Origin of the sequence: Peribacillus sp. NPDC097895, from assembly GCF_050277555.1 — a bacterium.
Taxonomy (GTDB): Bacteria; Bacillota; Bacilli; order Bacillales; family DSM-1321; genus Peribacillus.
On the sequence record NZ_JBNNSH010000003.1, the window covers coordinates 345,356 to 460,698 of the forward strand.

The following is a 115,343-nucleotide window of genomic DNA, read 5'->3' on the forward strand; positions in this document are numbered from 1 at the left end:
GCAAGCGAAAAACTCCTGTTTCTTGGTGTTGAAATTCTCCTTCCATCTTGGTGGCTTGCCTTGAAGGAGTCCTCTTTGAAGGTGAAAGCAAAAGTTAAGAGCCAATCCAACCGCGGCCCTTCTTACGTAGGGCTGAAAGCTTTAATGGACTTCGATTGGAGGTTCTCATTAAATGGCAAAGAGCTCACTGAGGCAGAGTTCGAGGAGCTCGTCAATGAAAAGAGGCGGCTTGTTTTCATTCGCGGCCAATGGGTCAAGCTTGACCCTGCTTTCATTAAACAAATTCAAGAACTGATGGAAACCGCTAATGAAAAAGGAATTCAACTGACTGACTTGCTGCAGCAAGAATTATTGAATGACGTAAATGAAGATGGCGATGAAGGTTCAGGAAACGAAGAAATGCTCCGAATTCAATTTGAATTGAATCAGGAGCTTCGCAAGATGGTGGGAAGACTGAGGGAAACCAAAAACATTTCCATCTTACCCGTCCCTCCTGCACTACAAGGCGATTTGCGCCCCTATCAAAAACTGGGCATGAGCTGGCTCCTTTTTTTAAGGGAGCATGGTTTTGGTGCTTGTCTGGCAGACGATATGGGGCTGGGGAAAACGGTTCAGATGATTGCTTACCTCCTTCATGTGAAAGAAAGAGAAGGAGCAAGTAAAGAGCTACCCATTACCCCGAAGGATGAACAAAAGAGTGAACCGATCATCGTCGAAGAGGAAAGTAATGCAGAGAGCAGTGATGAGGCAGAAATTGTTACTTCCACACCCGAACCCGTTCCTGTTAAATCGGCGCTCATCGTCTGTCCAACCTCCGTCCTAGGCAACTGGCAAAAGGAGTTGGAAAAATTCGCACCAACACTTAAAGTCCACCTTCATTACGGATCAAACCGAGCAAAAGGTGAAGCATTTGCTAAAAAGGCAGCTCAACATGATATTGTGTTAACATCATATGGCCTGACCCACCAAGATGTCGTTGAACTATCCTCCATCGAGTGGAGCAGCGTAATCCTTGATGAAGCACAGAACATCAAGAATGCCCAGACAAAGCAGTCCAAGGCAGTCCGCAAGCTCAGCGGCCAGCATCATATTGCCTTGTCGGGTACGCCAATGGAAAACCGTTTAAGTGAGCTATGGGCGATTTTTGATTTCATTAACAAAGGATACCTTGGAACATTAGGTCAGTTTCAGGAAAAATATGTAGCCACCATTGAACGTGATGAACAGAAAGATAAGATCAAGGAATTACAGCGTTTAATACAGCCATTTTTGCTGCGTCGTACAAAACGTGATAAAGATGTGGCTCTTAATCTTCCGGATAAGCAAGAACAAAAGGAGTTCGTACCGCTTACCACCGAGCAAGCATCGTTATATGAACAACTTATCAAGGATACCTTCACTGATATCGAACAACTGTCTGCCTTTGAACGAAAAGGCATCATCCTGCAGATGCTGAATAAGCTAAAGCAACTTTGCAATCACCCAGCTCTTTACCTAAAAGAGATGGAAAAGGAAAACATCATGAAGGCGCCTAACCGTTCTGGCAAACTCGAGAAGCTGACTGAGCTTGTCGATGCTGTCCGCGAACAGGATGAAAGCTGCCTCATTTTCACTCAATATATTGGGATGGGCAACATGATGAAGGAATTGTTGGAAAAACGGTATGGCCTTGAAGTGCCATTCCTGAACGGGAGTGCGAACAAGAAGCAGCGTGATGAAATGATCACACGATTCCAAGATGGGGAATTCCCAATCTTCATTCTCTCGTTAAAAGCAGGGGGCACCGGTCTTAATCTAACAGAAGCAAACCATGTGATTCACTACGATCGCTGGTGGAATCCAGCTGTTGAAAATCAAGCCACCGACCGTGCTTACCGAATTGGACAACAGCGCTTCGTCCATGTTCATAAGCTTATATGCACAGGGACACTCGAAGAAAAAATCGACCAGATGCTTGATAAAAAGCAAGCACTGAACGACGAGATCATCAGCAGTGACAACTGGATCACTGAACTTTCCACAGAGGAAATCAAGGACTTGGTTGCTCTGCAATGATGGTCTTATCTTAAGAAACCGCTGGCCCGGTAAGATGATGGATGAGGATGGGGTTAGACATTAAAATAAAGGAGAATACATATCGAATATGTATTCTCCTTTTTATTAAGATTACGTCCATTCCAGCAGCAACGCTACAAAATTGGCACCTCAGATACTTTACTAAAACACCCATCTCGTTTAATAGGGTAATTGGGTAAATCCTAATCCGGACATAACTTCCAAACTACCGATGGAAGATTCACTTTTAGCCTATGACTGATTAGTCCAGTTTGAATGATGTCATTTATTAGCTAAGCAAAAATGGATTTCACCATATAGAGAGCCGTTATCCAGATTATGACTGCAGAGATTTTATTTAATATTCTTAGGAAACGGCCTGATGTATCTACTTTTTTCAGCATTCGTCCCGCCAGACATAATCCATGGAACCAGCACCATGATACAAGGATGCATGTTACCGTGAATATCGTTTTTTCCGTTCCTGAATATACAAGTGAGCTTGAACCAATCACACCTATCGTATCTAAGATTGCATGTGGATTCAGTAATGAAACAGATAAAGCAAATACAATTTGTTTTTTGGTGGACATCTGCATAGTTTGAGCACCGGATTGTGGGTTCCCTTTGGCAAACCAAATCTGAAAACCCATATATATTAAAAATATAACTCCGATTATGATTAATGAAAGACGCAGCCAATCATATTGCATGACAATCAACGAAACACCTAGAATGGCTAATAGAATGAGTAATGTATCACAAATGGCAGCTGTGATCGTTGCAGGCAAAGCTTTTTTTAAGGTAGGTTGAATTGCGCCTTGATTAAAAATAAATACATTTTGTACCCCTAATGGCAGTATCAGCCCTAATGCCAATATTAGTCCATGGAAAAATGGTTCCATACAAACACCTCCCTCCTTTCATATTCAGTATAATGAAAAACACAAGGGAATTGACCATCCATTTGGTTGGTTTTAAACCCAACCAATTTATCAGGAATTTAGAACATGAAAGGAGTAGCTGTTTTCGTATGTTTATAGAATGGAAACCAAATCGGCCTTCTAACCGATCACTTCACCAACAAATAGTAGAATGGATGCAACAACAAATTACACGAGGGGAATGGCCAGTTGCGACCAAGCTTCCATCACAGCGCTCATTGGCCGATTCTCTTGGGGTGAACCGAAGTACCATTATTTCAGCTATAGAGGAGTTAATTGCAGACGGATTACTGGAAACCAAGGTTGGGTCCGGTACATTTGTTTCTAATAACACATGGAATGTGCTTGTCTCCAGCAAACAGCCCGACTGGAAAAACTATGTACGGAACGGCCTTCATGAGCCTAATTTAAAAACGATTCAGGACATTAATCAATATGAAACGGACACTGCCATCATCAGATTGGGCACTGGAGAACTTTCTCCATCTCTATTGCCTACAAAAAAAATCGAAAAGACTTTGCAAACCACATCTTTTGATGCTCACTCATTAGGCTATTCTGAACCCAAGGGTGATAAAGGCCTTCGCCAAAGTATAAGTGATTATTTAGAGTCAAAAGGAGTAATCGCCAACCCCAGTTCCCTCATGATCGTGTCAGGGGGGCTTCAGGCACTCCAGTTGATTTCGGTGGGTTTACTTCAGAAAGGATCAATGATTTTACATGAGTCCCCTTCTTATTTAAATTCTGTGCATCCCTTTCAATCTGCGGGCATGCATTTAGTAGGCTTATCAAAACAAGGCCGGGAAAGTATTCCCACTCAAATAAAGCGTATCAATGGTAGGCAGAAAGCGTCACTCTTTTATACCGTGCCAACGTTTAACAACCCAACCAATACTACATGGACAAAAGAAGAAAGAATAAACCTCTTATCCATTTGCAATAAAGAACAGATTCCGATTATTGAAGATGACGTATATAGTGACCTATGGTTTGAAAATGAACCGCCCCTACCTATTAAATCCCAAGATACTGATGGCCTTGTCTTGTACATTGGCAGCATGTCCAAAACATTAAGCCCCGGGCTGCGCATCGGATGGATCGCTGGTCCAATAACGGTGATTGAAAGGTTAGCAGATATTAAAATGCAAATGGATTACGGTTCAAGTGCACTATCTCAACATCTTGTGGCTGAATGGTTAACGAGTGGTCAATATTCAAAGCATTTAGAGTGGCTGCGGTATGAGTTGAAGGTACGCAGAGATTTTACATTAACTCTTCTCAATCAATATTTTAAGGGAATAGCTGAATGGCAAATACCCCAAGGCGGATTTTATATATGGTTAAAATTATGTAAACCAATTGTGAATCCAAACCTTTTCAAGCTGGCGATAAAGGAGAGCATACTCATTAATCCGGGGTACATATATGAACCAAGCAACAATACACACCTTCGGCTATCATATTCATATGCGTCTGAGGAAGAGTTAGCTTATGGTATTCAAACCCTCTCAAAGATCATTCGCCGGTTGATTTGACATCTTGAAGGATAGGAGACGCTCATCTTGTCGAGGAGCTGCCGTGGCAGCTCCATCCTTATTGAGTAAAGTAACTTTGCGTACGTTTCATTTAACGGAAGTCTCATACCTTACAATGTCCTGCAGCTTTAGAGGATGATATCACGGATTAGCAACTTTCATTTTTACGTTCCGCTCTTTTTGCTGGATGATGAAAAAAGAATGGTGATAGCCATGATTGATCATGATATGATCGAGGATTGCAGTAAGCGCCTCACCCTTATTCGGCTGATATGTCTCTGAACTTTCCTCAATGATGATTTTTTCTTGGTGGGGGTCATAATTAATAGATGTTTTAGCACCTCTTTCACAAAAAGAAAGGGTTACCTCCTGACATAGAGGAAAATCCTGATAGGGTGAATCTGAGCGGGGATCCTTTTCAAAGGGAGAATGGAGGTGCTGAAGTGCATCAAAGAAACTCGTTTTTGTAAGATATGACCTGTCGCTTCCTCTCCTTTCGAATTTCACTGTAATTCCTAGACTACTTCCTTTATTGCTGGATTTCTTCTTATAATTCATAGATACCCTCCTTTTAATAGATTCTTTATACCTAATTCTTTTATCCTACTCCATATACCTGCCGGATAATGAAAATAATTCCTCACTAATGGATTTCCATATTTGCACGGTGAAAACGTAGCAAACTACCCCATAAACATCACTAAAGAACTCATTCATCAAATCCATACTCGGGAAAAAACAGCCCTCTTGGATAAGAGGGCTGCCTTTCGTTATTTTTTTGCTTTATTGATGTTAAAGGATTTCTTCGATTCATTTCCTGCAAGATCAGTCACCTTAAATTCAAACTTGTTGTTGCCTGATTTAAGCGGCAGTTCCAAATCCTCTATCTTCTTCTTATAGGCACGCATTTTATATGGTTCCTTGAATTCATGATAGAACACTTCGCTTCCGTTCAGGTAAAGGCGGATTTCATCGAAATTATCCTCTACCGTCACGTCCACTTTTGGATTTTTGCCTTTGACTCCAACAGTTTCCGGTACACCTTTAACTTTTAAACCTGGCTTCGTTACATCGATCATAATCGTCCGTTTAAAGGAAACCGTGTTATCCCATTTATCGGTTGCTTTAACCGTGAAGCTTTGGACACCCTCTTCAAATTTCTTTTCATATGAGAATTCATATTTATTATTCGTCTTGTTATACGTTACAGGGACCGTTTTATTGTCGATTTTAAATTCTTTTATTTCTGACGCTTCTTCAATATCCCCTGTTATTTTGATTTTATTTTTATTGTTAACGCTCAAGGCTTCAGGACTTTTGATCTTAACAGCAGGTGCGTGATTATCGATTGGTGCTGAATCTTTGGCCAATTCAGTTTCAGCCGCTTTTTCATTACCTGCAAAGTCAATTGCCACAACCTGAACCTTTTCCCCTTTTACATCAGGCAGGGTGAATTGTTTCGTATTCGCCGGGAGCGGCTCTTCCATGATGGATGCTCCATCGACTTGTACATCGTAATAAGCAAGCCCTGAACCATTCAAATTATCCTTACCTTGGATGGTTAATACATTGCCTTTTTTCGAAATCTTGACTGTCGGCTTTACCGTATCGATTTTGATAGGCATTTTAAATGTCTGCCATTTTGCACCCTCGTAATCTATCATCGCTTTGATTTCAAAATAATAGACCCCATCCTTAGCCATTGCATTATTGATTTTACCATCCCATTTACGGGCCGGATCAAGTGTGTATGCGGTCCCTTGTCCGCCATCATAATAATCCTTACGTACATTATTCTCTGTGCGAAGTTTCCGGACTGATTTGTTCTCACCATTCAATATATTATATTCTACCTTTTTTGCATTCCTTAAGAATGATAGGACCGGCACGAAGTCATCCTGTGCACCATCACCATTTGGAGAAATCGCAATATTTTTGCCATTGAATGTTTTCCCCGCAGGGTCGTAACCTAGATAAGTGAAATCTTCACCAGCAGTCGATACTCCTCCTGCCATTCCATAGAAAGACTCTTTATCATATTTAGTGCCATCCAGGATTGGGGCTTTGTCCCACTCCCCTTTAAACCCTACATACGGAACATGCAATTCCGGGTTAGTGTCAGCTGGATCCTTCAATGTTATGAACCCTTCAACGAAATATCCATTTGGAAAGACCTTGTCAATGTTTACAAGAGTCTGAAGATCATCGCCAAGTACTTTTGCATTGGATATGTCCACTTTCACTTCAAATGTAACGGATTTTTTTGCAGGTACGGTAATCTTGTTTGTATTTTTATTATTGATTTTAATCGAAGCGTCCTGAATTTCCTGTGCCTCTAATTGATTAGCGGAATAACCCATTTGACCCTGAATGGCATAGTCTGTTTGGACATTTCCTTTTACATCATATTTGACTGCTTTATTACTGAAGTTTTCAACCTTCAAAGTAAAGGCGAACTTATTGCCGATTTCCTTCATGGCAACCTTCGCTTCTTTCGTAAATGCCTCCGTCACGACAGCTGGCGTGGACAAAGCAGATTGAAGCTGCATGATTCCGGCTCCCTGCCTGCGAGGCGAATAAGGATTTTCCCAATCCAGTGCTTTATTGACGACACCTTGATCCGTTAATGGTTTCGAAGTATTCATCATCAGGTTCTTAGCCAAATTGGCCCGGGCAAATCCATTTAATTTAAAGTCTTTATCCACCCTTTCAAGAACCAGTGCAGAACCACCGGAAACATGAGGTGCTGCCATCGAAGTGCCGCTCATCATACCATATTCATCGTTGTTCAACGTCGAGTAAATTTGTCCGCCTGGTGCCGTGATTTCTGGTTTGAAATCCAGATTTGGTGCTACACCCCATGAACTGAATGAACTCATTTTTCCTGCTTCTGGATTCACCGCTTTTGTTTTATCACCATTAAAGGTAACCTTCACCTTTTCTCCATCCGTTAAGGCCGCTTTCAGCTTGGCACCATCCGACTTCAACATGAACAGCTGTGGAATGGTGATGCTTGGATCTGTGGCCATGGAAATATATCCGTCAGCATTATTGTAAATAATGACTCCTGTCGCTCCTGCTGCCTGGGCATTTTGCGCTTTTTCTATAAAAGAAAGCGTGCCACGTTCGATGAGGGCGAACTTGCCCTTAACATCCACTTTGGAAAGCTCCTCTGGCGTTCCAAGGCCTGCAGCAACCAAGTCATGTGTTTTATCCTTCAAAGCATTGGGATGTACGCTTGAAGCCGACATGAACGGAGCTTTTCCTGCTTGTCCGTTTATATCATAAGTCGCTGCATCCAAATCCATATAATTATTCTCGACAGATGCCACTTGTACCGAATCATAAGCAAGTCCAGGTGAGCCTGAAACGCCAATATCCGGGTTTGAAGCTAATGGGTTTGCAAATCCGTTTCCAAAGTGAGCCGAATTTCCTGCTGAAATCGACATCAGGATCCCATTATCAACAGCTCTCGATACGGCCTGCTGCTCAGGATCTTCTGCTGATACAAAACCTGCAGTGGAACCAAGGCTCATATTTAGCACATCTGCCCCAAGAATGATTGCATCATCAATTGCCTTAATATAAATATCACCCCATGTTGTCTGCATGGCGGGATCATTTCCGAATACCTTTAAAGCAAGAAGCTGGGCTTCGGGAGCCACCCCTTTAATTCCGCCATGCTCTTCATCTCCATTGGCACCCGCAGTTCCTGCGACATGCATCCCATGCATGGAGGCTCCTTCACCAAGATCAAGGATTTCTTCATTTTCATCCATGTAATTGTATCCATATGGTACCTTCGCCGTATAAAAGTTGCCTAATAGATGGCTAGATTCCTTCATGCCGTTAATTTCACTTTCAGTGAGTTCTGCTTTATTCTCATCGTTCAGGACCATATCACGGTGAGATGGGTCGATTCCAGTATCGATAATCCCCACGACCATCCCTTCCCCTGTATATCCATATTCCCGCCAAGCTTCCTGGGCTTGGATAAGTTCCTTACTATAAAGCATCTCGGGCTTTTCAACTGGACGTTCATATTCGTTTGCTATATGTACTTCAGCAACTTCAGGCATGGCTTCCACTTTTTTGATATCACCATACTGAAGTTCACCACTGAACCCATTGACGACCGTCGTAAAACTTTCCATTTCCTTGAAAGCGATTTTTTTGTCCTTCACCTTGTTTTTCAATTTCTTCTGATTAGCTAACTTTTCGGACTTTAATTGTTGTTTCTTATTTTTCGATAACTGTTTAAAAAGTTTCCCTTCTTTCGAAGCTATTTCTATTGCCGGGGCTTCCTTCATCTCAACGATGACCCTGACCTTCTCGTTACTTTTGTATTTCTTCTCCAAGTCGTTTTTCTTCAGCTTTAGAATACTTTCCTGATTCTTCTTTCCATCACCCGAACCGTTCGGGGAATCTGGGAGCTTGGCTGCGGAAACGCTTGCAGTAAATACTAATAGAAAGATTGCTAGAATGGACAAGCTTCGTTTAATCAATGAACTTTTCCTCCTCTAAAATAATCAATTTTTGGAATTTTCTTACTAAGTATAAAAGTATCACAACTTTTGGGGTGATTTTAAGAGAGAATAGTCACTATTTTCCTATTTCAAACTAGGATATTGTTATTATTTTTCATATTTTCATAGTTTTTTAAAAATAAAAAAACGGTGATGTTAAAAAACACCACCATCTTACCTCTAATTTTTCATCCTTGGATCCAACGCATCTCGCAGGCCATCTCCCATTAGGTTAAAGCCGAGTACCGTAAGCATGATCGCAAGGCCAGGGAAAAGAACCGTCCAAGGCGCCTGAATGATGAAAGATCTTGAATCGGCAAGCATTTTTCCCCACTCTGGCGCTGGTGGTTGTGCCCCCAAACCGAGGAAGCCGAGTGCTGCACATTCAATGATGGCAGTAGCAATCGCCAAGGTGCCTTGAACAATAATCGGTGCAAGGCTATTGGGAAGGACGTGATGGAGGAGAATCCGGCCATCTCCCATTCCAATTGCCTTCGCAGCCGTAACATATTCCTCTTCTTTCACCGTTAAAACCCGTGAGCGTAAAAGACGGCCGAATATCGGGACATTGACGATGGCTATGGCGATGAGTGCATTGCGAAGTGATGGTCCTAAAACGGCTACTACCGCAATGGCAAGTAAGATACTTGGAAAGGCTAAAATGATGTCAAAGACCCTCGATATGATTGTATCTATCCACTTTCCGTAATACCCGGCAATGATTCCTAGAAAAGACCCAACCAGGACAGACCCGGCTACAGATAAAAAGCCGACTCCTATCGATATGCGCGAGCCATAGATGACCCTACTCAAAATATCACGGCCAAATTCATCCGTTCCAAACCAATGTTCTGCAGATGGGGCCAAATGTTTATCACTTAGCTTTTGCCCCTCAAATGAATACGGTGCAATAAGCGGTGCGAAAATGGCGATTAAGATGAAAAATAAAACAATCGCCAGACCAACAAGTGCCACCTTATTTTTCTTAAAACTTTTCCACCCTTCCCTCCAGGGAGAGATGACTTTTTCCTCTGCCTCTTTGGGAGGAAGGATTGGCGATGTATTCGTTGCTATTTCAGGCATGAGTTTCCCTCCCTATTTATACTTAATCCTTGGATCGATCGCTGCATACAACAAGTCCACAATTAGATTAATCATGACAAACAAAAAGGCGATGACGAGAATCCCCGACTGTATGACCGGATAATCCCGGGAAAGTATAGCATCATAAATATATGTACCGATGCCTGGCCAGCCAAAAATATTTTCCGTTAAAATGGCCCCGCCTAAAAGTAATCCTGTCTGCAGGCCGATTACCGTCACCACTGGAATTAAAGCATTTTTCAAGGAATGCTTGTATACAACCCAAAACATTTTCATCCCCTTAGCACGAGCCGTACGAATGAAATCCGATCTCATTACTTCCAGCATGGACGAACGCGTCATCCTTGCAATTATCGCCATCGGAATGGTCGCTAACGCAATTCCCGGCAAAATGAGATGCTTGATCACTTCGAAAAACTGATCAACTCTTCCAGCAACGAGCGTATCAATCAAATACAGGCCCGTTATGGCCTCGACTGGATCCCTGATATTGTCCCGACCTGTCGTAGGAAGTAAATCCCATTGAATTGAGATGATGTATTGCTCCATTAATCCCAGCCAGAATATCGGCATGGACAATCCAATCAACGCAATCACCATCGCTGCATAGTCAAACCATGAGTTCTGGAACCAAGCTGATATTATCCCTGCATTTACACCTATGACCACTGCAATGATCATGGCAATCAGTGCTAACTCAATCGTTGCCATTAGATATGGCCCTATTTCCTCAGAAACAGGACTATTCGTTTTTAACGATACACCTAGGTCCCCCTGTAACAGGCCTGATAAATAATCCCAAAATTGAATGAACCATGGTTTATCCAAACCCAGTTCCTTTGTCATTGCCTCGACTGCCTCTTTTGTTGCTTGCTGACCTAGAATCACCTGTGCAGGATTTCCAGGAATTGCCCGAATCATCATGAATACAATAAACGCCATTCCGAGTAACACTGGAATGAGAGATCCTAAACGTCGTACGGTATAGGAAAACAAAACAATCACCCGCCTTTTACATAAGGGTCCTTTGAGCGCCCTCGATCATTTTGAAATGCATTCCATAACAAAACCGGGAAGCATGCAAGACTACATACTACCCGGTTCGTACGGTTAATTTTCTAGTGAAACGTTAACAAGGGATTGAGAACCAGTTGGATGTGGAACAAACCCTTTGACTGTCTTGGATCCGGCTAGCTGCGGTAAAGAGTGGACAAGTGGAACCCATGGAGCATCATCATGGATAATTTCCTGAGCTTTTTCATATAACTCATTACGCTTGGCTTCATCTGCCGTGGACTGCGCTTCAATCAATAGCTCATGAACTTCATCATTTGCATAGCGAGCATAATTGTTGGAGCCGATATTATCTTTATCCAATAAAGTATAAAGGAAGTTATCCGCATCTCCATTATCGCCTGTCCAGCCCATCATGAAGGATTGAGCTTCACCAGCCTGTACTTTCTCTAAATAGGCAGCCCATTCGTACGAAACGATATTTGCTTCGATGCCGACTTGTTTTAAGCTTGCTTGAATGGCTTCGGCCACTTTTTGACCATCTGGCATATATGGACGCGGTACCGGCATTGCCCAAAGATCCATTTTAAATCCATCCTCAAGTCCAGCTTTTTTCAGCAATTCTTTCGCTTTTTCAACATCGTAATCATAGTCTTCGATTTTATCGTTGTAGCCAGAAATAGATGGCGGCATTGGGTTCTTTGCAGGCTCTGCTGTGCCTTCGTAAAAATTATCAATGATTTCCTTTTTGTTGATCAAATGGGAGATGGCCTGACGCACTTCTTTTTTGTTGAAAGGTTCTTTCTCAACATTGAAAGCAAAGTACCCAACGTTCATGGATGCCCGTTCGAATATTTGCAATTTGTCATCTCCTGTAACTTTGCTGATATCACTTGGGTTCAACCCGTCCATTAAGTCGATTTCACCTTTGATTGCAGCATTTAAACGCGCAGAGTTATCTTTAATGACTTTAAACGTGATTCCATCAAGTTTTGGCAGTCCTTTCTGCCAATAGTCATCGTTTTTCACAACTTCAATCGTATCGCCAGGTTTCCATGATTTGAATTTGAAAGGACCTGTTCCAGATGGATTCTTAGTGAAATTGTCTCCCTCTTTTTCAAATCCTGTCGGACTGGCTATTGCAAATGTAGGCATGGCAAGATTTTTCAGGAATGGTGCCTGCGGACGGCTCAAAGTGAATTCCACCGTGCTGTCATCGATAGCTTTTACTTCTTTGATAACATGTCCTTCATCACCTTCAAATCCGCCAAACATAGAGGCGTAGTAAGCAAATTTACCTTCGTCCTTACTTTTTGCCCAGCGTTGAAAGTTTTTTACGACTGAATCCGCATTGAAATCCGTACCATCATGGAACTTGATTCCGGTTTTCAATTTGAATGTGTATGTCTTGGCGTCATCAGACACTTTCCATGATTCTGCAAGACCAGGATTTATTTCCGTATTATCTTCTCCGTATTTCACAAGCGTTTCAAAAATCTGCTGTGTGACGATGAATGATTCACCATCCGTTACGATAGCTGGGTCAAGACCGACAGCATCTCCGCCTTTACCGTAAATCAATACGCCGCCTTTCGCTTCACTCGATCCCCCATTACCATCATCTTTCTCTTTTGATGTAGACGAGGAGCATCCAGCAAGCGCTAGCGAAAGAGCCAGGATACCAGTCAACAATAATGCCAATGTTTTCTTCATATTCTTCCCCCTTATTTTTTACGAATTTATGTATACGTCATGTCAGTTGTATAAATGACAAGCAACGTAGTGACCAGGTTTATGTTCATGCAAAACTGGTTTTTCCGAGTTGCACTCCACCATCGCTTTCGGGCACCTCGTATGGAATGGGCAACCGCTAGGCGGGTTTGATGGACTTGGAACATCGCCCTGAAGGATTACCCTATCTCCCTTGTATTCCACATCCGGAATCGGCACTGCTGATAATAAGGCCTGGGTATAAGGGTGAAGAGGATCTTCATACAGTTCCTCACTTTCCGTCAATTCAACTATATGCCCAAGATACATGACACCGACACGATCAGAGATATGCCTTACTACTCCCAGATCATGGGCAATGAAAAGGTAAGTCAAATCAAAATCTTCCTGCAAATCCTGCAGGAGGTTCAAGACCTGGGCCTGAATCGATACATCCAGTGCAGATACGGGTTCATCGGCGATGATCAGCTTAGGGTTGACCGCAAGTGCCCTTGCAATGCCAATACGTTGCCGTTGGCCCCCACTAAATTGGTGCGGATACCTTTTAGCATGGTAACTGCTTAAACCAACAACCTTAAGAAGCTCTTGTACACGGGCTTTACGCACCTTTTTATCTTTTACCCCATGAACGATAAGCGGTTCTTCCAATATCTTTTCAACAGTATGCCTGGGATTGAGGGAAGCGAATGGATCCTGGAAGACCATCTGCATTTCACGGCGCATTTTTCTCATTTCACGGGAAGATAAAGTCGTCAGGTCCTTTCCTTCGAAATAGACATTCCCTTCACTCGGTTCAAGTAATCGAAGCAGTAATCTTCCCGTTGTCGATTTACCGCAACCGCTTTCCCCGACAAGACCTAATGTTTCCCCTTTGTAAATGGAAAAAGACAAGCCATCTACGGCTTTGACCTCTCCGACGGTCTTTCCTAGGACGCCTCCTTTAATCGGAAAGTGCTTCTTTAGGTTTTCTACCTTAACCAATGTTTGATTCATGCAAGGCTTCTCCTTTCCCATCTTCATACAGCCAGCAACGAACATGCTGGCCATCATCAAATTCCAAAAGAGACGGGGTCTCACTTATACATTGCTCCATGGCATGGGAGCAACGAGGGGCAAACTGGCACCCGAGGTTGCCTGTCCCAGGTTTTGGAACATTACCAGGGATCGAGTAAAGACGTTCTTTCTTAATCCGCATATCTGGAATCGACTGAAGTAATCCGACCGTATACGGATGCTTAGGACTTTGGAAAATCGTTTGCACATTTCCTTCCTCTATTACCTTGCCGGCATACATGACAATGACACGTTCACACATTTGCGCCACAACGCCAAGATCATGGGTAATCATCATGATTGCTGTATCTGTTTCTTTATTTAAGTTCTTCATTAACTCTAAGATTTGTGCCTGAATCGTCACATCCAAAGCCGTTGTCGGTTCATCCGCTATAAGAAGTTTTGGCTCGCAGATCATGGCCATGGCAATCATGACCCTTTGTCTCATCCCACCTGAAAGCTGGTGAGGATATTCATCGATCAATTCTTCGGCACGGCCAAGCCCAACCAGTTTCAACATTTCCACGGCTCTACGACGGGCCTGCTTTTTGTTCCATTTTTTATGTATCCGCAGCGTCTCCACCAGCTGCTCGCCTATAGTGAAAACTGGATTCAAGCTTGTCATCGGTTCCTGAAAAATCATCGCTATGTCATTTCCGCGAATCTTTCTCATCCTCACCTCAGAAGCGTTTGCGATATTCTCTCCTTTAAAAAGGATTTCTCCCTCCACCTTACCAGCCGGTGAAGGAACCAGTCCCATGATAGACAAAGAAGTTACGCTTTTTCCGCATCCTGATTCTCCAACAATCCCTAAAACCTCACCAGGATTGACATGAAAATCGATTGAATTTACGACAGGGATCACCCCATCGTCTGTACGAAAACTGGTTCGAAGCCCATTCACCTTAATAATTGGTTCGTCCATCGTATCACTTCCTATATATAACTTTTTTTCCAATTATATTATTGGGTTTATTATTGCATCAAAATTAAAATATTACAATATATTTTCTAAAAATTCTAATTTCACAGAATAATTTTTTTATTTTGTTAAAAAACAGACTTTTTGGCATGAAAAAAAGGCTGCATTTTTGCAGCCATCGAAAAGGGGGGGAATCAATTATTTGATACCTTTTGCAGGTAAACCGGAGTTTCCAGCGAGGAAAAAGCTTATTTGCTTTGGGGAATGAAAGGGGGAAAATGAGCTTTATGCTGCAATCAAGCTTTACGGAGTTTTTTTCTGTCACCGAAACATCCTTCGCCTTGTTCAAGAGCTGAAATACGTTCCGTTAATTTTTCATTATGGTCGTATAAATACTTGTTTTGAGATACCAATTGAGCAAGCATCAATTTAATCTGTACTAATTCATATTCATTATCCGAAGCTTTCACATGGGTCTTCGCTACAAGACGAATTAAATCGCTAATGAGTTCTTCCATGCGCTTATTATTTTGTATTGTCTGAAAAATCGAGGCTGCTCCTGCCCGGAGGCAAACCTTATCTCCTTCGCTCATGATCAACCTCCACGTAAGACTTATAAACCAATATGTTGAAAATCCTGTGGCTTAGCATCATTTTGTTTAGTTGCAATAAATTGAACCATCTCTGCGACCACTTCAGTTACATATACATTTTTACCCTCTTTGTTTTCATATCTTCTCGTTTGTATTCTGCCTGTGATACCGATTAATGCACCTTTTTGACAATATTGAGCCGTATTTTCAGCCGACTTTCTCCATATGATACATTGTACAAAGTCAGCCTCATAGTCACCAACAGTATTTCGAAAGTTACGGTTGACCGCTAACGTGACATTGGAAACAGCTTTACCGTCAGGGGTGTATCTTAATTCTGGATCTTTCGTAAGCCTGCCGACGAGGGTAACTTGGTTGATCATCTATTCACTCCTTTCTGTTTATCATGCTTATATCATACTCATTCTCGACTTAATTAAAAAATGGATGAAATGACCTTTCTCCTGCCTTTTTCTTCTTGAAAAATCGATTTGAAGCTGTTCAAAATCCATTTTTATCGTTTGAAATTACGTGAAAAACGAAAAGTTAACAAAATTAAATATTTTGCAAAATTTTATTCTATCGTTCATAATTTAGACAGTTGTTGGGTTTTCATTTCATTAAGGGACAGTTTTTTAGTATGATATAATTACCTTAAAAAGGATTAATCATTTGAATCATTTCGGGGGGTAGATTTACATTTACAATGAGAGGGGTAATTAACGCTCTTCTGGCAAGAAACGGAGGAATTAGATGAAATCATTTAAATTAATCTCGTTGCAAATTGTTACTGAGAATTTACACTTGATTGATATTGCATTGACAGACGGGCTAATCATTAATAAAGAAAACGATGCTAGAACATGGTTACTGGAAGCATTTGTAGAAGAAAGTCATTTCAATGAGCTTGAACACGCACTTCCCAAGATTGACGGAGAGGTGTATATTCAAGCCGTCATTACCAAAAAGGACAATGAACCGGCTTTGTTTCACACTGTCTTACGCACCATAAGAAAAGTAGGCAACCATTACAGCCTATTATTCGTTGGTCACATCCAAAAAACGCGTAGCAAATATGCAGAACTTCTTCTTGAAGATTTGGTCCAAAAAGGTCTATCCGGCGAAGAGCTAATAAATGAGTTCAAGCAAAAAATCCGCTCAAAGCCTAAATTGGCCACGAATAAATAAAGGCCCTTCCCTTATATCCCATTCCCCTAATCGAATACACACAAAAAAAAGACTGACTTAGACGAATAAGGATGATAATCCTCTTCTTACCTAAGCCAGTCTTTTTCAATCTGTGCTAATTACTTATTGTTGTCGTCTTTTTTATCATTGTTGTCAATCAAGTCATCTGTGTCATCTGTGTCATTTACGTCATTATTATCGTCGTTGTCAATCATTCCATCATCATTATCATCATTGATGTTGTTATCATCTGTGCCGTTGTTATCATTTACACCATTCTTATCATCTTCAATGATGTTGTTATCATCTTCAGGTGCGGGATTGTTATCATTATCATTCGTTCCACATCCAGCAAGGAACATTATGGATAATAAAGAACCCCCGAGTAGTGCAAAAATTCTTTTCTTCATCATTTTTGGCAACCTCCCTTCTTTCTTAATCATTAGCTATTTTGCCCGAATGTGAAAATAACTTGCGTCCTATTTTAAATTTAAAAAGAAAAACCACCGATCTCATCTTTCATAGGAATTTCATCATAAAAAAAGCCGGACATATAAAATGTCCGGCATTCAAAGGGAGAATAGAAAGGAACTTATCTGCTTTTGCTTTTTATAAGCAATGCAGCGCCTCTTTCATATATACACTGCTGCACGATCCCCTAAACCTTTTTTGAAATATAGTCATATTAATCCATTTTATAAAAATGAATGTACTTTTTTTTATTTGTCACCAAAAGCAAACATGATTTCGGCTTCACATGCTATTTCGCCATCCACCGTTGCGACCGCTTTCCCTTTGCCCATCGAGCCTCTCATACGCACTATTTCAACTTCAAGACGCAGCTGATCACCTGGTTTTACTTGCTTTTTAAAACGACAATTATCAATTCCGGCGAAAAATGCAAGACGTCCTTTATATTCATCTTGTTTCAAAACGGCTACAGCGCCGACTTGCGCTAAAGCCTCGACAATTAATACCCCTGGCATAACTGGATAATCCGGAAAATGCCCATTAAAGAATTCTTCATTAGCTGAGACATTCTTCAAACCTACCGCTCTTTTCCCCTCATCTATTTCTATGATCCGATCCACTAATAAGAATGGGTAACGATGCGGAATGATTTCCTTTATTTGCGTGATATCAAGCATATTTTTTCCTCCTGAGATTTTTTTTCAATAACGTAAACGTGCCCCTGCCTTAAAGGACAGAGACGTAGTTGCCATGTACTATAATCAAAAACCGACGGCAACTGCCTCATAAGACAAGGCACTATGCACCCTTGTTCACTATATCAATAATATGGGTCCATGTGGATTTTTGGAAAACATCCATTGCATGTCCTCCCCCGATCACACTGTAACCTAAAAGTGCCCCGGACAATACAGCAATGAAAATCAATCCGATAACAATGAGTAAACGAAGCCAAATTGGCAAAAGACGGACCTTGATTCTACGATTCGGTTTCGTCTCAACTTCCTTTATCTCTTCTTCAATTTGTTGTCTCATTACACGATTTTGTTCCATATAGAATGTGAAAGCTCCTTTTTCTAAGAAAACTCGCCGACTGATTTTTCTCTATACTCCAGAAATTCGGCAGCTATGCAAAATGATAGGCACAAACGATTCTCTTTGTTATGAATTCATTATAACCGATTTGCTATAATTCCGCAGGGAAGCATTTTATTTTCCAGAAAACTCAACGGATTCCATTGATTAATCCACTCATTTGATCAGCCATCGTAACTGCCCGGGATTGAAATTGATAAGAACGCTGAACATTGATCAGATCCGTCATTTCTTTGGAAAGGTCGACATTTGATGACTCCAGAGTGCCTTGACGGACAGCTATTTGATTACGCGTATTCCCAGTTAGTGCAGTCATGATATCATCTTTTGTAACACCCAAGGCATCGATGTTTTCAGGAAGGCCCAGTAAATTTCCGCCTAGCTGATCAAGAAATTGCGGTTTCTTGACCGAGACGATGCCGAGCTCAAAACTCTTTTCGCCGTATTCTTCGGTATCCACCAACACTAAGCCATTTTCCGAGATCTTAATGTCTTTAATACTTCCGTCAATAAGGATCGGGTTTCCATTTACGTCAAGGACTTGATGTCCTGCAGAGGTAACGAGCACCATTTGTTCTGGATCATTCCAATTGGGAGATAAATAAAAGGCACCATCCCGTGTAAGCCTTGTATTGATTCCTTTATCATCCTTAACGCTTACAGTGAAGAATTGGTCTTCCCTGGTGAATGCTGCATCAAGGTTACGGTCCGTCGTTTTTAAGGCTCCCTGCGATAGCACCAATTGAGATTGGCTTATCTTAGCACCTGTTCCCTGTCGAATGCCAGGTGTGGTCAGCCTCCCTTTTTCCTTCGTCTCACTCGGCTGATTATTGAAACTCTGTATCAATAGGTCGTTAAAACTCGTTTGGGTCTTTTTGTAGGCAGTCGTGTCCACATTAGCGATATTATTACTTATTTGATCAAGTTTACTTTGAAGTTGGTTCAGCGTATTCGTCGCTGTCATCATGGTCCGATTCATGGATATTCCCCTTACATGTTCAATTTTCCAAAGACGCTTTTCCTCTAATGTTCACTTAAAGCTTGCCAACTTCATTGACCGCTTTATCCAAACTTTTATCATAGGCTTGAAGGACCTTCTGACTCGATTCAAAAGAACGGTATGCCGACATCATTTCTGTCATCGTTCTCGATTGATCGACATTAGAGCCTTCAAGGAAGCCTTGCTTAGTAGAAAAACCGACCTCTAAGGCTGCGTATGCGCTTGGCAATTCCCCATCATTCAAAACCTTATAAAGTCCTTCTCCGTCCTTCATGAGCTGTGATGATGGATTATCTGAATAACCGATGCCCAGACGTGCCGTTTGAACATTTCCTTCTAAAAGAACACCGTTTTCCGTTATCGTGAACCGATCGCTATCAAGCTTGATCCGCTCATTACTATTATTCAATACATAATGACCAGCAGGGGTAGTTAAATAACCTTTTCCATCTAGAGTAAAACTGCCGTTGCGCGTATAACGAAGGTTACCATCACCATCCTGAACAGTAAAAAACACCGATCCTTGCCGACCGGTTTCTTCATTGATTGGAAGGTTTTCATCAGCCAAGGCAATATCTGTATTAAGCTGGGTCTCCTCCAATGTACCCTGGGTAAATAAAGGGTTAGCCTCCTGTACGTAAACGCCGGTACTGAGCCCCCCAACCTTGGATAAAGTAGGCATACTCAATTTGTTCTCCGTGGGAATGGTTTTACCATCCATGTTGCTAATAAGCATTTCCGGAAATGACCTTACACTTGTTTGATCCGCCTTATACCCCGTTGTATTTGCATTGGACATATTATTTGTGAGCAATTCCGTACGCCTTTGCTGTGTAAGCATCCCGGAAGCAGCTGTATAAAAACCTCTTAACATCTTCTTCACTCCTCATTCAACATAACTTATCCGTTCAATTTCTCATATCTTTCTTATCGGTCATGAACATCAGTATCTTAAGGAAAAAAGAAAAGCATTAGGCAGAAGAGTTTGTCTGTATTTTAGGCTAGGTCAGATTTAAAGGAATGGTGTTAAATTATCGACTAAAAGAAGAGGGCCTATTGCTCATCAGTACTAGAACTGCACGCACTTTCACTATGCCTCATGTTTGTCTGAACCTTAGACCCCTATCTTATGATGCAGATTTCCATCCGCTTTTTAGTTGAACTTGTGGCGTGGCAATTTATCCATATTATCAAGCATGATTCCAGTTCCAATTGCTACACAGTCCATTGGATGCTCTGCAACGAGTACTGGGACTTTGAGTTCTTCCGCAAGTAGTAAGTCAATGCCGTGAAGCAATGCTCCCCCACCTGTTAAAATGACGCCACGGTCGATGATATCAGCTGAAAGTTCAGGTGGTGTCCGCTCAAGTACGCTTTTCGCAGCTTGTACAATGATCGAAACCTGCTCGCGAAGGGCTTCCTCAATTTCTTCAGAGTTGACCGAAATGGTCCTAGGTAATCCTGTTACCATATCACGCCCACGAATATCGATGACTTCATTACGTGAACCAGGGAAGACGGTTGCAACCTGGATTTTAATGTTTTCCGCTGTACGTTCACCAATCAGAAGCTTATACTTCCGCTTGATATAATGTAAAATTTCATTATCGAATTTGTCACCGGCCATTTTAATTGAAGAAGATGTAACGATATCCCCCATTGAAAGAACGGCTATATCGGTTGTACCGCCGCCAATGTCTACGACCATATTGCCGCTTGGTTGGAATATATCCATACCAGCGCCGATTGCAGCCACTTTTGGTTCTTCTTCAAGGAATACTTTCTTCCCACCACTTTTTTCAGCAGCTTCTTTTATCGCTTTTTGTTCGACACTTGTTATGTTTGTCGGGCAGCAAATCAAAATTCTAGGCTTTGAAAGAAAGCCTTTCACATTCAATGTATTGATAAAATGCTTAAGCATCGATTCTGTTACATCAAAATCCGCAATGACCCCGTCTTTTAAAGGACGAATTGCGATGATGTTTCCTGGAGTACGGCCTACCATTTTTCGAGCCTCTTCCCCGACAGCAAGAACACGGTTTGTATTCTTATCAATCGCTACTACCGATGGCTCATTTAACACAATTCCTTTACCTTTGACATGTATAAGAACATTGGCTGTTCCAAGATCTATCCCAATATCTCTAGCAAACATTTCTTAAATCCTCCTTGAATATCCTCACATATAACCTACTTCTGTCCTAATTGTTTATTTTACCATATTGCATTGACACAAGTAAGTATGAATTATAAATAATCACTAACAGAGACTATTTTTACCTAAAATCCCAATATGTATTAAATTTCAATACCATAAGTACTATTTCCCGCCTGTCCCCATAAAAAAAATCCCGGCACGGAATCGGAGTCAAAAATCAGAAAAAAAGTTGACACATTTTCATGTCCCTTTATCCATCTCCTGATTGCCCGATCACCTTCCAAATACCGGAATGATATCAGTGATTATTTAACGATTTCTTCTTCTCTTTCAGATCGTTTATATTTTAATTTTGTTGCTTCGCCACCTCTAAGGTGACGAATGGATTTATGATAATCCAATATATCCTTCACTTCGTTAGCCAAATCTGGATTAATTTCTGGCAGCCTCTCAGTTAAGTCTTTATGCACTGTACTTTTAGAGACTCCAAACTCTTTTGCAATGACGCGGACTGTTTTTCTAGTTTCCACGATATACTTTCCTATCTTGATAGTTCTTTCTTTGATGTAATCGTGCACACCACTCGACCTCCCCAAATTGGATGTGAGAAGTGTGAAATGAGATTCGTATTTTTCGAATCGAATACCGCTGCCCTATAAACAATGAAAGATAGAATTATTCACCTATTAGATAATTTGTAATAAACGATTCCTCACCTCAAACACTCTCTTTGCATGGTTTATAACATCTTATTAGCTTGGTTAAGAATATATGCCTAATGGGACAGGAGGTTTGGATTTATTTCTTAGTTTTATCTATTTATTTTCCTTTGGAACAAATTATTTCCCGAGAAATTTGTCACAAATTCTACTATTTCAGCAAATTGCCCAATATTTCCTCGAAAGAAAAAAAGGAAGCCGTTCAAAATGAACGGCTTCCTTTTACCAAATTTTCAGTTGTTGTCATTCGTAACGCTTAAGGTTTTTGTTTTGATTTTATTATTAATTAGATTGATTTAACGAATCTTTTAAGGAATCGCTTTCCTCAGTTGTATCTTCACCTGGGGTAGAGCCTTCTTTATCAGTGCCATTCTCTAAATCAGTGCTCTCGTCAGTTTCGTCAACGGCTGGCGTTTCATCCGTGCCAGTCTCAGACTCTTCGACTGCAGGTGTTTCTTCTTTATCAGTTTTAGATTCTTCGACTGCAGGTGTTTCTTCTTTGTTAGCCGAATCTTCTAGTTCACTGCCTTCCATTCCAGTTGCAGATTGAATGGAAGAAGCTTGTTTATCAATAAAATCAGTTGGGTTTAACGCAATGTTATCTTTTCTGATTTCGAAGTGGACATGCACGCCCGCCTCTTCGTTGATTTGACTTTTTCCAGATGTAGCAATTGCTTGTCCTTGTTTCACTTTGTCACCAACTGCAACCTTAATGTCTTTAACAGATTGATAACGAGTAACGACACCATCTTCATGCTCTACTTCAATTAAATTTCCAAGTAACGCATCATCTTGAACTTTCGTTACATTTCCACTTAAGGATGCTTTTACATCGAAAGACTTTCCATCTTCCATTGCAATGTCTATACCTTTGTTTTGCTCATATCTATTGTTGTAGAAAACCAATGCTTCTTCTTGTGCCTTTTCATCCGCATTCACATCATAAAATTGTTTCTTGATAACCGATTTATCTGCATCGGCTACAGGCATCTTGATTGTCTCAAGATTGCTGTTGACCTCAACAGAAGGCTGATCATAGTTTTTTCCTGTTTCAGCTGATTCCTCTTTGCCATCTTTAGCTGAGTCATTAAAACTATTTTGTAATAAGAAGGCCGCGGCTAAGATTATGGCTGCACTTGCGATATAGATTGCTGCTAATGCCCAACGTTGTTTTAGTATACGTCGGATTGTGGAAGTTGGTTTCTTTTCTTCCTCTCTCATATTAATCACCTCAGCAATCATTCTGAACATTTTGTTAAGATTATATACATTCAGGAAAAAATTTTTTTAGATTTATTTTGTGGAAATGAAACCGATTTTATTCGTAGAATGGTAAAATGTTTGGTATCTTACTGTTGAAGGATGTCTAATTCATGAAAAAAGCCATTAAACTCGTGTTAACATTTTTGCCTTTTCTATATATGATTGCCATTTGGATAATGTCGAGCAATCCCGATGATATGATTCTTGATCTTCCATCATCCTCGATTGACCGATTTATTAAAGAGGCACTCCATTTAGTCGAATTTGCCCTGTTGTACATTTTATTCGTTTCGGCTCTTGCTGCAAACCAAAAACTGAAACCTGGTTTAAGCCTGTTTGCGGCCCTTGTCGCTTGCCTTTACGGAGTAATTGACGAATACCACCAATCTTTCGTCCCATACCGCTCCTCTACCTTAATAGATGTCATTAAAGATATCATTGGAGTAGCTGCAGTCTATTTTCATGTCCAATATCATTATTTCAAGCGTAAACGGGGCTTTTTGACCATTATAGAAAAAATAAGCGCAAAAGAATGAGAGATGGGATTCCCCATCTCTCATTTTTTCGCTGTCATCGTATTCAGCCACTTATTTGAAGACTGAACTTTAACACCTTTATAATAATACTTTACGATGTCTTCATAGTTTTTTCCTTCCCTTGCCATTCCATTTGCACCGTACTGGCTCATTCCAACTCCGTGTCCAGATCCTTTTGTCGTGATGACAATGCGGTTGCCTTGGCGCTCCCAGTTAAAATCAGATGATGTCAACCCTAGCTTTTCACGAATCTGTTTACCTGTCATTTTCTTTCCTCCGATATCCACCACACCCACGCGATTACCGGAAGTCCTTTTAATGACAGTCCCTATTGTTGTTCCAGATGATAGACTTACACCCAGTTTGCTTTCAAAATCTGCAGTATTCACTACAACTTTATTATAAAACTTGGGGGATTCTTCTTTATCCCATGGACTGGATACACTTTTTAAATAGGGGAAATCCGCTTCCCAATAGTCTTCTGAATTTTCCGTGTAGCCATTGCTGGTCGAAAAAAAAGTGGCTGTAATCGGCTTTCCTTCATAAGTTAGGATTTGACCCGCTGTTTCCTTTATTGCTTTATTAATTTTTTTCATCTTCCATTTATAATCAGAGCCCCACTGCTTTTTTAGCTCATCATTATTCATATATACTTGGTGCATGACAGTATCGCTTACATCAGCACCGTCCGGTAAGCCCAAACGAGTTTCACTTATGAGCTGATTGACAATGTAAGTTCTCGCCGTCAGCGCTTGTGCCTTCAATGCTTCTTCTTCAAAATCCGCTGGCATTTCAGCTGCAACCACACCAGTCAAATACGATTCAATTGGCAGTTTTTCAATCTTTTTTGCAGATGTACGGTATACGGCAACTTCTACGGAACTCATTTCATTAGCACTTACTTCTTTACCTTCCTTCTTCACGTTCTTTTCTAATTGTTCGGCTAACTCCCCACTTGTCTTATCATTTGAAAATGGAAGCACAAGCACTGCTGGAATCATGATAATTACGAATGCTACTGCTATGAATAGTACGATCATCGGTTTGATTGCTTTCAAATTCCTGAGCCTCCCTACACTTGTTTTCTCTGCCGTAAAATCTCCACATCCAGCAGGTATCTTTACATAACAAATGTATGTCGAAGGACAAGCTTTTATGAATAGAAAAACAAACAACGATTTAGCTGGAGGCCGCAAATTCTGGAACAAAACAAAAAAAACCATTCATGTTTCAATGACTCAAACATGAATGGTTTTTATAAATATCTTAAGCGTTTAGATCGGCAATTTTTTTCGTTTCTGCAGGTACATCTTCGTTAATACGTTCCACATCAGCACCTAAAGATGCCAATTTACCATGGAAGTTCACATATCCTCTGTCAAGATGCTTTAATTCTGTAACACGAGTAATGCCATCTGCAACCAATCCAGTCAGGATGAGTGCTGCCGCGGCACGTAAATCTGTTGCAGCTACTTCTGCCCCTTGAATGTTAGTTGGACCATTAACGATAACAGAACGACCTTCGATTTTAATATTGGCATTCATGCGACGGAATTCCTCAACATGCATGAAACGGTTTTCGAAAACGGTCTCCGTAATCATACTTGTTCCTTCAGCACGCAATAATAATGCCATCATTTGTGATTGCATATCAGTCGGGAAACCAGGATGCGGCATTGTTTTGATATCAATGGCCTTCAAGGTTTTTGGACCGATGACGCGTAATCCATCTTCTTCTTCAAGAATTTTAACGCCCATTTCTTCCATTTTAGCAATAAGGGAAGTAAGGTGTTCAGGTACAGCTCCTTGAACAAGAACATTGCCGCCAGTAAGAGCAGCCGCTGTCATGAATGTACCAGCTTCGATACGGTCAGGTATAATCGCATGTTCAGTGCCATATAATTTATCGACACCTTCGATTCTCATCGTACCCGTACCAGCACCTCTGACTTTGGCACCCATTTTATTAAGGAAATTCGCAAGATCTACAATTTCAGGCTCTTTGGCCACATTTTCAAGAATAGTTATACCTTCAGCAAGTGTTGCTGCCATCATGATGTTTTCAGTGGCACCCACACTCGGGAAGTCAAGATACACTCTTGCACCCTTAAGTCTTCCTTCTACCTCGGCATCAATGAAACCATTACCGACCTTCACTTTTGCTCCCATCGCTTCAAAACCCTTTAAATGCTGATCGATAGGACGTGATCCGATGGCGCAGCCACCAGGAAGAGCAACGCGGGCCCGGCCATTCCTCGCTAGTAATGAGCCCATCACTAAAACGGAAGCTCTCATTTTACGTACATATTCAAATGGTGCTTCTTCTAATAACTCTCTTGATGCATCTACAGTTACTTGATTGTCATGAAAGGCAACATCTGCATTTAAGTTGCGCAATACTTCATTGATTGTATATACATCGGAGAGCGTAGGAACATCTTTAATGATACTTTTCCCATCACTTGCTAATAATGTTGCAGCGATAACTGGCAAAACGGCGTTTTTAGCACCTTCTACTTTAACTGTCCCGCTAAGCCTTTTTCCGCCGCGGACGATGATTTTTTCCAAAAGTATTCCCCTCCGCGTCCATTTTCTCTATATTAATATTCAAACGTTATGATTGGTGTGCCAACTACAAAGTTCGTTCGGTCACCCAATCCTTCTGTCCGTAGCCCAAACTGCAAATTTAATTTTTCTTTTGTCAAAGGTTGTTTAAACAATGTTGAATGTGCAGATATAGATGTAAAGTTTTTTTCATGCACACTCTCAATTTCCCTTGCTTGGAACATATCTAACAGGTCTTCAGTTTTAGAGTTTAAAACCGAATCCATATTATCATTGATAGACCCTTTAATACAAGAAAAAATTGAAGGAGTCCCTATAAATAGGTCATTCACCCTGTTCTGGAACGTAGTTGTAAAAAACGTTGAATTAGCTTTTTCCCATTTTTGTCCCTTCACTTCGTAAATAACATAGGTAACTTTATCAAATTCCTCTTCCGTTGTCATTATTTTAATAGACTCGGTTAGACCTGAATCGACATTGTAAGCTAACGCCTCAGCCTTCCAGCCGGAAGCATCATCTTTCCGATGCCATTGAAATTGAGGGTATTTTTGCTTCAAAGCTGAAACTTCTCTTCCAAACTCTTGTTTAGTAGCAATCTCTTTATTTATTTCTCTAGCGAGAACAGACCAATTTCCTATGTCTAAATCCTTATCCTTTTGTAACAGTCCCACCAATTTTACTATATCTGGTTTGTTTTCTGCCACAATCGTACTATTCCCAATTAAAATCACCATTAAACCAAGAAATATTATGTATATTAACATTTTTTTGTTCAAATTATACATGTTAAATCCCTCCCCTTTTAAACATTATTTCCATAAGGAGAGAGATCATACTTCGAGTTTTCCGACAATTGGTGACACCTTCCACCTGAAAAAGTTGCAGGGGAAGCATGGCGAATACAAGAGTAGAATCATATTTTGCTATAAGCAGAGCTTTACAGCTTATCAGTCATTACTAAACATATAGGGGAGTTGGTTTGCAAATCCCAGGTAGTCAAGGAAGAAATTACTCACAACTGAACCGATGGCAACCGTTAATAAAATATATAAAACCCTGGCCTTGATGACCGAATTGGATCTTAAAATTTTATCAAAATGTAATGCCTGTAGAGCCCACCAGGTAACTGCAATGAAAAACAAGTGCGCAATTATTCCTGTTAAAGCTTGCTGTCCCATTGCTGAAAACATGTACATACCTCCTAAAAGACACCCGTCTTATATTCTAACACAAAACCCCTTAGTATTTGGAATTAAAAAGGAAGAATTGCAAAATATCTTTTTAAAACTGTAAATAGAGGCTAATCCAATGGAATGAGCCTCTGCTACAGATATTATATCATTTACTCGAAATAAAGTCTGTAAAATCACCAAATTGATCGTGAATGAAGTCAAAGGCAAGATTAGGGGCTACCCCGAAAATTATCGTGCCTATTACACAAATGATTAACACGGTGTATAGACCAGAACGGATTTTAATGACCTTGTCTGAATGAAAGGGTCGGAAAAAAACTTGAACCAATAATCCGAAATAATACACATAGGATACGATGGTACCTGCAATCATGATTCCCGCAAGGACAAAATGTCCAGGCTCCGTAATGAATGTTCCAAGGAAAATATTCAGTTTGCCAATAAAGCCTGTCGTCCCGGGAATTCCGGCCAGCGAAAGGATAAAGACCGTAAATGTAATGGCAAGGTACGGTGATTTTTTCCCTAGTCCTGCAAGAATGCTAATGTCATCTGATCCGCTTTGACTGGAAAGCAGTTGAATGACTGCAAATACACCGATATTCATCAATACATATGCCAATAAGTAATACCAGACTGTGTCCATCAGGAAATATCCTCCACCCAATGTAGCTACCGCTACAAGGAGGTAACCCGCATGGGCGATGCTTGAATAAGCGAATAATCGTTTTAAATTTTGCTGCCTTAACGCAATCAGATTCCCAATGATGATCGTCAAACCAGCCAATGAAGCTATATAGATATTATTTTTCTCCAAAAAGTCAAGTGCTCCGAAAACGTCACCGGAGGCTGTTTGAAATAACGAAAGAAAAATGCGCAGGATAATGACAAAACCTGCCATTTTCGATATTACACTTAAGAAGGCTACGACTGGTGTTGGTGCCCCCTCATAGACATCCGGTGCCCACATATGAAATGGAGCCGCAGCTATCTTGAAGGATAGTCCGACAAAAACCATGAAGAAAGCGAGACCCATAATGTATTGCAGCTGACCATCCGTCAGCGCGGCCATCGTCCGGCTCATCTCGGCTAGGTTGACTGAACCAGTCACACCATATAAATAGCTCATCCCGAATAAAGTGATCGCCGTGGAAATACCTCCGTTTATTACATACTTCATGGACGCTTCGTTAGACTTCAGATCATGTTTACGTATACCGACTAATATATACGATGATAGTGAAAGCAATTCCAGCCCAACAAACAGGGTTATCAAATCCCCGCTTGAGGACATGATCATCGCTCCAAGCAAGGCGGTCAGGAACAGATAATAAAATTCCCCCCGATGTTCTTGCAACCCCTCTTGCGGTTCATAACTTTCAGCCAGAAGGATGATAAGACCCGCTCCGAATAATAAGAGTAGCTTAAATGCTTTTGCAAAAGAGTCTAACCGAAATGTATCGGATAAGATACTGACTGACTCAAAGGATAATAAGCTAATCAGTGACAAACATGCTAAAATGATGCCTGTTAGCGCGAGCCAGGCCAGTTTCCTTCGATTAAAGTGCTTCGGCCAGAATAAATCCAATATTGAAAGAATCATAGCCGTTCCAAGGATGATGAATTCCGGCATCATCGCTCCCCAATTATAAGAAAGCATCGTGTTCCAATCCATCCTTCATCGCCCCCCTAGAGCTAGAATCATGGCTTCAATCGTTCCTTGGAGAGGCCCGCCTAACAAATTTGGGTAGACCCCAACGGATATGATCAAACCTAGAAGAACCAATGCCGGTACAAACTCCAGCCCTTTAAGGTCCCGTTTCTCTTTTTCTACCAAGCTATTAGTTTTACCAAAGGTCATCATCATAACTGCCCTCAGTATATATACTGCCGTTAAAACCAGCCCGATCACCCCAACTGCCGCAAGCGTTGGTTGACTCTTGAATAAGCCGAGAAATACCATGAATTCACTGATGAAGCCAGACATGCCAGGCAAACCGAGTGAAGCCATCCCGCACGCTAACATCAATCCGGAAAAAACCGGCATGGACTTGGCCAATCCCCCAAGCTTAGGGAGCATGGTGGTTCCCGTCCGTTCGTATAATACACCCACCAAGAAAAACAACAGAGCAGCAATTAACCCATGTGAGATTACTTGAAAGATGGCTCCCTGAATGCCCGCTTCATTCAAGGCTCCCAGCCCCATCATGACGATCCCCATATGCGAGATCGATGAGTATGCTAAAACGAGCTTGAAATCCGTCTGTACCAACGCTAAAAGTGCACCATATAAAAAGCTGACGACCCCAAATAGGACAACGGTGAAGGCCAAGCTTTTATATTGCTCTGGAAATATCCCCATTCCAAACCTGATGATTCCGTAAGCCCCTATTTTCAATAAGACACCTGCATGAATCATGACTATGGATGGAGGTGCCTCTGCATGGACCCTCACCATCCAGCTGTGAAAAGGGAATACGGGCAGCTTTACTGCAAATGCAATGAGGAAGGCCATACATAAGCCATACTTCATCGAACCGGATATGGGTGCAAAAAGCGATACACCGCCCATTGTCATCATCTGTGTCAAAGCCGCAATATTGGTTGTACCCGTCCGGGCAAATAAAATTAAAATAACCACCAATAAAACTGCCGAACCAATGCCGTTATAAATTAAGAAACTATAAGATGCTTTCTCCCTCTCCAGAAAGCCCCATCTGCCAATTAAAAAGAAAGCGGGAATCAACGTCATTTCAAAAAAGATGAAAAAAAGGATCAAATTTTCTGCCGTAAATACACCGAGCATTCCAATCTCCAAGATCAAAAATAGCAAATAATACCCTTTCCATTCTTGTTTTATATAAATGGAGGCGATTGCTGCCAGTGAACAAATGATTGTTGTCAGTAATATGAAGATGAGACTTAATCCATCCAGACCCAACTCAAAATTAACTGTGAAGAGCTTGGGATCATACACCTCCAGATTCCCAAACCTTATCCAATTCACCTTAATGTCGAAGAGGGAAAGGGCAACACCAGAATAGTATTGACTACATAGAAAGAACGAGAGGAAAAGAGGAGGCAGTGTTCCGAAAAAGCCAAATTGTTTAATCGTCCTTTCCTCTTTTTTCGGCATAAGGGCAACCATCACAATACCCAGCAAGGGTGAAAACACTAAAAGTGAGAGCAAATAGACATTCATCTTAGATACCCCCCAGTTACTGCAAAAATGACCAACAATACCGCAAGTCCCAAAAAGGCTATCATGCCGTAACGCTGTACCTGTCCCGTTTGCAGTTTAGACCCTATTTTCCCCAACCCCTCTATCGAGCTTGTTACAGTGGATACCACCCCACCGACAATGAACCTTTCGATATAAGATAGGAATAAACTAAAGCCTTTGATTGCATAGCCTACGGTAAAATGGTAAATCTCATCAATATAATACTTATTATCCAAAACTCTATATAACTTGTTGTTTTCTTGCACAAGCCAGCTCCGAGGCAACTTCTTTTTAGCGTATATCATATAAGCAAGGAAGATCCCTGCCAGCGATACAAGCACGGCCATGAACATAATCCAAACAGGACCCTCACTATGGCTATTACCTCCAAGAAGCGTTTCATTTCCCTCCATTAGCCACTCACCAAGGAAGGTTCCAAACCATGGTGTTTGGACATACCCACTGATTACTGCAAGCAATGCCAATACAAGCATGGGAAGCAACATGATTGAAGGTGATTCCTTGACCTGATTCACTTGACTGCGTGATTCTCCTGTAAACATCATGAAAAACAGCCGGAACATGTAAAACGCAGTTAAAAAGGAGGTGATCACCGCTAGTGCAAACAACAAATAATTACCATTCTCCCATGCTGCCATTAGAATTTCATCTTTACTGAAAAAACCCGAGAGTAAGGGAAATCCTGATATAGCTAAAGTGCCAGTCAAGAACAGCGGCCCAGTCCAATTCAATTTCCCCCATAAGCCACCCATTTTTTCTATATCCTGTGTATGTATAGCATGAATAACACTGCCTGCTGCCAAAAACAGCAATGCTTTAAAAAAGGCATGGGTCATTAAATGAAACACGCCAGCCACATATCCAGCAGTACCCAAAGCAAGCATCATAAAACCAAGCTGAGAGACTGTCGAATAGGCCAATACTCGCTTAACATCCTTTTGCACAAGAGCAATGCTTGCGGCAAAGATGGCTGTAAATCCACCTGTTATTGCCACGACTTGCATCGCAGCAGAACTAGCCAGGAATAATGGGAACATGGTCGCTACCAGGTAAACCCCTGCAGCAACCATGGTTGCTGCGTGAATCAGCGCGGAAACTGGAGTCGGGCCTTCCATTGCATCGGGAAGCCATGAATGAAGAGGAAATTGTCCAGATTTTCCAACCGCACCGATAAAAATTAAAATGGCAATCAATGTCAAGCTTTCATTTGATATCACGCCCGATTGAACGGCTTGAAAGATCTCTCCATATTCAAAGCTGCCTGTTTCCCAGAAAAGTAGAATAATACCGATCAAGAGCCCTACATCCCCAATTCTGGTCATGATGAACGCCTTCTTCGCTGCATTCTTGGCTTCCTGTTTATAATAATAAAATCCGATCAGCAGGAAGGAGCCCACCCCTACCAATTCCCAGAAAAAATAAAGTTGTAATAAATTGGGTGCCATGACAAGCCCAAGCATGGCAAATGTGAAGAAGCCCAGATATGCATAAAAAGTGGAGAATCGCTCTTCACCCTTCATATATCCCTTCGAATATAACTGGACAAGCAAGCTGACAAGGGAAACGATCACAAGCATCAAAGCATTAAGCTGATTGATTTCAAATCCCGCTTTAAGTTGCGTCCCTCCGATGGAAAGCCAATCTATCGTTATTTTATAAGTAGGTTCTTTAAATCGTTCCATCAAGACAAGCAACGATAAAATAAACGAAGCAAGAGTACATATTATTCCAATATATGCCCCTCTTTCCCGCAACCGCCCACCTGATAGAAGCAGAACCAGAAACGTGACGAGTGGAAAGATCGGTATGAGCCAAGCGTTCTCCATCATCGTATCAAATCCCCTTCTTCAATTATATGAACCTTCAATGCTTCATAATGTCCATTTCGTCGACATTGACCGTCTTCCGATTGCGATATAGGGACATTAATATAGCCAGACCTACAGCTGCCTCAGCTGCAGCAATTGTAATCGTGAATAATGAAAACACTTGACCTGTAATGGATGGCGTTACCCCGAATTTACTAAAGGCAACTAAATTGATATTCGCTGCGTTCAGCATCAGCTCGATTGAAATCAAAACAATGACAGCATTTCTTTTTGTCAAAGCTCCATACAACCCTATACAAAATAAAACGAGTGCCAATACGAGATAAGCTGACAAGGGAACTCCCGTCATGATCGATCTCCCTCCTCATCATCTTTTTTAGCTAATACGATGGCACCGACTAAAGCTACAAGCAGGAGTACAGACATTACTTCAAATGGGATTACATATTTTGAAAAAAGTTCGATTCCTATTTGTTTTGTATTTTCCTCATGCAAGGCGGTTGGCTGTACAGGTATATCCAGATTATAAATCCCCAGATAAACCGCCACGGCGAATCCAGCAATCGCTAATAGCAAAGTGAATTTCCCCCAGCCTCCTTTTGCCGGTTCGTCACTTTCTTGATGTTTAGTCAGCATAATGCCAAATAACATCACGATCGTAATGGCCCCTGAATAAATCAGGATCTGGACGACGGCGACAAACTCTGCCGAGAGCAACAAATAAATACCGGCAATGCTTAAGAAAGTAAAAACAAGTGCAATGACCATATGGACCACTTTTGTTAACGTAATTAGCAGCACCCCGCCTAATATGGCTACGAGTGCCAAGCCAAAAAAGGCAATTAATTCACCGGATAAAGTCATACTTTATTCACCTTCCGGATATTTTCATCGTTCTCATCCAACCACTCCAGATTTTTAAATAAATGATCCCGGCTGTACTCCGCCAGCTCAAATTGGTTCGTCATTACGATTGCTTCTGTAGGGCAGACCTCCGTACATAGATCACATAAAATGCAGATCTCGAAATTAATGTCATACGTATCGATGATCTTACCTTTTTTCGACGGATCAGGATGCTTTTTACCAGTTAATTGAATACAATCCGTTGGACAAATTGTCACACATTGATTACATACAATGCACTTTTCAGGGTAGAATTTTTGGATTCCGCGGAATCGGTCAGGGAGCGGCAGCGGCTCATTCGGGTAGTCATAGGTCACTTTTTTCCTGGTCAAGTTCTTTAATGTATAGGTTAAACCTTTTGCTAAACCAAGCATTTAAATCCCTCGCTTTCTGACCAGCTTAAGTTTTTTAAAAAAGGTTGATTAATTCTTTTATAAGTGCTGTCAAAAATATATTAGCTAACGCAACCGGGAGCAGTACTTTCCATCCGAACTCCATCAATTGATCGGCCCTTATACGAGGAAATGTTACACGGATCCAAACCAGTACATAAAACACAGCACTGAATTTCAGACCGAACCAGATAGCCGCCGGAATAAAATCCAAAAACGGAATAGAATTCCATCCCCCTAAAAATAATACAGTGGTTAGCGTGGCCATTGCAAACATATAGACATATTCGGATAACATAAAGAAGGCCCAGCGAAAACCAGAGTATTCAACATGATAACCCGCAACAAGTTCGGATTCCGCTTCCGGAAGATCAAAAGGTACCCTGTTCAACTCGGCAACCGATGCAATAAAAAACACGATAAATGCAATCGGCTGAAGAAAAATGAACCAAACCTTCTCTTGGGCTGCGACTATTTCATTCAAGTTTAAGCTACCTGTTAAGAGTACGATTCCCACTAGCGACATCACCAACGGAATCTCATAAGATATCATTTGTGCGGCTGCCCGCATCCCGCCGATCAACGAATATTTATTATTGGATGCCCAACCAGCCGTGACGATTCCGATTGTCGATATGCCGGAAATGGCCATATAGTACAGAAGACCTACACCTATATCGGCAAATTGGAAGGCATCCGTGAACGGCAAGGTGGCAAGGACCATGAAGGCTGGAGCAAAAGCAATCACTGGCGCTAATATATAAAGCGGCTTATCGGCTTTTTTGGGTATGGTATCTTCCTTGATCAGAAGTTTCAAAACATCGGCAACGGTCTGCAAGAGACCCCATTTTCCTCCAATTTGGTTGGGACCTACCCGCAGCTGCATGAACCCCATGATTTTCCGTTCTGATAGGATTCCATAGGTAACAAACCCTAACACAACGAATAGCAGCAGGACTGCCAAGCCAAAAAATATGCCAAAATTCAATAAGCTTGGAGTGGAGTGGAGCAAATCCTTGATCATTTATCCATCCACCTCCCCTAGAACAATATCGATTGCACCTAATATCGTTATCAAGTTCGCCATATTTTCCCCTTCCAATAGCTTCGGAAGTATTTGCAAATTATAAAATGAAGGTCGGCGAAATTTTAAACGATATGGCTCCTTTTTCCCTTCACTCGCGATATAACAGCCGATTTCCCCTCTTGGTGATTCAATTCGGACAAATGCTTCACCCTTTGGAACCTTTATAATTTTCGGGACCTTAGCAAGGACTGGCCCTTCTGGAAATTGCTCGACCGCCTGCTCAAGTATTTTTAATGATTCTTCGATCTCCTCCATTCTACAGTGATAGCGTGAAAAGGCATCACCCTCTTCCCGTGTAGGTACATCAAAGTTGAACCTGTCATAAATGGAATATGGTTCATTTTTTCGTAAATCCCAGTTCACACCTGTACACCTTAAGTTTGCTCCGCTAAGAGAATACTGCAACGCTTCTTCCTTCGTATAGGTGCCTACCCCTTTAACTCGATTCACAAAGATTTCATTCCCTGTTACAAGCTCATGGTAACCTTCTAGCTGTTCCCTCATATACGGCACAAACTCGGCCACCTTTTCAATCCAATCGTCAGGAGCATCCCATTTCACACCACCAACACGCATATAATTGAAGGTAAGCCGTGCCCCTGACAATTCAGTTAATAGATTAACGATCATTTCCCGTTCCCGAAAAGCGTATAAAAAAGGGCTCGTCGCACCTATATCAAGCAAGTATGTACCCCACCAGACAAGGTGGCTTGCAACTCTGCCCAACTCCATTGCGATTACCCGCAAATATTCTGCCCTATCGGGGATTTCCATCTCCATCATTGTTTCAACAGCATGGCAAAGCACATAATTATTTGTCATTGCGGCCAGATAATCGAGCCGATCGGTATATGGAATGATTTGTGTATATTGCAAGTTTTCCGCTAGTTTTTCCGTACCGCGATGCAGATACCCAATGACAGGGGTAGCCTCTTTTATAATTTCACCATCAATTTTGATGACAAGCCGAAAAACACCATGTGTGCTCGGATGCTGCGGCCCGACATTGAGAAGCATTTCTTCCGTCCTTAGCATTGGGGTTACACCTCCACATCATAAGGCTGATAATCTTTTCTAAGGGGATACCCTTTCCAATCATCACCAAGTAAAATCCTCTTTAAATCAGGGTGTTCCTGAAAATTAATACCTAATAAATCATACGCCTCACATTCCGGCCAATTGGCTCCTGACCATAATGGAACCAATGATGGAATAGCGGGAGAATCCCTGTCCAGCCTCACCTTCAAGGCAACTGATTGATTCATGTTGAACGAGTGCAAATGCACATAAACTTCCATGTGGGTTTCAAAATCCGTTCCATGAAGTTCCGATAAATACGAAAAGTTAAGCTGTTCATCATATCGAAGGAATTTCGCTATTAAGAAATATGTATCCGGATTAGCTACAATTGTGGGTACATCTTTTGATAGTCTATTAATATAGTGGTCTATTAATGCCTCTTGTCCCACATTCCTTTCAATAGCATGAACAATTTGATCGAGTTTGGCCTGGTTTGGGGAGGGTTCATCTGGAATATGATCTTCCTTGCTTTCCTTTACAATATTCCTGGCCTTTGCAACAGCAGCAGCTTTCGCTTTGGCTACTGCAATTGCCTTTGCCTTCGCTTTTTCAAGATCATCATCATTATCCCTGGATTCCTGTTTTCGAGCCAGAGCTGCCGCTTTCGCCTTGGCTGCTGCGGCCGCCTTTTGTTTCGCCAGATCCAGTTCACCTTCCGGCTTTTCGACCGCTTCCTCCTTCGCCTTTTTCCGGGCCAGAGCTGCCGCTTTCGCCTTGGCTGCTGCGGCCGCCTTTTGTTTCGCCAGATCCAGTTCACCTTCCAGCTTTTCGACCGCTTCCTCCTTCGCCTTTTTCCGAGCCAGAGCTGCCGCTTTCGCCTTGGCTGCTGCGGCCGCCTTTTGTTTCACCAGATCCAGTTCACCTTCCGGCTTTTCAACGGCTTCCTCCTTTGCCTTCTTCCGGGCTAGAGCTACAGCTTTCGCCTTGGCTGCTGCGGCCGCCTTTTGTTTCACCAGATCCAGTTCACCTTCCGGCTTTTCCGTCGCTTCCTCCTTTGCCTTCTTCCGGGCCAGAGCTACAGCTTTCGCCTTGGCTGCTGCGGCCGCCTTTTGTTTCATCAGATCCAGTTCACCTTCCGGCTTTTCAACGGCTTCCTCCTTTGCATGTTTTCGGGCAAGTGCGGAGGCCTTCGCCTTAGCCGCCGCCTCTTTCTTTTGTTGGGCTAAGTCTTGCTTCTCGCTCATCTATATCACCCGCTTTCCGGTTTTCGCCTCGTAACGGATTTTCTCTTTTAATTTATTGATTCCATATATAAGTGCTGCCGGGTTTGGGGGACACCCCGGAATATATACATCGACAGGTACTATTTGATCTACTCCTTTGACCACCGAGTAGGATTTCACATAGGGTCCACCTGCTGTAGCACAGGATCCCATTGCAATTACCCATTTCGGTTCAGGCATTTGATCGTACAATCTACTTATTATCGGAGCCATTTTTTTCGTTACCGTTCCTGAGACAATCATGACATCCGATTGTCTTGGTGATGTCCTGAAAAATGAACCAAAACGATCCAAATCATAATGTGAGGAGCCCACACCCATCATTTCAATTGCACAGCATGCTAAACCGAAAGTCATTGGCCAGAGTGAATTACTTCTAGCCCAGCCCTTTATTTGTTCAAGTGTCGATAAAAAAATACTGTGACGCATTTCTTCCATTTCTGCGGGAGTAAGTTCGTCTAATTTCAATTCCATTTTAACACCTTCTTTTTCCAAGCATAGATTAGTCCCAACATAAGGATAAGAACAAAAAATAGCATTTCAATCAGTGCAAACAATCCGAGCTCATCATAAGCGACCGCCCATGGGTATAGAAAAACCGTTTCTACGTCAAATATGACGAACATCAAGCCGAATAAGTAGTATCTGACATTGAATTGAACTCTCGAATCCTGAAAAGGCTCGATTCCACTTTCATAAGTCGTATATTTCATATCTGTCGGTTTATGGGGCCTAAGCAGTCTGCCAAGAAATAATGCAATCACTGGTAATGAAATGCCGAGACAAAGAAAAACAAATACAATTAAATAATTATTTTGGTAAATATGCAGTTGTCCCATATTCATCTCCCTTTATGGATAAATCATGTTTAATGGGTACATTTTAATTTTGCTTGTCTTCTTTTTTTTGTAGGATACCGTTTTAAATATTTATGCAGGGTAACAATCTTTTAGAAGCATACGTGACAGGAGGAGGTGTGAAGTAATATATGTAAGCGTATACATTATAACATCAAAATAATGGTATGTCGATGAGACTAGGGTATATATGGAAAATACTTTTTTTTATAATTCGATAATATTTTCAAATCTTCCGCAAATCATTTCGACATTCCATGACAAAAAACTTCAAAACTTTTTTGAAGAATAAAAAAACACCTGATCTTACCACGAATGGTTTGATCAGGTGTTTCTTCATTTAAAATTATCGCATTTCTGCAATTTGGATACGGTTGATTGCACGTTTAAGCGCTAAATCAGCTCTTTTGGCATCATTTGATCCATCATTGTTCTGCAATCTTTGTTCCGCACGTGCTTTTGCTTCTTGAGCTCGTGCAAGATCGATAGTTTCAGCTCTTTCAGCAGATTGAGCCAAAATGGTTACCACATCAGGGCGAACTTCCAAGAAGCCACCGTTTACAGCTACATAGTCTGTGTTGCTTCCATTTTTAAGACGGACAGCACCGATGGTAAGAGGAGCTACAGTTGGAACGTGTCCAGCCATAATTCCCAGCTCACCACTTTTAGCTTTAGTGCTTACCATTTCAACTTCTGCATCATATACTGGGCCATCGGGAGTAACAACATTGACTTTAATGGTCTTCATTTCATTCCCTCCTAGGTCCCTTTAATTAAGCCATTTCTTTTGCTTTAGCAACAACTTCTTCAATGCGACCAACTAGACGGAAAGCATCTTCAGGAAGTTCGTCATATTTTCCAGCTAGGATATCTTTGAATCCTTGGACTGTTTCTTTAACTGGTACATAAGATCCTTTTTGACCAGTAAATTGTTCAGCCACGTGGAAGTTTTGTGACAAGAAGTTTTGAATTCTACGAGCACGGCCAACGATTACTTTTTCGTTTTCGCTTAACTCGTCCATACCCAAGATCGCAATAATATCTTGAAGTTCTTTATATTTCTGTAAAGTTGATTGTACTTGACGAGCTACTTTATAGTGCTCAGCTCCAACGACTTCTGGGCTAAGAGCACGAGAAGAAGAAGCCAATGGATCAACTGCTGGGTAGATACCCATTTCAGAAAGTTTACGCTCAAGGTTAGTTGTTGCATCTAAGTGAGCGAAAGTAGTAGCTGGAGCCGGATCCGTATAGTCATCGGCAGGTACATAGATCGCTTGAATAGATGTAACAGAACCTTTATTAGTTGATGTGATACGTTCTTGTAATTGACCCATTTCTGTAGCAAGGGTTGGTTGGTAACCTACCGCTGAAGGCATACGGCCTAGAAGGGCAGAAACCTCTGAACCTGCTTGAGTGAAACGGAAGATGTTATCGATGAAGAAAAGAACGTCTTGTCCTTGTTCGTCACGGAAATATTCAGCCATAGTCAAACCACTTAGAGCTACACGCATACGTGCACCTGGTGGCTCGTTCATTTGTCCGAATACCATCGCTGTTTTCTTAATAACACCAGAATCAGTCATCTCGTAGAAAAGGTCATTTCCTTCACGAGTACGCTCACCTACACCAGCGAATACAGAGATACCGCCGTGCTCTTGTGCGATGTTATTAATAAGTTCTTGGATAAGTACAGTTTTACCAACACCGGCACCACCGAAGAGACCGATTTTACCACCTTTGATGTAAGGTGCAAGTAAATCTACTACTTTAATACCCGTTTCAAGAATTTCAACTGTTGTTGATAAATCCTCAAAAGTGGGTGCTTGTCTGTGAATTGGATCACGACGCACTTCTGCTGTAAGTGGTTCAAATAGGTCAATGTTTTCCCCTAATACGTTGAAAACGCGGCCTAGAGTTACTTCACCTACAGGAACGGAAATTGGAGCTCCTGTATCAACAGTCTCTGCACCACGAGTTAAACCATCCGTGGAAGACATTGCTACAGTACGAACTGTATTATCACCTAGTTGAAGGGCTACTTCAAGAGTTAGTCCTGTACCAGACGCTGTATTTTCGATTCTTAACGCGTTATAGATCTTAGGAAGTTGTCCGTCTTCGAATTTCACGTCAACAACCGGACCCATAACTTGAGTAACGCGTCCTATATTCATCGTTTTCCCTCCTAACGTTGCTTATAACGACAATCAAGTTTATGGAACGGCCAAGCATCGTCCGAGCGACCGTCCCTTTAATAATTTTATTCTAAAGCTGCTGCACCGCCAACAATTTCCGTGATTTCTTGAGTAATTGCTGCCTGACGTGCACGGTTATATTGCAATGAAAGTGAATCAATCAATTCTTTTGCATTATCGGTTGCATTTTTCATTGCAGTCATACGTGCAGAGTGCTCACTTGCTTTACCATCTAACAAAGCACCATAAATTAAACTTTCTGCGTACTGAGGTAGTAATACCTCAAGAATTTCTTCTGCATTCGGTTCAAATTCATAAGAAGTCAATTTTGCATTGGAAGTATTAAAGTCAGCTAAAGGAAGGACTTGCGTTTCCGTTACTTCCTGCTGGATTGGGCTGACATAATGGTTATAGTACATATAAAGCTCATCACACAGTTCATTCAAATACAAATTAACTGTTGATTTAGCAAGGGAGCTAATGTCAGCGAAAGACGGCTGATCAGGAACACCAATTACTTCAAGCTCTACGTGCATATTACGGCTGACAAAGAAATCACGGCCAACCCTTCCGATTGCGATAATGACGAACTCATCATTGGATTTATGGCGTTCAAGAATAGTTTTATGAACGTGGCGAAGGATACTACTGTTGTATGCTCCTGCCAATCCGCGGTCCGATGTGATTACCAGGTAACCGGTTTTCTTCACTGGACGTGAGACAAGCATTGGATGCGTTGCACCCGTACTTCCGTTCGCAATACTTGATACTACTTCTTGAATTTTTTCCATATATGGAACATATGCTTTAGCATTAGCTTCAGCACGGTTCATTTTAGAAGCAGATACCATCTGCATCGCTTTTGTAATTTGACTCGTCTTTTTCGTTGAAGTAATCCGAGACTTAATATCGCGTAAAGAGGCCATTCATTCTCACCACCCTTTATAAATTAGTTAGACCTTATTATTCAGAAATAACGAAGTTCTTTTTGAACTCGTTAATTGCAGCAACGATAGCAGCGTCTTCAGGAAGACCTTTAGTTGTGCGAATGTGATCTAATAATTCTGGATGAGAACGATCTAGGAACACATAGTATTCTTCTTCAAAACGAAGGATATCCGATACCGGAATATCATCTAAATGACCTTTAGTTAATGCATAGAAAATCATGACTTGTTTTTCAACTTTAATTGGTTTATTTAGATCTTGCTTAAGAACTTCAACTGTACGAGCACCACGGTTAAGTTTTGCTTGAGTAGCAGCATCAAGATCAGAACCAAATTGAGAGAATGCTTCCAATTCACGATAAGAAGCTAAGTCTAGACGTAATGTACCAGCAACTTTTTTCATCGCTTTAATTTGTGCAGATCCACCAACACGGGATACGGAAAGACCAGCGTTAATCGCAGGACGTACACCTGAGAAGAACAAATCAGATTGTAAGAAGATTTGTCCATCAGTGATGGAAATAACGTTTGTTGGAATGTAAGCAGAGATATCGCCTGCTTGTGTTTCAACAAATGGAAGAGCAGTAATTGAACCAGCACCTAAAGTGTCATTCAATTTAGCTGCACGCTCAAGTAAGCGTGAGTGCAAGTAGAATACATCCCCAGGGAATGCTTCACGACCTGGAGGACGGCGAAGAAGCAAGGAAAGTTCACGGTATGCTGATGCTTGTTTAGAAAGATCATCATATACCACTAAAACATGCTTGCCAGAGAACATAAACTCTTCACCCATAGTCACACCAGCATATGGAGCTAGGTATAAAAGTGGTGCTGGTTGAGAAGCTGATGCAGAGACAACAATTGTGTAATCTAGTGCACCATTTTTACGTAGTGTCTCAACTGTTCCACGAACTGTTGATTCTTTTTGACCAATTGCAACATAAATACAGATCATGTCTTGGTCAGCTTGGTTAAGGATTGTATCGATCGCAACTGATGTTTTACCAGTTTGACGGTCACCAATGATTAACTCACGTTGTCCACGTCCGATTGGTACTAGAGCATCGATAGCTTTAATCCCTGTTTGTAATGGCTCATGAACAGATTTACGGTCCATAACACCTGTAGCAGGGCTTTCGATTGGACGAGTTTTTGTTGTAGCGATTGGACCAAGACCATCCAAAGGTTGTCCTAGCGGATTCACGACACGTCCGATTAATTCTTCTCCAACTGGTACTTCCATGATTCTTCCTGTACGGCGTACTTCACTGCCTTCTTGAATGTCTCTGAATGGTCCAAGAATAACAACACCTACGTTATTTTGCTCAAGGTTTTGTGCCAATCCCATTGAACCATTAGAAAATTCTAAGAGCTCCCCAGCCATTGCATTATCTAAACCATGAACGCGAGCGATACCATCACCAACAGTGATTACTGTACCAACATCGCTTACTTTAATTTCCGACTGATAGTTTTCAATCTGCTTTTTAATCAGCGCACTGATTTCTTCAGCTTTGATGCTCATGAATTTCACCCCTATCTGTGAATATTAACCTAATAGTTGTTTGCTAAGGCGATCAAGCTTCCCTCTTATCGTTCCGTCATAAATACGGTTGCCGATTTGAAGTTTGATGCCGCCAAGAATATTGCTATCCGTAACATTAGTGATACGCAAATTTCGTTTGCCGATTTTTGCAGCAAAAGCTGAAGACACAGCTTCCGCTTCAGCTTCAGTTAAAGGATTAACTGTATAAACAGTCGCATCCGCAACTGAATTTTCTTCGTTCGCAAGTTCAATGAACTCTTGTGCCATAGCAGTCACTTCATTTGTACGATGACGCTCCACCATTAACATTACAGTGTTTTGAACGGAAGATGATAGACTTGCAAATGCATTAGCCAACACTTCACGTTTTGCATCGCTTGTCATTTTAGGATGAGCCAAAAAACCTAAAAGCTCTTTATCTTTTGTAAAAACTTCATTCACTATGCGAAGCTCTTCTTCAAGTTGGTTAATGAGATTTTGCTCTTTCGCAATTTGGAAAAGAGCTACAGCATAACGTCCTGCTACAGTTATATCGCTCATTTACCTTCTCCTGCCTCTTGAATATATTCATTGATTAGTTTTTCTTGATCAGCTGATGAAAGTTCTTTCTCAATCACCTTAGAGGCGATCATAACAGATAATGAAGCTACTTGCTCGCGTAAGGCGGCAACTGCTTTTTCTCTCTCTTGAACGATTTCACGTTTTGCTGATTCTTTAACACGTTCAGCCTCTGCACGCGCTTGATTAATAATATCTTCGCGTTGTGCTTCACCTTGTTGCTTAGCATTCTCTATAAGTTGTCCCGCTTCAGTGCGAGATTGTTTTACTATTTCACGCTGTTCTTCTAAATATTTCAGTGCTTCTTTTCTACTAACTTCAGCTGCTTCAATTTCATTCGCAACATGCTCTTCACGTTCTTTCATGATGCCCATTAGCGGACCCCATGCAAACTTCTTAAGCAACGCTAACAAAATAATAAAGATTACAAGCTGGTATATGATATCCCCACCATTAAAGTGGGCTGCTCCAAGAACAAAATTGCTTGTTAACACGCTCGGTTCACTCCCTTCATGAGATTCACTATTGAAGTTCTGTATTTTCGATTGACAGTATCACTGTCATAAATGTTCACTTTAACACAGAGCAATGGCGAAGGGTCTCCTTGGATCATCTTCGCCATTATTGAACTTTTTCAAGTTATCTTATTTACCCATTACAATAAACGCGATAACTACAGCGATGATTGGAAGTGCCTCAACTAACGCAATACCAACGAACATTGTAGTTTGAAGCATACCACGAGCTTCTGGCTGACGAGCCATTCCTTCAATTGTACGCCCAACGATAAGACCATTACCAATACCCGCACCTAGTGCACCTAATCCAACTGCGATAGCAGCAGCTATAAGACCTAAAGAACCTGTCATGATAAATTTCCTCCTTGAAATGTTGTTTTATTTTTTCATCAATATAATGTTCAAAATGAACAATATTTATAATTAATGGTCGTCACTTACTTTATGGGAAAGATAAACCATCGTTAACATAGTAAAGATAAAAGCTTGAATGGAGCCGACAAAGATACTAAATCCTTCCCAAGCTAACATTGGTAATGCAGCAGTGGCTGCACCCACAACACTACTTGTTCCTAGTCCAGCAAGTAAAGTTAATAGTAACTCACCCGCATAAATATTCCCGTAAAGCCGCAATCCTAGAGTTAACGTATTAGCGAACTCCTCAATAATCTTTAACGGAAACAAGAAACCCATTGGTTGGACATAAGTTTTGGCATAATTTTTCATGCCTCTCATCTTGATACCATAATAATGAGTTAAACCCATTACCATAACTGCCAAGGTTAAAGTTATTGCTGGATCTGATGTAGGTGATTTCCACCAAAGTTCATGCCCTATTACAATCGAGAACGGCAATCCTAACATGTTTGAAACAAATACGTACAATATTAATGTCATTCCCAACATAAGGAACTGACCACCCGTACGCCAATCCATATTGCTGTTGATGATGTTTTTCACAAAATCCATAACCCATTCGATAAAGTTTTGGATTCCTGTTGGCTTCATCGCAAGTTTTCGAGTTGCTGCTACAGCAATAATGAAGACAATGAGACTTGCGATAGTCATCATAAGAACATTAGCCAAGTTGAAATGTATTCCAGTATCCATAAATTCCCACATAGGAGCTTCATGATTCAACAGTATTCACCTCTCTTCTTTACTACCTACGTATGTTTTGCATAAAATAATCTATCATAATGACAAAGTAAACTGTCATTAATCCCACTACCACGCAGACCACTTGAAACTCGTCAGGATATCTCAATGCAATAATTGCAGCTAAACCCGCTACAGACATTCTAGTTAAACTACCAAGAGAGCGCGTTTTCTTACCTTCGGCAACCTCTTGAGCAAACTTTTTGTTTTTCTTGACCATTGACCAGAATATAAATAGGCTGAAGGCAGTTCCAAGCAATAATCCTTGGAAGACTGAATCATGTGAAGTGAAGCCCACCCCAAGTACATAAATACCCATTAAATACAACATGTATTTTAGCTGCCTATTGAACATTTTTTCCAATTCTAGCATTTTGTCATGTAATCTCCCTAGAAATATTGTAGTATCTATGTTTAGCTAGGAGAATTTGCCCGTAACAAGTCCAAATAGAAGGTCAAAAACTTACTTCTATTTGACACGTTATTGACGTATGAAACCCCTCTCATTTTACATCCTTAGTTAGCATACAATAGGCAAGAATCAATGTCAATGAGTGGTTAGTGAAATTTGTCACAGGTTTGTAATTATTAACGAATTGTTCACAAATTATCTTTTTTATACTATTGACATCCATTTTATTTTACTTATTGCTCTCTGTTCACTCAATAAGTAACGTCTTTTCTACCCGATCTTCCCTTCCATCCCTTCTCGCAAAGATTATCGCTTTATACATTCCTTTTGGCGGTAAGTTCTTCCTCAATACATCTTTTTTGATCAAACCTGAGGGTGCCGGTCTCGACCAATCCAAATATCCAACGAATTTCAAGCTATCTTCCTCATAAAGGGCAATCCCGAATTCCTCAGCCCCCCGAGGCAGGTACATTTCATATCGATATGTGCCCGCTTTGTCTCCTTGGCCAAAGTCAAACCCCATTACCCTCGGATAATCTGGCTCTTCCTTTACATATAAATAAGGAAGGGAAATTTTTTTCGTTCCTTCCATTATAATAAGGTAACCATCAAAGACCCCTTTTCTAAGTTCGGCCGGGTTAACTTGCAGCCCCACTTTAATCTTTTTCTTTTCCTTCGGTTTCAAAGTGAGGGATTTCGGCAATTCCCAAGTGAGTCCTCTCTCTTTTAATGGAACCATAAAAGAGTAATTCCTCACCTGCTTTCCTGTGTTTTCAATGACTATCGTTTCATGATGCTCTTCAATTCCTTCTTTTTTCGTATACATCCCAAAGGATAAGGAGCTTGGATTCAAGAGCGTATCCGCTTTTAATGCTTCATCAATCCGGATGCGGCCAGCTCCCTGTTCATATGTGTGATAAAATTGATTGGCCGTTTTCTTTAATGGCTTGGAAGTGCTCATCAATGCTGATTTGACTTGATCAGGAGTCCATTCCGGGTGTTTTTGCAAGATTAAAGCGCACGCACCTGCAACATGCGGTGCAGACATACTTGTACCATCAAGGGACATATATCCCTTAGGAATGGTGCTTTCGATCTCCACTCCCGGAGCCAACACATCCGGCTTTATTCCCCACGATACGGTTACAGGGCCTCTAGAGCTAAAATCGGCGAGTCTATCTTGCTCGTTTTTATAAACAAATTGAACGGTTTTGCTATGCTTTTGCTTCAGGAACTTCTTAAGAAGCATTCCATCCCTTCTATTAATAGAAGCTGCCGGGATGTTCATTTTTTTCTCTAAACTTCCAGTGAATGTACCGCTTGTATTATTATAGATAATTACACCTTTTGCACCTGCCTTTTGTGCATTGGATACTTTCTGCTGAAAGGTGAGGATACCTCGTTCCATCAACACAATCTTACCCTGAACATCCTTCAGATCTTTTTCATTCCCGAGTCCCCCGTATATCACATCTTCAGAAAACGTCAGGTTCCATTTCTTAGAACCTTGAAATAAAGTTAAATGGGTTTGATACTTTTTTGAACCGAGTCCGTAAATCATATATGGAACCTTTAAGGGGGGAGTCGATGCTCCAACGGAAATCGCTTTTTCCGCTGTACCGGGCGACCCGACGGTCCATACAGCAGGACCGGAATTCCCATTTGATGTCACGGCAACGATGCCGCTTTCGACTGCCTTATTCAACGCAAGAGATATCGGTAAATCCGGCCCATTCACGTTATTTCCAAGAGAGAGGTTCAATACATCCACTTTATCCTTCATTGCTGACTCAATAGCTGTCAAGACTTGTTCTGTATCTCCTGCACCACCCGGTCCCAATGCCCGATATGCATATATCTCCGCATCTGGAGCGACGCCTTTCATTTTTCCATTGGCTGCTATGATACCGGCCACATGAGTTCCATGTAATGTATCTAGATCTCCTTGATTTTTGGTCTCCATCGGATCTTCATCGTCATCAACCAGATCTTTACCTCCTTTATAAGCACGTTGTAAATCCGGATGTGAATAATCAATCCCTGTATCGATAATTCCTACTTTTATCCCTTTCCCTGTGATTCGACGGTTCTCCTTATCAAAGAAGCCCCTCACTCTGTCTCCTCCTATGTATGGGACACTTTCATCCAATACGGCATGATACATGGATACTTCAGTTACAGTCTGAATATTATTCTCCTTTTTGAGTCGTTCTATTTCATACATTTTTCCATGCAGGGAAAATCCATTCAGGGCAACCGAATAAACAGTCCGTAATTGAAGGGATGGATATTTTTCAAGCAGTTTATTGATCCTTTTTTGTTGAAACGCTTTATCCATCGTGACGACAACCGTTACTTTCTTGGATTCGGATAGTTTTGGTAAGGGCGGCAGAATGACGGAGGCTACTCCCTTTTCATTTGAATAAATAAACATAAAAAGGAAAACAAACACTATGAACCTTTTCTTTCCCAACATAATCATCATCCCCTTAGCAGTTATCTTTTCTCAACAGCCTTGGAGTATGCAAATAAAAAAGGAAAAGCCGCATGGCTTTTCCTTTTTTATGAGTCAAATCTAGTTGGTGGCACTTTTACTTGCTTAAAATAGTAACGGATGGCTTCAGCTATGCGGACCGAAGCATTTCCGTCCCCATATGGGTTTGAAGCCTTTGCCATTTTTTTGTGCTCTTCTTGATTGGTAAGCAATTCATGTGCCATATTAAATATGGTCTGTTCATCAGTACCCGCCAGCCTTAAAGTTCCAGCCAATATCCCCTCTGGTCGTTCAGTCGTATCCCTTAAAACAAGAACGGGTACACCAAGTGATGGAGCCTCCTCTTGGATTCCTCCAGAATCGGTCAAAATCAAATAGGCTCTTGAAGCGAAGTTATGAAAATCCAATACATCCAGCGGCTCGATCAAATGAACACGCGGATCGTCCCCGAGAATTTCGTTTGCTAATTCTTGAACAAGAGGATTTAAATGGACAGGATATACCACTTGTATGTCATCATGCTCGGCAATGATTCTTTTGACTGCCCTGAAGATATTCTTCATGGGTTCCCCTAGATTTTCTCTGCGATGAGCGGTAAGTAAAATGAGCTTGTCCTCTCCCAATCCATTTAAAACAGGATGGGAATAAGTAGAGCGTACAGTCGTTTTTAAAGCATCGGTTGCCGTATTTCCCGTCACGAAGATATTGTCTCTCTTGTTTTCATTCAGCAAATTCTCTTCCGCTTTTGAAGTGGGCGCAAAGTGTAAATCCGCCATTGTACCGGTAAGCTGTCGATTCATCTCTTCCGGGTATGGAGAATACTTATTCCAAGTGCGTAGCCCAGCTTCTACATGTCCAATGACGATCTGATTATAAAAAGCAGCAAGGCTTGCGACAAACGTTGTAGTTGTATCACCATGGACAAGAACAATATCAGGTTTAGCTTCCTTCATTATGGAATCCAGACCACTTAATGCTCTTGTTGTAATATCAGCTAGCGTTTGCCTTTCTTTCATTATGTTCAAATCATAGTCTGGTTGTATGGAAAATAATTCGAGAACTTGATCTAACATTTGGCGATGCTGAGCCGTAACAGCAACGACCGGATTGAAATATTCTGGGTGTTTTTGAAATTCGAGTACTAAGGGAGCCATTTTTACAGCTTCTGGTCTCGTCCCGAAAATTGTCATGACCTTTATCGGTTTGTTCATTCGTGACACCTCAGTTTCTTTCCTTTATTTTGTGCCGAATAAACGATCTCCCGCGTCTCCAAGACCTGGAACGATATAACCATGTTCATTCAGTTTTTCGTCAAGTCCTGCAATATAAATATCTACATCCGGATGGGCCTCTTTTAATGCTTCCACACCTTCTGGTGCTGCAATCAAACACATGAATTTAATATTGACTGCACCGCGCTTTTTAATAGAATGGATCGCTTCGATGGCAGAACCGCCTGTAGCTAACATCGGGTCAACGACAATGCATTCTCTTTCTGCCAAATCACTCGGCATTTTCGCATAATATTCAACAGGTTTCAATGTTTCCGGATCACGGTAAAGACCAACATGGCCAACCTTTGCAGCAGGAATCAATTTAATGATCCCGTCCACCATCCCTATGCCCGCTCGTAAAATCGGGACGATCCCCACTTTTTTACCAGAAAGCATTTTCACTTTGGCCGTGCTTACCGGTGTTTGGATTTCCACCTCTTCGAGCGGCATATCCCTTGTGATTTCAAATGCCATCAATGATGCAACTTCATCCACTAGTTCGCGGAATTCTTTTGTTCCTGTATTTATATCACGTATATAGGCTAATTTGTGTTGAATTAACGGGTGATCGAAAACATAAACTTTTCCCATTTAGCATCTCTCCAATTCCATTGCTTAGTTTTGCGCTTTTTTATGATTTCCCTAATTGAATAGAAAAATATTCGTGTCGTTTAAAATTCACTTCAACCTATTTTACAGAAAAACGTTTAAATCTTCAATAAAGGTTTAGATGTCAGACCTATTTTCACTATTCGGATTCTTCTAACACATTGACCTTCCAGAAGGTACATAAAAAAACCGCTCCCTTTAAATGGGAGCGGCTCCGATATTACAATGAAGGATATAATTCAAATTTGTTCGTTAATGATTCAACACGCTGTTTTGCTTCTTCAAGTGTAGCTGCATCTTCATTGTTCTTCAGAACAAGTCCGATAATTGACGCTATTTCATCCATGTCTTCCAACCCGAAGCCACGTGATGTCACTGCCGCAGTCCCAATACGAATACCACTAGTAACGAATGGTTTTTCCGGATCATAAGGAATCGCATTTTTGTTAACGGTAATACCGATTTCATCCAAAACGTGTTCTGCAATTTTTCCTGTTAATCCTGTAGATCGTACATCAAGAAGAATTAAGTGATTATCCGTTCCGTCAGAAACAAGGGTGAATCCTTCTTTCTTCAAGCCTTCGCCCAAGCGTTTAGCATTGTCGATGATTTGTTGTGCATACACTTTAAAATCATCTTGAAGCGCTTCGCCGAATGCAACAGCCTTAGCGGATATTACATGCATCAGCGGCCCGCCTTGAATTCCAGGGAAGATGGATTTATCAATTTTCTTACCAAATTCTTCTTTACAGATGATCATCCCTCCGCGTGGTCCGCGAAGTGTTTTATGAGTAGTTGTCGTTACAAAGTCAGCATAAGGAATCGGGCTTTGATGTAATCCCGCCGCAACTAAACCTGCGATATGCGCCATATCGACCATTAAATAAGCCCCAACTTCATCTGCAATTTCACGGAATCGCTTGAAATCAATTTCTCGTGGATATGCACTGGCACCCGCTACGATCAATTTCGGTTTGTGCTGACGTGCTTTTTCCAATACGTCATTGTAATCGATACGGTGATCTTTTTCGTCTACACCATATTCAACAAAATTGTAGTTAACGCCACTGAAGTTAACTGGACTTCCATGTGTTAAGTGACCTCCATGGGAAAGGTTCATTCCAAGCACTGTGTCTCCAGTTTGAAGTACTGTAAAGTAAACGGCCATATTGGCTTGAGCTCCAGAGTGAGGCTGTACGTTCACATACTCCCCGCCGAAAATTTCTTTCGCACGCTCACGTGCTAGATCTTCAACGATGTCGACATACTCACATCCGCCATAGTAGCGTTTTCCAGGGTATCCTTCTGCATACTTATTAGTTAGGACCGACCCTTGCGCTTCCATGACAGCTTCACTCACGAAGTTTTCAGAAGCAATAAGCTCAATTTTACTTCTTTGACGCCCTAATTCCAGTTGAATTGCGTTAAACACTTGCTCATCTTGCTTTGCTAAACGATTCATTCCGTAATTCCTCCTCAAATTGTGCGTGATTCGCTTTTTAGTATTTATGTGCAACATGTCTTCAAAAAGACATGAAAAAGCCTTACCAATAGTTATTAGAAAATTCTATTCCATTTTAACATGTCTATTTTAGAAGTGATAGTCTAATTTTATCGAACATTAAATGTTTTTTTATTTAAAAACGTTCGTATTTAACATCCATTTCAAGCTGAATAGCCCTTTCACCCTATATTTGAGTAGCGAAAAAACCATTCGATTAACGTAAGATAAAAAAATTTTTTCTTGTGAATCTCACTATTAATATTTACATTTTTTTCTTTTTTAACAAATTATACGAAAAACAGCATTCCCCATCCGAGAAATGCTGTCTCACTTACCTATAAGTTTACGTACAACTCTTGTTTTCGGAGCTGTCCCGATAAACGGCTCGCTCTCCGCCGATCAGTTTCGGGCGCGTTTTTGCCATGGTCACATGTGCATGTCCTATTTCTTTAATGGTAGATCGAACAGGAACGGCCACATGTTTCAGATGCATGCCAATGAAGGTGTCCCCAATGTCTATCCCTGCTTCCGCTTTAATATGCTCAACGACCACAGCATCTTTCCATTGTTGATAGGCGTACGTTGCCATCGATCCCCCAGCTGTTCTGACCGGTACCACCGACACTTCTTCATAATCTTTTCGAACCGCCGTTTCTCTTTGTAAAACCAGGGCCCTATTTAGATGCTCGCAACATTGAAAAGCAACAAAAACGCCCGTTTTTTCTTGAAAATCCTTCACTACAGAAAAAATCATCCCCGCAACATCGAGCGTTCCTTCGGTTCCAATTCGCTTCCCGATCACTTCACTTGTACTGCAGCCGATTACCAATAGCTGTTTCTCTCTTAAAGCTGCCTCTTCTTGAAACTCATTCAATAGTATCCGAAACTGGTTTTCCCATATATCAAGCTCGTTTGAAATTGTAGCATCACTTGTCATGAAAACGCCTCCTTTCAATATGAAAACTTGCTGTCGGAAGAAAAGAGAGGTCTCTCTAGCTCTTTTTCCAAAACCTTAACGTTTAGCTGTGTTTCCCTTCATACTCGGCTATCTTACCGATCCTGTTTTGGTGACGCCCACCTTCAAATTCCGAGGTCAGCCATGTTTGTGCAATTTCCCTGGCAAGACCCGGGCCAATTACACGTTCTCCCATTGCCAGCATATTGGTGTCATTATGCTGACGGGTCAATTTCGCACTATAGACATCATGAACCAATGCACATCGTATCCCTTTAACCTTATTCGCTGCAATGCTCATCCCAATTCCCGTACCACAGATTAAAATTCCACGATCAAACTCACCATTTGCTACTTTTTCAGCAACCGGCAGGGCATAATCCGGATAATCCACTGACGTACTGCATTCACAGCCAAAATCCTCAAATGGAATCTGTAACTCATTCATTAAATTCTTTATTTCTTCACGGATATGAATACCACCATGATCCGAAGCAATCGCAACTTTCATCAAAATCCTCCTCTTGCTTTTTATTTGATTTTATTGTGTCACAAAATTATGAAAAGATAAAGGATGGCCGACGTTTTTTAAGTGCATAGAAAAGCAGGAAACCGGCTCAGGTTTCCTGCACGAAAATCTCAAGTGTGAAAGCGAGTAATGGTCCTATTCAATTTTTCCGCTTGCTCTTTAAGTTCCATCGCCGATTTTTCGACGTTTTCCATGACGATTGCTTGCTCGCTCGTCGTAGCCGTTACTTCTTCCGCTCCAGCAGATGTTTCTTCTGCAATCGCAGCCACTTCTTGGGACTGCCTTGATGTTTCCTCTACACTTTCCATTTGAAGGTCAACAAGCTCAGTAATATCTTTTACCGCAGCGACAACATTATGTACCGTTTTTGTCATTCCACGAATCGCTATATCCGTATCGGTCCCTTTTTGGGCTTCTTCATTTGCAGAGATGACCTGATCGTTGATTTGTTTTACAACAGCCTGGACCTCAACTTGAATATCTTGTACCAAGTTCGAAATGCCTTGAACAGCCTTAGCACTTTGATCTGCTAACAAGCGGACTTCTTCAGCGACAACAGCAAACCCTTTTCCATGTTCACCTGCCCGTGCAGCTTCAATGGAAGCATTCAGTGCCAGCAGGTTAGTCTGAGCTGCAATATTGCCGACAAGCTCGATGATTTGTTCCACCTTTTTGGCATTTTCCTCTAAACGCTTGACCGTTTTCAGCGACTGTTGATTTTCTTCAGCCAATTGTTTAATGCCATAAACCAAGGAGTTGACCACCTCCTTACTCTGGATGAGTTCATTAGCCATTTCGCTGGACAATCCAAATGATTCTTGCGCTTTAGTTTGAACCTTTTGGGCAATTGTGATGACATCATCAATGGATTCTGCCGTATTCATGATAGAAGTGGCAGATGTATCCGCCCCTTTTGAAATTTCCTCAATGGTTCTTGCTATATTTTCAGCCTGTTCCGATGCTTTGGAAGATTCTCGAGAGATATGGATGACCTTTTGGTTAGTCTCACGGAAATTATCTTCAATATTTTGAACCATTTCCCGCAGGTTAGAAAGCATATGGTTGAAAGCAGTGCCTAATGAACGGATTTCATCATCCGTCTTCGACAACACGACTTCTTCGTTTATACTTCCCTCTGCCGCACTTAACACAACTTTTTCTAGTCTTTGCAGGGGTTTAGTAATAAGGCTGGCTGCAAAAAATGCAAGAATTCCTGACCACAATATACCTAACATCAGCGTCACTACATTAAAACTTAGCGAACTCATTTTTTCAAAAAACATAGGATGGACCACGAATATGAAAAATGCCGAGGTCGAATAAGTGATCAGAGCAAGGACTGTGATGAAGATAACTAATTTTTTTCGCAAGCCAAACTTATAACGTGTTCTTTCCGCCATTCTTTTTCCCCCTGTAGACTGTTTACTCTTTCAGCCGTATAACTAATTCTTCTATTAACTCTTGCAGTTGTCTGAACGTTTCCCGATAAAGGCCTTCAGAACCACCAAACGGGTCTATTATGTCTCTATCATATTTATCGTCAATAATGAATTCTTTTAAAGTAAACGTCTTATCAATTATTTTGGGGTATGCTCTGGCAATGACTGCTTTATGCCCTTCCGTCATGGTGAAAATATGAGTAGCCCACTCCATTTCCTTCTCGGATAAAGGCGTTGAATGATGGTTATGCACTATATCATATTCAGCCATAACATTTTTAGCATGCATTGAAGCATCTTGGCCGGCTGAAGCATAAACACCGGCGGACTTCACTTCAACACCCGCAATATTCTTATTTTTTAAAATCGCTTCTGCCATGGGGCTTCTGCATGTGTTGCCTGTACATACAAATAATACTCGAATCATTTTAACGCCTCCTTTTTATTCATTATAAGCTATCACCCCAAATCTTCTCCCTTTATTGAGGTTGTCATTAAAAAAAATAAAAACCGCCCCGGTAATCGGAACAGTTGAGGAAGGAAAGATATGAAGTTACATACATTAAAAAGAGAACAATAATTTCAAACCAAATGCACACAGAATGCTTCCTCCGAGTATCTCACTATAAACCCCAAGCAATCCCTGCATTTTTCTTCCAAGCAAAAGCCCTGCCCACGTTAAAAGAGTGGCGGCCAACCCAAAACACAGAATCGTCAAAATCATCCTCGCACCGTAAATTCCAAGGGTCAATCCCACCGAAAAGCTATCCAAGCTTACGCCTAAAGCAAAAATGAATAGACCCTTCCCAACAGGTGCCAGCATCTTATTTTCCCTGCTACCAACTTCACCCTTTTTACCTGGGATAAACATCTGTATGCCAAGAATGATAAGCAATAGACCTCCAGCGTATGTAGCAAAGGTCCCGAATTTTTCTGAGAGGAAACGGCCTGCCCCCATACCAAGCAAGGGCATCCACATATGAAAAATGCCTACTGTCAGCCCTATATAAAGAATTTGCCTCAACCTTAGCTTAAACATTCCCATTCCAAGGCCGACTGAAAAGGCATCCATTCCTAACGCAAATGCCATTATCAATAAGGTGATGATTTCTCCAGCAAATGTATTCATTCCAATCCTCCCTCGGACGTGCCTACTACATGTTATGCATGTCCGAAAAGAATTAGAAGAATAAATCAGTCCTTATTACACATGTTCCTCGATGATTTGATGACCTGCAGCCTTCTCAAGTCGATTCATGATCGCAGCCCCTATTCCTGAATCAGGAAACATTTCACTGAAAATGATATCGACATCCAACTCATCAAATTGTCGTAAAGTATCATATAACCCCGTGGCAATTGTTTGCATGTCCGCTAATGAACCAGGGACAACCACATAATCCGCTTGATATTCCTGTTGATGTTCACGAGCTGTTATGATTCCGACCTTTAACCCGTCACTTCTTTTTTCATCCACAAGCTTTTGAAGGAATGCTCGTTTACCCTTGACTAAGTAAAGAGGGGCTTTCGGAGCATAGTGGGTATATTTCATGCCCGGAGCTTTTGGAGCCGTCTCCTGATTCTTTAAAGCAATATCTTGCCCAACTTCCCCAATGACCGCTTCCAGTTGTTCTAGAGTAACCCCACCAGGCCTTAAAATAACAGGAACTTCCAGTGTGCAATCAAGTACTGTGGATTCTACACCTACACCTGTAGTCCCGCCATCGACTATACCTGCAATTCGGCCCATCAGATCATCTTCGACATGTTTAGCTGAAGTGGGACTCGGTTTCCCTGAAGTATTTGCACTCGGGGCAGCAATGGGCAAATTACTCGTACGAATAAGACTGAGTGCGACCTGATGATCTGGCATTCTTACTGCCACCGTGTCCAATCCCGCAGTCACAAGGTTTGATAGCTGGCCTGGTTTTCGTTTCATGATCAAAGTCAAGGGACCCGGCCAAAATTCTGCCATGAGCCTCCGTGCCTGCTCTGGAATGTCTTCAACAATATCTAACAGCTGGTCTTCAGAGGCTATATGAACGATTAAAGGATTATCACTCGGACGCCCCTTTGCTTCATACACTTTTTTGACCGCCTCGTCACTTTTGGCATTCGCACCTAATCCATAAACGGTCTCTGTAGGAAAAGCAACCACTTGATTAGCCTTTAATAATTCCGCTGATTGTGTAATCTGGGGATAACTTTGTAAATTATCCACATTTTTATCCACTGACCAAACTTTCGTTTTCATTTTAAACACCATCGCCTTTTAACATTTCTTATTTTATATAATCGCTTTTATATGAACGATATTTTCAACTTAACGTACTAATTTTACTTAAAAGTACCTTGAAAGTATAAAAGAAGTATACACATAATTCAAGTGTTATCCACAAAATGTGGATAAACATATCGAAACGGTGGATAAGTTTGTGGATATTAATGATTAATGACAGACTTTTTTGATATTTTGTTAATAACCCTGTGGATATGTTTTATTTAATAGTAAAAAATGAGGGCAACTGCCCTCACTTTAAAAAATTTCATTGAAAATTTCCGCAAACAAGGACTTCACTTCCACCTCAGGCTCCTTATCCCCTTCATATAATTGTTGACCTTGCCTACTTGAATCCGCAAGTTTATCTTTGTTTTCTTCAACATTCCCATCAATGATTTCCTTTGTTACTTCTTCCTTCGCTTCTACCTCTGTCACTTCCTCTTTTACCTTTGGCTCTATAACCTCATCTTTTACCGTTTCTTCTTGTACTTCCTCAGGCGCTTCCTCTTTTACACTTTCCTCAATAACTTTTTCCTCTGACCCTTTTACATTTTCACCTATGACTTCTTCTTTAACTTCTTCCTCCGGAACAGTTTCTTTCTCTTCATTCGTTGCAGCATACGCCTTTCCATTCGTAGTTACGGATCCTTTATCTTTATCTTTATCTTCATCTTCGACAATCGGGCTTTGACTTACAGCCGTCCCATTTGAAAAGTCCAAGAAACATAATGGGGGGAATAACACACACCACCAATTGGCCCCTTCCCCTTCACCAAGAGTGATAATCACAGCTTCATACTCCCCTGCAGGATATAAATATTGCCCGTAAAGTTTCGTTGGAAATTCCGCTTGTCCAAAATCTACTTTTACTGACTGTTCCAAACCATTTTCCTTTACGACTGCTTCCGCCGTCGCTTGAATATCAGGTATATGTGAGGTAATCACATCCCTCGCATCTTCCAAAGATGTAAGCTCCGCAACCCACTTCGTTATATCTTGATTTACTTTATCCCTGATCAACCGCTTAACCGCCTGATCCTCTTCTGTATCACTATTAGCAAGTATCCGCAGACGGATTGCTTCATCCGGGATCACCATCGTTTCTTCAGCGCCTGCCGTTTCGGCTTTAGGCATATATATACTCACAATCGTTCCTATTGTTAAGATTAATAGATAAATAATGGCTAAATGTTTAGTTTTCATCGCCTTCGCCCCCTCACATGAATTAGTCTCACCATTTTGCAGCTATCTTAAACTAGTAAAAATAAAAAAAGTTGATAGCTGGAAATATAGATTACTAATTGGATTATGAGGTTGGTGTCCATAAAAAAACCGTCTCATAGTAGAGACGGATCCAGAACATTGCTTGGAACACAGGGCACTCGCTTTCCGCTCCAGGAGCCTCCTCAGCGCCTTTGCGTCTTTGGTGTCTTCCTTGGACGCGTATTCACGCAGTAGTCTCGCACAGCCGTTCCAACCAATTTGTTTTTAAAATGTAGATAGAACCCTCATTTTAATACAGCAAAGACCATTCGATCTTTTTCGTTAATGTCATTTTCAATGGAAACTTCTGCCCCAGGAAATGTCCGCTTCAGTAAATCGGCAACCGCCTGACCCTGACCAGTACCCACTTCAAAACCAATCAGTCCTGGCACCTTCATGATTAGCGGTAATTGTTCCATAAAGCGGCGGTAAAAGTCCAGACCATCGATACCAGCGAATAAGGCGCGATGTGGCTCATGATCCGTTACGACTACAGACATGGATTTTTGATCATCATTTGGTATATATGGTGGATTCGATAAAAGGATGTCTACCTTTTGGCTTAACTTAATGAATGGCAAAAGCATATCACCTTGCATAAACCGCACGTCGGCACCAAGTGATTCAGCATTTTTCCTCGCCACTTCAATTGAAGGCTCTGCTATATCCGTGGCCGTCACCAACAAGTTTGTTTCCTCAAGCTTCATCGTAATGGCGATAGCGCCACTGCCTGTCCCAATATCCGCTAAACTAAGCGCCTGTCCCTCCTTAAAAATTGTCGGGAGCTTACGCAGAGTATAATAAATCAATTCTTCTGTTTCAGGTCTCGGTATCAGCACTTCTTCATTCACAAAGAAGGTCCGTCCATAAAACTCTTCACTTCCTATTATATATTGGACGGGTGTTCCATGAGCATGCAACTCAACAGCTGCCTTAAATTGTCCAAAATCCGCTTTACTGAGCTCTTCATGCATGTTCGCTAGAAGCTGGGAACGAGTTTGTTTTAAAAAATGCTGTAACAGTATTTCCCCCGCATTGGAATCCCGATCGTTTTCCTTTAAAAAAGAAGAAGCCCATTTAAGGGCCTCAAATACTTTCAATGCAGAATCATTCATCCGCATTTTCCAACCTTGAAGATTGGTCTTCCATGATTAAAGCATCCACGACTTCATCCAGTTTACCTTCCATGATTTGATCCAGCTTTTGAATCGTTAAACCAATACGGTGATCGGTAACACGGTTTTGCGGGAAGTTATACGTGCGTATCCGTTCAGATCGATCACCCGTTCCAACGGCAAGCTTCCTGTTCTGATCATATTCCGCCTGCACTTCGCGATGGATTTTATCATACACCCTGGCACGCAATACTTTCATTGCTTTTTCTTTGTTCTTGATTTGTGATTTTTCATCTTGACAAGATACAACGGTATTTGTCGGAATATGCGTCAATCGCACGGCTGACATTGTCGTATTGACACTTTGCCCTCCCGGACCACTTGATGCAAAGGTATCGACCCGCACATCCTTATCATGGATTTCCACTTCCACTTCCTCTGCTTCAGGCAAAACGGCAACAGTTGCTGTAGATGTATGAATCCGTCCGCCTGATTCAGTTTCAGGTACTCGCTGAACTCGATGGGCTCCATTTTCGAATTTCAACTTAGAATAGGCGCCATTGCCGTTAATCATGAATATGATTTCCTTGTAGCCTCCAAGACCAGTAGGGCTGGCCTCAATGACTTCAGTCCGCCAACCCTGAACCTCGGCAAAACGGCTATACATGCGATATAGGCTACCAGCAAATAATGCCGCCTCATCTCCGCCTGCAGCTCCGCGGATCTCCATAATTACGTTTTTATCATCGTTAGGATCTTTTGGAATGAGCAATATCTTCAGCTTATCTTCAAGACCTTGTATCGTCTCTTCAAGTTCGTTGATCTCATCTTTAACCATTTCACGCATATCCGCATCAAGTTTATCCTCCAGCATTGCCTTAGCTTCCTGGAGTTGCTCACGAACCGCTTTATATTCTTTATAAGTCGATGCGGTTTCTTGAATGCTGGATTGCTCCTTCGAATATTCCCTTAGCTTCTTCGAATCATTAATGATTTCCGGGTCACTCAATAGTTCATTCAATCTTTCATATCTATCTTCTACTGCTTGCAATCGATCAAACAAATTATTCACCTCATAAATTTTCCAATTCATCTACATAATGAACGGGAAGTAATCCATCTTTTTTTACTATAAATAAGTAGTTCAGTGCCCCAGCACAGTTCACTTCTAGGTTAATTATAGTATAGGTGAATAATCAACGTCAAAGAGGATTCAAGGTTATGGTCATTTCTTTAAATCAACATCTATATTGTAGTTGGGCACGCCCCTGGTTATCAGGTCCTTCAATCGCTTCTTTTCCTTGTTTCTTTCTTCCTCCGTCTTGATTTCACCTTTATCATGGACCGTAACATGTATGGTATTGCCATTAAACATAACGGTGCCTGTCTCATAATTCGTTTCCGACTTAATGATTTCTCGGATTTTCTCTATTTCCTGCCCCATGGATGTAGAAGTATTGGATGTATGATGCGGAGTGTTGAGAACTTGATCCGATGGCCGTTCCGCTTCATTGTCCCAATCATCATTGGACACTCGCTTTAAACCTTTGCCAACAAAATCTTTGCCATCCCGGGTTTGATCCCCATATTCCGAATCATTATTTATTGCATTGTCGTTTTGACCGCATGCTGTTAGTGCAGCAAGAAGAAAAGCCGTCATAAAAAGCAGTATGGATTTCATATTTTTCCCTCCATTTTGAATTTTTAAGAAGAACATTTCCTAAGTTAGCCTTCCCAACATGAGGCAATATTTAATCTTTTATTTCCTTTCCATGTATTGGTCCCACCACACTATCTGCCATACTTATTACCAAGTTTTTCACATAGTTCTTATACACTAACTTTTTATCTTCGCATCAGAAGAATAGCGAAGTAGAGTAACACCATTTTTTTATCCACTTCCCTTAAATTCAAAAATGCCCTATGATCTCTTGGATCATAGGGCATCATCATTCAAATATGTTCTTTAATCCCAGCCGCCTGCTTACCTGGAACTTCGTGATGATGGCGGCAACGTGGCTCGTATGATTCCGATGCACCCACAAGAATGATCGGCTCATCATAGGAGGCCGGCGCCCCATCAATCAATCGCTGTGTCCTGCTCGCAGGTGATCCGCACACTTCACACACAGCCTGTAGCTTAGTCACTGATTCTGCTAGCGATAATAGAACAGGCATAGGACCGAATGGTTCACCTCTGAAATCTTGATCGAGTCCAGCCATAATCACTCGATAACCGCTGTCCGCAAGATGCTGGGCAACCCCGATAATTTCATGATCAAAAAATTGAACTTCATCTATTGCAATGATATCTAGGGGCTTGTCCAAACACTTAAAAATATCCGTTGAATGGGCAATCGGTTTTGCCATCACAGAAGAGCCATTGTGTGATACGACAGCCTCTTCCGCATAGCGATTATCTATAGCTGGTTTAAATACAGCTATTTGCTCTTTAGCAAATTGAGCACGGCTGACTCGTTTAATCAATTCCTCAGATTTACCTGAAAACATGCTTCCGCAAATAAGCTCGATCCAGCCTGTTTGTTTCATTACATACATGGAAACAGCTACTCCCTTCCACCTGTCGATCCCTTGGCCATAATTGAAGTCGACCCGGCTTTATATAAATTCTTACTTGTTTATGAAAAAGAAAAAACAGGCAAGAAAAATACTTGCCTGTTTTTAAAGTCCGGCTTATTTAATACCGTATTTTTTGTTGAAACGATCAACACGTCCGCCAGCTTCAGCGAATTTTTGACGACCAGTATAGAATGGATGGCACTCTGAACAAGTCTCAACTTTGATCTCTTCTTTAACTGAACCAGTTTCAAAAGTGTTTCCGCAAGAGCAAATTACTTTTGAAAGCTTATAATTTGGATGAATTCCAGTTTTCATTCTTTTCAGCTCCTTATGCCCTGAATCATTCGAAACAGAGTTATATACTTCAAGTTGAGGGAAAAACACCCTCACATTTATTGTAAAAACACATGAACTCATTATAACAACTTAAGACTAGTTGTGCAACTGTTTGTTTCTTACAGGGTTTAAGAACGTTTTACGCTCGTTGGCCCCTTTTTCATTTCTGACATCTCTTCATCCAACTTACTGAAAAATTCTTCATTACCTTTTGTCTGTTTTAGACGGCGAAGGAATTTCTCTGAGAAATCAGGTGAATCTGACATCGTTTTCCGAATGGCCCATAGTTTATCCAGGCGATCTTTCGGAATTAACAATTCCTCTTTACGGGTGCCTGAGCGGCGAATGTCGATCGCCGGGAAGATACGTCTTTCGGCAAGGGCACGATCTAAATGAAGTTCCATATTACCAGTACCTTTAAATTCCTCATAAATGACATCGTCCATCCTTGATCCCGTATCTACCAAAGCTGTCGCAAGAATCGTCAGGCTACCGCCTTCTTCGATATTCCTTGCAGCACCGAAAAAGCGTTTTGGACGGTGGAATGCAGCAGGGTCAATCCCTCCGGATAGTGTACGCCCGCTCGGCGGAATGACAAGGTTGTATGCACGGGCAAGACGGGTTATGCTGTCCATTAAAATAATGACATCCCGTTTATGCTCCACTAGGCGCATCGCACGTTCTAACACTAGTTCTGCCACCTTGATATGGTTTTCCGGCACTTCATCGAACGTTGAACTTACGACATCACCAGCAACTGAACGTTCAATGTCCGTCACTTCTTCCGGACGTTCATCGATCAATAGCACAATCAATTCCGATTCAGGGTGGTTCGTTGTAATGGCATTGGCAATTTCTTTGATAAGCATTGTTTTACCAGCTTTTGGCGGTGCGACAATTAATCCCCGCTGTCCAAAACCAACCGGTGCCAGAACATCCATAATTCTTGTTGATATGTTCTTCGGTGTAGTTTCCAGTTTAATTTGCCTGTTTGGATACAGTGGTGTTAAGCCTGGAAAATGAACACGCTCTTTAGCTGACTCCGGATTATCGCCATTAACGGCTTCAACATGCAGCAACCCATAATAGCGCTCGTTTTCTTTCGGAGGTCTTACTTTACCGGACACTTTATCTCCATTTCGCAAATCGAATCTGCGGATTTGTGAAGCAGAAATATAAATATCCTCCGAGCTTGGAGAATAATTAATTGGACGCAAGAAACCGAAGCCCTCAGAAGGGATAATCTCTAAAACGCCCTGCATGAATAGGAGACCATCCTGCTCAGCTTGTGCCTTTAGGATAGCGAAAATAAGTTCCTTTTTTGAAAGTTTGCTGTAATAGGAAACTTTATATTCACGCGCGTGCTCATAGAGATCCTTTAGTTTCATGTTTTCTAAATTAGAAATAGTTAAATTCATTATGACACCACACTTTTATTAATTAAACGTTTTCACCCATACTGAAAAAGAAATGGTTTGTTAGATGGAAGAAAAACCGCAATCCATGTACCCGACCAGAGTTTTCTTAGAAAGGATGATACATTTTTACATGTAAAGAAGAAAATTATTTGAAGGCTTCTTGAAGTTTGGAGTGAAAGGGCAGATTTTATATATATCAATCAATTAATAGTAGACCAAGCTTTATTTTACTTTTTTTATTTTAATTATTCAACTTAAATTTTTTAAAAGAGAAAGCGAGCGATGGAACCGCTCGCTTTCTCTCGGTGATTTTTCTGAAAAACGATCTCAGTCTATCAAACCATTCGGTTTAATTTTTAGACTATGACGCCCATCAATGAAGCGAACTGTTCCTGATTTGGCACGCATGACCACGGATTGTGTTTCGCCGTAATGCCCTTTAAATTGAACGCCACGTAAAAGTTCCCCATCCGTCACACCTGTTGCAGCAAAAATTGCGTCATCTCCGCGAACGAGGTCTTCCATTCTTAGAACTCTTCCTAAATCTAGGCCCATTTTTCCACAGCGTTCCACTTCCTCATCACTTTGAGGAAGAAGCTTACCTTGGATTTCTCCACCGAGGCATTTTAAAGCAACAGCTGCAATGACACCCTCTGGAGCTCCGCCTGAACCGAATAAGATGTCAACACCAGTAAGATCGAAAGCCGTATTGATGGCTCCAGCTACATCTCCATCGTTAATCAACTTAATACGTGCCCCTGCTTCACGAAGTTCATGAATGATTTTCGAATGACGATCGCGGTTCAATACAGTCGCAACTACGTCTTGGATATCTTTATTTTTTGCCTTAGCTACCGCTTTCAGGTTGTCCAATACAGAAGCATTGATATCAATCTGACCTACAGCCTCAGGACCAACGGCTATTTTATCCATATACATATCCGGTGCATGAAGCAAATTCCCTTTATCGGCTATAGCCAAGACAGCCAAAGCATTCCAGCCGCCTGATGCAACGATATTCGTTCCTTCTAATGGATCCACCGCAACATCCACTAGTGGCCCAAGACCAGTACCAAGTTTTTCGCCAATATAAAGCATTGGCGCTTCATCCATTTCCCCTTCACCGATTACAACTGTTCCTTGCATAGGAATTGTATTGAAAACATCCCGCATTGCAGAGGTTGCTGCATCATCTGCTTCGTCTTTCTTTCCTCTTCCCATCCAACGAGCAGAATTCAGTGCCGCCGCCTCTGTTACGCGAACAAGCTCCATCGATAAACTTCTTTCCATTTCCGGTTCCCCCTCATGTACAATAGCATGATTTATTTATATATTAGTATAACACATTATATCATATATAGTAACACAATGAGGTAACAAGAAAAGGGATCAGCTTTTCAGCTGCTCCACCTCTTCTTGTGTCATTTCTTCACGCCAAATCGTTGCTCCCAAACCTGAAAGTTTCTCAACTAGATGGCTATATCCACGATCTATATGTTCAAGACCGGTCACTTCAGTAATCCCTTCGGCCATTAAGCCAGCAATGACTAAAGCAGCTCCGGCACGTAAATCGCTCGCCTTCACTTTTGCTCCATGAAGTTGGACAGGACCATCAACGATGCCCGCTCTGCCCTCGACCTTGATCTTAGCATTCATGCGTCGCAGCTCATCAATATGCTTAAATCGTGCCCCGTAAATCGTATCTGTCACCATGCTCGAACCACTTGCTTTTGTTAAAAGAGATGTGAAAGGCTGCTGAAGATCTGTCGGAAAGCCAGGGTAAACCAATGTCTTAATATCAACGGATTTATATTTTTCTCCAGGTGAGACATATATCTGATCATCACCGGCTTCAATATTTATACCCATTTCCCTCAATTTAGCAGTCAATGACTCCAAATGCTGGGGGATGACATTATCAATCAAGATTCCTTCACCGACTGCAGCGGCTAAAATCATGAACGTCCCTGCTTCAATTCGATCTGGTATGATTGTATGTTTACACCCGTGCAAACTTTCCACACCATCAATACGAATGATATCTGTTCCAGCACCCTTGATTTTCGCACCCATATTAGTCAACAAAGTGGCAACATCAATGATCTCCGGTTCTTTCGCAGCATTTTCGATCACGGTGCGGCCTTTAGCCAAAACGGCGGCAAGCATAATATTAATCGTTGCCCCGACACTAACGACATCCAAATAAATGCGTGCGCCCCGTAGCTCGTCCGCCCTAAGGTAAATGGCTCCTTGTTCATTCGTCACCTGTGCGCCAAGTGCTTCAAACCCTTTTATATGCTGATCTATTGGGCGAGGTCCTAAATGGCAGCCCCCAGGCAAGCCAATCACTGCCTTCTTGAATTTACCAAGCATGGCCCCCATTAAATAATAAGAGGCACGTAACTTCTTCACTCGTCCATTAGGAAGAGGCATTGAAATCATCTTGCTGGGATTCACTGTCATTTCACCATCATCAAAGGAAACCTCGCCGCCAATTTCCTCCATTAACTCTTTCAGCATCTGTACATCCGATATATCAGGCAGGCCTTCAATCGTTACAGGAGAGTCCGCTAAAATTGTTGCAGGGATAAGGGCGACCGCACTATTTTTTGCACCGCTGACACGAATGCTTCCTTTTAAAGGATAGCCACCGGCAATTTTAAGTTTTTCCATAATATACTCCCTTCCACGCTAAGCACTTAGAAGCTACTTTCCAAAAGTAATATTTTACCACAAGAAAATTGCATAATCCGACAACATTTACTATCTAGTTCTTTAGTTTACACAAAAGTAGAAAATTCATGTAAAAAAAAGATAAAAATTTCTAATTTATGTTAATTTTTATTTTACCGGTGCAATCTATAGCGACTTAGCGGCAAGGCATTATGCTTCTGTACGTGAATTCCAATCCTTCAAGAAAGCTTCAATTCCTTTGTCCGTTAATGGGTGGTGGAATAATTGCATTAAAACTTTATAAGGGATCGTTGCAATATGCGCCCCTTTAAGTGCTGCTTCCGTAATGTGCATCGGATGGCGGATAGAAGCTGCAATGATTTCGGCATTGATATCATGGATTGCAAAGATATCAGCAATATCCGAGATTAAATCCAAACCATTTTGCCCGATATCATCCAAGCGTCCTAAAAATGGCGATACATAAGTTGCTCCAGCCCTAGCAGCCAATAATGCTTGGTTGGCACTGAAAATAAGGGTTACATTTGTTTTGACACCCTGTTTTGTTAAAGCTGCAACAGCCTTCAAACCGTCTGGAGTCATTGGTACTTTAATCGTGATATTTGGTGCAATTGCAACGAGTTCTTTCGCTTCAGCCATCATTCCTTCAAAATCAAGAGCGATGACTTCTGCAGAAACGGATTCCTTAACAAGGTTTGTGATTTCTTTAAGGCGGTCATGGAAAGAAACTCCCTTTTCTCTTGCAACAAGAGACGGGTTAGTCGTAACTCCTGCTAAAACGCCAAGTTGGTGCGCTTGTTCGATTTCTTCCATGTTTGCTGTATCTATAAAGAATTTCATAAATTATCCTCCGTATGTAATCGATTTTTTTCATTCTCAATATCATTGAAATCTAATTGTTCAAAAAATAGAGCTCCTATTCCGCCCTGCATTCAAAAGTAACCATTAGGGGGGATGCCCCCCAATGGAGTTATTACCTTTGTCTTAATGCATCCAAGGGATGTAAGCCCTGGTTGCATTTGAAATTACGCTTTACCGTTTGAACCAAATTCACGAATTTTGCCGATGACAGTTTCCTTGATCGCTTCACGGCCAGGAACCATGTATTTACGCGGATCGTATACTTCTGAATCGTTATTTAGAATCTCACGGACAGCTTTTGTGAAAACGATTTGGTTTTCCGTATTCACATTGATTTTTGATGTACCAAGTGAAATGGCTTTTTGGATATCTTTCGTAGGAATGCCTGTACCGCCATGAAGAACTAAAGGTTTTTGTGTTAAATCCCGTACTTCTTCCATTTCTTTATATCCAAGGTCAGGCTCACCTTTATATGGCCCGTGAACGGATCCCAATGCTGGAGCAAAACAATCAACATTCGTTTCCTTAACTAATTGTTCACATTCTTGAGGATCCGCATATACGACTCCATCAGCGATTACATCATCTTCTTGTCCACCAACTGTGCCCACTTCTGCTTCAACGGAAACATTTCGTGCGTGAGCGAATTCAACAACCTTCTTAGTTGTTTCGATGTTTTCTTCAATCGGATGATGTGATGCATCGATCATTACTGAAGTGAATCCAGCCTCGATGGCTTCTTTACATTTATCAAAACTTGAACCATGGTCAAGGTGAATGGCCACAGGTACTGTAATTTTCATATCTTCCAACAATCCTTGAACCATCATGACAGTTGTTTTGAATCCACCCATATGCCGGGCAGCCCCTTCGGAAACACCAAGGATGACTGGAGATTTTTCTTCTTCAGCAGCAGCTAGAATAGCTTGGGTCCATTCCAGGTTGTTGATATTGAATTGACCTACTGCATATTTTTCATCAAGAGCTTTATTCAGCATATCTTTCATTGAAACTAAAGGCATTTGATTTCCTCCTACTAGTGGGTGTTTTTATTTTAAAGTTAATTCTTTCTAGATATTCCCTAAAACAAAAGTAGCATACGCTTATTAAACAGAATATCTCTCCTCTTTTAGCATATCAATACATCAAAAAAACAGCAACAAATACACTATATCGCGTCTCAAATTTTATTCCAAAAAAACACGGCCCATCTTAGAAAGATAGCCGCGGCAATTCTTCAGTCCATCATATTAAATTTCAGATCATTAACTGGACTGAATAGGTAAATATTCACGAACGGCTTTTCTGATATCATCAATATCAAACGGCTTTGCAAAATGGGTCATTGCCCCTAAATCTTTTGCTTCTTGAATCATATCCAGTTCACCATATGCGGTCATGATTATGACCCGGATATCCGGTTCGACCACTTTCATCCTTTTCAGGATCTCTATGCCATCCATTCCTGGAATCTTCATATCCAGTAATACAAGATCAGGTGAATGATTATTTAGCACTTCCAGGGCTTGAATGCCATTTGCGGCTTGAAATGTTTCGTACCCTTCTTTATGTAAAACCTCGTTCAATAAAATACGTATCCCAAATTGATCATCAACTATTAATATTTTCCCTGACATTTTATCACCTCTCCTCTTTCAGATTTATAAAATTAAATGTATCAGCCTAATCGACATATTACCCGAAAAAGGGTAGTTACATAGATTGCGTCAAATTGTGAGGTCCAATGCATTTATTCTCATTCATGATTTCTTTGTTCATATTCGCTAATTGTAACAAAATTCCTGCTATATAGCTAAAAGGATTTTTAATTTTTTTGTTTTTTCGATCGATTTAGTAAATTCAGTCCTAAGGATCAAAAGTCCCGAAACCTGTCAATGCAAGGGAAAGTCCTTTATAATAAAGGTACTATTTTTTAAAGGAGTCCCTGATCATGTTAAAAATTTTCTCGACACAGATAAGCGGTTTATTTAAAAAAATGATTGAAAATGAAACCTTTGAAATGGAGGATGCCGGACGCCTGCTCGCCCAGGCCGCGGTTGGGGATGGCTCCATTTTCATTCATGGTTTTGGTGAAATGCAAGGTGTCACTGCCGAGGCTGTGGACGGGGCAGAACCCTTTCCAAGCGTAAAAAGGTATAAAGAAGGCCAAACCATTTCCAAAGAAGATCGTTTTCTTATATTCAGCCGCCATTCCGATGATTTTGAAGCATTGAAGCTGGCACAACAGCTAAAGGAAAAAGATATACCATTTGTTGCGGTATCTACATCCGTTCCTCCTAAAGAAGATTCTCTTTCAGAGTTGGCTGACGTTCATATCGATTTACGAATCCAACGAGGATTGATTCCCGATGAAACCGGTAATCGATATGGATACCCAACCCTCATTGCTGCTCTTTTCGCTTATTATGGAATTAAATTCACTCTTGAAGAAATTATACAAGAATATAAAGATGAAGAATAATTCGTAAACAAAAAAAACAGCCACAAAGGCTGTTTTTTTATATTAAAGTTTTTCGCTGCGCTTTAAAGACATACCGACGAAGTCACGGAATAGTGGCTGTGGACGGTTTGGACGTGACGTGAATTCCGGATGGAATTGAGAAGCCACAAACCAAGGATGATCTTTCAATTCAACGATTTCAACTAGACGACCATCTGGGCTTGTACCGGAGAAGATGAATCCTGCCTCTTCCATGGCCTGACGGTAATGGTTATTGAATTCATAACGATGACGGTGACGTTCATAAACAACCTCGTCATTATATGCTTCGTATGCTTTAGTTCCTTCGATAAGCTTACATGGATATAGACCAAGACGCAGTGTACCACCCAAATCTTCTACATCCTTTTGCTCAGGAAGAAGATCGATGATTGGATCTGGAGTATCCTCTTTAATTTCAGCTGAGTGTGCTTCCGGCAATCCTAATACGTTACGTGCATATTCAATCGATGCCAACTGCATACCTAAACAGATTCCGAAGAATGGTGTTTTTGTCGTGCGGGCATATTCGGTAGCTATAATTTTCCCTTCGATTCCACGGTCTCCAAATCCACCAGGAACAAGGATTCCATCTGAATCTTGTAGAAGCTCTTGAACATTTTCTTTTGTTACATCTTCAGAATTCACCCATTCGATTTCAACATCTGCATCAAATGCGTAGCCTGCATGCTTAAGTGCTTCCACTACAGAAAGATAAGCATCTTGCAATTCAACATATTTTCCGACAAGAGCGATTTTCGTTTTCTTTGATAAAGAAGTGACCTTTTTGACAAGTTCCTTCCAATCTTCCATATCTGCTTCGCCACAGTCCAATTTCAGGTGATCACAAACGATTTGGTCCATATTTTGTGCTTGAAGCGCAAGAGGGATGGAGTAAAGCGTGTCCGCATCAAGACATTCAATAACTGAATTTTTATCGATATCGCAGAATAAAGCGATTTTATCTTTCATATCTTGTGAAATTGGGCTTTCTGTACGCGCAACGATGATATTCGGCTGAATGCCCAGACTGCGTAATTCTTTTACACTATGCTGTGTCGGTTTTGTTTTCATTTCACCAGCAGCTTTGATGTAAGGAACAAGTGTACAGTGGATATACATCACATTATTGATTCCGATATCACTTTTAATTTGGCGAATCGCTTCAAGGAATGGAAGAGACTCGATATCCCCTACAGTACCGCCAATTTCAGTTATGACTATATCCGCATTCGTTTCATTACCTGAACGGAAAACCCGTTCTTTAATTTCATTCGTTATATGGGGAATGACTTGAACTGTTCCGCCTAAATAATCGCCACGTCGTTCTTTTCTCAGGACAGTTGAATAAATTTTACCTGTCGTCACATTGCTGTGTTTACCAAGGTTGATATCAATAAAACGCTCATAGTGTCCTAGATCCAAATCCGTTTCGGCGCCATCATCCGTCACAAACACTTCACCATGTTGATATGGACTCATCGTACCAGGATCCAAGTTGATATAAGGGTCAAACTTCTGAATCGTAACATTCAATCCCCTATTTTTTAAAAGTCTACCTAAAGAAGCGGCAGTTATCCCTTTTCCTAAGGAAGAAACTACTCCACCTGTCACAAAAATATATTTTGTCATCTCATATCCTCCTATAGAATGTTTTTTTCCAATGCTGTTCTCCATGTAATCGAACTTGCATCAGATTGCCGCCATACAAGCGGTTAAAAGCAAAAAAACGTAAACAAGTACTAACCATTAATCACTTAAAGGTCTTTAGTGAGAGTCATGCAGGATGCATGAACAAGAGAAAATTTCCTTAAATGACAGTAAAACAAAATATGTTCTCTATAGTTTTTACAATTCTACGAGAAATCATTTTTAAAAATAAAAAAATGATGTCATTTATTCAATCCATCATTAAAAACAAAAACGCTCCGCTTACAATAAAAGTAAGGGAGCGGTATAATTTAATCATTGTGTCCTTTTTTAAGGAGCCCAAAAATGATTCTACAAATTTCGCCTCAAAAAGTCAAGGGCGATTATTTATTTATCCTTCTCTTCATCGAAGTCTTCTTCGTCTTCGTCTTCGTCCTCATCATCTTCCAGGACAAATGCATCATCTTCAATTATTTCTTCTTCCAGATCGTCATCTTCATCCACGTCATCATCCAATAGCACTTCGTCGAGAACTGGAGAACCTAGGATATCATCATCCTCGTCATCTTCATCCTCGTCCAAATCATCGACATCTTCTTCAAAATCAAGATCTTCATCTTCGAGTTCATCAAAATCATCGATAACGACAGCAGCTTTTTTAGCTTTCTTTTTCTTTTTCGGTTTTACAACATGTACGACTTCTTCCTCAATTTGGTCAACTGGATACCATGTTTTCAATCCCCAGCGGTTGTCACCAAGTGAAGTGAAGCGGCCATCCACATTTAAATCCGTATAGAATTGTGCAATTTTTTTTGCCACTTCCGCTTTAGATAAATTATGCATCGAAGCTAATTCACTTATTAAATCTTTGAATGGAATCGGTTCATTTCTTTCCACTAATAAATCATATGCCATCTCTATTAAGGACATTTCCAATAATTGCTCTTTTGAGTATTGTTTTAAACTCAAATTCCGCACTTCCCTTCTCTATTCAAACACTGAATGCCGTGTTTTTTTACATAAAAAAATAATCTAAAACAGTATTTCGATAAAATAACGACAATTCCTGCTAGACATATACTCCATTATAAACAATCTAAATGGGTTTATGCTAGTTCTATCTGATACTTTCACAGATTTACCTTGATGTCTATGTTATCAGGAACCCAAAAGCAAAAAAATCATTTACTTTCTTTCTTCGATTTCTGACGATAAGCAGCCGAAAAAAATACAATAGCCAGGATAAAAAAAGAAATGGCACCCAATTGATGCTCATACAGCTCAAATAAAAAAATGATGGCAAGAATGTACCCTATGATCAATCCAATCATTTTCAGGTTCATTTCCTCAACTCCAATGGGGGCTGATTCATCATTTTTGCCCCTTTTTCAATTAATTATAAGGGAAAATTTACATTTTGTGAAAAAAAGGCGGAAGTTATCAAAAAAGGGGACCCTAACCGGATCCCACTTCTTACCTCTACATATTTCTTCGATATTGTCCGCCTACATCATACAGCGCACGGGTTATCTGGCCCAGGCTGGCCACTTTCACACAATTCATGAGTTCAGCGAAGATATTGTTCCCATCCATGGCTGCCGATTTTAATTTTGTCAGGGCTTCATCAGTGAACTCCTTATTCCTTTCCTGAAATGCTTGTAAGTTTATGATTTGCCCTTCCTTTTCTTCTTTTGTTGCACGGGCGATTTCCATATTATTCACAGTCTCTTCGGAAGGAGGATTTGGGTTCAAATACGTATTGACACCAATGATCGGTAATTCCCCCGTATGCTTTTTCATTTCGTAATGCATGGATTCATCCTGGATTTTCCCGCGCTGATATTGCGTCTCCATTGCACCCAATACACCGCCTCTATCATTGATGCGATCGAACTCTTGCAAAACAGCCGCTTCAACCAGATCCGTCAATTCCTCGACGATGAAGGCACCTTGCATCGGGTTTTCATTTTTTGAGAGCCCATGCTCTTTTGTAATGATCATTTGGATGGCCATCGCACGGCGTACGGATTCTTCGGTAGGTGTCGTGATGGCTTCATCGTACGCATTAGTATGCAGGGAGTTACAGTTGTCTTGCAGTGCCATTAACGCCTGAAGTGTCGTTCTGATATCATTAAAATCAATTTCTTGAGCATGAAGGGAGCGTCCTGAAGTCTGTATATGATATTTCAACTTCTGGCTACGGTCATTCGCACCATATTTATCCCGCATGACGGTCGCCCAAATCCTTCTTGCCACCCTCCCGATAACCGTATATTCCGGGTCGAGCCCATTAGAGAAGAAGAAAGACAGATTCGGGGCAAAATCATCAATATTCATTCCGCGACTTAAGTAATATTCGATATAAGTAAAGCCATTCGCCAATGTAAAAGCCAGTTGTGAAATGGGATTGGCGCCCGCTTCGGCAATGTGATAACCAGAAATGGATACGGAGTAGTAATTCCTTACTTTATAATCAATGAAATATGCTTGGATATCCCCCATTAACCTTAAGGCAAACTCCGTAGAGAAGATGCATGTGTTCTGTCCTTGGTCCTCTTTCAGAATATCCGCTTGAACAGTTCCGCGTACGGTTTGAAGAGTATATGCCTGGACTTCTTCCACTTCTGCATCCGTAAGGGGACGGCCTAATTCTTCTTCTTTTCGTTCAATCTGCTGATCAATTGCAGTATTCATATACATCGCCAAAATGATGGGTGCCGGTCCATTGATGGTCATGGATACAGAGGTTGAGGGGTGGCATAGGTCAAAGCCTGCATACAGTTTTTTCATGTCATCCAACGTGCAGATACTGACTCCGCTTTCCCCTACCTTTCCATAAATATCAGGCCGATGATCAGGGTCTTCCCCATATAACGTTACGGAATCGAAAGCCGTACTCAGCCGTTTAGCATTATCATCCTTTGATAAATAATGGAAACGTCTGTTGGTTCGGTCGGGTGATCCTTCACCGGCAAATTGCCGCTTTGGGTCTTCCCCCTCACGCTTGAATGGAAAGACTCCGGCTGTATACGGAAAAAAGCCCGGAACGTTTTCACGGAATACCCATCCTAAAATCTCTCCATAATCCACATATTTAGGCAGTGACACTCTCGGAATCATTAAACCTGATAAACTTTTAGTTTTCAGCTTCGTGACGATTTCTTTATCCCTGATTTTTGTTACAAATTGCTCCCCTGCATATTTTTCTTTCAAATCCATCCACCCTGAAAGGATTTTCTTTGATTCTGAAGATAGCTCGGAAGCGGTTTCCATTTTCAAATTTTCCAAAGAAGCTACCATGTTTTCGTTATTTTCATTTTCCTTAACTGCTTCAATGGCTCCTTCAAGCTGGAAAAGCCTGCGGGCAATACGTACTTGTTCAGCCGCGCGTTTATGATATGTTCGGACCGTTTCACTGATTTCACGTAAGTAATAACGCCGATCGGTTGGAATGATGACATTTTGCTTGTAAACATCCGCTTCTTTCGAAAAGCCAGTACGCCAGCCCGTTCCGGATTTTTCATTAAGCTTTTCAATCAGTGCAGCGAACAAAGCGTTGGTACCTGGGTCATTGAATTGGGAAGCAATTGTCCCGTATACTGGCATTTCAGATGGATCTTGATCAAAAAGCGTCCGGCTTCGCTGATATTGTTTTTGAACTTGGTTTTTTGCATCCTCAGATCCTTTGCGCTCATATTTGTTAATGACTATCAAATCTGCATAATCAATCATATCGATTTTTTCAAGTTGGGAAGGTGCACCGAATTCACTTGTCATTACATACATGGATACATCGCATATCTCGGCAATTTCTGCATCTCCCTGACCAATTCCGCTCGTTTCAACGATGATTAAATCAAAGCCCGCTGCCTTAACGACCGAAATGGCATCTTTTATCGCCAAAGACAACTCACTTTTTGAATGGCGTGTGGCCAAGCTCCGCATATAAACACGCTCTGAAAAGATCGCATTCATTCTTATCCTGTCACCAAGCAAGGCACCGCCCGTTTTTTGTTTGGTCGGATCGACAGATAAAATGGCCACTTTCTCATCTGGAATTTCGTTAATGAATCGGCGTATCAATTCATCAGTCAATGAACTTTTCCCCGCTCCGCCCGTCCCTGTAATCCCTAGGACAGGAACCTTCTTTTCGGATGTTTTGATTTGCTCAAAGAGGCTCTCCACAGCTGCCGCTGATTCATGTGAAACATCAAGTCTATTTTCGGCAAAGGTAATATATTGGGCAATCGCATTTGTCCCCCCTGCAATCAGTTCATCAAAGCGCTCCTGTAAAGATGGTTTGACAGTCGAGAAATCACACTCCTCCATCAATACATTTATCATGCCTTGAAGCCCATATTCCCGCCCTTCATCAGGGGAGAAGATACGGGCAATCCCATAATCATGGAGTTCCTTGATTTCCCTCGGAATGATGACCCCGCCACCGCCGGCAAAAATCCGAATGTGCTCGGCACCCTTTTCCTTCAACAGGTCATACATATATTTGAAGTATTCCACATGTCCGCCTTGATAGGATGACATCGCTATGCCTTGGACATCTTCCTGGATGGCCGCATTCACGATTTCTTCCACCGAGCGATTATGTCCCAGGTGAATAACTTCTGCGCCGCTGGACTGAAGGATCCTCCTCATGATGTTGATAGATGCATCATGTCCATCAAATAAACTCGAAGCTGTCACGAATCTGATATGGTTTTTCGGTTTATACACCTCAACTGTACCCATTGAGCTCCTCCTTATTGAAACGAATTTATTTCAGTATTTTTCTGAAGCGTTATATTTTGAATCAATAATTGCGTCTGCAGTTCAACATACTCTTGAAGCGTATACTCTTTATGCAATGCCCATCTTCTAAAACTCCACATCTGTCCCTGAACGAAAATGTTATGAGAAACAAGGCTTATTTGTTTTGCCGTCAACAATAGCTCCCCATTCTCAACACATTTCGTTATGACCCTTTCAAACATGCCTACCATCCGAAGTTCTTTATTCAATACATAAGGTAATGCATCTTTCGTCAGTGCTTTCACCTCTTGATACATGACCAGCACTTCGTCTTGCATATCATCCATCACTTTATAAAAATAGGCGATCGTTAGCTTCAAGCTTTCCAGTGTCCCATCGCTCTGATCTATTTCTTTCTGAAGCTTTTCCTGGACTTCATCGTAGATAAAGTCACAGACGAGATACAATATATCTTCCTTGGTTCGAATATACTCATATAGCGTGCCAATACTAAAACCAGCCGCCTTGGCTATTTCCCGGGTTGTCGTACGGTGAAATCCCTTTTCCTTAAAAAGGGTCACCGCCCCTTTAATCATTTGTGTACGCCTTTTTTCTACCAGCCGCTCATCCTTCACCGACGCAAGAACTTCTCTTTTTTCCATTTTCAAACTCCTTTTTGAAACCCATCATTTTATTTCCAAAGAAATTGAAAAGGGTATTCCGGCAAGGGCGGTGCCTCATCGGAAAACCTCAATTTCAATCCTATTTAGTAATCATCCGTGAGATGACCAGCTTTTGAATTTCCTGTGTACCTTCGTAGATTTGGGTGATTTTCGCATCACGCATATACCGTTCTACAGGATAATCCTTTGTATATCCATAACCTCCAAAAACCTGCACGGCTTCTGTCGTCACTTTCATGGCTGTATCTCCAGCAAAAAGTTTGGACATTGCCGACTCTTTTCCATATGGAAGGCCCACAGATTCCAACCATGCAGCCTGATAGGTTAATAGTCTAGATGCTTCGACACCGGTTGCCATATCCGCCAATTTAAAACCGATTCCTTGCTGTGCAGAAATTGGCTTGCCAAATTGGACGCGCTCTTTTGCATAACCCACCGCGGCATCCAATGCACCTTGGGCAATCCCCACGGCCTGGGCGGCAATTCCGTTACGTCCGCCATCAAGCGTCATCATCGCTATTTTAAAGCCCTCCCCTTCTTTACCAAGGAGATTTTCTTTAGGCACTCGGCATTCATCAAAGATGATTTCCGTGGTCGGTGATGAACGGATCCCCAGCTTCTTCTCTTTTTTGCCCACACTAAAACCTGGAAAATCCTTTTCAATGATAAAGGCACTCGTTCCTTTTTGTTTCGATTCAGGGTCAGTCAAAGCAAAGACAACATAGGTATCAGCAATCCCGCCGTTCGTAATGAAAATTTTTGAACCGCTGATGATATATTCATCACCTACAAGCTTTGCAGTCGTTCTCATACCGCCTGCGTCAGAGCCTGAGCTAGGTTCAGTCAGCCCATATGCACCGATTTTTTCGCCCTGTGCCATTGGACGAAGGTATTTTTGTTTTTGCTCTTCAGATCCAAACTTATATATCGGCCATCCTGCAAGGGAAGTATGGGCTGATAAAGTCACTCCAGTAGAAGCGCATACACGGGAAAGTTCTTCAATCGCAATGCAATACGCCAAGTAATCGCTTCCAATTCCGCCGTATTCCTCCGGCCAAGGAATCCCTGTCAATCCAAGTTCAGCCATTTTATCGAAGATTTCACGGTCAAATCGTTCCTCTTCATCCCTCTCGGCAGCTGTCGGAGCCACTTCATTCTGGGCAAAGTCACGAACCATTTTTCTGATCATTTCATGTTCTTCCGTTAGTTTAAACTGCATGGCTATCTTCCTCCGTCTTTTTCGTTGTATTATAGATTCTTACTTATGACCATTCTCTGTATTTCACTGGTTCCTTCATAAATTTCGGTTATCTTTGCATCCCTGAAATAGCGTTCGACCGGATACTCCGTTGTATATCCATAACCTCCGAACACCTGGACTGCTTCTATCGCTACATCAACAGCCGTCCTCGAAGCGAATAGCTTAGCCATGGCCGCCTCTTTACCGCACTTCAATCCCTGTGAGCGTAAAAACGCCGCGCGATAGACGAGTAACCTTGAAGCTTCTATACTCGTTGCCATTTCAGCAAGCTTGAAACCAATCCCCTGTTGTGCTGCAATAGGTTTGCCAAATTGAACTCTGTCTTTTGCATATTGGACAGCATGTTCCATGGCGCCTTCTGCAATTCCCAGAGCTTGAGAAGCAATGCCTATCCTTCCAGCATCCAAGTTGGCCATTGCGATCTTAAAGCCTTCACCTTCTTTGCCTAAGAGATTGGCATCAGGCACTTTCATATCCTCGAACGTCACCTGTACAGTGCTCGATCCATGAAGGCCCATTTTACGTTCATCTTTACCGATGATTAAGCCTGGCGTCCCTTTTTCTACGATAAAAGCAGAGATTCCCTTGCTTCCCTTCTGAGGGTCGGTTGAAGCAAAAACAATAAACACATCCGCTTCCCCACCATTGGTGATAAAAACCTTGGACCCATTTATTCGATATTCTCCGCCTTCCTTTACTGCCACTGCCTTCGATTTCAAACTCGCAGCATCGGAACCTGAGCTTTGCTCAGTCAAGCAAAAGGCGCCTAAATATTTACCAGCGGCTAACTTAGGCACATACTTTCGCTTCTGCTCTTCCGTTCCAAAATAAACGATTGGATTTGTTCCAACAGAAGTATGAACGGACAGTATGACACCGAGAGTAGCACTTACTTTGGAAATCTCATTGATGGCGATAATATAAGACATGAAGTCCATACCCGCGCCACCGTATTCTTCTGAAATCGGGATTCCCATCAAACCAAGCTCACCCATTTTTTGCAGAATCGATTTTGGAAACACGCCTGTTTCCATTGCCTCGATATGAGGGGTAATCTCATTCTCCGCAAAAGCGCTTACCATTTTCCGCATCATTTCCTGCTCTTCTGTAAACTTTAAATCCATCCTTCATCCCTCCCTAGCTGCAAATCTTTCTATGATTAGTTATATTCGTAAAAGCCCCGTCCTGACTTCTTGCCTAGCCATCCAGCTTTTACATACTTCCTTAACAGGGGACACGGTCTGTATTTATCGTCTCCCAACCCTTGGTGAAGGGTTTCCATTATGTATAAGCATGTGTCGAGCCCAATGAAGTCAGCTAGCGTAAGCGGTCCCATCGGATGGTTCATTCCTAGCTTCATCACATCATCAATCGCCTCTTTAGTGGCAACGCCCTCATAAAGGGTATAAATGGCCTCATTTATCATCGGCATCAAAATCCGATTCGCTACAAAGCCTGGGAAATCATTGACTTCCACCGGTACCTTGTTCAAGGTTTCGGCCATATTTTCAACCTTTTTATACACTTCATCCGCTGTAGCAAGGCCGCGGATGATCTCAACGAGCTTCATGACTGGCACTGGGTTCATAAAATGCATGCCAATTACCTTATCCGGTCTTTTCGTAGCAGCTGCTATCTCTGTAATCGGAAGTGAAGAAGTATTGGATGCAAGAATTACATGTTGTGGAGTGATTTCATCCAACTCTGCGAATATTTTTGTTTTTATCTCCATATTTTCCACTGCCGCTTCAATCACTAAATCAACCTCAGCTGCATTTTTTAAATCCGTCGACGAAGTCAGCCGGGAAAGTGTTGCATCTTTATCCTTTGCTTCCATTTTCCCTTTTTCAACTTGACGGGAAAGGTTCTTGGAAATTGTCCCTAAGCCTTTTTCTACGTATTCATCTTTTAAATCATGTAAAAGAACCTCATAACCGCTCATTGCGCAAACCTGGGCAATGCCAGAACCCATCTGTCCCGCGCCAATGACCATCACTTTTTGAATGCTCATGAAAATCCCTCCTCATCATCTATGAAACTATCATCCTTGCTTTGGCACTTCGATTAGAATGGCATCTCCCTGTCCGCCGCCACTACAGATCGCTGCAATGCCTAATCCTCCTCCACGACGTTTCAGTTCATGCATCAGCGTGATGATGATGCGTGCCCCGCTAGCCCCGATTGGATGACCTAATGCTACAGCCCCTCCGTTAACATTCACTTTTCCCGGCTCAATGTTGGCAATTTTCCCACTGGCTAGTGCCACCGCTGCAAATGCTTCGTTCACCTCAAACAGATCAATATCCTCTATCGATTTACCTGTCTTCTTCAGAAGTTCATTTATAACCAAACCTGGAGTCTTAGGGAAGTCCTTCGCCTCTACCGCCACTTCAGCATGAGCTAATATATAAGCAAAAGGCGTTTTCCCTTCTTTTTCCGCACGTTCCTCACTCATCAATACAAGTGCTCCTGCACCATCATTGACGCCTGGTGCATTACCTGCCGTTATGGTACCCTCGTTATTAAAAGCTGGGCCTAATTTAGCTAACTTCCCAGCAGATGTATCTTTCCTTGGGGCTTCATCATGTTCAATGGTAATTGGTTCGCCTTTTCTAACCGGGACGTGTACGGCAACGATCTCTTCCGCAAGAATGCCGCCATCGATGGCTTTTATCGCTTTTTGATGACTTTCATAAGCCCAGCTATCCTGTTCCTCACGGGAGATTTCAAGATCCTCAGCCGTGCTGTTTCCGTAAGTGCCCATATGAACGCCTGTAAAGCTGCAGCTAAGTCCGTCTGAAATCATTGTATCCTTCATCTGTGCATCACCCATCCTTAAGCCCCATCTCGCCTTTGGAAGTATATAGGGTGCATTGCTCATCGATTCCATCCCGCCCGCAACAATGATTTCTTCTTCACCTAAGCGAATAATCTGATCAGCCAATGTGACACTGCGAAGTCCTGATGCGCACACTTTATTGATCGTTTCCGTTTTCACTTCCCAAGGCATGCCGGCATGACGGGCCGCCTGCCGTGACGGTATTTGTCCCTGGCCCGCTTGAAGCACATTTCCCATGATGACCTCGTCTACCTGGCTGCCTTCAATCCCTGCCCGCTCAAGTGCCTCTTTGATTGCTATTCCACCAAGCTGTGATGCTGTCAAACTGCTAAGACCTCCGCCAAATTTACCAAAAGGTGTTCTCACACCACTAATTATCACTGTTTTTGCCATCATTATTTCCTCCTTTAAGTAACATTGATTGAACGCTCGCTCAATATGGAGTTAAAAAAATAGGTTTGTAAGCGCTTAATATTATCTTACATATTTTTTACATAAATGAAAATATTTTGTTTATTAATAATGAAAAATTGCCTGCTTCCATTAAATCCATATCATTATAGAAGAAGCAGGCAATTGTATTATAAATTAAGATGCCATCGTTTTATTTTCACCAATGACCGCTTTTTCGAGTAATTCAGCTACATCATACGTTTTAACGTTTTCCTCAACTTCTTTTGCTTTCGTCCCATCAGATAGCATGGTCAGGCAATAAGGACATCCGGAACTGATAACTGTTGGACTGACGGCCAGTGCTTGTTCTGTACGTGCGACATTAATGCGGTTTCCTGTTTCCTCTTCCATCCACATCAAACCGCCTCCAGCTCCACAGCACATGCCTTTTTCGCGGTTACGCTCCATCTCAATTAGTTTCACACCATCAATGGATTGTAAGATTTCACGCGGCGGACTATACACCTCATTGTACCTTCCCAAGTAACAGGAATCGTGGAATGTAATCGTCTCATTCACCGGATACTGCGGCACCAATCTGCCCTCGCTTACAAGTTTGGCTAACAATTCAGTATGGTGATACACTTCCGCTTCCAAGCCAAAATCCGGATACTCATTCTTAAAGATATTGTATGCATGTGGATCGATCGTTACGATTTTCTTGATCTCATTCTTCTGGAATTCTTCGATATTTTTCATGGCAAGCTCCTGGAAAACAAACTCATTACCCAATCGGCGAGGAGTGTCCCCTGAATTTTTCTCCTTATTGCCCAGAATGGCAAATTTGACGCCCGCTTGATTCATTAACTTAGCAAAAGAAAGGGCAATCTTCTGGCTTCGATTATCGTACGAGCCCATGGAGCCCACCCAGAATAAATATTCGAAATCTTCGTCTGCCTTTTGTAATTCCTTCACTGTAGGAACGCTAACGTCTTCCCGGAGGCTTCTCCAATCTTCTCTCTCTTTACGGTTCAGGCCCCATGGGTTTCCTTGACGTTCAATATTTGTCATTGCTCGTTGGGCATCAGGATCAAGCCTGCCCTCAGTCAACACTAAATACCGGCGCATATCGATGATTTTGTCCACATGTTCATTCATTACAGGGCATTGATCTTCACAGTTCCGGCAAGTGGTACATGCCCAAAGTTCTTCTTCCGTAATGACTTCGCCAATCAGGCTTGGGCTGTAAGCTTCAGATGCAGCTGCTGATTCCTGCGCTCCCTGCCCGCTACTTGCCAGCGCTATCTTATTTCCTTTCGTATTTCCAAAAACGAAAGATGGTACCCATGGCTGTTTCGTCGTAACAGCGGCACCTGTATTCGTTAAATGGTCACGCATTTTGATGATGATATCCATCGGTGACAGCATTTTACCGGTGCCAGTTGCCGGACACATATTCGTACAGCGTCCACACTCCACGCAGGCATAGAGGTCCACCATTTGATACTGCGTCAAGTCTTCGATATATTTGGCACCGTAATATTGATTACCTTCTTTGTCCAAAACCTCTTCTTCCAAATCAACTGGTTTCAATTTACCTGGATTGTCCATACGATTGAGGAATACATTTATTGGACCGGCAATCAAGTGAGCGTGTTTAGATTGCGGGATATAAACAAGGAAAGATAAGATGATCAGTAAATGCAACCACCAAGCTACATAAAAAACAGCGGTCGCTGCTGTTGTTCCCAACCAGCCGAATAGGAAGGCTATGCCTGATGCAACTGGCTCTGACCAAGTTGCGTCATGTTCATGCCAAATCATTCCCATTCCATTCCCCAACAACACGGTAATCATGATTCCTGTAATGAAAATAACAACCAATCCTGCTTTGAAATCCCTTTTCAAGCGAACGAGCTTCTCCACATAACGACGGTAAGCTGCCCAAAGGATTGCGACTAGAACCGTAAGCGTCACGATTTCCTGGAAGAAGGTAAAGGCTGGATATAGAGGACCAAACGGTAAATGCCATCCTGGCCTTAAGCCTTTAACGAAAAAGTCCAGTGCCCCGAATTGCACTAAGATGAAACCATAAAATAGCATGGCATGGATGATTCCACTCTTCTTATCTTTAAAGAGCTTCTTCTGACCAAATACATAAACCCCTATTTTCACAAGACGATCTTTCACACGGTTATCGAATTCCACTTTTTTGCCGAGTTTTATATAGGCTATACGAGTTTTTATCAAATAGATAAATAAACCGGCGGCGTAAGCGGTTACAAGCAGGAACGCAGTTAAGTTGATCCACAGTAAGCCATTCATTTCCATGCAGTCTTTCCCCCCTCTAAGTAAATGTAAAATGCCAGGTAGCCATTTTAGGAAATTTGGCATTTTTCTGAAATTTGATTAATTCCATTATATAATGAATGAGCATTCAGTCAACTTTTTTCTTTCTAAAAAAATATGTGATTTTTACACCTTACTGTATAGTTCGACAATTCTGTAAATTACCCTTTTATATTTTGAAAAAAAATGCGTCTCCTTTCATCCCTTTTAGATGGTTACTTACAGGGAATTTGAGCCAAACTAAATGAAATCACTTAGGGGGGATTTTTTTTGAAAATAATCACTACGCTTGCTTCTATTTTTTTATTGATCTTCACTTGGTGCTGGATTGACCTTAAATTAGGGCATAAGCGCTATATGAAGCAGGCAACGAACATTAAATATCCGCCTCGGAATAGCGACATGACCGTATTCACATCAGGAAAAATCCTGTTTGATGATTTTATGAAAGAAATCAAACGAGCTCAGGATTCCATCCATATCCTTTTTTATATTGTATCTAACGATAAATTCAGCAAGGACTTTTTGAAGTTACTGCAAGCTAAAGCGGAATCGGGCGTCGAAGTGCGACTTTTAGTCGATTGGGTTGGAAGTAAGGATATTTCCCGCAAAAGCATTCACGAGCTAAAAAAAAGCGGCGTTCATTTTTCTTTCAGCTATAAACCGAAACTCCCCTTCCTTTTCTATACATTACAAAAAAGGAATCATCGTAAAATAACGGTGATTGACGGTAAGATCGGCTATTTAGGCGGATTTAATATCGGCAAGGAGTATATAAACGAAGGGGAAAAGTTAAATCCTTGGAGAGATTACCATTTGAAAATGACCGGTGAGGGGGTAAAGGACCTGCAGGATGTCTTCCTCGCGGATTGGTACCACGATACAAACGAAGACTACCGGGGTTGGCCTGCTTATTTTCCAACTTTGACTCCCGGGTCGCAGGCGCATCAGGTTGTTGTCTCGAGTGGAAATATTCTTGAACCGACCTTGGCACGTTTGATTCAGCAAGCAAATGAAAAAATCATTATCGGTACGCCGTACTTCATTCCAAGTAATACTCTGTTTCACGAATTAAGGGAGGCCCTTGCACGCAATGTTTCCGTAACGGTCATCGTTCCCGAAAATTCAGATCACACCCTGGTCAAAGAGGCTTCCTTTCCCTACTTTCGGGTACTAATAAAAGAAGGGGCCTCCATCATGCAATTCCAGAGTGGGTTCTACCATTCTAAAGTGATACTGATCGATGATATAATCTGTGATATCGGTACGGCTAACTTTGATAAACGCAGTTGTTTTTTAAATAGTGAAATCAATTGTTTGATATTTGACCGGACATTAATAGAAGATGCAGAAAAGGAATTGGCAGTTGACCTTGCTGAATCCAAGCCATTGGACGGGGACTCGCTTTCCTCCATGAATGTAGTCCGTACAGCAAAAGAATCACTGGCTTCCCTCCTTTCTCCTTTTCTTTAACACCCCGAAAGTTTAAGGAGAATATATAATGAAAATAAGATTTGGATTTGTATCGAACGCCACCTGTTTATGGGAGGCCTCTCCAGCTAAGACTGTTACTTTCAAGCGATACAACATGCTTGGCCCAGACGAAGGGATGGCAAAGCTTCTCAGTGTGACAAGGCAAAACATTGAAAATACCTTAAGGGTTCTTCAATATAATACGGCACACCAAATAGAAATCTACCGGATGTCGAGTTCAATCGTTCCTTTAGCCACACATCCCGAAATAGAATGGGATTTCGTCGATCCCTTTGAAAAAGAGTGGAAACAGCTTGGCGATTGGGTTTCTGCACACAAAATGAGAGTTAGTTTTCATCCTAATCAGTTTACGTTGTTTACAAGCCCCAAACCCGGGATTACACAAAATGCCGTAAAAGATATGGAGTTTCACTATAAGATGCTTGATGCTATGGGGATTGCGGACTCCTCTTTCATCAATATCCATGTCGGCGGAGCTTATGGTGATAAAGAATCCGCCATCGTGAGGGTTCATGATAACCTTAAGCTGCTCCCTAGGCACGTGAAAGCAAGAATGACCTTTGAGAATGATGATAAAACCTATACGGCGTCAGAAACCCTGAGTGTGTGTAAGAAGGAAGGGATTCCACTTGTCTTTGATTACCACCACCATCTCGCAAATCTTTCAAATGAGCCGCTTAACGAGCTGCTCACCGAGGTGATTTCCACTTGGAGTCAGGCAGGTGTTGTACCAAAGATTCATATTTCTTCCCCAAAATCCGCTGGGGAATTTCGCTCACATGCTGATTATATCGATTTGGCATTCATCATGCCCCTTTTTAAAGTACTTAGGGAACTTGGACAAGACGTGGATTTCATGATCGAAGCTAAGATGAAGGATCGGGCGATGTTGCAGCTGATTGAAGATATATCTAAGGTTCGTGGTGTAAAAAGGGTAAGTGGTGGTGCCATCGAATGCTAGCTAACCTAAAAAAGCGACTGTTTCGCTAGAAACAGTCGCTTCAGTTTGTCTAATTTCAAAAAAAATTGATAGGAACGGGAGCTCCCGGAACACCCGCTAAAAGGCGAGTGCCTGGAGGGTAAATCAAGTCGCTTTTTCGATTACATTTTTTCCGGTGCTGAAACACCGATTATAGCTAATGCATTCCTTAAAGTAATTTGGACGGATTTGACCAGTCCTAGACGTGCTTTACTTCTTTCCATCTTTTCAACATCCAAAACCTTATCTGCATTGTAGAAACTGTGGAATGTAGAAGCTAGGTCGAATATATAATTCGTCATGCGGTGAGGCATCCGTTTTTCGGCAGCTTCGGCTATTGCCTGCGGAAACTCTCCTAATTTCTTCAAAAGCTCCACTTCTTTTTCAGTAGAAAGTGCAGAGAAATCAGTAATTCCTTCATAGCTGAATCCCTGTTCCTCACCTTGGCGTAAAATACTTGAAATACGGGCGTGAGCATACTGTGCATAATAAACCGGGTTATCATTGGATTGAGATACCGCAAGATCCAAATCGAAGTCCATATGTGTATCCGCACTTCTCATCGCAAAGAAATAACGGGTTGCATCCAGACCTACTTCATCAATAAGGTCACGCATCGTAACTGCTTTCCCAGTACGTTTACTCATCTTCATTTTCTCGCCATCTTTATACAGATGAACAAGCTGAATGATTTCTACTTCAAGCTGCTCGCGGTTGTAACCCAATGCTTCGATTGCCGCTTTCATACGCGGGATATAGCCATGATGGTCCGCACCCCAGATATTGATCAACGTTTCAAAGCCGCGCTCCAACTTATTTCGGTGGTATGCAATATCCGGTGTCAGATATGTGTAAGAACCATCCTGTTTGATAAGCACGCGGTCTTTATCATCGCCCAATTCCGTTGAGCGGAACCATGTTGCCCCATCTTCCTCATAGACATGGCCCCTTTCCCTTAACACTTTTAGTGCCTCATCGATTTTACCATCTTGATAAAGGGAAGTTTCAGAGTACCATACATCAAATCCCACACGGAAATTGCCCAAATCAGTCTTCAGTTTTTCCATTTCATATTTCAAGCCGTACTCACGGAAAAATTCAAAACGCTCTTTTTCGTCGGTATTTACATATTTATCACCGTATTCACTTGCAAGCGTTTTACCGATTCCAATGATATCTTCGCCATGATAACCACCCTCTGGCATATCCTTTTCAAGGCCAAGAGCTTGGAAATAGCGCGCTTCGATGGAAATGGCCAAATTATTAATTTGGTTTCCCGCATCATTGATATAGTATTCACGTGAAACATCATAACCCGCCTTAGACAAAACATTACATAGTGTATCACCGACTGCTGCTCCACGGGCATGACCAAGATGGAGATCTCCGGTTGGGTTAGCGGAAACGAATTCCACCTGGATTTTTTCCCCTTTTCCAAAGTCACTTTCCCCATATGCTTCATCCACTTTCAAAATGACAGGAATCAATTCCGTCAAATAAGAATTATTCATGTGGAAATTTATGAAACCTGGTCCTGCAATTTCGATTTTTTCGATGGATGCTTTTGAGTTGTCAAAGTTTTCAATGATCGCTTCAGCAATCATTTTTGGTGCTTTCTTTGCAATCTTCGTTAATTGCATCGCCATATTCGTGGAGTAATCTCCGTGTGTTTTATCTCTTGGAAGTTCCAATACAACATTTGGAATCTGCTCTTCCGTTGCCAAACCAGCTTTTATGACTGCAGCTTTAATTTCTTCTTTCAGTTTTTCCTGTACCTCTTTAACTATATTCATGTGTTATGCTTCCTCCTTGTAGGAAATCGTCATCTCATATTGACCGGGTTCGCTTCCCTGCATATGTAACGTATATTTAAGGACAAGTTTCCCTTGTTTGGCCTGCTCATCCCATTGGTGATGAATTTTCTTCGTGGTCGTCCGTAACCCCAACCTGCCATATATACTTTCATAATGTCCATTTGTCGCTTCCTGCAAGCGGAAAAGTTGCCTCATTTTTATGGCACCATTTCTAAGAAGGATCGTTTCATCCGTTTTGTGCTTGATGGTCGTTTGTGTTTGACCGGCTTCATTTTCCTCTTTATATTGCAGATACAAATCGGACCCTTTATACATTTTTGTACCAAATGTGACCAGCTCATACGTTTCCATTTCTGAGCCATGCTTGATTTTTGTCTGTAATGTCACTTTAATAGTATGCTTATCTATATCATGAAGAGTCAAAGCTACACTTCCTTCATCATGTCGTTCTTAACTTTATAAGTATAAATATTCTTCAAGGAAGTTTCAACTTGGAGCGGAAAATAAACTGTAAATCCATAAGGCGAGGATAATCTGGCGAAATCATTGTGGTGCCGTCATTTGATTTTAACGCAATAATGACCAAATGGGGTGGAATTACTAAAAAAGAGTCCATCTTGTTGCAAAATCCATTATTCCCGGTATGGATAAAAAAAGACCATTCCCGTTTAAAAACAGGAACAGTCAAGTCTTCCGTCCATTAACGATTAACCTTTTTGGACCCATCCTAAAATCATTTCGCGGATCAGCTTGCTTGCCGTGTTCGCTGTTTGCTCGGATGGATCATAGATCGGTGCCACTTCAACTAAATCGCAGCCCACTACATTAATTTCAGATCTTGCTATCTCATGAATCGAAGCTAAAAGCTCTTTTGAAGTGATGCCTCCACAATCAACGGTGCCTGTTCCCGGTGCATGCGCAGGGTCAAGAACATCGATGTCGATCGTCACATATACTGGACGACCCGCTAACTGTGGCAATACTTCTTTCAGAGGTTCAAGAACTTCAAATTTAGAAATGTGCATGCCGTTTTCTTTTGCCCATTGAAATTCCTCTTTTAATCCGGAACGAATGCCGAAAGAGTAAACATTTTTTGGACCGATAAGCTCCGCAGATTTGCGGATGATGGACGCATGTGAAAGCGGCTCACCCTCATAGTCCTCACGTAAATCTGTGTGGGCATCCATATGGATGATGGCCATGTCAGGATACTTTTTGTACATGGCTTTAATGACAGGCCATGTGACAAGGTGTTCCCCTCCCATACCCATTGGGAACTTACCTGCATCCAGCAAGCTGTCGACATATTTTTCAATCATATCGATGCTGCGCTGCGGATTGCCGAATGGTAATGGAATATCCCCGGCATCAAAGAATTTAACTTCCTCTAATTCACGATCTAAATACGGGCTGTACTCTTCCAAACCAATCGAAACTTCACGAATTCGGGTAGGGCCGAAGCGAGAACCCGGACGGAAACTTACCGTCCAGTCCATTGGCATACCGTATAGCACTGCTTCTGATTCCTCAAAAACAGGGTGGCTTTTTATGAATACATTGCCTGAATAGGCTTCATCGAATTTCATGGTCCATGCCTCCCTTATTTCACTAAATCTTGAACGAATTTAGGCAGAACGAAAGCTGCTTTGTGAAGTTCTTTTGTATAATATTTCGTTTCGATTTCATGGAAACGGTCTTCTGTCACTTCTAGTGGATTATATTTTTTTGATCCGATCGTGAACGCCCAAAGGCCGCTTGGATATGTCGGGATATTCGCTAAATAAAGGCTAGTGATTGGGAATATCTCTTTAACATCACGTTGTACATCGCGAATTAAGTCTGCTTTAAACCAAGGATTATCGGATTGTGCCACAAAAATCCCATCTTCTTTCAATGCTTTGGAAATCCCAGCATAAAAACCTTTTGTGAATAAGTTGACAGCAGGTCCAACTGGTTCAGTTGAGTCAACCATGATCACGTCATATTCATTTTCACTTTTGGCGATGTGCATGAAGCCATCCCCTACTTGTACATCTACACGTGGATCTTCAAGCATACCTGCAATTTCAGGTAAGAACTTCTTAGAGTATTCGATAACTTTCCCATCGATATCCACCAATGTAGCTTTTTTTACGCTTGGATGTTTTAGGATTTCACGAATGACTCCACCGTCTCCTCCGCCAACAACCAAAACGTTCTCTGGATTAGGATGAGTAAATAAAGGAACATGGGCTACCATTTCATGGTAAACGAATTCATCACGTTGTGAAGTCATTACCATGTCATCCAGCAATAGCATATTGCCCCACTCTTCCGTTTCAATCATATCCAGCTTTTGAAACTCAGTTTGCTCCGTATGTAAAGTACGATTCACTTTCATCGTAATACCAAAATTCTCTGTTTGTTTCTCAGTAAACCAAATGCTCATTTATTAACGCTCCTTTTCCAATTCATATAGTCAGTCACCTAATAGGTTCCCCATTTTCGTTATTGTCATTAGCTAGAAAAATTATAGACGAATCTAGCAGAATTGCAAGTTAAATTTCACAAATGCAGTTCTTATGTTTAAAAATTTCTTTTTTTTCCATAATAGTAATAGATTCTTTTTAAATAAGAGAGGTGAAAGCAATTGGAGTTAATTCCAAGCGAACGATTTAAAAGGACAACTAAATATGTGCGTGCCTTCATTATTCTTGCCACAATCGGGCTTACAATACTCTTTGTATTGCTTCTCTCTTTGCTGGTATACGCAAAAATATTAGGTCCGCCACCTTTGGTCGTGCCTCAGTCGACACTCTATTATAGTGATAGCGGAAATGTTATTGGTGAAACCGATAATGGCCAGAAACGTTATTGGGCCGGAATGGAATCGATTTCCCCACAGCTCATCAAAGCAACTGTCGCTGTTGAGGACCGTCAATTTTACACTCATAAGGGATTTGATATAAAAAGGATCGGCGGAGCCATTCTTGCTGATATTCGGGCAATGTCCAAAGTCCAGGGTGCAAGCACGATTACCCAGCAATATGCCAGGAATCTATTTCTCGGCCATGACAAAACGTGGACGCGAAAGTTTAATGAAGCCTTTTATACGATACGGCTGGAAATGAACTATTCCAAAAAGGAAATTCTAGAAGGCTATTTAAATACGATTTACTACGGGCATGGCGCCTATGGAGCTCAGGCCGCCAGTCAATATTACTTTGGCAAGGATGCCAAGGATTTGACTCTCCCTGAAGCGAGCATGCTGGCCGGAATACCTAAAGGACCTTCCAGCTACTCTCCATTGGATAACTTGGAAAAAGCTAAATCAAGGCAGAAAGTTGTCCTGCAAGCCATGGAAATCAAAAACTACATCTCACGGAAAAATATCGCTGAAGCCTTTCAAACATCGCTTACATTAAAAGGCAAGCACGGAACGGTTACCAATAAAACCGCACCCTATTTCCAGGATGCAGTCAAGCAGGCATTAAAATCCCAGCTTCATTTAGATGACCGGACGATCGAGCTCGGCGGGCTTAAGGTATATACTACACTGGATGAAACCCAGCAGGATGCGGCTGAAGAGGTTCTATCTACTACCATACCCAAATCTTCAGGCATTCAAGCTTCGATAGTAGCAATGGAACCGGACACCGGGGAAGTCCGAGCACTGGTAGGTGGCAAAGATTACACGGAGTCGCCATTCAATCGAGCGACACAGGCCGTTCGCCAGCCTGGTTCCACTATGAAACCATTGCTTTACTATTCTGCGCTGGAGAATGGTTTCACACCGTCCACCACTTTAAAAAGCGAGACCACCACATTTTCTTTCGATGATGGTCACTCAACTTATACACCGCACAATTACAACCATCAATATGCGGATGGCGAAATCACGATGGCTCAGGCCATTGCTCTTTCGGATAATATCTTCGCCGTTAAAACGCACTTGTTCCTTGGCGAACAATCCTTGGTTGATACGGCGCACCGTTTCGGTATCACGTCGAAAATGGATGCCGTTCCGTCCCTGGCACTCGGCACATCAGGTGTCAGGGCGATTGAAATGGTTAATGCTTACAGTATCCTTGCTAATGGTGGCAAAAAGGTTGAACCCGTGTTCATCAAAAGGGTTGAAAATCAAAAAGGTGAAGTGATTTTTGATGAAAATAAGAAACCAGAACAGGTCCTGGATGCGGATAAGGCATTTGTCATGACTCAGATGCTTACCGGGGTTTTCGATGAAACCTTAAATGGCTATACGAAAGTGACAGGCAGCACAATTAGCTCCCAATTGACCCGCCCATATGCCGGTAAATCAGGTTCAACCCCGACAGATAGTTGGATGATTGGTTACACGCCGGATCTTGTAGCTGGAGTCTGGACTGGGTATGATCAAGGTAAAAAAATTGAGATTCCAGCAGAAAAAAGCTATGCAAAGAAAATCTGGGCATCCTATATGGAAAAGGGCCTACAAGGAAAACCAGCAAAATCATTTAAGGAAACGGAAAATGTAATCGGGGTAAACGTGAATCCAGTAAGCGGTAAGTTGGCAACAAAAGATTGCCCTGTTTCAAGATTGACTTATTACGTTAAAGGCACCGAACCTGTCGAATACTGTGCAGAACACTTTAAGGGTGAGAATCCGGGACATGTGCCAAAAGATGAAGAACAAAAGAGGACCCCGTGGTATAAAAAAGTCCTAAAACCATGGGGATAACGAAAAATCCCGAAGCCGGTGGCGGCCTCGGGATTTTTCTGTCCTAGTTCCACAGTGTCTAAACTGCTGTCTTTAAGTTTACTGATTTTATTCGTTTCCTACAAGTGCATTTTTCACTAAACTTCACATTTCATCCATTAAATCACATTTAAACGGTCAATGACTCCTTGAGCTGGGCGGATGAGCGTTCCCACATGCCTGCATCATGATTTTTCAGGAAGTCTGCAAGCACACGTTTTGATTTATCGTCCATGTCGTCGACGATGATATGCCGTTTTAGCGATTTATCCATCCGGTTAACATGCTCCGGAAGGGATTTGTATCCACGCCTGATTGACCGGTCGACCATCATTTCACATGCTGTCACACCTGCATAATGCGGACCATTTTGAGTGGCTTCAATAGTCACCCAAACAAGCCAGTAAGGTTTGGCATTCGGGACCTCTTCTTTGGTCTTTAAAAATTTAATCCCTTTTTCCACTACACTTCTCGCATGCATCGCCCCTATATCCACTTCGGCTTCACCTGCGTCCACATCAATGATGACCGGAGAAATATTATCAAGCGTCAAAACCCCTGTCCCATATCCGCCATGACCTTCTGTAGGATCGTTTTTTATAATATTGAAGCCTACCTTTTTCTTTGGTTGTTCTTCCATGTTTATATCCCCCTTTATGGTTTGTCATTCTTTATCGGTTAAAAAAACAAAAGTGAAAAAAATTGACTCAAGGTGCCACCTACAAATTTAATACCAGTATCCAAAATCGGTCTAATCGTATATTGACTTAGCGGTGTGATGATCAAAATCAAAAAAATCAAGGAGCCGTATTGCTCATACTGGGTCATTTTTGCCCGCAAGTCTGCTGAAACAAGATCCTGTATGATCCTATAACCATCGAGCGGCGGCAGCGGTATCAGATTAAATACAAATAAAAGGACATTTAAATTTATGAGCACATTTAAGAAGGGCTCGACGAAAAAAGGTAAATCAGGTCCAACGCCTGCCGCAAGCAACCCGTAAAAAATTAAAAACCCCAAAATGGCAACAATCAAATTGCTGAACGGACCGGCAAAAGAGACGAGCACTCCTGCCAATTTTGGATTCTTAAAATGAAAACGATTGACCGGTACAGGTCTCGCCCAACCAAACCCAGCTATTAATATTAACAATGTTCCAATCGGATCCAAATGCGAAATCGGATTCAATGTGACTCTTCCTTCATTCTTTGCAGTCGGGTCACCGAACTTATAGGCCACATAAGCATGGGAAAATTCATGAACCGTAAATGCGATTAGCAGTGACACAATGACATATGGAAGCTCTTCCAACCTATAAGCCAAAAACCTTTCTATTTGCTCCAATAGCTTCTCCCCCAATATATATTAACGTTAGTATACATCAAAAGATCAAGAAGTGAAAAAACTCTGACTTCCGTGTCTTGCAATTCTTTTTCCATTGTGAAACACTACAAGATAAGAGAGAAAGGGGGGAAAGAGATGCCATATGTAACAGTCAAAATGCTTGAAGGCCGTACAGACGAACAAAAAAGGGCTTTAGTCGAAAAGGTGACTGCAGCCGTGACGGAAACAACTGGAGCACCAGCTGAAGCCGTGACGATTTTCATTGAAGAAATGTCAAAAAATCATTTAGCAGTAGCCGGTGTCCGCAAAAGCGACCAATAAGATTTACATAATGGGGAAAAGCTAAGCCATCAATTAGGCTTAGCTTTTGTTTTTAACTGCTCAATATATTCATATGCCTCATCAATTTCTTCAAGTGTATATTTTTGTTTGCTTTTCAGCGTGAAAATTTTCTCGGTGACTTCCTCTTTCTCAAGTGTGTCGAAGTATAACACCGTTGAAACAAGCTCCAAAAACCGGGCATTCTGTTCGTTCATATCGAGTAAGCATGCCTCAAGAGCTGGCATCTCCACTTCCTGAATGGATAGGAAATCCTGGCCTGCATCCGTTATTGAATAACAATATTGATAATACCCCGCTTTTTTTTCCCTTACTTCATTCAAGTAACCCATTTCGCAGAGCTCTTCAATCCGTAAGGTCAGCTCCTCCGAATATGGTCCATAAAAGTGAAACTGAAACTTTTCATGAAATGGAAAGGAAAGCTTCTTTGCGATATATACGATTTTTTGTAATTTTTTCCGACCCGAGATTTCACCGGCAGTAGAAATTGCATTGATAATGTTTGCATGATCCTTAAACAAGGCTCGTCACTCCTCACCAAAAATGTACCGCTTTAATCCGATAGCTCCAAAAGCTTACGAATCTGTTTTTTAATATTTTTCTTCGTAGATTCATCACGCAATATATCAGCTGGATAATACAGCTTATGATCCGTTCTTCTTTTCCCTGAAATTGCATCTACAATTTCAGATTCACGCGATAATTCACGAATTTCGCCATTATTTTTCAGCAAGTGGATCGGCAGTCTCTCCTCTTCCTCACCTGGACGGTAAAAATCATAAGGCAGATCTGATGAAGAATCGACGACGAGATAATAATCCGGATCGATACCTGCCTTCTTGAATAACGTCCTTAATTCCATCAATCTGTTCATCTGACTGTTCGATGGATGGAATTCCACATATTTAAATAGTTTCCGGTTGACGAAGCGAGTGCATAAATCCTTTAAAATCGCATCGCATTCCTCTTCCCATTCTTCAAAATAATAGAGCATCACCGCTTCATCCATTTTCAAATAGTCCGCTAGGGTCACTTCTCCTTTGAACAATGAATAAAAATGGTGCGGTTCTTGAGCAAACTCATATCCGGATTCATATAAATATTTTGCTCTGTGTAAAATTTTGGTAAGTATAACCTCCGCACTTCTCGTAACGGGATGGAAATAAACCTGCCAATACATTTGATAGCGGCTCATGATATAATCTTCCACCGCGTGCATCCCGCTTTGTTTTATGACGGCATGCTCTTCCCTCGGCCTCATTACCCGCAAAAGCCTTTCCATATCGAAATGTCCATAACTCACGCCCGTAAAGTACGCATCACGCTGTAAATAGTCCATTCTATCAGCATCGATCTGACTAGAAATCAGGCTGACTACTAATTTGCCTTTATAGGTTTTCGCAATGACTTCAGCCACGTTTTTAGGAAAATCACGCCCTACCCTAAGCAGGATCTTATTCACTTCCGTATCGCCGAGAATTATCTGTTGCGTGAATTGCTCATGATCCAGGTCAAACACCTTTTCAAAAGAATGAGAGAAAGGGCCATGACCTAAATCATGCAGAAGGGCCGCACACAGGGACAGTAACCGTTCCTCTGGCTTCCATTCCGGTCTGCCCTCAAAAACATCATCGACGATTCTTCGGACAATCTCATATACTCCAAGCGAATGGCTAAGCCGACTATGCTCCGCACCATGAAAGGTTAAATAAGTCGTTCCAAGTTGTTTAATCCTGCGAAGACGCTGGAATTCCTTCGTCCCTATTAAATCCCATATAACCCGGTCCCGAACATGTATATATCGGTGCACCGGGTCCTTGAATACTTTTTCTTCTTGTAATTTTTCGCCGGAATATTCCATGAACTACCCTCTTTTTCATAATCTCGATGCATTCATTATAGCGTGTTTTGACAGAAAACCCTAACTTCCCCCTTGCAAGAATGAGGGACCTTTTTGTAAGAAAACGGAAGTTTATGACGGCTTTTGTCTCGAAAATAAGGAAATAAAAAATCACCGCAGTGTGTTGAATCTGGGTGATGGATAGCTTGTTCCATTTATAAAAGCATTCAATCCACTTTAACTATCTATCATGGATCCTACTTTAGTTTTTTATCAATTTTTTCTAGTAACTCGTCTTCTGTCGGTGCAGCAACTGGACGGTTATTGACAAAGGCAAATGATTTCTTTCTGCCTGGACCGCAATAGGATTGACAGCCCACTTCAATTTTCGCGTCGGGATCAAGCTTTTCAAGACGGGGGATCAACGTTTTAATGTTTACCGCCAAGCAGTCATCGCACACTCTGAATTCATTGGACATCCTTCGGTCACCATCCTTTCCATGACAAACTATTTTTCATTCCATTTATACAACTAAAGGGTATTTTACCGTTTCTACCTATGAATATCAAGAGGGCAGGATGTTGTGAAAAGGATGTATTTAATCAAAAAACTAGTATCCTTTTAACCTTTTTGTATAAAAAAACCAAATTTTGTCCAAAATGCTAGTAGAACACCATAAATCATTGCCACAGGATATTTTATATAGTTATTTATTTTAAAAGTTACCAGAAAGGGAGTATGTAGAAATGAAGGTTCGTCAAGACGCCTGGACAGAAGAAGATGATTTGCTTTTGGCAGAAACGGTATTGCGCCATGTGCGGGAAGGCAGCACACAGCTGAATGCCTTTGAAGAGGTAGGGGATAAGCTGAATCGTACCTCTGCCGCATGCGGATTCCGTTGGAATGCAGTTGTCCGCCATAATTATGATAAAGCGCTATCCCTAGCTAAAAAACAACGTAAGCAGCGACAAAGGATTCTTGGAAAGGATCAAGGAGGGAAAAAACGGCTTCTTTATACACCGCCGTCCCCTACGATTTCCGACATAATGGTTCCACATGTTCTTGAAGAGGAACTAGAGTTGGAATCCGAAGTCGATACTATCAATTATGAAGCAGCAGAAGAATTCGTAGTGGCGGAAGCTTTAACTCCTAAGCCACAGAATACTCCAGTAACAATGGATAAGGTCATGAACCTTGATACCATCATCACCTATTTAGAATCCATGAACGGCAGAATGCTTCAAGCCGAAGTTTTAAAAACCGAAAATGAAAGATTGAAGCTTGAAATTAAAGGTTTGAAAAAGAGAAACGAAGAACTGGAGAATAAGATCAGCCACCTAGAACAAAATAGCGGTTTGATGCAAGAAGATTATGAGACTTTGATGAATATCATGAATCGAGCAAGAAAGCTGGTATTGTTAGAGGAAGAGGAACGCCCGGCAACAAAGTTCAAGATGGATCGGAATGGCAATTTGGAGAAGATGGCCGAGTAATGAAATAATGTGGGGTTCCGTTACTTAGATCAACCACATGATAAAGGCCCATTCATCTCAATTCGAAAAAGAGAGTCTAAATAAGGCTCTTTTTTCATGGCTTAAAGTCAAGTCTAACCTCTGCTACCAATCATGCAGTCCCTTTTACAGTTTCAGTGAATGCTAAGGTCGTATTACATATAAAAAGCCGCTCCTTTTCTAGGTACGGCTTTTTACATGTTTAATCTTTTAATGTATCGAATACTTTATCATTGCGTTCTGCCACTCTTGTTAAGTACGCCTCATACATCGGCCATTCCTCAACAGAGAGGTTGTCAGAAAATATCCTTCCGCTGTGTTCCTTCAATATACGAAGGAACCTGAGCATAACATCCTGAACACTCAATTGTACGTCCAGTAATTCTGAAAGTGATGCCATAACAGAAGGCACAATATCAGGATAAACGAATTTGGTTTCTGTATTTCCTTTAGCTGCATCATAAAAACCCTTCACGAGACTTGCACGCTCAGCCCCGCTCCCATTGACGCATAAGTAGATTTGCACCGCTACGCCATTACGAATCCTGCGTTGAGATATACCGGCGAACTTTTTCCCATTTATACTTAAATCATAGCTTCCAGGACAATAGGAACCTACGATTTCCCTTGCCTCAATCCTGACCGAGAAATCGGAAAACATCAATTGGACAAGCTCCCACATCGCATCATACCCTCGATTGATTTCAATTTTCTGCTCATTTTCTGGAAAAATGAGCGAGAAATTGAGGACCCCCTCATCAAGCACAACAGCCAGTCCTCCGGAATTGCGAACGATAGCCTGGAAATCATGTTCTTCTAAATGATTCAAACCCTTTTTAAGAAAAGGCAACTTCGTATCCTGTATACCCAGGACGATGGTTCGATGGTGTACCCACGCTCTGGCTACGGCCGCTGATTTTCCCGCCCCTACAGAAGCGCAAAATGTATCATCCATAGCAAACGACTCTAGAGCAGGAAACTGAGGCCCTACGGAAGATTGATCAATAACCCGCCACTCTTGTTGCATTAATAATGATTCTGTTTCACTCATAGAAATCTCCCTCTACATTTAATCCTGAAATGGCCTATTGATACTGAGCCACAAAGCCTTGTGCAGCTGTAATGACAGCCAGTTTATATACATCCTCTTCATTGCATCCCCTTGAAAGGTCATTTACAGGACGGTTCAGTCCTTGAAGGATCGGGCCGACCGCTTCGAAGCCAGCCAAACGCTGTACCATTTTATAGCTAATATTCCCCGCTTCAAGACTTGGGAATATAAAAACATTCGCATCTCCCTGAATAAGAGAATCAGGTGCTTTTTTTCTTGCTACCGAAGGAACGAAAGCCGCATCAAACTGAAACTCCCCATCCAGCATGATTTGCGGATCCATTTCTTTTGCTAAATCGACAGCATCGATGACCTTTTGGGTCTCGGTGGATTTCGCCGACCCCTTCGTCGAAAAGCTCAGCATCGCCACACGCGGTTCGATATCAAACATTAGTGCAGTCTTTGCACTTTCTATGGCAATCTCCGCGAGATCCTGGGAATTAGGGTTTATATTAATCGCACAATCCGCGAACACATACCTTTCTTCATCACGGACCATGATGAATACTCCCGATGTTTTTTGGACTCCCGGCTTTGTTTTGATGATCTTTAGGGCGGGACGAACCGTATCAGCAGTCGAATGCGTTGCACCGCTCACCATTCCATGTGCCAGTTTCATATGGACAAGCATGGTTCCAAAATAGTTCTCATCCATTAAGGTTTCACGTGCTTGTACATCAGACGCTTTACCTTCACGGACCTTCACAAACGCTTCAACCATTTCATCCATCATGATATAATTTTTCGGATCATATATTTCAATTGCATCAAGGGAAATTTTTAGATCCTTAGCCTTTTCAGTAATCAAACCAATATCTCCGATCAATACTGGTGTCATTAGTTTGCCCTTGGCAAGCCTGCCTGCCGCTCCCAAAATTCGTTCATCCAACGCTTCCGGAAAAACGATCTTTAAATTATGCCCCATAATTTTTGATTCCAGCATTTCAAATAAATCACTCACTGGCACTTCCTCCTTTTTAGATACGTTTCCCCTGTTTTTTCTATATTTAACCGTCTGGCAATCCTTCCAAAGTCGTCTTCTTTTAAGAATACTCTAGGAGCAAGGTAAATTCCAGCCACTTTGGTACCCTGACATTCGGCAATTTTGACATTTGTTTGAACACCTAAAAACTGTGATGGTGTTTGCGGGTTGATATAAATTTCCTTATACTGAAACTATGATATATTAAAGTTATAATAAGACTTAGGAGTGATTGTAATGAGTGAAGCAGCACAAACACTGGACGGCTGGTATTGTTTACATGATTTCCGTCTGATTGATTGGGCTTCTTGGAAAACGTTATCAAGTGACGAACGCCAATTAGCTATCTCAGAATTCCAAGGTTTACTGGATAAATGGAATATGACACAAAGTGACAATGAAGGCAGCCATGCCCTATATTCCATCGTTGGTCAGAAAGCGGATTTCATGCTAATGTTTGCCCGCCCGACCATGGAGGAATTGAATGCAATTGAAACCGAATTCAACAAAACGAAACTTGCCGAATATACAGTTCCTGCTTATTCATACGTTTCCGTTGTGGAATTAAGCAATTACTTAGCAGGTGGAGATGGTGAGGACCCTTATCAGAACCCTCATGTACGTTCTAGATTGTATCCAATCCTTCCAAAGTCCAAACATGTATGCTTCTATCCAATGGACAAGCGCCGTGATGGTGATGATAACTGGTATATGCTTTCCATGGAAGAACGCAAAGGCTTAATGCGTTCCCACGGCTTGATTGGCCGCAGTTATGCAGGTAAAGTAAAACAAATCATTTCCGGTTCTGTCGGTTTTGATGATTATGAATGGGGCGTTACACTATTTGCAGATGATGTCCTTCAATTCAAAAAGTTAATCTATGAAATGCGATTTGATGAAGTAAGTGCTCGTTACGCTGCGTTCGGTTCTTTCTTTGTAGGCAATATCCTGCCGGAAGAAAATGTATCTTCTTTCCTATACGTATAAGACGAGTGAGCTTCCGGTTTCCGGAAGCTTTTTTTTACGCCATCTCCTTTTTATTTTCCCCGGCTGTGGAATAAATCCACTCTATATCCCATACATTTTCAATAGTGATGAATTTATTTTTTCACAGTCCCAATCAACTTCCAGAAAAATGACCAAGGCAATTCCTAACTCCAGCGAGGTGAAGGAACGTTACTTTTTAGCTGACAAAGAGGGTATGACCTTACCCGTAAAACATGCAAGGCAACCGTTACGTATCATTTAACATTCATTGTGGGTTTTTAAGCCACCCGGGGATTGTCAGAACTTCACAAACAAATACAATACTACCGGTCGCTATAAATCGCACTGTTTCTCCCAGTCCACACTCTCGGATTGTCCAAATTCCACAAAAACAAATAAACCTTGAATTAGGAGGGAATGCAATGTCACAAAATAATCCTTATGGTAATTATCCGTATGGAGGAAGCCCCTATTACCCCTATGAAAATAATGAGTCTGACCCGCGGCAGCAGCAGGGACCTTATCAGCAACAAGCTTACCAGCAGCAAGCTTACCAACAACCACAATACCAACAGCAACAGCCCACAACAGCGGGTACGCCACAACAAGTGCCCATGCCGTCCCCTTCCGGTCCGCAGGTGCCTGGCATGCTTCCAGTCGAAGCATCGTACATCGAGAACATCTTGCGATTGAATAAAGGAAAATTAGCCACTGTTTATACGACGTTTGAAAACAACAAGGAATGGAATGCAAAAATCTTCAAAGGAATCATCGAGGCTGCAGGCCGAGATCATTTGATCATAAGCGACCCTCAAACGGGAAAAAGATACTTAATCCCGATGGTTTACTTAGATTATATAACGTTTGACGAAGAAATCGAATATGACTATCCATTTAATGGAACTGGGCTAGCCACCTATTCGCCACGGTAAAGAAGATGCCATAAAGAAGCTTCAGAATCTTTTTGATTTTGAAGCTCTTATTTATGGATCGTTTTTCCAAAACGAATCAAAAAAGCTGACCTTAGAAAGATCAGCTAACTTAATTACAAGTACTTATATGCAGCAATGATCATCAAGACCCAAGCAACCAAGAATGACACTCCGCCAAGTGGTGTGATGGCCCCTAACACTTTTATTTGCGTAACGCTTAGAACGAATAAACTTCCGGAAAACAGGATAATTCCTATTAGCATAAGCCAGCCAGACCAGTTGATTAGCGGACTTGAAAGCTTTCCAGCCAGTAAACCGATCACTAATAAACCTACCGCATGGAACATTTGATATTGAACAGCGGTTTGCCACGTTTCTAAATATTTATCGGGAATTTTCCCTTCCAGCCCGTGTGCACCGAAAGCGCCAAGTGCTACGGCAATAAACCCATTCAATGCACCTAAAATGATAAACAGTTTCACTAGTATTTCGCTCCCCTTCTCTTAAAAATCGAATAAGGACTCCCCATTGGCCTCATCCATTTTAACCGGTTCTACATTCGATGTTGCCGGCATAACGGACTGGGTCATTGTGATTGGCTTCGGAATGCTGATGTTCCCAGCTTTTTCATCAACCATTACTTCACATAGAGCTTTAATGGCAATTACATACCCCTGCACCTTATCCTCTGAATTTACCTGTTTCGCTTTCAGAACAAGCTCTTCGATCTTATCTAACATTTGTTTTGATGAAATATCCAACTTTACCACCTCGTCTATATACAGGTCAAAACTTTCATAACTAGCATAGCAAAAATCAGAGAAGAAAACACCTTGGATATTCCCCTACTTATTAATTGGCTTGGATTGAAATTCCAAGCATGGCTGTCCTGATGAGCGAAAAACATCAAGAGAGGGGAGCCTAGATGTTTTGAATTGAAAAGCACGGCAGCCTTTTGGGAAGTTGGGATCCCAAGTTATATAAAAATGGCGGCACGCCATACAATTCACCCTTTCCATTTTCTTCATCGCTTTGAGATTTTCCAATCAATGGGGGTTTCCCCTGATTCAATCAGGAATTGATTTGTTTTGGAAAACGGTTTGCTGCCAAAAAAACCACGAGATGCCGACAGCGGACTTGGATGGACTGACTTAATGATTTTATGCCGGTTCTCATCAATCAAAGGAATTTTAGTTTGAGCCGGTTTTCCCCACAGGATAAAAACAACCGGTTTCTGTCGATCATTCAGCAGACGAATTACTTGATTCGTAAAGGTTTCCCATCCCTTTCCCCGGTGTGAGTGGGCTTCACCCTCACGGACAGTCAAGACTGAATTCAATAGAAGCACTCCCTGTTCCGCCCATTCAACTAGGTAACCATTGTCTGGAATATCGTAACCTAGATCAGTGTGTAACTCTTTAAAGATATTTCTTAAAGATGGTGGGATGCGAACCTCCGGCTTTACGGAAAAACTAAGGCCATGCGCTTGATGCGGTCCATGGTAAGGATCCTGTCCCAGGATGACCACCTTTACATTTTCATATGAAGTAAAGTGAAGAGCATTGAAGATGTCATCCTGATCCGGATGAATGACTTGCTGACTGTATTCTTGTTTTACAAATTCCATAAGCTCTTGATAATAAGTTTTTTTGAATTCCTCTTCCAATAGAGGCCACCAATCATTTGTTAATAACTGCTTTTTCATTTGCCCTAGCCCCTTTCCTCTTTTTGAAACTATATTATATCAAACTAATAGATTACGATTTATGTTTCTATGTACCCCTAACTTGGGAAGATAGATAGTTAGCAAGTAATTTAACTCTGTTGGAGGCTTACCCATGAAAAAATGGTACAAAAGAAAACGATTTTATCTGCTTGTCAGCATATTGATCGTCATTACAGCCGTGATCGCCTATAACAGCTACAAGCCCCTCCCCGAAGGCCTTTCATATGAAGGGAAGGTTCATCATGTCGAGGATATTGATTTCATCTATGACCTTTCCTATCACGATGAAGAAGGGAATCCTCAACATGAGCGGCGAATTTTCCAAACCATTAATCAAGCCATTGAGGATGCTGATTCTTATATCGTAATCGATATGTTTTTGTTTAATGCTTTTTATGATGAAAAGATAAACTATCCAAAGTTATCCGAGACCCTGACGGATAAATTGGTAGCCCAGAAGAAAAAGAAACCAAAACTCCAGGTGATTTTCATTACTGATGAAGTGAATACTTCCTATAATGCCTACCAATTAGAGGCACTCGAAACGATGAAGCAAAATGGCATTGATGTTATCGTTACCAATTTAGACCGGCTTCGGGATCCGAATCCTCTCTATTCAGGTGTGTATCGGACCTTTTTCCAATGGTTCGGTGAAAGCGGGAAAGGCTGGATTGTGAATCCCATGGCAAAAAGCGCTCCAAAGGTCACCATGCGTTCTTATCTTAGACTGATGAATATCAAGGCCAATCACAGAAAAGTGGTCGCTACTGAAAAAACGGCCATCATCTCATCGGCCAATCCTCATGATGCAAGTGGATTCCATTCCAATATTGCGTTTCAAATGAATGGGAATATCATCGGCGACTTTGTTAAAGCGGAAGAAGCTGCTTCTAATTTTTCAGGAGGACCAAAGTCATTTCCGGAATTTAAAGGGACATCTGCCGATAAGGGACCGATATCCGTACAATTGCTAACGGAAGGAAAAATTAATAAACATGTCCTTAAGTCAATAAGGGATACAGAAAAAGGGGACAAGATCCATCTTGCCATGTTTTACATTGCTGATCGCGAGGTTGTCGAGTCGCTAACGGATGCAGCTAAACGCGGTGTGAAGATTCAAATGATATTGGATCCGAATCAAAACGCGTTCGGAAGTGAAAAAATCGGACTTCCTAATCTTCCAGTTGCCGCTGAATTCGATAAACTGGGGGATGATAACATCTCGATCCGCTGGTATAAAACAGAAAAAGAACAGTTCCATACAAAGCTGATGATGATCAAAAAGCCTAAAGAAACGATTGTTCTTGGTGGATCGGCTAATTACACTTCACGCAATCTAGATGACTATAATCTTGAAGCTAATATTGAAATCCATGCTCCAAATGATGCGGACGTTTCTAATGATGTCGAATACTATTTTCAAAGACTTTGGACAAATCAAGATGGAACATACACTGTAGATTATAGTGAATATCAAAAGAAACTACCTGTTTTCAAATATTTGACCTATCGCATTCAAAAAGTGTTCCGCTTCACCACTTACTAAATTATTTCGGTAAATGATGTTTATCGATGCCCAAACAAGGTTATATACTACTATAGCCAATCAACAACCACGATAAGCAAGATTCGATTTACCTATTTTAAAGAAAATCTTACACTAAAATTCAAGGAGGAGTTTATATGTATCAAGTACACGTAGTAGAAAACGGTTTACAAGCAAAGGAAAAAATCGATCAATTAGTTACTTCAGGCTATACGAAGGACGATGTATATTTGTTTGCCCATGATAAAACGCGTTCGAAGCACCTTACTGAGAATACAAATACGGAAGATGTCGGCATGAAGGAACAAGGCTTCCTTGATACGGTTGGAAATCTCTTTAAATCACGTGGAGACGAACTTCGTAATCGAATGAGCAATCTTGGTCTTACGGATATGGAAGCAGAACGATACGAGGAAGTACTTGACGAAGGAAAAGTGGTCATCGTTGCTTCCAAACAAGATAATAAAGACGGGGTTACACACTAATACCCTATATGGATTCATAAAAAAGCGAGGCTCCTTAACCGGCAGCCTCGTTTTTATATTCATTATCCCAGGATGCTTTGGTACGTGGCCTTTGCATGGACCATGTCCTTAGTACCGTGAATCAACGCCCGTCCATCCTTGAAAATGACGATACGCTCCCCAGCTTTTTCACAAGAGAGAAGAAATGGATTGAACTTCACCAAATAGCCGCTGCCGTCCAGATCTTTGGCTAGTTTCTCGAGTTGCAGTTCCAAAGGATTTGGCGGTCTTACCTGTACAGTATCCCTCCCGCAAAGAACAGCCGTTTTCGTGGCATTTTCCTGTGTTAAAAAGGGGTATGTCCTATGCTCACCGCAAGAGAGACAATCTTTCTTTTTCGCTTTTGTCAATTTAACAGTTTGGTACTGATTACGCCACAAATCAAAAGTAACGAGTGCAGGTCGAACCGATTCCCAATCTTCAACAAGTATTTTCAAAGATTCAGCGGTTTGATGGGCCACCACCATCGTTACAGCTGGTGATATGATCCCTCCCGTGTCACAGGTCATTCCTTGGATAGGGATCGTTTTAAGTAAACAGTGCAAACATGGTGTCTGACCTGGCAGGATAGTCATGGTCATGCCGACACTGCCGACACATGCCCCATAAATCCACGGAATACGAAGTTTTTGTGACAGATCATTAATGATCATCCTTGTTTCAAAATTATCGGTGGCGTCCAATATCAAATCAACATCACCAAGCATCTGTTCAAGATTCTGGGCGGTAGCGTCCATGATGACGGCTTTCACTTCCACTTCATGATTAATATCAAGTAAATGGCGCTTTGCCGCTTCAGCCTTTGGCAGTTTTTCCGCCACATCCCGCTCCGTATACATTTGCTGGCGCTGTAAATTACTGGTCTCGACATAATCCCTGTCCACAATAGTAAGCTTCCCCACTCCTGCACGGGTAAGGGCTTCTGCGTTTGCAGACCCCAAAGCCCCTGCCCCTAGAAGTAAGACATGCTTCTTCTGAATTTTTAATTGGCCCCTTTCACCGATGGGGGAAAATAAGGTCTGTCTTGAATATCGCTCTGTCACTTTGAAACCTCCTTACCGATTTGCTCAGCCTCCACTGACAGGTGGAATGAAGGCTACTGTATCTCCATCAGATAGAATCGTGTCATCATCGGCAAATTCTTCATTGACCGCTGTCATCACGGTTTCGAGACCTTCCAATTCAAATTCCACCTTCATCTTTCCTTTAAGCTGGGCCACACTCATTCCATTTCCTTCTATAGAAATGGTCTCTTTGCCTAGCTCATCTTTCAATTGGGCAAATAAAAGTACATTAATCATTGCTATCCACCTCTTTTGGTTTTCCTGTTGGATAAGGAATGGTTTCCAACTGGTTTCCCACCCATGTCTCCCCATCTTCCCAGTGTTCTTTTTTCCAAATAGGAACGATTTCTTTAATTCTTTCAATCGCATACCTATTTGCTTCATATGCATCATTTCGATGTGGCGTACTAATGGCAATAACGACTGCGATATCCGTGATTTCCAGTTTGCCAACTCGATGGGTGATCGCCGTTTCTGCATCAGGCCAACGTTCCTTAATTTCAGATCCAATTTGCTCCAATTTCTTAATAGCCATCGGTACATATGCTTCGTAAATTAAGAAAAGAGTCTTTTTTCCCTTGGTCATTTCCCTCACTGTACCAATAAAGGTCGTAATGGCACCAGCATTCCGCTTGACTACTTTATCTATCACTTCCTGGATGACAATAGGCTCTTTTGAAATATGATAATTCATGTCTACCACCCTTTGTATAAGTCAGTTTGATTAATATACCCTGCCTCTTGATAATCTTCCAACGTATTCATATTGAAAAAGAGGTGTTGAAAATGTTCAGGATTCTCATGATATAACATAAAGTCCGTTTCCTTTACGATTTTTACCGAAATCTTTTCCAAAAACCGACTCATTTTTAATTCGTTCTTTACTAAACATTCTGTCAGTACAGGAAGACACCTTTTATGATAAACAGCAAAAAGCGGTTGGATCCTGCCATTTATTTCTGGAATGACAGCATCGAAACCCGTTTCATAAAAAGAAATGATTTCATTTATGGCTTCTGCACTCACAAAGGGCATATCACAGGCCGTCAGGAATTGCAGCTCTGTTTTCGAGGAGCTCATCCCTGCATGCAATCCGCCAAGAGGTCCTTGATCTTTATGTAAATCCGATATTAACGGAAGCTGCAGAAAGCGATAATCTTCAAATGTATTCGTAATGACCAGAATTTTTTCCGACACCTTTTTCAGCTCGGAGGCCACTCTTGAGATGTTCACAACGCCCCCAATTTTCAACAGGGCTTTATTCACACCCATACGGCTTGATTTACCACCAGCTAAAAGCAACATCGTCCATTCCATCAGACTCACCCTTCCTATTTTGAGGTTTAATCCAGCATCCTACGGTAAAGTATAATAATTGTGTCCTTTAAAATAGCATCCACTATATTTAAATATTTTAAATCAACTTTGAGGATAATGACACTTTCACAGACTTTGCTTAAATATTAAAAGATTGAATAGCACATATTTCTTGGATGAACCAATCTAAAAAGCAGGATTTCCAGCTATTCAATTCTCAAACCCATGTATTCATCCACTTTTAAAAAAGCTTGTACAAGGCCTTGCCATGTCCATCCTAAAGGCAATCATATTAAGGTGAAAACTAAGTTTTACATAAAAGAAATTTTGGTATATTCTAAAAACAGGATATTACCTGGTATGCTGATAATATCGATATCTAATTCTCCTGAGGAGGTCACATAATGACTATGAAAAGAGCTATGACAGTTGCTGGATCGGATTCCAGCGGCGGTGCAGGTCTTCAAGCTGATTTAAAGACATTTCAAGAATTTGGAGTTTACGGTATGTCCGCTTTAACGACAATCGTGACGATGGATCCTAAGAATGGCTGGTCTCATAATGTTTTCCCCACACCTGTCGAGGTTTTGGAAGCCCAAATCGAAACGATTCTATCAATCGGCATTGATGCCATGAAAACGGGAATGCTTGGATCAGTAGAAATCATTGAACTTGTTGCCCGTAAAATAGACGAGTTGAAACTGGACAAAGTCGTTATCGATCCAGTTATGGTATGTAAAGGTGAAGATGAAGTATTGCACCCAGAAACGGCCATAGCTCTGCGCGACCTTCTTGTCCCACGTGCAACTGTAGTTACGCCAAACCTGTTCGAGGCTGCTCAGTTAGCAGGAACAGCGCCAATTAAAACGATCGATGATATGAAGGGTGCAGCTGAAAAAATCCATGCACTTGGTGCAAAATATGTCTTGATCAAAGGCGGAAATAAGCTGAATCATGACAAAGCAATCGACCTTTTATATGACGGAAAAGAATTCGAGATTCTTGAATCCGAGAAAATCGAAACAACCAATACACATGGTGCAGGCTGTTCTTCTTCAGCAGCCATTGCCGCTCAATTGGCTGAAGGAAAAAGTCCGCGTGAAGCTATCTATATTTCAAAAGACTTCATTACCGAAGCGGTTCGCCATTCTTGGAAGATGAATGACTATGTAGGACCTGTCAATCATGGCGCATACCACAAATATGGTGTTGCTCAACAAACACAAAAATAAAACATCTAATTTACTGGCCGCTCAAATTAATCGAGCGGCCTTTTTCGCTTTTTTTGCTTTTATTTAGTAAAATAGAAAGAAGGAAAAGCTTATCTAGCCGCCCAGTTAAGGAGGAAATTATAGAATGAAACCTATAGACCGTACAGAGGTGCAAAATGCTATTGATTCTTTTGCCGGACAAGATGTATATCTTCACCTTGAAACGACAAATGGTGCCTATGCCACTCATGTAGATGAAGCTTTCTTTTCGGCAGGCGCTTATATTCGTAATGCTTTAATACAGTATGAACACGGGAAGATAGTTGGCGATGGACCTTATCGCATCGGCTTAAAGCTCAATATTGGCTGGGTATATGCAGAAGGCGTAAACCACTTCGAAATGGATGAACAAGGGAGACTGCTGTTGGCAGGTCTCGATTTTTCCGGAAAGCTTGCTGTCTCCATGCAACTCAGTCCCACTCCCTTTGAATGATTACAACATGATTGATATACGATGAATAACTCCCATTCACCGATAATAATACCCCACTGTAAGTAGAACGGAAGGAGAAATATACCTTGGAAAAAGAACGCCATGTACTCGTTATATTCCCACATCCCGATGATGAAGCCTTTTCGGTTTCTGGAACGCTTGCCCTCCATAGAGAAGCGGGCACGCCTGTTACCTATTTATGCTTAACACTAGGGGAAATGGGACGTAATTTAGGAAATCCACCATTTGCAACAAGAGAATCGCTCCCAAAAATTCGCCAAAAGGAATTAATCGATGCAGCGAATGCGATTGGCATACAAGATTTACGCATGCTAGGTTTGCGTGATAAGACGATAGAATTCGAAGATGATGAAAAGCTGACTTCATTATTTACGAATGCCATAATTGAATTGAATCCTTCATTGATCATTACGTTTTACCCAGGGTACAGTGTCCATCCAGACCATGAAGCGACAGCACGGGCTGTGGTTCGGGCCGTGGAAAGAATGGAAGAGAAAGAGAGACCTAAACTTCATTGTGTCGCATTCTCCAATAACTGCATCGACGAGTTAGGGCACCCTGACATCATCCATGATATCTCTGCCGTCGAAGAAAAAAAGGTAGCAGCATTTACTGCACACCGTTCGCAAACGCAGGCGATGGTGATCGATTGGAAAAAGAAATTCGAAAATCAGGATGCTGATTTTCTTGACTGGATCCGCAAAGAACGATTATGGACCTATAAGTTTTAAAAAACCGCCGTTAAGGCGGTTTTTTTGTTTATGGCATAAAAAAAACGCCTGTGGATTACAGGCGGAGAAAAGGGGGATATTTTGGAAAATCAATCATAATATAAGCATTCCCAAAATTTTCGTTTTTATACAGGCATTCAAAAAATTAAGCAGACACACGTTCCTCTATTTGCATCTTCTTTCTTACAGAGGCTTTTTTACCATGTGCCAAGAAATAAATTCCAATAAGAATGAATGCAAAGATCGACATTCCTATGAACAAACCTTTGAACCCGGTAAATGGAATGAGGAATCCCAATAGAAACGGGCCAACACCAATCCCAAAATCATACATTGTAAAAAACGTGGACGTGGCTAATCCCATCCGATTTGATGGGGCTTCCTTTATGGAAATAGCCTGACAGCTTGATTGGAACGTACCATATCCCACTCCAATAAAGGCCCCGGCAATCAGAAGTGTAATGCCATGATGAGATTGGCTGAGGATGACCATACCCACGGCAAATAGGAAGAGCGATGGATAAATAACTGCATTCTCTCCCTTCACATCAAACATTCGTCCTGTAAACGGACGGGACGCCAAAAGGAATACAGCAAATACCACAAAGAAAAAGCTTGCGGCATCCATTAGATTCATTTCTTTTGCAAAAGATGTTAAATAGGACAAGATGCTCGAATACGTAAATCCGGCAAATCCGATAAAAATGGAAATGGGCAGGGCCCTTTTTTCAAAGTAATCACTGATTTTAAATCCTTTTTGCGGTGAAGCTTTGCCCTTTTCACCTTCAGGAACATTCATGAATAGCGATGCGACTAAAGAAAATGCAGCAAATAAAGAGGCGGCATAAAAAATGATGGAATAACTAAAATGCTGTGTGATCAGCAATCCAATAAACGGACCGAATGCCATTGCCAAGTTTGTACTCATGGCAAAGTAACCTGTACCTTCCCCACGTCTTTCATTCGGAATGATATCTGCAGCAATCGTTCCAGTTGCCGTAGTGGCAAGGCCAAAAGCAAATCCGTGAATCAGTCGATCGATCAATAAGAGGGATAAACTATTCACGAGGAAATAACCAACGGACGCAATCAGAAATAAAACCAAAGATCCCAGCAACATCTTTCTGCGGCCGATCTTGTCAATTTTTTTCCCTGCAATCGGTCTGACAAGCACGGCCCCGAGGACAAAGATACTTGAGGCAAGTCCTGCTTGTGCTTGCGATGCATGAAAGTTATCAATCGTGTAAATGGTCAATGTCACCATCAAGACATAAAAAGTTAAAAATAGAAAAAAGTTTGCAGACGACACAATCAAAAAGTCTTTCGTCCACAATTTCGGTTTTTGATTCATTTCAATCCTTCTTCCTTACTATTGTTTTAATTTTTCCTTTAGAAATAATAAAGTTCGTAACGTTGCTTCTCGATCCTCTTCAGCCAAACCGCTGATTAATTGAAGTTCAAATTCTTCAACTACCTTTTTGGCCTTTTGATAAGTCCTTACACCAGACTCCGTTAACTGTATTCTCCGCTCCCGCTTATCTTTTCCTGGGATTTGTTCAATCAAACCAAGTTCTTCCAACCGATTTACCGTCCTGGTTACCGTCGGCTTCTCCACATCTAGATAAGCGCTAATTTCAACAAGCGTAGAACAGCCAAACTGTTTCAGATAATATACAATCAACCATTGGGAATGAAAAAGATCAACCTTAGCCAATTGTTCATTCAACTTTTTGGTAAATGACCTTGAAAATTGTAAGTTATGATGAAAAAAACCATTATGAAAGGACAAAAGTATTTCCCCCTATATTATAGTTACCTAGGTAACTATACACCTATAAATTAGAACTGTCCAGCTCTCAGATGAAGAAAACCAACTAGATTGCCGTTATCTCCGCGGCTTTAACACAACAAATTGACGCTTTCACTCGTGAATTCATGCGCTACTCGAGTTCGAGCGTTACTCGTGAGCTTGGGGCATCAAATCAATCCAAGCTACGTAGGGCTGAGTTCAAGCCCCTAAACAAAAAGAGCCTCCGCTATTTAGCGAAGGTTCCTTTCATTCTTATATTCGAAACAGTTGGAACATGGGGGCATGATAAATCACGACTTGATACATTCAAGGCATATCTCCTTTTAACCGAGATAGTGGTAAACGGTAAAGTTTATCATCTTTTTCATCAGGGTTTCCACGGCCATCCGTATTGTTGCTTATAAAATAAAGGTAATCTTCATCTACGAATACATCACGTACCCTTCCTGAACCCGTAATGATATTAGCCAGGTTTCCGCTCTTTACATCATAACTCTTAAGTGCCTCGCCCCTTAAGGCTGCAAAATAAAGCTTCCCGTCAAAATAAGCCATTCCAGAAGGAGCCCATGTATTTTCACCGGAATGAATCAATGGATTTACCATATCCGTTTTTTTCTCATCGCCCTGTATCACTGGCCAGCCATAATTCTTACCTGGTTCAATTTTATTTAATTCATCGTGTGCCGAATCTCCGTGCTCACTTTCATACATCTGTCCCGCTTCATCCCATGTCAGACCTTGTGGATTGCGGTGACCGTATGAATAGACGTATGAATTCGCGAAAGGATTATCGTTCGGAATGGTGCCATCCAGATTCATGCGCAGAATTTTCCCGCCTAAAGAATCTGTGTCCTGTGCGATCTCCGGCTTTCTTGCATCACCTGTCGTGGCATATAGCTTACCATCCGGTCCGCTCTTGATCCTACCGCCATGGTGGAAGTCCCCGCTTGGTATTCGGTCGATTAAGGTCTCCATCTCCTTCCATTTATCTTCATTTTTTTCTAAAATGACGATTCGATTGATGGAATTACCGCCTTCTTCATATGTATAATAGGCGAAAGCTTGCCTGCTCTTAGAGAAATCGGGAGCTAATAAAAATCCAAGCAACCCAGCTTCCGCTTTTGTCGACAATGTCTTTTTTAGGTTAACCTTTTGCCGTGTCATCTTACCCTTGTCCCATTCAACGATGGTTCCTGTCCGCTCTGACACATACATCGTGTCCCCATTTTTCTGAATCGACCATGGGGCATGCAGGTTCGTTACCAGAACATCCGGATCTTGTCCTAAATTGCCCGTCACTTCTTTATCAGGCTTAGGCTTGGTATTACTGTCCTTTTCATTCATGTTACAACCAGTTAAAGTCCATGTAGTTATAAGGAAAAATAAGATCCATCTTTTCAATAGCTTTTTCCCCTTTCGATTCATGAGTTTAATAGGCTGACTGTTTAAGTACCTTTAAAATGGCCTCCGCAACACCGGATTCATCATTCTTGCCTGTTACTACATCACACATTTTTTGAATATCGAGCGGTGCATTTCCCATCGCGACAGACAAACCTACCCGCTCAAACATGGATACATCATTATAATTATCCCCAATAGCCATCGTTTCCTGCATCGAGCCGGATTTTTCATTCACGTATGTTTCAAGTGCCGTACCTTTTTGAGCCGTCCCACTCATGATTTCCACATTTTCACGTCCTGATGAGGTGACTGTAATTCCATCCTCCCCATTTAATTCAGAAGAAATTTGATTCAATAAACTTAAATCCTTTGAAAAGCTGAGAATTTTATAATATTCCACATTAGAATGGTTGAATAACTCGGAATAATCGGAAATGGACGTTACTTGTCCAAGCTGTAAACGCTCCTCTGCAAATTTCCTCATCCTCTCAGGGTCAACGTCCGGATTGGCTGTAACAAATACATCCACCAAAGCAGATATGGCGTTTTCATAGTTTTTAGAATAGATTCCCTGACTCGTATAAATTTCGAAATAAACTCCTCGTTCTTCGAGTAATTCAGCAACCATGCTAGCAGTGCCAACTGACATCGGATTGGAAGCGGCAATCTTTCCGTCCTCCGTGAAAAGGGCAGCACCATTTACTGAGATGACAGGGCAAACGATGCCTGCTTCATCTAATGCGAACCTAGCTTCCACGTAGGATCTTCCAGTAGCAATGATCACTTCCACACCCTCTCTTTGAGCCCTTTGTATTGCGTCTTTATTTGCCTCACTGACCTTTTGCACTTTGTTTAACAATGTACCGTCCATATCAATCGCTATCGTCTTTATCAATTCAACCCGCTCCTTTTTTTCAATATAATTCCTATTTTAACCGAAAGAGACTGGATAAACACGTTTTACAAACTTGGATATATTCTTTGGTGTGAATTCAGTCATGTAAATGCTCCATTTATGTATATAAAAAAACTGCACCTAATTGAGATAGGTGCAGTTTTGTCTTAATGTAGAATCGTTTGGCTATCAACTGCTTGTGACCGTTCAATAATTTGTTCGTTGATGTCACTTTGAATGTCATCGATGGCTGTAAAATCCATTGCTTTTACATAAATCTTTTCGAGTTCGTCATGCGCATCCTTTGCTTTAACCAGATTTGCTGTCGCTTCATTCATTTTATCCCTGTACCTGGAGGAAACATCCTTTATCTGATCGGCATAAATTTCATCTGTTCCTGGCAGGATGGCTGTTTTATATATATCAATGATTTCATCACCTTCACAACTTGGGAAATATTCATGTGGTGATGTGCTGTCAAAAATGGCGATTCCTACCTCCCGGACGATTACCATGTCCAAGCTATGCGGATCAAAACCGCAATGATACACTTCCACATCAAAGCCTCTTTGCTCTGCAGCCTTTGCAATCTTCTTCAGCATCGTTGATTTACCTGAACCTGGACGGCCCTTTAAAAAGTAGCGTTTTTGTACACCCTCCGTGATATTGGGAATGAAATCAACTGCTCCCTTCGGTGTGGCAGCACCTAAAAAACGGTGGCGAACATCGGCCTTCTTGTTAAGGACGATATCTCTATAAAATCCTTCTATCAATTTATTGGTCAACCCATTCAATTTAGCGAAATCTATGTTTGCCTTATAAATGTCTTCCCATTCATCATGTATCCTTAATGCCTCAGCGAAAAGGGAATAGGCCTTCTCAAAACTCTTGCTTCTCGCATTCGTCAGCCTTATGATAGTCGCCCTTTCAGAAGCTAGCTGCTGAGAATTCCAGGCAGCCCCTAGATTGACATACTCCTCAATGGCCCCTGGCGCCTTAGGTTCAATCACATGCGGCGCGGTCCCATCCACAAGTCCGATTTTCAAAGCCGGTATGATTACTCCATCAATGGAATCATTATCGGACGAGCAATGTAAAAACTCAATGTCATAATCTTTATCCAGCCATTCTTGGCCGATTTTTTTCATAATGGTTGATTTGCCCGA

114 protein-coding genes (2 of these 114 running past the window's edge) are annotated in these 115,343 nt (G+C 41.5%); 17 read left to right on the forward strand and 97 right to left on the reverse strand.

Translation table 11 applies throughout. The features are described from left to right. On the forward strand, positions 1–2,055 hold the 3' portion of the coding sequence (locus tag ACQKMH_RS17920) for a DEAD/DEAH box helicase (protein ID WP_427588817.1). 918 nt of this gene lie to the left of the window's left edge; 2,055 of the gene's 2,973 nt are visible here — the last part of the coding sequence; the start codon falls outside the window, past its left edge; it ends in the stop codon at positions 2,053–2,055. A gap of 293 nt (positions 2,056–2,348) precedes the next feature. Here the strand turns inward: ACQKMH_RS17920 and ACQKMH_RS17925 are convergent, their stop codons facing one another. After that, complete coding sequence (locus tag ACQKMH_RS17925; RefSeq protein WP_427588818.1) at positions 2,349–2,960, reverse strand: LysE/ArgO family amino acid transporter; 612 nt, start codon at positions 2,958–2,960, stop codon at positions 2,349–2,351. A gap of 128 nt (positions 2,961–3,088) precedes the next feature. Here ACQKMH_RS17925 and ACQKMH_RS17930 point away from each other — a divergent pair, with 128 nt between their 5' ends. Continuing rightward, entirely contained in the window at positions 3,089–4,534 is a 1,446-nt protein-coding gene (locus tag ACQKMH_RS17930) for a PLP-dependent aminotransferase family protein (RefSeq protein ID WP_427588819.1), read from the forward strand. A gap of 141 nt (positions 4,535–4,675) precedes the next feature. Here ACQKMH_RS17930 and ACQKMH_RS17935 read toward each other — a convergent pair whose 3' ends face one another. The 9 genes from ACQKMH_RS17935 to ssb all read right to left on the reverse strand — a co-directional run bounded on the left by ACQKMH_RS17935 (position 4,676) and on the right by ssb (position 15,860). Continuing rightward, positions 4,676–5,092, reverse strand: a complete 417-nt coding sequence (locus ACQKMH_RS17935) for a hypothetical protein (RefSeq protein ID WP_427588820.1) — start codon at positions 5,090–5,092, stop codon at positions 4,676–4,678. Positions 5,093–5,304: 212 nt separating this feature from the next. Further along, positions 5,305–9,039, reverse strand: a complete 3,735-nt coding sequence (locus ACQKMH_RS17940) for a S8 family serine peptidase (protein WP_427588821.1) — start codon at positions 9,037–9,039, stop codon at positions 5,305–5,307. 201 nt (positions 9,040–9,240) lie between these two features. Next, the gene (locus tag ACQKMH_RS17945) at positions 9,241–10,143 is read right to left on the reverse strand and encodes an ABC transporter permease (protein WP_230159085.1); all 903 of its coding nucleotides are present in this window, start codon (positions 10,141–10,143) and stop codon (positions 9,241–9,243) included. A gap of 12 nt (positions 10,144–10,155) precedes the next feature. Continuing rightward, positions 10,156–11,160 carry an ABC transporter permease gene (locus ACQKMH_RS17950; RefSeq protein WP_427588822.1) on the reverse strand — a complete coding sequence of 335 codons (1,005 nt, stop codon included), beginning with the start codon at positions 11,158–11,160 and terminating at the stop codon, positions 10,156–10,158. 114 nt (positions 11,161–11,274) lie between these two features. Beyond that, positions 11,275–12,891 carry an ABC transporter substrate-binding protein gene (locus ACQKMH_RS17955; RefSeq protein WP_427588823.1) on the reverse strand — a complete coding sequence of 539 codons (1,617 nt, stop codon included), beginning with the start codon at positions 12,889–12,891 and terminating at the stop codon, positions 11,275–11,277. Between the two features lie 42 nt (positions 12,892–12,933). Further along, positions 12,934–13,902 (reverse strand): ABC transporter ATP-binding protein, encoded by a 969-nt coding sequence (locus ACQKMH_RS17960; protein ID WP_427588824.1) that lies wholly within the window; start codon positions 13,900–13,902, stop codon positions 12,934–12,936. Beyond that, positions 13,883–14,887 (reverse strand): ABC transporter ATP-binding protein, encoded by a 1,005-nt coding sequence (locus ACQKMH_RS17965; RefSeq protein WP_427588825.1) that lies wholly within the window; start codon positions 14,885–14,887, stop codon positions 13,883–13,885. Before ACQKMH_RS17965 ends, ACQKMH_RS17960 begins: the two co-directional genes overlap by 20 nt. A gap of 293 nt (positions 14,888–15,180) precedes the next feature. Then, the gene (locus tag ACQKMH_RS17970) at positions 15,181–15,477 is read right to left on the reverse strand and encodes a hypothetical protein (RefSeq protein ID WP_427588826.1); all 297 of its coding nucleotides are present in this window, start codon (positions 15,475–15,477) and stop codon (positions 15,181–15,183) included. A gap of 20 nt (positions 15,478–15,497) precedes the next feature. Continuing rightward, positions 15,498–15,860 carry a single-stranded DNA-binding protein gene (ssb, locus tag ACQKMH_RS17975; protein ID WP_427588827.1) on the reverse strand — a complete coding sequence of 121 codons (363 nt, stop codon included), beginning with the start codon at positions 15,858–15,860 and terminating at the stop codon, positions 15,498–15,500. A 370-nt stretch (positions 15,861–16,230) separates the two neighbouring features. Between ssb and ACQKMH_RS17980 the strand changes: the two genes are divergently transcribed. Continuing rightward, positions 16,231–16,665, forward strand: coding sequence for a YwpF family protein (locus tag ACQKMH_RS17980; protein ID WP_427588828.1), 435 nt, complete (start codon positions 16,231–16,233; stop codon positions 16,663–16,665). Positions 16,666–16,784: 119 nt separating this feature from the next. Here ACQKMH_RS17980 and ACQKMH_RS17985 read toward each other — a convergent pair whose 3' ends face one another. The 8 genes from ACQKMH_RS17985 to ACQKMH_RS18020 form a co-directional block, all read right to left on the reverse strand. Beyond that, entirely contained in the window at positions 16,785–17,078 is a 294-nt protein-coding gene (locus ACQKMH_RS17985; protein WP_427588829.1) for a hypothetical protein, read from the reverse strand. Positions 17,079–17,384: 306 nt separating this feature from the next. After that, positions 17,385–17,813, reverse strand: coding sequence for a 3-hydroxyacyl-ACP dehydratase FabZ (gene fabZ, locus ACQKMH_RS17990; RefSeq protein ID WP_427588830.1), 429 nt, complete (start codon positions 17,811–17,813; stop codon positions 17,385–17,387). Between the two features lie 121 nt (positions 17,814–17,934). Further along, positions 17,935–18,189 (reverse strand): DNA-directed RNA polymerase subunit beta, encoded by a 255-nt coding sequence (locus ACQKMH_RS17995; protein WP_230159095.1) that lies wholly within the window; start codon positions 18,187–18,189, stop codon positions 17,935–17,937. 172 nt (positions 18,190–18,361) lie between these two features. After that, a complete protein-coding gene (locus tag ACQKMH_RS18000) occupies positions 18,362–19,210 on the reverse strand; it encodes a flagellar hook-basal body protein (protein WP_427588831.1) in 849 nt (282 codons plus the stop codon). 55 nt (positions 19,211–19,265) lie between these two features. Then, complete coding sequence (locus ACQKMH_RS18005) at positions 19,266–20,105, reverse strand: flagellar hook-basal body protein (protein ID WP_427588832.1); 840 nt, start codon at positions 20,103–20,105, stop codon at positions 19,266–19,268. A gap of 279 nt (positions 20,106–20,384) precedes the next feature. Beyond that, a complete protein-coding gene (locus ACQKMH_RS18010) occupies positions 20,385–21,386 on the reverse strand; it encodes a rod shape-determining protein (protein WP_427588833.1) in 1,002 nt (333 codons plus the stop codon). Between the two features lie 308 nt (positions 21,387–21,694). Beyond that, a complete protein-coding gene (gene spoIIID, locus ACQKMH_RS18015; protein ID WP_034315767.1) occupies positions 21,695–21,967 on the reverse strand; it encodes a sporulation transcriptional regulator SpoIIID in 273 nt (90 codons plus the stop codon). Between the two features lie 423 nt (positions 21,968–22,390). After that, positions 22,391–23,329, reverse strand: a complete 939-nt coding sequence (locus ACQKMH_RS18020) for a peptidoglycan DD-metalloendopeptidase family protein (RefSeq protein WP_427589005.1) — start codon at positions 23,327–23,329, stop codon at positions 22,391–22,393. Positions 23,330–23,481: 152 nt separating this feature from the next. Between ACQKMH_RS18020 and ACQKMH_RS18025 the strand changes: the two genes are divergently transcribed. After that, on the forward strand, positions 23,482–23,907 hold the full coding sequence (locus tag ACQKMH_RS18025) for a VanZ family protein (protein ID WP_427588834.1): 426 nt from the start codon (positions 23,482–23,484) through the stop codon (positions 23,905–23,907). 20 nt (positions 23,908–23,927) lie between these two features. Here ACQKMH_RS18025 and spoIID read toward each other — a convergent pair whose 3' ends face one another. From spoIID to ACQKMH_RS18255, 46 genes are all read right to left on the reverse strand, one after another. Next, positions 23,928–24,965: a stage II sporulation protein D gene (gene spoIID / locus ACQKMH_RS18030; RefSeq protein WP_427588835.1), complete on the reverse strand. Its 1,038-nt coding sequence runs from the start codon at positions 24,963–24,965 to the stop codon at positions 23,928–23,930. A gap of 208 nt (positions 24,966–25,173) precedes the next feature. Next, a complete protein-coding gene (gene murA, locus ACQKMH_RS18035) occupies positions 25,174–26,475 on the reverse strand; it encodes a UDP-N-acetylglucosamine 1-carboxyvinyltransferase (protein WP_230159231.1) in 1,302 nt (433 codons plus the stop codon). A 32-nt stretch (positions 26,476–26,507) separates the two neighbouring features. Continuing rightward, positions 26,508–27,257 (reverse strand): YwmB family TATA-box binding protein, encoded by a 750-nt coding sequence (locus ACQKMH_RS18040; RefSeq protein WP_427588836.1) that lies wholly within the window; start codon positions 27,255–27,257, stop codon positions 26,508–26,510. Positions 27,258–27,419: 162 nt separating this feature from the next. Then, positions 27,420–27,662 carry a DUF1146 family protein gene (locus ACQKMH_RS18045; RefSeq protein ID WP_101223821.1) on the reverse strand — a complete coding sequence of 81 codons (243 nt, stop codon included), beginning with the start codon at positions 27,660–27,662 and terminating at the stop codon, positions 27,420–27,422. A 148-nt stretch (positions 27,663–27,810) separates the two neighbouring features. Further along, complete coding sequence (nuoN, locus tag ACQKMH_RS18050) at positions 27,811–29,337, reverse strand: NADH-quinone oxidoreductase subunit NuoN (RefSeq protein ID WP_427588837.1); 1,527 nt, start codon at positions 29,335–29,337, stop codon at positions 27,811–27,813. A gap of 3 nt (positions 29,338–29,340) precedes the next feature. Then, on the reverse strand, positions 29,341–30,864 hold the full coding sequence (locus ACQKMH_RS18055; RefSeq protein ID WP_427588838.1) for a complex I subunit 4 family protein: 1,524 nt from the start codon (positions 30,862–30,864) through the stop codon (positions 29,341–29,343). After that, a complete protein-coding gene (gene nuoL / locus ACQKMH_RS18060) occupies positions 30,861–32,735 on the reverse strand; it encodes an NADH-quinone oxidoreductase subunit L (RefSeq protein WP_427588839.1) in 1,875 nt (624 codons plus the stop codon). The genes ACQKMH_RS18055 and nuoL overlap by 4 nt, the downstream gene beginning before the upstream one ends. Positions 32,736–32,769: 34 nt before the next feature. Continuing rightward, entirely contained in the window at positions 32,770–33,084 is a 315-nt protein-coding gene (nuoK, locus tag ACQKMH_RS18065) for an NADH-quinone oxidoreductase subunit NuoK (protein ID WP_064467120.1), read from the reverse strand. Next, positions 33,081–33,599, reverse strand: coding sequence for an NADH-quinone oxidoreductase subunit J (locus ACQKMH_RS18070; RefSeq protein ID WP_427588840.1), 519 nt, complete (start codon positions 33,597–33,599; stop codon positions 33,081–33,083). Before ACQKMH_RS18070 ends, nuoK begins: the two co-directional genes overlap by 4 nt. Next, the gene (gene nuoI, locus ACQKMH_RS18075; RefSeq protein WP_048685828.1) at positions 33,596–34,015 is read right to left on the reverse strand and encodes an NADH-quinone oxidoreductase subunit NuoI; all 420 of its coding nucleotides are present in this window, start codon (positions 34,013–34,015) and stop codon (positions 33,596–33,598) included. Before nuoI ends, ACQKMH_RS18070 begins: the two co-directional genes overlap by 4 nt. Positions 34,016–34,049: 34 nt before the next feature. After that, positions 34,050–35,057 (reverse strand): NADH-quinone oxidoreductase subunit NuoH, encoded by a 1,008-nt coding sequence (nuoH, locus tag ACQKMH_RS18080; RefSeq protein ID WP_427588841.1) that lies wholly within the window; start codon positions 35,055–35,057, stop codon positions 34,050–34,052. Beyond that, the gene (locus ACQKMH_RS18085) at positions 35,058–36,155 is read right to left on the reverse strand and encodes an NADH-quinone oxidoreductase subunit D (RefSeq protein ID WP_427588842.1); all 1,098 of its coding nucleotides are present in this window, start codon (positions 36,153–36,155) and stop codon (positions 35,058–35,060) included. Positions 36,156–36,160: 5 nt separating this feature from the next. Continuing rightward, entirely contained in the window at positions 36,161–37,384 is a 1,224-nt protein-coding gene (locus tag ACQKMH_RS18090; RefSeq protein ID WP_427588843.1) for an NADH-quinone oxidoreductase subunit C, read from the reverse strand. Beyond that, positions 37,385–37,897 (reverse strand): NuoB/complex I 20 kDa subunit family protein, encoded by a 513-nt coding sequence (locus tag ACQKMH_RS18095; protein ID WP_427588844.1) that lies wholly within the window; start codon positions 37,895–37,897, stop codon positions 37,385–37,387. Then, positions 37,888–38,262: an NADH-quinone oxidoreductase subunit A gene (locus ACQKMH_RS18100; protein ID WP_427588845.1), complete on the reverse strand. Its 375-nt coding sequence runs from the start codon at positions 38,260–38,262 to the stop codon at positions 37,888–37,890. The genes ACQKMH_RS18095 and ACQKMH_RS18100 overlap by 10 nt, the downstream gene beginning before the upstream one ends. A gap of 364 nt (positions 38,263–38,626) precedes the next feature. Next, positions 38,627–39,028, reverse strand: coding sequence for a F0F1 ATP synthase subunit epsilon (locus tag ACQKMH_RS18105; RefSeq protein ID WP_427588846.1), 402 nt, complete (start codon positions 39,026–39,028; stop codon positions 38,627–38,629). A 25-nt stretch (positions 39,029–39,053) separates the two neighbouring features. Beyond that, positions 39,054–40,451 (reverse strand): F0F1 ATP synthase subunit beta, encoded by a 1,398-nt coding sequence (atpD, locus tag ACQKMH_RS18110; RefSeq protein ID WP_427588847.1) that lies wholly within the window; start codon positions 40,449–40,451, stop codon positions 39,054–39,056. Between the two features lie 86 nt (positions 40,452–40,537). Further along, positions 40,538–41,398, reverse strand: a complete 861-nt coding sequence (locus tag ACQKMH_RS18115) for a F0F1 ATP synthase subunit gamma (protein ID WP_377448687.1) — start codon at positions 41,396–41,398, stop codon at positions 40,538–40,540. Positions 41,399–41,435: 37 nt separating this feature from the next. Further along, the gene (gene atpA / locus ACQKMH_RS18120; RefSeq protein WP_063234151.1) at positions 41,436–42,944 is read right to left on the reverse strand and encodes a F0F1 ATP synthase subunit alpha; all 1,509 of its coding nucleotides are present in this window, start codon (positions 42,942–42,944) and stop codon (positions 41,436–41,438) included. 24 nt (positions 42,945–42,968) lie between these two features. Then, positions 42,969–43,505: a F0F1 ATP synthase subunit delta gene (locus ACQKMH_RS18125; RefSeq protein WP_427588848.1), complete on the reverse strand. Its 537-nt coding sequence runs from the start codon at positions 43,503–43,505 to the stop codon at positions 42,969–42,971. Then, a complete protein-coding gene (gene atpF, locus ACQKMH_RS18130) occupies positions 43,502–44,017 on the reverse strand; it encodes a F0F1 ATP synthase subunit B (protein ID WP_377448685.1) in 516 nt (171 codons plus the stop codon). Before atpF ends, ACQKMH_RS18125 begins: the two co-directional genes overlap by 4 nt. 150 nt (positions 44,018–44,167) lie before the next feature. Then, a complete protein-coding gene (atpE, locus tag ACQKMH_RS18135) occupies positions 44,168–44,392 on the reverse strand; it encodes a F0F1 ATP synthase subunit C (protein ID WP_034315818.1) in 225 nt (74 codons plus the stop codon). Between the two features lie 72 nt (positions 44,393–44,464). Further along, on the reverse strand, positions 44,465–45,181 hold the full coding sequence (gene atpB / locus ACQKMH_RS18140; protein WP_402943338.1) for a F0F1 ATP synthase subunit A: 717 nt from the start codon (positions 45,179–45,181) through the stop codon (positions 44,465–44,467). A gap of 22 nt (positions 45,182–45,203) precedes the next feature. Then, the gene (locus tag ACQKMH_RS18145) at positions 45,204–45,572 is read right to left on the reverse strand and encodes an ATP synthase subunit I (protein WP_063234155.1); all 369 of its coding nucleotides are present in this window, start codon (positions 45,570–45,572) and stop codon (positions 45,204–45,206) included. 286 nt (positions 45,573–45,858) lie between these two features. Next, positions 45,859–48,087 (reverse strand): S8 family serine peptidase, encoded by a 2,229-nt coding sequence (locus ACQKMH_RS18150; protein ID WP_427588849.1) that lies wholly within the window; start codon positions 48,085–48,087, stop codon positions 45,859–45,861. A gap of 86 nt (positions 48,088–48,173) precedes the next feature. Continuing rightward, the gene (wecB, locus tag ACQKMH_RS18155) at positions 48,174–49,316 is read right to left on the reverse strand and encodes a non-hydrolyzing UDP-N-acetylglucosamine 2-epimerase (RefSeq protein ID WP_427588850.1); all 1,143 of its coding nucleotides are present in this window, start codon (positions 49,314–49,316) and stop codon (positions 48,174–48,176) included. Between the two features lie 24 nt (positions 49,317–49,340). After that, a complete protein-coding gene (gene upp / locus ACQKMH_RS18160; protein ID WP_034315825.1) occupies positions 49,341–49,970 on the reverse strand; it encodes a uracil phosphoribosyltransferase in 630 nt (209 codons plus the stop codon). Positions 49,971–50,208: 238 nt separating this feature from the next. Then, positions 50,209–51,450 carry a serine hydroxymethyltransferase gene (gene glyA / locus ACQKMH_RS18165; protein ID WP_427588851.1) on the reverse strand — a complete coding sequence of 414 codons (1,242 nt, stop codon included), beginning with the start codon at positions 51,448–51,450 and terminating at the stop codon, positions 50,209–50,211. A 385-nt stretch (positions 51,451–51,835) separates the two neighbouring features. Next, positions 51,836–52,429 carry a TIGR01440 family protein gene (locus tag ACQKMH_RS18170; RefSeq protein ID WP_427588852.1) on the reverse strand — a complete coding sequence of 198 codons (594 nt, stop codon included), beginning with the start codon at positions 52,427–52,429 and terminating at the stop codon, positions 51,836–51,838. 82 nt (positions 52,430–52,511) lie between these two features. Then, positions 52,512–52,958, reverse strand: coding sequence for a ribose 5-phosphate isomerase B (gene rpiB, locus ACQKMH_RS18175; RefSeq protein ID WP_427588853.1), 447 nt, complete (start codon positions 52,956–52,958; stop codon positions 52,512–52,514). A 128-nt stretch (positions 52,959–53,086) separates the two neighbouring features. Beyond that, entirely contained in the window at positions 53,087–54,376 is a 1,290-nt protein-coding gene (locus tag ACQKMH_RS18180) for a methyl-accepting chemotaxis protein (RefSeq protein WP_427588854.1), read from the reverse strand. A 22-nt stretch (positions 54,377–54,398) separates the two neighbouring features. Further along, a complete protein-coding gene (locus tag ACQKMH_RS18185) occupies positions 54,399–54,842 on the reverse strand; it encodes a low molecular weight protein arginine phosphatase (protein WP_427588855.1) in 444 nt (147 codons plus the stop codon). A 135-nt stretch (positions 54,843–54,977) separates the two neighbouring features. After that, on the reverse strand, positions 54,978–55,544 hold the full coding sequence (locus ACQKMH_RS18190; RefSeq protein ID WP_427588856.1) for a manganese efflux pump MntP family protein: 567 nt from the start codon (positions 55,542–55,544) through the stop codon (positions 54,978–54,980). Positions 55,545–55,619: 75 nt separating this feature from the next. After that, positions 55,620–56,669, reverse strand: coding sequence for an L-threonylcarbamoyladenylate synthase (locus tag ACQKMH_RS18195; protein WP_427588857.1), 1,050 nt, complete (start codon positions 56,667–56,669; stop codon positions 55,620–55,622). Between the two features lie 282 nt (positions 56,670–56,951). After that, the gene (spoIIR, locus tag ACQKMH_RS18200; protein ID WP_427588858.1) at positions 56,952–57,899 is read right to left on the reverse strand and encodes a stage II sporulation protein R; all 948 of its coding nucleotides are present in this window, start codon (positions 57,897–57,899) and stop codon (positions 56,952–56,954) included. 305 nt (positions 57,900–58,204) lie between these two features. Then, complete coding sequence (gene prmC / locus ACQKMH_RS18205) at positions 58,205–59,074, reverse strand: peptide chain release factor N(5)-glutamine methyltransferase (RefSeq protein WP_427588859.1); 870 nt, start codon at positions 59,072–59,074, stop codon at positions 58,205–58,207. Beyond that, on the reverse strand, positions 59,067–60,137 hold the full coding sequence (gene prfA, locus ACQKMH_RS18210) for a peptide chain release factor 1 (RefSeq protein WP_427588860.1): 1,071 nt from the start codon (positions 60,135–60,137) through the stop codon (positions 59,067–59,069). Before prfA ends, prmC begins: the two co-directional genes overlap by 8 nt. A gap of 162 nt (positions 60,138–60,299) precedes the next feature. Beyond that, the gene (locus ACQKMH_RS18215) at positions 60,300–60,755 is read right to left on the reverse strand and encodes a hypothetical protein (RefSeq protein ID WP_427588861.1); all 456 of its coding nucleotides are present in this window, start codon (positions 60,753–60,755) and stop codon (positions 60,300–60,302) included. A gap of 272 nt (positions 60,756–61,027) precedes the next feature. After that, a complete protein-coding gene (locus ACQKMH_RS18220) occupies positions 61,028–61,633 on the reverse strand; it encodes a thymidine kinase (protein WP_230159201.1) in 606 nt (201 codons plus the stop codon). Between the two features lie 135 nt (positions 61,634–61,768). Further along, the gene (gene rpmE, locus ACQKMH_RS18225) at positions 61,769–61,969 is read right to left on the reverse strand and encodes a 50S ribosomal protein L31 (protein ID WP_034315847.1); all 201 of its coding nucleotides are present in this window, start codon (positions 61,967–61,969) and stop codon (positions 61,769–61,771) included. A 149-nt stretch (positions 61,970–62,118) separates the two neighbouring features. Next, on the reverse strand, positions 62,119–63,408 hold the full coding sequence (gene rho / locus ACQKMH_RS18230; RefSeq protein WP_427588862.1) for a transcription termination factor Rho: 1,290 nt from the start codon (positions 63,406–63,408) through the stop codon (positions 62,119–62,121). A gap of 327 nt (positions 63,409–63,735) precedes the next feature. Continuing rightward, positions 63,736–64,698 carry a class II fructose-bisphosphatase gene (gene glpX / locus ACQKMH_RS18235; protein ID WP_230159200.1) on the reverse strand — a complete coding sequence of 321 codons (963 nt, stop codon included), beginning with the start codon at positions 64,696–64,698 and terminating at the stop codon, positions 63,736–63,738. A 99-nt stretch (positions 64,699–64,797) separates the two neighbouring features. Next, positions 64,798–66,081, reverse strand: a complete 1,284-nt coding sequence (locus ACQKMH_RS18240) for a UDP-N-acetylglucosamine 1-carboxyvinyltransferase (RefSeq protein ID WP_427588863.1) — start codon at positions 66,079–66,081, stop codon at positions 64,798–64,800. Between the two features lie 210 nt (positions 66,082–66,291). Further along, positions 66,292–66,942 (reverse strand): fructose-6-phosphate aldolase, encoded by a 651-nt coding sequence (gene fsa / locus ACQKMH_RS18245; protein ID WP_230159198.1) that lies wholly within the window; start codon positions 66,940–66,942, stop codon positions 66,292–66,294. A 185-nt stretch (positions 66,943–67,127) separates the two neighbouring features. Further along, positions 67,128–67,985: a class II fructose-bisphosphate aldolase gene (locus tag ACQKMH_RS18250; protein ID WP_427588864.1), complete on the reverse strand. Its 858-nt coding sequence runs from the start codon at positions 67,983–67,985 to the stop codon at positions 67,128–67,130. A gap of 243 nt (positions 67,986–68,228) precedes the next feature. Continuing rightward, positions 68,229–68,600: a response regulator gene (locus tag ACQKMH_RS18255; RefSeq protein ID WP_427588865.1), complete on the reverse strand. Its 372-nt coding sequence runs from the start codon at positions 68,598–68,600 to the stop codon at positions 68,229–68,231. Positions 68,601–68,914: 314 nt separating this feature from the next. On the opposite strand from ACQKMH_RS18255, the gene ACQKMH_RS18260 reads away from it, so the two are divergent. Further along, positions 68,915–69,445, forward strand: a complete 531-nt coding sequence (locus tag ACQKMH_RS18260; protein ID WP_427588866.1) for a DUF2529 domain-containing protein — start codon at positions 68,915–68,917, stop codon at positions 69,443–69,445. A gap of 42 nt (positions 69,446–69,487) precedes the next feature. Here the strand turns inward: ACQKMH_RS18260 and ACQKMH_RS18265 are convergent, their stop codons facing one another. The 10 genes from ACQKMH_RS18265 to ACQKMH_RS18310 all read right to left on the reverse strand — a co-directional run bounded on the left by ACQKMH_RS18265 (position 69,488) and on the right by ACQKMH_RS18310 (position 83,360). Beyond that, positions 69,488–71,095, reverse strand: coding sequence for a CTP synthase (locus tag ACQKMH_RS18265; protein ID WP_427588867.1), 1,608 nt, complete (start codon positions 71,093–71,095; stop codon positions 69,488–69,490). Positions 71,096–71,500: 405 nt separating this feature from the next. Next, positions 71,501–72,091 carry a DNA-directed RNA polymerase subunit delta gene (gene rpoE, locus ACQKMH_RS18270; protein WP_427588868.1) on the reverse strand — a complete coding sequence of 197 codons (591 nt, stop codon included), beginning with the start codon at positions 72,089–72,091 and terminating at the stop codon, positions 71,501–71,503. A 203-nt stretch (positions 72,092–72,294) separates the two neighbouring features. Further along, complete coding sequence (locus ACQKMH_RS18275; RefSeq protein WP_230159193.1) at positions 72,295–72,456, reverse strand: hypothetical protein; 162 nt, start codon at positions 72,454–72,456, stop codon at positions 72,295–72,297. Between the two features lie 136 nt (positions 72,457–72,592). Next, positions 72,593–75,859 (reverse strand): fused isobutyryl-CoA mutase/GTPase IcmF, encoded by a 3,267-nt coding sequence (icmF, locus tag ACQKMH_RS18280; protein ID WP_427588869.1) that lies wholly within the window; start codon positions 75,857–75,859, stop codon positions 72,593–72,595. Positions 75,860–75,870: 11 nt separating this feature from the next. Then, positions 75,871–76,521, reverse strand: coding sequence for a TetR/AcrR family transcriptional regulator (locus ACQKMH_RS18285; RefSeq protein ID WP_427588870.1), 651 nt, complete (start codon positions 76,519–76,521; stop codon positions 75,871–75,873). 100 nt (positions 76,522–76,621) lie between these two features. Continuing rightward, complete coding sequence (locus ACQKMH_RS18290) at positions 76,622–77,761, reverse strand: acyl-CoA dehydrogenase (RefSeq protein WP_230159190.1); 1,140 nt, start codon at positions 77,759–77,761, stop codon at positions 76,622–76,624. A 29-nt stretch (positions 77,762–77,790) separates the two neighbouring features. Further along, positions 77,791–78,927 carry an acyl-CoA dehydrogenase gene (locus ACQKMH_RS18295; protein ID WP_427588871.1) on the reverse strand — a complete coding sequence of 379 codons (1,137 nt, stop codon included), beginning with the start codon at positions 78,925–78,927 and terminating at the stop codon, positions 77,791–77,793. A gap of 35 nt (positions 78,928–78,962) precedes the next feature. Continuing rightward, a complete protein-coding gene (locus ACQKMH_RS18300; RefSeq protein WP_230159188.1) occupies positions 78,963–79,814 on the reverse strand; it encodes a 3-hydroxybutyryl-CoA dehydrogenase in 852 nt (283 codons plus the stop codon). A 30-nt stretch (positions 79,815–79,844) separates the two neighbouring features. Continuing rightward, positions 79,845–81,035: an acetyl-CoA C-acetyltransferase gene (locus tag ACQKMH_RS18305; protein WP_427589006.1), complete on the reverse strand. Its 1,191-nt coding sequence runs from the start codon at positions 81,033–81,035 to the stop codon at positions 79,845–79,847. Positions 81,036–81,230: 195 nt separating this feature from the next. After that, the gene (locus ACQKMH_RS18310; RefSeq protein WP_427589007.1) at positions 81,231–83,360 is read right to left on the reverse strand and encodes a (Fe-S)-binding protein; all 2,130 of its coding nucleotides are present in this window, start codon (positions 83,358–83,360) and stop codon (positions 81,231–81,233) included. Positions 83,361–83,654: 294 nt separating this feature from the next. Here ACQKMH_RS18310 and cls point away from each other — a divergent pair, with 294 nt between their 5' ends. After that, the gene (cls, locus tag ACQKMH_RS18315) at positions 83,655–84,857 is read left to right on the forward strand and encodes a cardiolipin synthase (protein ID WP_427588872.1); all 1,203 of its coding nucleotides are present in this window, start codon (positions 83,655–83,657) and stop codon (positions 84,855–84,857) included. A gap of 28 nt (positions 84,858–84,885) precedes the next feature. Next, complete coding sequence (gene uvsE / locus ACQKMH_RS18320; RefSeq protein ID WP_427588873.1) at positions 84,886–85,839, forward strand: UV DNA damage repair endonuclease UvsE; 954 nt, start codon at positions 84,886–84,888, stop codon at positions 85,837–85,839. A gap of 140 nt (positions 85,840–85,979) precedes the next feature. On the opposite strand, the gene argS is transcribed toward uvsE, so the two are convergent. The 4 genes from argS to speE form a co-directional block, all read right to left on the reverse strand. Beyond that, positions 85,980–87,650, reverse strand: a complete 1,671-nt coding sequence (gene argS, locus ACQKMH_RS18325) for an arginine--tRNA ligase (protein ID WP_427588874.1) — start codon at positions 87,648–87,650, stop codon at positions 85,980–85,982. A gap of 3 nt (positions 87,651–87,653) precedes the next feature. Then, positions 87,654–88,094, reverse strand: coding sequence for a DUF1934 domain-containing protein (locus ACQKMH_RS18330; protein ID WP_230159183.1), 441 nt, complete (start codon positions 88,092–88,094; stop codon positions 87,654–87,656). Between the two features lie 284 nt (positions 88,095–88,378). Then, a complete protein-coding gene (gene speB, locus ACQKMH_RS18335; protein WP_427588875.1) occupies positions 88,379–89,257 on the reverse strand; it encodes an agmatinase in 879 nt (292 codons plus the stop codon). 14 nt (positions 89,258–89,271) lie between these two features. Further along, positions 89,272–90,099: a spermidine synthase gene (gene speE / locus ACQKMH_RS18340; RefSeq protein WP_053348438.1), complete on the reverse strand. Its 828-nt coding sequence runs from the start codon at positions 90,097–90,099 to the stop codon at positions 89,272–89,274. A 201-nt stretch (positions 90,100–90,300) separates the two neighbouring features. On the opposite strand from speE, the gene ACQKMH_RS18345 reads away from it, so the two are divergent. Beyond that, complete coding sequence (locus tag ACQKMH_RS18345) at positions 90,301–92,370, forward strand: transglycosylase domain-containing protein (protein WP_427588876.1); 2,070 nt, start codon at positions 90,301–90,303, stop codon at positions 92,368–92,370. Between the two features lie 148 nt (positions 92,371–92,518). Here the strand turns inward: ACQKMH_RS18345 and ACQKMH_RS18350 are convergent, their stop codons facing one another. Together ACQKMH_RS18350 and ACQKMH_RS18355 are read right to left on the reverse strand one after the other, a co-directional pair. After that, positions 92,519–93,028 carry a YwhD family protein gene (locus tag ACQKMH_RS18350; RefSeq protein WP_427588877.1) on the reverse strand — a complete coding sequence of 170 codons (510 nt, stop codon included), beginning with the start codon at positions 93,026–93,028 and terminating at the stop codon, positions 92,519–92,521. A 38-nt stretch (positions 93,029–93,066) separates the two neighbouring features. Further along, positions 93,067–93,723 (reverse strand): site-2 protease family protein, encoded by a 657-nt coding sequence (locus tag ACQKMH_RS18355; protein ID WP_230159241.1) that lies wholly within the window; start codon positions 93,721–93,723, stop codon positions 93,067–93,069. A gap of 144 nt (positions 93,724–93,867) precedes the next feature. On the opposite strand from ACQKMH_RS18355, the gene ACQKMH_RS18360 reads away from it, so the two are divergent. Continuing rightward, complete coding sequence (locus ACQKMH_RS18360) at positions 93,868–94,053, forward strand: 2-hydroxymuconate tautomerase (protein ID WP_427588878.1); 186 nt, start codon at positions 93,868–93,870, stop codon at positions 94,051–94,053. A gap of 29 nt (positions 94,054–94,082) precedes the next feature. On the opposite strand, the gene ACQKMH_RS18365 is transcribed toward ACQKMH_RS18360, so the two are convergent. The 3 genes from ACQKMH_RS18365 to ACQKMH_RS18375 all read right to left on the reverse strand — a co-directional run bounded on the left by ACQKMH_RS18365 (position 94,083) and on the right by ACQKMH_RS18375 (position 96,390). After that, positions 94,083–94,592 carry a YwgA family protein gene (locus tag ACQKMH_RS18365; protein ID WP_076368383.1) on the reverse strand — a complete coding sequence of 170 codons (510 nt, stop codon included), beginning with the start codon at positions 94,590–94,592 and terminating at the stop codon, positions 94,083–94,085. A 32-nt stretch (positions 94,593–94,624) separates the two neighbouring features. Next, on the reverse strand, positions 94,625–95,932 hold the full coding sequence (locus ACQKMH_RS18370; RefSeq protein WP_427588879.1) for an HD domain-containing protein: 1,308 nt from the start codon (positions 95,930–95,932) through the stop codon (positions 94,625–94,627). A gap of 236 nt (positions 95,933–96,168) precedes the next feature. Beyond that, complete coding sequence (locus tag ACQKMH_RS18375; protein WP_377355299.1) at positions 96,169–96,390, reverse strand: DUF1450 domain-containing protein; 222 nt, start codon at positions 96,388–96,390, stop codon at positions 96,169–96,171. 268 nt (positions 96,391–96,658) lie between these two features. On the opposite strand from ACQKMH_RS18375, the gene ACQKMH_RS18380 reads away from it, so the two are divergent. After that, positions 96,659–97,405, forward strand: a complete 747-nt coding sequence (locus ACQKMH_RS18380) for an RsfA family transcriptional regulator (protein WP_427588880.1) — start codon at positions 96,659–96,661, stop codon at positions 97,403–97,405. Between the two features lie 220 nt (positions 97,406–97,625). Here ACQKMH_RS18380 and ACQKMH_RS18385 read toward each other — a convergent pair whose 3' ends face one another. After that, positions 97,626–98,474: a lipoate--protein ligase family protein gene (locus ACQKMH_RS18385; RefSeq protein WP_427588881.1), complete on the reverse strand. Its 849-nt coding sequence runs from the start codon at positions 98,472–98,474 to the stop codon at positions 97,626–97,628. A gap of 34 nt (positions 98,475–98,508) precedes the next feature. Further along, positions 98,509–99,495 (reverse strand): phosphate acetyltransferase, encoded by a 987-nt coding sequence (pta, locus tag ACQKMH_RS18390; RefSeq protein WP_427588882.1) that lies wholly within the window; start codon positions 99,493–99,495, stop codon positions 98,509–98,511. 258 nt (positions 99,496–99,753) lie between these two features. On the opposite strand from pta, the gene hemQ reads away from it, so the two are divergent. Further along, positions 99,754–100,503 carry a hydrogen peroxide-dependent heme synthase gene (gene hemQ / locus ACQKMH_RS18395; protein ID WP_427588883.1) on the forward strand — a complete coding sequence of 250 codons (750 nt, stop codon included), beginning with the start codon at positions 99,754–99,756 and terminating at the stop codon, positions 100,501–100,503. A 422-nt stretch (positions 100,504–100,925) separates the two neighbouring features. Next, positions 100,926–101,435 (forward strand): spore coat protein GerQ, encoded by a 510-nt coding sequence (gene gerQ, locus ACQKMH_RS18400; RefSeq protein ID WP_427588884.1) that lies wholly within the window; start codon positions 100,926–100,928, stop codon positions 101,433–101,435. Between the two features lie 113 nt (positions 101,436–101,548). On the opposite strand, the gene ACQKMH_RS18405 is transcribed toward gerQ, so the two are convergent. The 3 genes from ACQKMH_RS18405 to ACQKMH_RS18415 all read right to left on the reverse strand — a co-directional run bounded on the left by ACQKMH_RS18405 (position 101,549) and on the right by ACQKMH_RS18415 (position 103,140). Continuing rightward, complete coding sequence (locus ACQKMH_RS18405) at positions 101,549–101,917, reverse strand: DUF423 domain-containing protein (RefSeq protein ID WP_427588885.1); 369 nt, start codon at positions 101,915–101,917, stop codon at positions 101,549–101,551. Between the two features lie 21 nt (positions 101,918–101,938). Next, a complete protein-coding gene (locus ACQKMH_RS18410) occupies positions 101,939–102,196 on the reverse strand; it encodes a YwdI family protein (protein WP_230159171.1) in 258 nt (85 codons plus the stop codon). A gap of 263 nt (positions 102,197–102,459) precedes the next feature. Continuing rightward, positions 102,460–103,140, reverse strand: a complete 681-nt coding sequence (locus ACQKMH_RS18415; protein WP_427588886.1) for a uracil-DNA glycosylase — start codon at positions 103,138–103,140, stop codon at positions 102,460–102,462. A gap of 133 nt (positions 103,141–103,273) precedes the next feature. Here ACQKMH_RS18415 and ACQKMH_RS18420 point away from each other — a divergent pair, with 133 nt between their 5' ends. Then, a complete protein-coding gene (locus tag ACQKMH_RS18420; RefSeq protein WP_427588887.1) occupies positions 103,274–104,707 on the forward strand; it encodes a phospholipase D family protein in 1,434 nt (477 codons plus the stop codon). A 137-nt stretch (positions 104,708–104,844) separates the two neighbouring features. Further along, the gene (locus ACQKMH_RS18425) at positions 104,845–105,192 is read left to right on the forward strand and encodes a general stress protein (RefSeq protein ID WP_098370226.1); all 348 of its coding nucleotides are present in this window, start codon (positions 104,845–104,847) and stop codon (positions 105,190–105,192) included. A gap of 62 nt (positions 105,193–105,254) precedes the next feature. On the opposite strand, the gene ACQKMH_RS18430 is transcribed toward ACQKMH_RS18425, so the two are convergent. From ACQKMH_RS18430 to mobA, 4 genes are read right to left on the reverse strand one after another with little or no spacing between them, the layout of a single operon-like run. Continuing rightward, a complete protein-coding gene (locus ACQKMH_RS18430) occupies positions 105,255–106,274 on the reverse strand; it encodes a MoeB/ThiF family adenylyltransferase (RefSeq protein ID WP_427588888.1) in 1,020 nt (339 codons plus the stop codon). Positions 106,275–106,298: 24 nt separating this feature from the next. Next, positions 106,299–106,532 carry a molybdopterin converting factor subunit 1 gene (moaD, locus tag ACQKMH_RS18435; protein WP_427588889.1) on the reverse strand — a complete coding sequence of 78 codons (234 nt, stop codon included), beginning with the start codon at positions 106,530–106,532 and terminating at the stop codon, positions 106,299–106,301. Then, positions 106,525–106,989: a molybdenum cofactor biosynthesis protein MoaE gene (locus ACQKMH_RS18440; protein WP_427588890.1), complete on the reverse strand. Its 465-nt coding sequence runs from the start codon at positions 106,987–106,989 to the stop codon at positions 106,525–106,527. Before ACQKMH_RS18440 ends, moaD begins: the two co-directional genes overlap by 8 nt. 2 nt (positions 106,990–106,991) lie before the next feature. Further along, a complete protein-coding gene (gene mobA / locus ACQKMH_RS18445) occupies positions 106,992–107,612 on the reverse strand; it encodes a molybdenum cofactor guanylyltransferase (RefSeq protein WP_427588891.1) in 621 nt (206 codons plus the stop codon). A gap of 404 nt (positions 107,613–108,016) precedes the next feature. On the opposite strand from mobA, the gene pdxK reads away from it, so the two are divergent. The 3 genes from pdxK (at position 108,017) to bshB2 (ending at position 110,068) form a co-directional block, all read left to right on the forward strand. Next, the gene (gene pdxK, locus ACQKMH_RS18450; RefSeq protein ID WP_427588892.1) at positions 108,017–108,844 is read left to right on the forward strand and encodes a pyridoxine/pyridoxal/pyridoxamine kinase; all 828 of its coding nucleotides are present in this window, start codon (positions 108,017–108,019) and stop codon (positions 108,842–108,844) included. 124 nt (positions 108,845–108,968) lie between these two features. Next, the gene (locus tag ACQKMH_RS18455; protein ID WP_096339115.1) at positions 108,969–109,316 is read left to right on the forward strand and encodes a YojF family protein; all 348 of its coding nucleotides are present in this window, start codon (positions 108,969–108,971) and stop codon (positions 109,314–109,316) included. Between the two features lie 86 nt (positions 109,317–109,402). Beyond that, positions 109,403–110,068 carry a bacillithiol biosynthesis deacetylase BshB2 gene (gene bshB2, locus ACQKMH_RS18460; protein ID WP_427588893.1) on the forward strand — a complete coding sequence of 222 codons (666 nt, stop codon included), beginning with the start codon at positions 109,403–109,405 and terminating at the stop codon, positions 110,066–110,068. 145 nt (positions 110,069–110,213) lie between these two features. On the opposite strand, the gene ACQKMH_RS18465 is transcribed toward bshB2, so the two are convergent. The 5 genes from ACQKMH_RS18465 to ACQKMH_RS18485 form a co-directional block, all read right to left on the reverse strand. Then, positions 110,214–111,419, reverse strand: a complete 1,206-nt coding sequence (locus ACQKMH_RS18465; protein WP_427588894.1) for an MFS transporter — start codon at positions 111,417–111,419, stop codon at positions 110,214–110,216. 18 nt (positions 111,420–111,437) lie between these two features. Beyond that, positions 111,438–111,857 (reverse strand): MarR family winged helix-turn-helix transcriptional regulator, encoded by a 420-nt coding sequence (locus tag ACQKMH_RS18470; protein WP_427588895.1) that lies wholly within the window; start codon positions 111,855–111,857, stop codon positions 111,438–111,440. Positions 111,858–112,184: 327 nt separating this feature from the next. After that, the gene (locus ACQKMH_RS18475; RefSeq protein ID WP_427588896.1) at positions 112,185–113,279 is read right to left on the reverse strand and encodes a PQQ-dependent sugar dehydrogenase; all 1,095 of its coding nucleotides are present in this window, start codon (positions 113,277–113,279) and stop codon (positions 112,185–112,187) included. A 28-nt stretch (positions 113,280–113,307) separates the two neighbouring features. Beyond that, entirely contained in the window at positions 113,308–114,177 is an 870-nt protein-coding gene (locus ACQKMH_RS18480; RefSeq protein WP_427588897.1) for a Cof-type HAD-IIB family hydrolase, read from the reverse strand. Between the two features lie 167 nt (positions 114,178–114,344). Continuing rightward, a protein-coding gene (locus ACQKMH_RS18485) for a PRK06851 family protein (protein ID WP_230159155.1) crosses the window boundary here: on the reverse strand, positions 114,345–115,343 show its 3' portion. It continues 120 nt past the right edge of the window; 999 of the gene's 1,119 nt are visible here — the last part of the coding sequence; the start codon falls outside the window, past its right edge; it ends in the stop codon at positions 114,345–114,347.

Excerpts from the sequence above, each read along its gene's own strand:
- icmF (WP_427588869.1), bottom strand. The coding sequence starts at position 75,859 with ATGGGTACAGTTGAGGTGTATAAACCGAAAAACCATATCAGATTCGTG.
- ACQKMH_RS18285 (WP_427588870.1), bottom strand. The coding sequence starts at position 76,521 with ATGGAAAAAAGAGAAGTTCTTGCGTCGGTGAAGGATGAGCGGCTGGTA.
- ACQKMH_RS18370 (WP_427588879.1), bottom strand. The coding sequence starts at position 95,932 with ATGGAATATTCCGGCGAAAAATTACAAGAAGAAAAAGTATTCAAGGAC.
- ACQKMH_RS18100 (WP_427588845.1), bottom strand. The coding sequence starts at position 38,262 with ATGGGACAACTGCATATTTACCAAAATAATTATTTAATTGTATTTGTT.
- ACQKMH_RS17930 (WP_427588819.1), top strand. The coding sequence starts at position 3,089 with ATGTTTATAGAATGGAAACCAAATCGGCCTTCTAACCGATCACTTCAC.
- glyA (WP_427588851.1), bottom strand. The coding sequence starts at position 51,450 with ATGAATCGTTTAGCAAAGCAAGATGAGCAAGTGTTTAACGCAATTCAA.
- ACQKMH_RS18105 (WP_427588846.1), bottom strand. The coding sequence starts at position 39,028 with ATGAAGACCATTAAAGTCAATGTTGTTACTCCCGATGGCCCAGTATAT.
- ACQKMH_RS17965 (WP_427588825.1), bottom strand. The coding sequence starts at position 14,887 with ATGGACGAACCAATTATTAAGGTGAATGGGCTTCGAACCAGTTTTCGT.
- rho (WP_427588862.1), bottom strand. The coding sequence starts at position 63,408 with ATGAATTTAACTATTTCTAATTTAGAAAACATGAAACTAAAGGATCTC.
- mobA (WP_427588891.1), bottom strand. The coding sequence starts at position 107,612 with ATGGAATGGACGATGTTGCTTTTAGCTGGTGGTAAATCAAGCCGTATG.
- nuoH (WP_427588841.1), bottom strand. The coding sequence starts at position 35,057 with ATGATCAAGGATTTGCTCCACTCCACTCCAAGCTTATTGAATTTTGGC.
- hemQ (WP_427588883.1), top strand. The coding sequence starts at position 99,754 with ATGAGTGAAGCAGCACAAACACTGGACGGCTGGTATTGTTTACATGAT.
- ACQKMH_RS18250 (WP_427588864.1), bottom strand. The coding sequence starts at position 67,985 with ATGCCTTTAGTTTCAATGAAAGATATGCTGAATAAAGCTCTTGATGAA.
- ACQKMH_RS18090 (WP_427588843.1), bottom strand. The coding sequence starts at position 37,384 with ATGAGCGAGAAGCAAGACTTAGCCCAACAAAAGAAAGAGGCGGCGGCT.
- ACQKMH_RS18300 (WP_230159188.1), bottom strand. The coding sequence starts at position 79,814 with ATGAGCATTCAAAAAGTGATGGTCATTGGCGCGGGACAGATGGGTTCT.
- ACQKMH_RS17985 (WP_427588829.1), bottom strand. The coding sequence starts at position 17,078 with ATGATGAAGAAAAGAATTTTTGCACTACTCGGGGGTTCTTTATTATCC.
- ACQKMH_RS18010 (WP_427588833.1), bottom strand. The coding sequence starts at position 21,386 with ATGTTTGCTAGAGATATTGGGATAGATCTTGGAACAGCCAATGTTCTT.
- ACQKMH_RS17955 (WP_427588823.1), bottom strand. The coding sequence starts at position 12,891 with ATGAAGAAAACATTGGCATTATTGTTGACTGGTATCCTGGCTCTTTCG.
- ACQKMH_RS17935 (WP_427588820.1), bottom strand. The coding sequence starts at position 5,092 with ATGAATTATAAGAAGAAATCCAGCAATAAAGGAAGTAGTCTAGGAATT.
- ACQKMH_RS18295 (WP_427588871.1), bottom strand. The coding sequence starts at position 78,927 with ATGGATTTAAAGTTTACAGAAGAGCAGGAAATGATGCGGAAAATGGTA.
- ACQKMH_RS18415 (WP_427588886.1), bottom strand. The coding sequence starts at position 103,140 with ATGAAAAAGCAGTTATTAACAAATGATTGGTGGCCTCTATTGGAAGAG.
- ACQKMH_RS18070 (WP_427588840.1), bottom strand. The coding sequence starts at position 33,599 with ATGACTTTATCCGGTGAATTAATTGCCTTTTTTGGCTTGGCACTCGTA.
- ACQKMH_RS18215 (WP_427588861.1), bottom strand. The coding sequence starts at position 60,755 with ATGAAATCCATACTGCTTTTTATGACGGCTTTTCTTCTTGCTGCACTA.
- ACQKMH_RS17945 (WP_230159085.1), bottom strand. The coding sequence starts at position 10,143 with ATGCCTGAAATAGCAACGAATACATCGCCAATCCTTCCTCCCAAAGAG.
- nuoK (WP_064467120.1), bottom strand. The coding sequence starts at position 33,084 with ATGACGGGAGTTCCCTTGTCAGCTTATCTCGTATTGGCACTCGTTTTA.
- atpE (WP_034315818.1), bottom strand. The coding sequence starts at position 44,392 with ATGACAGGTTCTTTAGGTCTTATAGCTGCTGCTATCGCAGTTGGATTA.
- ACQKMH_RS18465 (WP_427588894.1), bottom strand. The coding sequence starts at position 111,419 with ATGAATCAAAAACCGAAATTGTGGACGAAAGACTTTTTGATTGTGTCG.
- ACQKMH_RS18190 (WP_427588856.1), bottom strand. The coding sequence starts at position 55,544 with ATGAATACATTTGCTGGAGAAATCATCACCTTATTGATAATGGCATTT.
- ACQKMH_RS18115 (WP_377448687.1), bottom strand. The coding sequence starts at position 41,398 with ATGGCCTCTTTACGCGATATTAAGTCTCGGATTACTTCAACGAAAAAG.
- ACQKMH_RS18360 (WP_427588878.1), top strand. The coding sequence starts at position 93,868 with ATGCCATATGTAACAGTCAAAATGCTTGAAGGCCGTACAGACGAACAA.
- ACQKMH_RS18020 (WP_427589005.1), bottom strand. The coding sequence starts at position 23,329 with ATGAGAGAGGAAGAAAAGAAACCAACTTCCACAATCCGACGTATACTA.
- wecB (WP_427588850.1), bottom strand. The coding sequence starts at position 49,316 with ATGAACAAACCGATAAAGGTCATGACAATTTTCGGGACGAGACCAGAA.
- ACQKMH_RS18055 (WP_427588838.1), bottom strand. The coding sequence starts at position 30,864 with ATGAATGTCTATTTGCTCTCACTTTTAGTGTTTTCACCCTTGCTGGGT.
- ACQKMH_RS18045 (WP_101223821.1), bottom strand. The coding sequence starts at position 27,662 with ATGTTTTCAGCAATGGGACAGCAAGCTTTAACAGGAATAATTGCGCAC.
- ACQKMH_RS18095 (WP_427588844.1), bottom strand. The coding sequence starts at position 37,897 with ATGGAATTGAAATTAGACGAACTTACTCCCGCAGAAATGGAAGAAATG.
- uvsE (WP_427588873.1), top strand. The coding sequence starts at position 84,886 with ATGAAAATAAGATTTGGATTTGTATCGAACGCCACCTGTTTATGGGAG.
- ACQKMH_RS18265 (WP_427588867.1), bottom strand. The coding sequence starts at position 71,095 with ATGACAAAATATATTTTTGTGACAGGTGGAGTAGTTTCTTCCTTAGGA.
- ACQKMH_RS18440 (WP_427588890.1), bottom strand. The coding sequence starts at position 106,989 with ATGAATTATCATATTTCAAAAGAGCCTATTGTCATCCAGGAAGTGATA.
- ACQKMH_RS17960 (WP_427588824.1), bottom strand. The coding sequence starts at position 13,902 with ATGAATCAAACATTGGTTAAGGTAGAAAACCTAAAGAAGCACTTTCCG.
- pdxK (WP_427588892.1), top strand. The coding sequence starts at position 108,017 with ATGACTATGAAAAGAGCTATGACAGTTGCTGGATCGGATTCCAGCGGC.
- moaD (WP_427588889.1), bottom strand. The coding sequence starts at position 106,532 with ATGATTAATGTACTTTTATTTGCCCAATTGAAAGATGAGCTAGGCAAA.
- ACQKMH_RS18240 (WP_427588863.1), bottom strand. The coding sequence starts at position 66,081 with ATGGAAAAACTTAAAATTGCCGGTGGCTATCCTTTAAAAGGAAGCATT.
- ACQKMH_RS18375 (WP_377355299.1), bottom strand. The coding sequence starts at position 96,390 with ATGTCCAATGAATTCAGAGTGTGCGATGACTGCTTGGCGGTAAACATT.
- ACQKMH_RS18290 (WP_230159190.1), bottom strand. The coding sequence starts at position 77,761 with ATGCAGTTTAAACTAACGGAAGAACATGAAATGATCAGAAAAATGGTT.
- ACQKMH_RS18220 (WP_230159201.1), bottom strand. The coding sequence starts at position 61,633 with ATGTATGTAATGAAACAAACAGGCTGGATCGAGCTTATTTGCGGAAGC.
- nuoL (WP_427588839.1), bottom strand. The coding sequence starts at position 32,735 with ATGATGGAGAACGCTTGGCTCATACCGATCTTTCCACTCGTCACGTTT.
- ACQKMH_RS18195 (WP_427588857.1), bottom strand. The coding sequence starts at position 56,669 with ATGAAAACGAAAGTTTGGTCAGTGGATAAAAATGTGGATAATTTACAA.
- ACQKMH_RS17925 (WP_427588818.1), bottom strand. The coding sequence starts at position 2,960 with ATGGAACCATTTTTCCATGGACTAATATTGGCATTAGGGCTGATACTG.
- ACQKMH_RS18310 (WP_427589007.1), bottom strand. The coding sequence starts at position 83,360 with ATGAATGGCTTACTGTGGATCAACTTAACTGCGTTCCTGCTTGTAACC.
- ssb (WP_427588827.1), bottom strand. The coding sequence starts at position 15,860 with ATGATCAACCAAGTTACCCTCGTCGGCAGGCTTACGAAAGATCCAGAA.
- ACQKMH_RS18025 (WP_427588834.1), top strand. The coding sequence starts at position 23,482 with ATGAAAAAAGCCATTAAACTCGTGTTAACATTTTTGCCTTTTCTATAT.
- atpA (WP_063234151.1), bottom strand. The coding sequence starts at position 42,944 with ATGAGCATCAAAGCTGAAGAAATCAGTGCGCTGATTAAAAAGCAGATT.
- ACQKMH_RS17970 (WP_427588826.1), bottom strand. The coding sequence starts at position 15,477 with ATGAGCGAAGGAGATAAGGTTTGCCTCCGGGCAGGAGCAGCCTCGATT.
- ACQKMH_RS18170 (WP_427588852.1), bottom strand. The coding sequence starts at position 52,429 with ATGACAAGTGATGCTACAATTTCAAACGAGCTTGATATATGGGAAAAC.
- ACQKMH_RS18275 (WP_230159193.1), bottom strand. The coding sequence starts at position 72,456 with ATGAACCTGAAAATGATTGGATTGATCATAGGGTACATTCTTGCCATC.
- speE (WP_053348438.1), bottom strand. The coding sequence starts at position 90,099 with ATGAGCATTTGGTTTACTGAGAAACAAACAGAGAATTTTGGTATTACG.
- speB (WP_427588875.1), bottom strand. The coding sequence starts at position 89,257 with ATGAAATTCGATGAAGCCTATTCAGGCAATGTATTCATAAAAAGCCAC.
- ACQKMH_RS18150 (WP_427588849.1), bottom strand. The coding sequence starts at position 48,087 with ATGTTGGGAAAGAAAAGGTTCATAGTGTTTGTTTTCCTTTTTATGTTT.
- ACQKMH_RS17995 (WP_230159095.1), bottom strand. The coding sequence starts at position 18,189 with ATGGAACAAAATCGTGTAATGAGACAACAAATTGAAGAAGAGATAAAG.
- argS (WP_427588874.1), bottom strand. The coding sequence starts at position 87,650 with ATGAATATAGTTAAAGAGGTACAGGAAAAACTGAAAGAAGAAATTAAA.
- ACQKMH_RS18255 (WP_427588865.1), bottom strand. The coding sequence starts at position 68,600 with ATGTCAGGGAAAATATTAATAGTTGATGATCAATTTGGGATACGTATT.
- ACQKMH_RS18380 (WP_427588880.1), top strand. The coding sequence starts at position 96,659 with ATGAAGGTTCGTCAAGACGCCTGGACAGAAGAAGATGATTTGCTTTTG.
- ACQKMH_RS18000 (WP_427588831.1), bottom strand. The coding sequence starts at position 19,210 with ATGAATCGGACCATGATGACAGCGACGAATACGCTGAACCAACTTCAA.
- ACQKMH_RS18305 (WP_427589006.1), bottom strand. The coding sequence starts at position 81,035 with ATGGCAAAAACAGTGATAATTAGTGGTGTGAGAACACCTTTTGGTAAA.
- prmC (WP_427588859.1), bottom strand. The coding sequence starts at position 59,074 with ATGAATGATTCTGCATTGAAAGTATTTGAGGCCCTTAAATGGGCTTCT.
- ACQKMH_RS18125 (WP_427588848.1), bottom strand. The coding sequence starts at position 43,505 with ATGAGCGATATAACTGTAGCAGGACGTTATGCTGTAGCTCTTTTCCAA.
- ACQKMH_RS17980 (WP_427588828.1), top strand. The coding sequence starts at position 16,231 with ATGAAATCATTTAAATTAATCTCGTTGCAAATTGTTACTGAGAATTTA.
- ACQKMH_RS18085 (WP_427588842.1), bottom strand. The coding sequence starts at position 36,155 with ATGCTAAGGACGGAAGAAATGCTTCTCAATGTCGGGCCGCAGCATCCG.
- ACQKMH_RS18425 (WP_098370226.1), top strand. The coding sequence starts at position 104,845 with ATGTATCAAGTACACGTAGTAGAAAACGGTTTACAAGCAAAGGAAAAA.
- ACQKMH_RS18040 (WP_427588836.1), bottom strand. The coding sequence starts at position 27,257 with ATGTATAATTTGAACAAAAAAATGTTAATATACATAATATTTCTTGGT.
- ACQKMH_RS18420 (WP_427588887.1), top strand. The coding sequence starts at position 103,274 with ATGAAAAAATGGTACAAAAGAAAACGATTTTATCTGCTTGTCAGCATA.
- upp (WP_034315825.1), bottom strand. The coding sequence starts at position 49,970 with ATGGGAAAAGTTTATGTTTTCGATCACCCGTTAATTCAACACAAATTA.
- rpmE (WP_034315847.1), bottom strand. The coding sequence starts at position 61,969 with ATGAAAACTGGAATTCATCCAAATTATAAGCTTTCAAAAGTAATTTGC.
- glpX (WP_230159200.1), bottom strand. The coding sequence starts at position 64,698 with ATGGAAAGAAGTTTATCGATGGAGCTTGTTCGCGTAACAGAGGCGGCG.
- nuoI (WP_048685828.1), bottom strand. The coding sequence starts at position 34,015 with ATGCTTGGTTTAGCAAAAGGTTTAACCTATACATTAAAGAACTTGACC.
- ACQKMH_RS18145 (WP_063234155.1), bottom strand. The coding sequence starts at position 45,572 with ATGCTAGAATTGGAAAAAATGTTCAATAGGCAGCTAAAATACATGTTG.
- ACQKMH_RS18385 (WP_427588881.1), bottom strand. The coding sequence starts at position 98,474 with ATGAGTGAAACAGAATCATTATTAATGCAACAAGAGTGGCGGGTTATT.
- ACQKMH_RS18350 (WP_427588877.1), bottom strand. The coding sequence starts at position 93,028 with ATGGAAGAACAACCAAAGAAAAAGGTAGGCTTCAATATTATAAAAAAC.
- atpD (WP_427588847.1), bottom strand. The coding sequence starts at position 40,451 with ATGAATATAGGACGCGTTACTCAAGTTATGGGTCCGGTTGTTGACGTG.
- ACQKMH_RS18180 (WP_427588854.1), bottom strand. The coding sequence starts at position 54,376 with ATGGCGGAAAGAACACGTTATAAGTTTGGCTTGCGAAAAAAATTAGTT.
- gerQ (WP_427588884.1), top strand. The coding sequence starts at position 100,926 with ATGTCACAAAATAATCCTTATGGTAATTATCCGTATGGAGGAAGCCCC.
- fsa (WP_230159198.1), bottom strand. The coding sequence starts at position 66,942 with ATGAAATTCTTTATAGATACAGCAAACATGGAAGAAATCGAACAAGCG.
- nuoN (WP_427588837.1), bottom strand. The coding sequence starts at position 29,337 with ATGGATTGGAACACGATGCTTTCTTATAATTGGGGAGCGATGATGCCG.
- ACQKMH_RS18455 (WP_096339115.1), top strand. The coding sequence starts at position 108,969 with ATGAAACCTATAGACCGTACAGAGGTGCAAAATGCTATTGATTCTTTT.
- fabZ (WP_427588830.1), bottom strand. The coding sequence starts at position 17,813 with ATGCTTGATATCACGCAAATAAAGGAAATCATTCCGCATCGTTACCCA.
- ACQKMH_RS18005 (WP_427588832.1), bottom strand. The coding sequence starts at position 20,105 with ATGTTAAGAGGTTTTTATACAGCTGCTTCCGGGATGCTTACACAGCAA.
- ACQKMH_RS18185 (WP_427588855.1), bottom strand. The coding sequence starts at position 54,842 with ATGATTCGAGTATTATTTGTATGTACAGGCAACACATGCAGAAGCCCC.
- ACQKMH_RS18260 (WP_427588866.1), top strand. The coding sequence starts at position 68,915 with ATGTTAAAAATTTTCTCGACACAGATAAGCGGTTTATTTAAAAAAATG.
- spoIIR (WP_427588858.1), bottom strand. The coding sequence starts at position 57,899 with ATGAAAACTAAACATTTAGCCATTATTTATCTATTAATCTTAACAATA.
- rpiB (WP_427588853.1), bottom strand. The coding sequence starts at position 52,958 with ATGAAAGTTGCGATTGCTTCGGATCATGGTGGTATTCATATCCGTGAA.